Below are 115,343 nucleotides of genomic sequence, written 5' to 3'. Positions count from 1 at the left end.
GGTGGGCTCGGGGATCTCCACGGTGTTCGGATCGTCCCACGACCCGTCGCCGTTGAAGACGATGACCTCACCGCGCTCGATGTCCCGAACCTGGTAAACGACCTTGTTGACGAGGACCCGGTCGCCGACGAGCAGGGTGTTCTCCATCGATGTGGAGGGAATGTAGAACGCCTGCATCAACCAGGTTCTGATCACGAACGCGAGAACCAACGCGATCACGATCAGAATGGGCAGTTCCTTCCAGAACGACCCCTTCTTGGCACTGTTCTGGGACTTGCTCATCGCCGCTTCCGCCTTCTCCTCCGACTCCTGATCCTCGGCTGCGGAGACACCACTGGCTCCCAGACCATCGTGGGTCTGGGAGCCAGTGGCGGAGCCTTGCTCCTCCGGGCCGGGCCGGGCGGAATCCTCGTCTTGGACCCCGTCCGTACCGAGGCCCTTCTCGTCTTCGTCCATCGGCCGAAAGCCTATCCTGCCTCCCACCTGGGCGGCACGGTTCCGGCCGGATGCGGTTACGAGAAGTGAGGTTACTTGGTGACGGGCTCGCGGCGCTCGCGGATACGAGCGGCCTTCCCGCGCAGCTCGCGCAGGTAGTACAGCTTGGCGCGACGCACGCGACCGCGGGCGGCGACCTCGTACTTCTCGATGGCCGGGGTGTGGATCGGGAAGGTACGCTCCACGCCCACGCCGTAGCTCACCTTGCGGATGGTGAAGGTCTCGCGGCTGCCCGCGCCCTGTCGGCGGATCACGACACCCTTGAAGACCTGGACACGGGTGCGGCTGCCCTCCGTCACGCGAACGTGGACGTTGAGGGTGTCACCCGGACGGAACTCCGGGATGTCGGTGCGAAGCTGAGCCTTCTCAAGCTCCTGAATGACGGTGTGCATCTCGCGAATCCTCATCGATAGCGCGCCGCGTCCTGCCCCTCGGCTGTTCCGAGGAGGGGGTTCGCGGGCGAGGCCCTATTGGGTCTGAACTGTGGAACCACCCGGTGACCGACACAGAGGCCGACGTCGTACCGCCGGCATGCGGATGCCTTGGGGTCACCGAGGGGGAACCCTCCCAGTTTGCCATATCCTCCGCGGCCACTCGAACCAACGGCGGTGTGGCCTTGGTGATCCTCCCGAAGGCCCGCCCCGAACCCGCCCGAAGTCCCGAGGGCCCCCGCTCAGTCCCCCGCTCAGTCCTGCGTCGTCTCCTCGGCGAGCACCTCGCGGTCGCGCTTGTCGAGGTTCTCGTCGGGGGTAGCGGCGATCAGGTCGGGACGGTTGCGCCCGGTCTTGCGCAGCGCCTGGTCACGGCGCCACCGGTCCACCGCTCCGTGGTTTCCGGACAGCAGTACCGCCGGGACCTCCTGGTCGCGCCAGACGTGCGGTTTGGTGTACACCGGGCCCTCGACCAGCCGTTCCATGCCGCCCGAGGCGAAGGAATCCTGGACGTGGGACTCGCGGTTGCCGAGCACCCCCGGCAACAGCCGGGTGATCGCCTCCACGATGACCAACGTCGCGGACTCGCCCCCGTTGAGGACGTAGTCGCCGATACTGATCTCCTCGACCGGCATCCGGCCGGCCGCGTCCACCGCCACCCGGGAGTCGATCCCCTCGTACCGGCCGCAGCCGAACACCAGGTTCTCCTCACCGGCCAGACGCTCGGCGTCGGCCTGGGTGAAGGGGCGTCCACTGGGGGTGGGCAGGATCAGCCTGGCCGGCCGGTCCGCGATGACCTCGTCGAGCGCCTCCCCCCACGGTTCGGGCTTCATCACCATGCCGGGGCCGCCCCCATAGGGGGTGTCGTCGACGGTGTTGTGCCGGTCGTGGGTCCAGGAGCGCAGGTCGTGGACGCGCACGTCGAGGAGGCCCGCGGTACGGGCCTTGCCGATCAGGGACAGGTCCAGGGGGGCGAAGTAGTCGGGGAAGATGCTGATGATGTCGATGCGCACGGCGTACTCGGTCTCGTTCGCTCGGCGACCGGGCGGCTTCGGCCGCTCAGTCGTTGGTGTGGAGGTCGAGCAGGCCGGGCGGCGGGTCCAGCGTGATCCGCCCCGCGGTCACGTCCACCTCGGGGACGATCGGGGCGACGAACGGCACGAGGACCTCGTGGCCGGCCTCCGCGGTGATCACCAGCACGTCCTGGGCGTAGTGGAGGACGTCGTCGACCGTTCCGATGGTCGTGCCGTCGGTGGCGACCGCGGTCAGACCGATGAGCTCGTGGTCGTGGAACTCGTCCGGATCGTCCAGGGGCGCGATGTCCTCGGAGTCCACCAGGAGGGCGGTGCCGCGCAGCGCCTCGGCGGCGTCGCGGTCGGCCATGCCCTTGAAACGGACGAGCAGCTTCCCGCTGTGTCGACGGATCGAGGCGATGGTGAGTGGTCCCACCGACCCGGGGTCGGTGTTCAGGACGGCGCCCTCCACGAACCGGGCCTCGGGGTCGTCGGTGCGCACCTCGACGGCCACGTCGCCGCGGATGCCGTGCGCACGGCCGATCCGGCCCACCACGAGTCGCATGAGTCCTTTTTCCTTCGATCGATACCGGCCCGGGAGCTCGACCGGGCGCCTCGGTGGCGCCTTGGAAGGCTTCGGGGAAAACCGTGCCCGGGCGCCCCACAGGGGTGCCCGGGCACGGGTGTGGGGCACCGACCTCTCGGCCGGCGCCCCGGGAGGCGCGTCAGCGCACTTCGTGCAGGTCCAGCAGGTCCACACGCACGTAACGACCACCGGCGAGCGCGCCGATGATGGTACGCAGTGCCTTGGCGGTGCGGCCGTTGCGACCGATCACCTTGCCCAAGTCGTCAGGGTGGACCCGGACCTCCAGGACCTTGCCCTTGCGGAGCCGCTTGGCTCTCACCTGGACGTCCTCGGAGTTCGCAACGATCCCCTTCACGAGGTGCTCAAGCGCCTCTTCCAGCACGATCAGGCCTCGCCCTCGGACTTCTTCTCGGCCTCGGCGTCCTCAGCCGGCTTCTCGGCCGGCTTCTCCGCCTTCTTCTCGGCCTTCTTGGTCTTCTTCTCCTGACCGGGGAGCACGAGCTCCTTCAGCGCGGCCTGGAAGGCGGCCTCCTTGGCCTCCGGGTCCTTGGCCTCGGCGACCTGGAGCGGAGCCGGAGCCTGCAGGCCCTTGAACTTCTGCCAGTCACCGGTCTTGCGCAGGAGGACCTTCACCGCGTCGGACGGCTGAGCGCCGACGGAGAGCCAGTACTGGGCCCGCTCGGAGTCGATCTCGATGAGACTCGGGTGCTCCTTGGGGTGGTACTTGCCGATCTCCTCGATCGCCTTGCCGTCACGCTTGTTGCGGGCGTCGGCGACGATGACACGGTACTGCGGCGTACGAATCTTGCCCATACGCTTGAGCTTCAGTTTGACAGCCACTGGAGTGGTCTTCTCCCGAAAACGGTGTTAGCGCCTGACCGGCGACCCACGTGGGGTTGTGGAACCCGTCGAGGCAGGACATGAGCGGCGGACTAGTTAGAGGGCCGGCCCACCGCCGTTAGTCGACTCCTCATTGTGCCAGACGCCGGCGGGTTCCTCGGCCAGGACCACGGACGAGTCCGGTCACATTCGAAAGCGCGGCCATCCCCCTTCGTGGGGAACGGCCGCGCCACCGATCACTTGTCGTCGTTCTTACCGAACTTGAAGTCCGAGAGGTCCGGCATGTTCGGTCCACCGAAGGCGGGCGGGAGGCTGGGCTGCTGCCCACCGCCGCCGCCCAGGCCCGGGGGCAGCTGCGGTGTCTGCGGCCCCTCCTCCTGGCGGCGCTGCCGCTCGGCGGCGCGCTCGGCCTCCTGCTGACGGGCCTTCATCGGGTTGCCGCTGCGCTGCTTGCCCTTCTTCGGCTTCTTGCCCTTCTTGGCCTTCTTGCCGCCGCCACCCGGCATGCCCGGCATCCCGGGCATCCCCGGCATGCCGCCGCCGCTCTTCATCTTGCGCATCATCTTCTGCGCCTCGAAGAAGCGGGTGACCATGCCGTTGACGTCGCCGACCTGGGTACCCGAACCGTTGGCGATGCGCAGCCGGCGCGACCCGTTGATCATCTTGGGGTTGGTGCGCTCGGCGGGGGTCATCGACTGGATGATCGCCTGGATGCGGTCCAGGGACTTGTCGTCGATGTTGTCGATCTGCTCGCGCATCTGGCCCATGCCGGGCATCATCCCGAGCAGGTTGCCGATGGGGCCGAGCTTGCGGACCATCTTCATCTGTTCGAGGAAGTCGTCGAGCGTGAAGTCCTCGTCCGAGGCCATGGTCGAGGCCATCTTCTCGACCTCGGCCTCGTCGAACGTGCGCTGGGCCTGTTCGATGAGGGTGAGGACGTCGCCCATGTCCAGGATGCGCGAGGCCATCCGGTCCGGGTGGAAGAGGTCGAAGTCCTCGAGTTTCTCGCCGGTGGACGCGAACATGATCGGGCGGCCGGTGAGGTGCCGGATCGACAGGGCCGCACCACCACGGGCGTCACCGTCGAGCTTGGTGAGCGCCACCGCGTCGTAGCCGACGCCGTCGAGGAAGGACTGCGCGGTGTTGACCGCGTCCTGACCGATCATCGCGTCGACGACGAAGATGATCTCGTCGGGCTCGACCGCGTCACGGATGTCCGCCGCCTGCTGCATCATCTCGGTGTCCACACCGAGGCGGCCGGCGGTGTCGATGATGACGACGTTGTGGTTGTTGCGCCGCGCGTGCTCGATCGACTCGCGCGCGACCTGAACCGGGTCGCCCACTCCGTTGCCGGGTTCGGGCGCGAACACCTGGGTGCCCGCGCGCTCACCGACCACCTGGAGCTGCGTGACGGCGTTGGGACGCTGGAGGTCGGCGGCCACCAGCAGCGGGGTGTTGCGGTCGTCCGACAACCACTTGGCGAGCTTGCCCGCCAGGGTGGTCTTACCCGCGCCCTGAAGACCCGCGAGCATGATCACGGTGGGGGGCGTCTTCGCGAAGCGGATCTGCCGCGTCTCGCCACCGAGGATCTCGACCAGTTCCTCGTTGACGATCTTGATGACCTGTTGGGCGGGGTTGAGGGCCTTGGAGACCTCTTCGCCGCGGGCGCGCTCCTTGATCCGCGCGATGAACTCGCGGACCACGGGTAGTGCGACGTCCGCTTCGAGCAGCGCGAGACGGATCTCGCGCGCGGTCGCGTTGATGTCCTCTTCGGAGAGGCGCCCCTTGCCGCGCAGCGAGGAGAAGACCGATGTCAGCCGGTCGGAAAGCGTCTCGAACACGAGTTCAGCCAGTCCTTCGTATCGGGAATGGCTTCCTAGCCTACCCGCACGTCGCCACCTGGGGCGCTGTGCGGGCGGGCGCGGCAGCCGGACGTTGGAGGGGCGGGAACCTTCGGTCCCCGCCCCGGTTCACGGGAGGGCTACGAGGGCTACTGGCCCTCCTCACCCTCCCCGGCGCCCTCTTCCGCGCCTTCCTCGGTTCCGTCCTCGGCGCCCTCTTCACCGGTGTCCTCGCCACCGGAGAGAGTGGCCTCATGCTGTTCGTTGACGGCGGCGATCATCTCCTCCTGCTGGGTGGAGGTCAGCCCACGGGTGGACAGAACGGCGTCGGCGTCGATGTTGTACTCCTCGGGGTCGGAGCTGGTGACGTCGTAGTCGACCCCGCAGGACAGGTCCAGGGTGCCGCCGGCCTCCAGCGCGCCGGACTCCGAGCACTCCTGGTCGCCGAGTTCCTCGTTGGCGAAGGTGACGTCCATGCGCACCAGGACGGTGCCGCTGCCGTTGTCACCGGCGTCGTGCACGGTGCCGGACCAGGTGCAGCTGGGCCCCTCGTCGCAGCTCATGCCGGCCTCGCCGTCCCAGGCCGCCTCGACCCGGGCGTCGCGAGAGGAACCGAGTTCCTCTTCCACGGCGGTGGCCAGGCCGGTGTAGAGCTCCTCCACCGCGGGTTCCTCGGCCGCTGCCAGGTCCAGGCGTACCTGGGGACCGCTCTCGGCGCCCTCGGGGACCAGTTCCTCGATCGCGATGCGCAGGACCTGGTTGGTCTCGGCGTCGATCCACAGCTGGTTGCGTTCGCCGGCGAGGTCGACCCGGTAGGCACGCGTGCCGTCCAGGTCCTCCTCCACCGCCTCGTCGCTCTCCAGTTCCATCGCCCCGAGGGTCTCGGCGAGCGAGGGCGGAGCGAGCGTGCTGGAGGGGTTGAGTCCGGCCTGCGCGGGCGAGGAACGCACCCAATTGCCCTCGAAGGCGTCGCTGTCGGGACCGAAGACGCTCCGGTCCAGCCAGAACTCCTCGTCGGCGCGCAGGAACAGCTTGCTGTCCGCGGCGAGTACCTCGGCCTCGGCACCGTTGACCTGGAAGGTGCCGCGGGTGGCCCCACCGTCGGCGACGGTGAGCTCGGTCTCCTGTACGTCCGCGCCGACACTGGCGGCGATCTGCCCGGTCGCGACCACGGCCGGGTAGTCGGCCAGGGCGGTCAGGGCCTCCTCCAGCAAGGGCGCGGCGTCGACGGGTTCCGCGGTCTCGGTGGCGGGCTCCTCCGCCTCGTCACCGCCACCGGAGCACGCGGCCAGTCCCAGCGCGGCGATGGTTCCCACCGCGGCGAGCGTGAACCGTCCGCCCCTGTGACCCCTTTTTCGAGTAACCGGCGCCATCTTGCCTCCTGCCCCCATCGGCTGAGGGGTGCTGATACGAATCGGCGTTGAAGTGAGTCATCGGGGAGGGATCGGGCTCTTGGCGGCCCGGCCTACCGTTCCCCGGCACGTGGTGAATCGGTGCGTGTTCCGTCGATGTCCCGGCGTATGCGGGAAGGGACCGTCGCACCGCTTCGAAAGGGTACCGAACCCAGACACGGGTCACTGCCAACAGTGCCACTTGATTACGTACACATATCCGACAAGCTGGGAGAACCGACGCCCGAAAAACCCCGGCATGCCCGTTTCGGACACATGGACGGGGCCGACGGGTCATGCCCGTCGGCCCCTGGATCGCCTCACCGCGTCAACGGATCGAGACCCTCACCTCGACGTTGAGGTCAGGCATCGACCCGCGGTGAGGTCGTCTCCCCACCCGGAGGCGTCGGAGAGGAGACCGCTTCCGGAGTTTCCGTGGCCAACGCGTCGAGCTCGTCGAAGGCGTAGGCCGATTCGGCGTGCAACTCGTGATCGAGGCCGTTGGTCTCGACCTCCTCGGGAAGACGGAAGCCGATGATGAGGTCGATCACCTTGGCGATGACCCACGTGAGGACGAACGTGTAGATCGTGACGCCGAGGACCGAGATGGTCTGGGCGGCCAGGAGGCCCGCTCCCCCGCCGGTGAACAGACCGGCGTCGCCGCCACCGGGCACCGCCGAGGAGGCGAAGAACCCGAGGGCCAGACAGCCGATCACGCCGCCGACCATGTGGAGCCCGACCACGTCCAGGGCGTCGTCGTACTTGAACCGGAACTTGAGGCTGATGGCGTAGGCGCACACGGCACCGGACAGGGCACCGACGAGTATCGCGCCGACCGGGGTGACGTTGGCGGCCGACGGGGTGATCGCGACCAGACCGGCGATGGCGCCGGAGGCGAAACCGAGGGCGCTGACCCTGCCGTAGCGGAGGCGCTCGACCAGCATCCACGCGGCGGTGGCGGCGGCGGTGGCGACCTGGGTGTTGACCAGGGCCAGGGCGGCCTGCTCGTTGGCGGCGTAGGCGGAACCGCCGTTGAAGCCGAACCAGCCGAACCACAGGAGCGCGACGCCCAGCAGGACGAACGGCAGGTTGTGCGGGCGCGTGGACTCCGAGCCGAAGCCCTTGCGTCGGCCCAGGACCAGGACCAGCGCGAGCGCCGCCGCGCCGGCGTTGATGTGGACGGCGGTTCCACCGGCGAAGTCGATGACCTCGGGCAGCCCGGTCCACTCGTGCATGCGCGCGACCCAGCCGCCGCCCCAGACCCAGTGGGCGACGGGGAAGTAGACCAGGAGCGCCCACACCGGGGCGAAGAGCAGCCAGGCGCCGAACTTGGCGCGGTCGGCGATGGCCCCGCTGATCAGGGCCACGGTGATGACCGCGAACATCAGCTGGAAGCCGGCGTCGACGAGCAGCGGGTAGCCGCCCTCACCGTCGGCGGCCGGCTCGACCTCGGTCATGATCCCGGTCAGTCCGACGTAGTCGAAGCCGCCGATGAACAGGTCCAGGGCACCGTGGCCGGGAGCGTAGGTCAACGAGTGCCCGATGAGCACCCACAGGACGCTGACGATCGCGATGCTGCTGAAGCTCATGAGCATCATGTTGAGGACGCTCTTGGCCCGCGACATGCCTCCGTAGAAGAACGCCAGGCCCGGGGTCATGAGCATCACCAGCGCGGCGCTCATCAGCAGCCACGCGGTATTGCCGGTGTCGATCATTTCGTCGCCTCCATGGGATGGACGGGTGAGGTCGTCTTTCGACGAGGGCACCGGTCGGCGAGCGCGTCTTCGGGCCCGTCTCGGATCACCACGGCGACAACGGTCCATCTCCGGTGTTACCCATCGGAGCCCCACGTGTTGCGCGGGCGTAAAAGGACCGCGGACGGTGTTACGGAGCGGTGAAGCGGAGGCGCGAAGAGGCCGGCGCACCCGCTGGTGCGCCGGCCTCTTCGGTGGGTTCGTGTGGGTTCGGGACTCAGCCCAGGATCGCGTCCACGAAGACCTCGGGGTCGAAGGGCGCCAGGTCGTCGGGGCCCTCCCCCAGCCCGACGAGCTTGACCGGGACGCCCAGCTCACGCTGGACCTGGACGATGATGCCGCCCTTGGCGGTGCCGTCGAGCTTGGTCAGGGCGATGCCGGAGACGTTCACGACCTCGGCGAACACCCGCGCCTGGCGCAGGCCGTTCTGTCCGGTGGTCGCGTCCAGGACGAGGAGGACCTCGTCGACCTGGGACTTCTTCTCCACCACGCGCTTGACCTTGCCGAGCTCGTCCATGAGCCCGGTCTTGGTGTGCAGGCGTCCGGCCGTGTCGATGATGACGGTGTCGGCCCCGTCCTCGATTCCACGGGCGACCGCGTCGAAGGCGACGCTGGCGGGGTCGGCGCCCTCCTCCTTGCGCACGACCGGGGCGCCGACCCGGGAACCCCAGGTCTGGAGCTGTTCGCCGGCTGCCGCGCGGAAGGTGTCGGCGGCGCCCAGGACCACGCTGCGACCGTCACCGACCAGGGCACGGGCGAGCTTGCCGGTGGTGGTGGTCTTGCCGGTGCCGTTGACTCCCACGACCATGACCACGGCCGGGCGGTCGCCGTGCGGCGTGGTGCGCACGACACGGTCGGTGCCGGCACCGATCTGTTCGAGGAGTTCGTCGCGGAGCAGGCTCCGCACCTCCTCGGTGTCACGGGTGCCGAGCACCTTGACCCGGGTGCGCAGGTTCTCCACGATCTGGGTGGCCGAGGTCACGCCGATGTCAGCGGTGATCAGCGTGTCCTCGATCTCCTCCCAGGTGTCCTCGTCGAGGTTCTTGGCGGAGAGCAGGTTGAGCAATCCCTGGCCGAGAGAGCTCTGGGAACGGGCCAATCGGGCCCGCAGGCGGACCATGCGTCCCTCTGACGGGGGCGGGGTCTCGATCTCGGGTTCGGCGGGGGCGGCGGGGGCCTCGGGTTCGGCCTCCTCCGCCGGAGGCGCGTGGGCGGGGGGCGTGCGTACCGTCCCCTCGTCCCGTTCCCGGTCCTCCTCCGGTGCGGGCGCCTTAGGGGTGTCGGTGACCTCGGGCTTGGTCTCCTCCTTGCCCGGCGCGACCGAGCTTCGGGTCCTGACCAGGAAGAACCCGCCGACCACCAGGAGGGCGACGACGACGATGATGCTTACGAGCAAGGTGATGTCCATAGCGTGAGCCAGTCTTCCAGAGTGTCCGACGCGTTCGCATCACGTCCGGTCCACCGGGCACGGCCCGGGACGGGGCTCAGGTACCGCGATGGCGTGTGGTGCGCAGGATGAGCACGAAGAACGGTGCTCCGAGGAAGGCGGTGACCACGCCGATGGGCAGTTCCGCGGGGGCGACGATCGTGCGCGCCACGATGTCGACGGTGACGAGGAAGGCACCGCCGGCCAACACGGTGACCGGCAGGATCGCCCGATAGTTGGAGCCGACCAGGCGGCGCACGATGTGCGGCACGACGATGCCGACGAACCCGATGAGTCCGCTCACCGACACGGCGGCCGCGGTGGCAAGGGACGCGGCGGCGATGACGACCAGGCGCACCGCGGCCGGGTTGAGGCCGAGGCTGACGGCCTTGTCGTCGCCCAGCGCCAGCATGTCCAGCAGGTAACCGGACAGCAGCAGCACGGCCAGTCCCACCGCGGCGTAGGGGGCGATGAGCCGCACGTCGTCCCAGCCGCCCCGGCCGAGGCCACCGAGCAGCCACGCGTAGATGCGTTGGAGCTGGTCGATGCCCATCTGTTGGACGAGGGTCTGCGCCGCGGACAGGAAGGAGGAGACGGCCACCCCGGCGAGCACCAGAGCGGCGGTGCCCCCTCCTCCGGCGGTGGAACCGAGCGCGTAGGCGGCGGCCACCCCCAGGAGCGCGCCGACGAAGGCCGCCACGGGGACCAGCGCCCGGGGGTCGGCGACGAGGTCGCCGCCGAACACCATGACCATGGTGGCTCCCAGCCCGGCGCCGGCGGCGGCACCGAGCAGGAAGGGGTCGGCCAGTGGATTGCGGAAGACCCCTTGGTAGGCGCCGCCCGCGGTGGCCAGGAGTGCGCCGACGATCGCGCCCATCACCACTCGGGGCAGGCGCAGCTCCATGAGCAGTGCCTCCTGCCGTTCGGTCAGGGGTGACTCCACCCAGCCGAAGGGCAGGAGACCGACGAAGTGGCGGAGGATGTCGGTGGCGGTCAGGGAGGCCGCCCCGGCCGAGACGCCGAACACCGCGGCCGTGCACAGCACGACCACGCCGGCCAGCAACCACCCGAACGGGACCCCGAAGCCCTTCACCGCCCTACCTCCGCCCTTCCTCTACTCGCCCGCGCTCTGCTGGACGGCTTCGCCGACGGTCTCGGCGAAGTCGACCACACGCGGTCCCCAGCGGGAGGAGGTGTCCTCGTCGAGCAGGTGCACGGCGTCGTTCTCGACCGCGGTGACGGTGTCGAAGGCGGGGCGTTCGGCCACGTCCTCGACGGCGGACTCGTCGCCGTAGGACAGGAAGATCAGGTCCGGGTTCTCCTCCACCACGAACTCGGTGGACAGCTGCGGGTAGCCGCCGCTCTCGGTGTCGTCCGTCTGGTCGGCGATGTTCACCAGGCCGAACGCGTCGTAGACCTGACCGACGAAGGTGGCGGAGGTGACGGAGAACAGGGTGTCGTCGAGCTCGTGGTAGAAGGTGAGTTCGGTGTCACCCAGGGCTCCGCAGGCCTCTTCGACGACGGCGTTGAAATCGGTCTCGACCCGGTCGGCCTCCGCGTCGGCCTCCTCCGTCTTGCCGGTGACCTCGCCGAGCAGGCGGATCTGGGCGTAGACGTCCTCCAGGTCGGCGGCGTCGCCCAGCACGAGCGTGGGGATGTCCACGGCGTCGAGCTGCTCCACGCTGTCGATGGCGCTGTCGGAGAGGATGACCAGGTCGGGGTCGTACTCGCTGATGGCCTCGACGCTGGGGGTGTAGCCGCTGAGGTCCGTGGTGGGGGCCTCTTCGGGGTAGTAGGAGTACTCGTCGACCGCCTCGACCTGGTCGCCGGCGTCGATGGCGAAGAGGGACTCGGTGGTGCTGGGGGAGAGCGAGACGATGCGCTCGGGCGCCTCTTCCAGGGTGACCTCGCCGACGGAGTCGTCGACGGTGACCGGGAAGGTGCCGTCACCGATCTCGGTACGCTCGGCGGGCTCGGGGACACCGCACTCCGCCGACGCGGTCTCGGTGGTCTCCTCCGTGTTCTCCGGTTCGGGGTCGTCCGTACCGCAGGCGGTGAGGGCGAGCGTGGCGCCCAAGAGGGCGATGGGAAGCTGGCGGGCGATCCGCACGGTGCTCCTTCGAGTGCGTGCGGGGAGGAGCACGGCCCAGATCGGGACGGCCGGTCCTTCCCACGAGGACAGGGGACGTCGGCGTCGGCGAGGCGACCTGGCTCGTCCCCGCGCTCGGCGGGGCTTCACAGTTGCGGGACAGCGCCGGATCCGGCGGCCGGATGTGGCCGCCTGCCGGACTTCGCTCGATCGACACCGGCTGGTACCGACCCGGGTGGGACGGCACAGCGCGTCCAACTCTACTGCGCGGTACTTGGGGACCGACTCGGGCGTGTGCGACCACTCCGACCTGCGTGTCCTTCGTTACGGACGGTCGTTTTCGTGAAACGGTCACGTTCCGGCTCCGGAAGCCAACCCAACCGTTTTCATGGACATTAAGACGAAATACGTCTTCCGTCCGTTTTATAAACCATTGCAACCCCGGAGGAAACTCACGGCACTTCGTCACGCCATGTGGCCATATTGAGTCTGAATGAACATTGACACCCCACATCGCACACGGCAATGATCTCGTTGCCATGCGCGCCGATCCTCCCAATACGGACACTTCCGGCGTATCCCCTCCGTGTGTGCACTCCATACCCGGTGGGTCGTCGATTCCCCCGCTGTCCTGAGGCGCGCACGAGAAGGGATGTGTTGACAAGGTGGCACCCCACCGATCACGCCTGGCCCCATTGGCCGGATTGACACTCATCGCCGGCCTGGTGGCGGCCACACCCGCGACCGCGGACGAGGAACAGGGGCTCGCTCCCCTGCACCCCGCCCCCACCGCGGGCAACGGCGAGCTCACCCACCAGGTCCAGGACCTGTGGTTCATCGAACTCGAAGGCCCACCCACCACCGAGGGCACCTCCGTCGCCCGTGTCGACGACGAACACACCGAATTCCACGCCGAGGCCCGAGAACACGGCCTTGAGTACACCGAACGCCACTCCTTCACCGAACTGTGGAACGGCGTCTCCGTGGAGATGGAGGACGATCAGATCGGAACGGCCCGGGAGATCCCCGGTGTGGCCGCCATTCACCCGGTCATGCGGCACGAGATCCCCGAGATCGCCGACAACGAGCCCGAGATGGACACGGCCCTGGGCATGACCGGCGCCGACATCGCGCAGAGCGAGCTCGGTCTGACCGGCGAGGGACTGCGTGTGGCCATCATGGACACCGGAGTCGACTACACCCATCCCGACCTGGGCGGCCCCGGCGGGTTCCCATCCGAACGCGTGGTGACCGGCCACGACTTCGTCGGTGACGACTTCAACGCCGGCGACCCCGAGAACGCCGAGCCGATCCCCGACGACGACCCACAGGACTGCAACGGGCACGGCACCCACGTCGCCGGCATCGTCGGCGCCCAGGGCCAGGTCACCGGTGTGGCGCCCGACGTGGAGTTCGGCGCCTACAAGGTGTTCGGCTGCGCCGGTTCCACCACGTCCGACATCATGATCGCCGCCATGGAGCAGGCCCTGGCCGACGACATGGACGTGCTCAACATGAGCATCGGCTCCGCGCACTCCTGGCCGCAGTACCCGACCGCCGTCGCCTCCGACCGACTGGTCGACGAGGGCATGGTCGTGGTCGCCTCCATCGGCAACGAGGGCGCCACCGGCCTGTACTCCGCGGGCGCGCCCGGTCTGGGCGAGGACGTCATCGGGGTGGCCGCCTACGACAACACGCACATCCGCGCGGCCGCGGCCGAGGTCACCCAGAGCGGCGAGACCGTCGCCTACATGGAGATGGACGACGCCACGCTTCCACCGACGTCCGGGGAGACCGACGAGATCGTGGACATCGGCCGCGGTTGTCTGGCCGCGGGCGACGAACTCGAAGGCGACCCCGAGGGCAAGACCGCGCTGATGGTCCGCGGCGAGTGCACCTTCACCGAGAAGTACGACGCCGCCGTCGACGCGGGCGCCACCGGTGTCGTGGTCTACAACAACCTGCCCGGCATGTTCGCGGGCGGCGGCATCGTCGACCGCGGTGCCTTCTCCGTCGGCGTCTCCGACGAGTCCGGCGCGCACCTCCTGGAGCTCCTGGAGTCCGGCGAGAGCGTCACCCTCACCTGGACCGGTGAGGAGACCACCATCCCGAACCCGACCGGCGGGCTGATCAGCAGCTTCAGCTCCTACGGTCTGGGCGCCGACCTGTCCCTGAAGCCGGACATCGGCGCCCCGGGCGGTCTGATCAACTCCACCTACCCCATGGCCAAAGGCGGCTACGCCACGGTCAGCGGCACCTCGATGTCGTCCCCGCACGTCGCGGGCGGCGTCGCGTTGGTCCTGGAGTCCCGGCCCGACCTGGACGCCCACGACGTACGCGACGTGCTCCAGAACTCCGCGGACCCGACCATGTGGTGGGGCGACCCGGACATGGGCGTGCTCGACAACGTCCACCGCCAGGGCGCCGGCATGCTCGACCTGCCCGGAGCCGTGGAGGCGACCACCTCGTTGTCCCCCGGCAAGCTCGGCCTGGGCGCCACCGAGGGGCCCGTGACCGAGACCGTCACCATCACCAACGACGGTGACGCCGAGGCCACCTACGCGATCGAACACGAGCCCGCCCTGGGCACCCACGGCGACACGTTCGCACCGCTGTTCAACGACACCTACGCCGAGGCCGTGTTCGGTCAGGACGAGGTGACGGTGCCGGCCGGCGGTTCGGTCTCCGTCGACGTGACCATCACTCCGCCCGCCGACGACCTCGACCAGATGATCTACGGCGGTTACGTCAAGGTCACCGAGGGAGACGGCGAGGGTGACACGCACCGCGTGCCGTACGCCGCCTACAACGGCGACTACCAGGCCATCGACGCCATGACCCCGATCACCGACGGCGACGGGAACACGCACGAGCTTCCGTGGTTGACCAAGATCACCGAGTGCGAGGCGTTCTTCGGTCTGGACTGCGCCGGCAGCGGCGGCGGGTACGAGAACCAGCCCGAGGGCGCCGCCTACTCCCTGGACTGGGTGGACGGTCTGCCGGACGTGCCCTACGTGATCGCCCACTTCGACCACCACGTCACCAAGCTGGAGATGACCGTGGTCGACGAGCGCACCGGCCGACCGGTCCACCCGGACCGCAACATCGCCCTGTCGGTCGACCACGTCAACCGCAGTGCGACCCCCACGGCGTTCTTCGCCTACGCCTGGGACGGCACCGTGACGGACTCGCACGGCCGGATCACCGACGTGCGCGACGGTGACTACCGGCTGGAGGCCCGGGCGCTGAAGGCGCTCGGCGACCCTGACGACCCGGACCACTGGGAGGACTGGACCTCCCCGGTCATCACCATCGACCGAGGCTGACCCCGGTCTCCTCTTCGGGGCCGTCCTCCCCACCGGGAGGGCGGCCCCTTCGCGTCCGCCCGCGGCTCGGTCGCCGGCCGGGCGTACACTGCTTCGCCGGGGCGAACGTCCCCATTCCCCGACTCTCGGAAGGGCTCCCCATGGCCGGATTCTTCGACCGTTTCCGCATTCCCGAACCCACCCGTAGGGAGCTCGACCGGCCCGGGTACGAGGAGGTCCTCGGACACATCCGGAACGGCCGCAAGATCCACGCCATCAAGGTCGTCCGCGAACGCACCGGCATGGGGCTGGCCGAGGCCAAGAGCCTCGCCGAGGCCATCGAAGCGGGCGATTGGAGCCCGGCCGGGCCCGCGGACGGTCAGAGCCTCGCCGACCGGACCCGCGAACTGTTGGCTCGGGACCGTGTCGCCGACGCCGTCCTGATGGTCGCGAAGGAGACCGGCATGACCGAGGACGAGGCCTCGCGCTTCATCGGCTCCCTCGACCGCTGATCCGAACGCGGTGGCCCATGCCGCGTCAGGACGTCGGACGTTCGAGCTTTTGGCTGATCACCTGGGAGATGCCGTCGCCCTGCATGGTGACGCCGTACAAGGCGTCGGCCGCCTCCATCGTGCGCTTCTGGTGGGTGATCACGATGAGCTGCGACGACTCCCGCAACTCCTCGAAGATCACCAACAGCCGCTGCAGGTTGGTGTCGTCCAGGGCGGCCTCGACCTCGTCCATCACGTAGAAGGGCGAGGGGCGCGCCTTGAAGATCGCGGCGAGGAACGCCACCGCGGTGAGTGAACGCTCACCGCCCGACAACAGCGACAGTCGCTTGACCTTCTTGCCCGGCGGGCGGGCCTCCACCTCGATGCCGGTGGTCAGCATGTCCTCCGGTGTGGTGAGCACCAGCCTGCCCTCGCCTCCGGGGAACAGACGGCCGAAGATCGCCGCGAACTCGCGTTCCACGTCCAGGTAGGCGGAGGAGAACACCTCCTGCACCCGGGCGTCGACCTCGGCGACGATGTCCATCAGGTCGCGACGGGTCTTCTTCAGGTCCTCCAACTGCGCGTTGAGGAACGCGTGCCGCTCCTCCAGCGCCGCGAACTCCTCCAGGGCCAGCGGGTTGATCTTGCCGAGCTGGTTGAGCTGTCGTTCGGCCGCCTTGAGACGCTTGGCCTGCACCTCGCGCACGTACGGCAACGGGACCGCGTCCTCGTGGGCGTCCGCGGGCGGCGGCACCGGTACGCGCGGACCGTACTCGGCGACGAGCGTGGGCACGTCCACGCCCAGCTCCTCCATGGCCTTGGTCTCCATCTGCTCCAGGCGCAGCCGACGCTCGGCGCGGGCCACCTCTCCGCTGTGCGCGGAGCTGGTGAGCTTCTCCATCTCCACGGAGAGCTCCCGCACGCGGGCCCGCACCGTCTTGAGTTCGCCGTCGCGCGCCTCGCGTTCGGCCTCGGCCGTGGCGCGTTCGGTCTCGGCGGTGGCCGCCGACACGGCGATACGTTCCAGGGCCAGTCGGGCGCTCTCGGTGACGGCCCGGGCGACGGTGGCCTGGGCGGCCCGGTCGCGGCGGCGCTCGGCCTCGCGTTCGACGGCCCGACGTTCCTCCGCGGCCTGGGCGAGCAGCGCGTCGGCCCGACCGGCGATGGACCTGGCGCGTTCCTCGGCGGTGCGCACCGACAGACGGCGTTCCATCTCGGTGGCACGGGCTCGGGAGGCCAGGTCGGAGAGTTCGTCGCGATGGTCGGCGTCGGGCGCCTCCTCCTCCACGGCGGCGGTGATCTCCTCCGCCTCGGCCAGCTCGGCCTCCATGGCCTCCAGCCTCAGGACGTCCTCGTCGCGCGCGGCGCCGGCCTTGGCCGCGGCCGCCTGGTAGCGCTCGGACTCGGCCTCGGCCGAACGCGCCTGCCCGCCGAGCTTGCCCAGACGCTGGGCGGATTCGTTGCGTTTGCGGTCACTCTGCTTGCGTCGGGCGGTGAGTTCCTCGGCGGCCCGGGCGATGTCGGCGCGGTCGCGCTTGGCGGCGTCCAGGTCCACGGCCACCCGTTTGGCGGTCTCGGTGGCGGTCTCCAGGCGCTCGGCGGCCTCGTCGACCGCGGCCTGGACCTCCAACAGGCTGGGCGCCGCCGCGGTGCCGCCGTGCACCAGCTCGGTGGCGAACACGTCTCCCTCGGGGGTGACGGCCCGCACCCCGGGCAGGGTTGCGACCAGGTCCAGGGCCGCACGGGCGTCGGAGGCCAACGCCACCCGGTCCAGCAACGCGGTGACGGCGCCGGTCAGGTGGTCGGGCGCGGTGACGGCGTCCGCGGCATAGCGGACGCCCTGGGGCAGCGCGGGCCAGTCGGCTCGTTCGGCGCAGGGCACCGCTCGGGACACCACGATCCCGGCGCGTCCGGCGTCCTCGGACTTGAGCAGTTCCAGGGCGGCCATGGCGCTATCGTGGTCGGTCACGGCCACCGCGCCGGCGGCCACCCCGAACGCGGCGGCCACAGCGGTCTCGTGTCCGGGTTCGACCTGGACCAGGGTGGCCAGGCCACCGAGCATGCCGGGAAGGTTCGCGGCCAGCAGGGTGCCCGCGCCGTCCTTGTGCGCCAGCCCCAGTTCCAGCGCCTCCTTGCGCGCGGCCAGCGCGGCGCGTTCACCCTCAGCGGTGCGTTCGGCGTCGCGGAGCCGGTTGAGTTCGGCGTCGGCCGCGGACAGGCTCTGGGTGAACCGTTCCTGGGTCTGGTCGAGTTCGGCGTCACCCTCGTCGAGTCCGGCCGACTCCTCGGCCGCCATCTCGTACTCGGTCTGGGCACCGGCGGCGCGTTCGGCGGCCTGGGCGGCGGCCTCCTCCAAACGGGCGATCTCCGACCCGTGGGAGGCCAGGCGACCGCGCAGACCCTCCACCCGCGCGGACAGGCGAACGAGGCCCTCGCGGCGTTCGGCGGAGGCGCGGGAGGCGGCCTCCAACCGGCGTTCCTCCCGGTGCAGGGCGTCCTCGGCGGCGGCGCGCTCGGTGACGCTCGTCTCCAGGACCTCGCGGGCCTCCTCCAAGCGGGTCTGTAGCTCCTCCTCCTGGGCGGCGGCCTCCTCGGCCTCCATCTCCAGTTCCTCGGGGTCGCGGCGGCCGACCACCTCGCCCTGCACCGCGCTCAGGTTCTGGTGGCGTTCGGTGGCCAGGCCGCGCACGGCGTCGAGGCGTTCGGTGAGGCGTGAGAGCGCGTGGTAGGTGTCGTTGGCCCTGGCCAGGTTCGGGGCGGCGGCGGTGGACTGTGCCTCCAGCTCGGCCTCACGTTCCTGGGACTGCTTGAGGGAGGCCTCGGTGGCGCCGCGTCGTTGGAGGACGTCCTTCTCGTCGGCCTCCTCCTTGGCGAGCTTGTCGGTGAGGGTGACGATGTCGTCGGCGAGGAGGCGCAGGCGGGCGTCGCGCAGGTCGGCCTGGATGACGGCGGCCTTGCGGGCGAGTTCGGCCTGGCGGCCAAGGGGTTTGAGCTGACGGCGCAGTTCGGCGGTGAGGTCGGTGACGCGGTCCAGGTTGCCCTGCATCGCGTTGAGCTTGCGGATCGCCTTCTCTTTGCGCTTGCGGTGCTTGAGGATGCCCGCGGCCTCCTCGATGAGGGCGCGGCGTTCCTCCGGGCCGGCGTGCAACACGGTGTCCAGTTGGCCCTGGCCCACGATGACGTGCATCTCCCGGCCGATGCCGGAGTCGCTGAGAAGGTCCTGGATGTCCAGCAGGCGACAGGTGTCGCCGTTGATCGCGTACTCGGAGCCGCCGTTGCGGAACATCGTCCGCTTGATGGTGACCTCGGTGTAATCGATCGGCAGCGCGCCGTCGGTGTTGTCGATGGTGAGGCTGACCTCGGCACGTCCCAGCGCCTGGCGGGTGGAGGTACCCGCGAAGATCACGTCCTCCATCTTGCCGCCGCGCAGGGACTTGGCCCCCTGCTCACCCATCACCCAGGACAGGGCGTCGACGACGTTGGACTTGCCCGAACCGTTGGGCCCCACCACGCAGGTGATCCCCGGTTCGAATCGAAGGGTGGTGGCCGACGCGAACGACTTGAAGCCGCGCAACGTCAGATTCTTCAGGTACACCCACACCTCCCACGACGGTCACCGTTCTCGCCACGGGCGGTCGCCACGAGGCCGACAACAAGGGTGCCACGAAGCGGTGACCAAAGGGTGATGTTAGGAGCTTCCGAGCCCGATGAACTGCGACACCGCGCGCACGGATCCGCTTACCGGCGGGGGTTCTCGGGAGAATGGGACACGGCCGGAAAACCGGCCCGGTCAGGGGTTGACATCCAGGGGAATGTCCGGCGAACACACAGGGTTGCCCTTCGGCCCGCCGGGTACAACGCTTAAAGAGGCCGCCAAGGGAAGGAAAAATTCAGCGGCGGAAGCACGGGTGATCGATCCGGCCAGGGACGCCAGTGATGTTGTCGGCGTCCCCGTCAGTGGATCGACAGATCTCGTTCGCACCCACCCGTGCGGCTACGAACGTGGTGTTGTGGTTCAGGCGAGCGCGGGCTCGCGGTCGGTCGCGCTGGTGGCGACGTCGGTGACGGCCATGCTGAGCTGGTCGTTCTGTGCCTGAAGACGACCGATCTCGTCCTCAAGGTCGCGTACCCGCTTCTGAAGCCGCCGCATCTCCGAAACCATTCGAGGGTCGGAGCCGCCGACGTGGCCGAACAGAGCCTTCGCCATGATGTGGGTCCTCCACGCTGAGTGACCAGTGGTTGTGCGCACGTGCGACATCCCGTGTAATGAAACGACCGTGGGTCGTGTGTCACGGGTGGTTGATGCGCGATGTGTCTTTAAGAGTCTCACCATGCGCGCCGCTGGTCAAGATTGGATTACAACAGTCCGTAACGACCACTGCCCGGCCGTAGGGGCTCAAGGCACGTGGTTTCGCACGATCCGAATCGGTCCACCCCCGGTGCCGCGTGCGGCCGGTGACGGCGGAGCTCTCACGTCCGGCGCCCTGGCCCGCGACCACCGTCCACGGCTGTGATGCGCCATTCGACGGTGGATGATTCGTACCGCGTTACCCTTCCAGTCTACTCAACGCTCGACGAAACCGTCGAAGGAACCCCCTGGCGGGGACCAACGTTCGATCACGGAATCCACACGACCGGGTGTTCCCCCGCCTCTGAGGTGCTCCAGAAGGCGCCCACAGTCGGCCCGGGGGCCCTCCGCGACGACCTCCACACGACCGTCGTCGAGATTGGTGGCGGCTCCGGTCAGCCCGATTTCGAGCGCCCGAGACCGCGCCCACCAGCGGAAACCCACCCCCTGCACCCGACCGCGCACCCACGCGGTCAGCCGGACGGGTTCACTCCGTTCTCCCATGGTCGGGCCACTCCCTTACCTCGCGGCGACAGTTTCCTCACCGACACGCCCCATCGCCCTTCCCCTAGGCGACGCGGGGCACTTTCCGCCCCTGAGCAGGGGACTTCTCCAGAGAACCTCAGGCCCGGGAGCGAGGCGCCCGCTGGCAGGTCGGGCAACTGAACGAGGAACGGTTCATGAACGCCTCGCGCACGATCGCGGTCCCACAACGTCCGCACGGCCGATCCCGTCGGCCGTACGCGTTCAGCCCGCGCTCGAAGTAGCCGCTCTCCCCGTTGACGTCGACGTACAACCCGTCGAACGTGGTGCCGCCGACCTCCAGCGCCTCCGTCATCACCTCGGTGACGTGTCCGAGCAGTTCCAGCGCCTGGGCGTTGCTCAACCCCCGGGTGGACCGCGCCCAGTGCAGGCGGGAGCGCCACAGCGCCTCGTCGGCGTAGATGTTTCCCACACCGCTGATCAGCGACTGGTCGAGCAGGGCTCGCTTGACCTCGGTCCGCTTGGCCCGCAGCGCCCCTACGAACGACTCGGGGACGAACTCCGGGTCCAGGGGGTCCAGGGCGATGTGGTCCACCGACACCGGCACCTCGGCCCGCTCCCCCGGCTCGTCCACCAGCAGGTGGCCGAAGGTGCGCTGGTCGACGAAGCGCAGCTCCTGTCCGTCGGACAGTGGCAACCGCACGCGCAGGTGCTTCTCGTCCGGCTTGCCCTGTGGCTGCACCAGCATCTGGCCGCTCATGCCCAGGTGGGTCAGCAGCATCTCGCCGCTGTCCAGCACCAACCACATGTACTTGCCGCGTCGGCGCACCGCCGTCGGGGTGCGATCCGCCAGCCGGCCGACGAAGTCCGCGGGTCCGGGTACGTGACGACGGATCGAACGCGGGTGCAGCACCTCCACGGCACCGATCCGACGGCCCACCGCGTGCTCGTCGAGACCACGCCGCACGACCTCGACCTCGGGAAGTTCGGGCACGGGTCAACCACGCCCCTTCGTCTTGTTGGCCTGCCCCTTGCCGCCCTGGGACCTGGCGGGGGCCTCCCCGCTCTGGGCGGCGCCTTGGTCCGAGCGGGCGCGGATGGCCTTCCAGGCCGCCTCCGCGGCCTGCTGCTCGGCCTCCTTCTTGCTGCGCCCCTCACCCAGCCCGTGGCTCTCCCCCGCCACCCGCACGGTGGCGCGGAAGGTCTTCTGGTGGTCGGGGCCGCTCTCGTCCACGTGGTACTCGGGCACGCCGAGCATCTCGGCGGCGGTGAGCTCCTGCAGGGAGGTCTTCCAGTCCAGACCGGCGCCCAGCCCCGACGCGGTCGCGATGAGCGGGTCGAAGAGGCGGTGCACGAACTCCGAGGCCACGTCCAGACCACGGTCCAGGTAGACCGCGCCGATGATGGCCTCCAGGGTGTCGGCGAGGATCGAGGACTTGTCCCGGCCCCCGGTACCCTCCTCGCCCCGACCCAGGCGGATGTACTGACCGATGCCCAGCCCGCGGGCGACGTCGGCGAGGGCGCGCATGTTCACCACCGCCGCGCGCAGCTTGGCGAGCTGGCCCTCCGGCAGGTCCGGGTGTTTGCGGAACAGCGTGTCGGTGACGACCAGGCCCAGCACGGAGTCGCCGAGGAACTCCAGTCGCTCGTTGGTGGGCAGGCCGCCCTTCTCGTAGGCGTAGGAACGGTGGGTGAGGGCTCGGAGCAGGATCTTGGGGTCGACCTCGACCCCGATCGCCCTGTGGAACGACTTCGCCTCGGATGCGGAGAGTTGACTGGCCACGCGGGTTCGCTTCCCTGGTTCGGGCGCGCCGGAGCGCGCGAGTGCTGTGGGGATCCCTCGGCCCGACCGGGACGCTCGAAAACGAGGTGATCGTCGCGGGAGCATGTGCTCCCCCGGCGGCCACCACGATCTCGGGAGCCACTGCGGACCCGGAACCCTCCGGTGTCGAGAGTGCCACGGAAGATGACTTCCCCGGCCGTACGAGATCACTCTACAAAGACCGGGTGACACCGGGACTCCCGAATCCCCTCCTGGACAGCACAACGGGGCGGATCCCCGATGGGTTCCGCCCCGCCTGCGTGTTCGTCGAAGACCGGGATCGGGCGCATGCCGCCCGGGGCCGGTACATCGTTACGCCGGGTTCGTGACCTGGCGGTTGTTGTAGGTGCCGCAGCTCGGGCACGCGATGTGGGGCTGCTTCGGGTCACGGCAGCGCGGGCAGTTGACCAGCACCGGGCGCGACGCCTTCCACTGGGAACGGCGGGTCCGGGTGTTGCTCCGCGACATCTTCCGCTTCGGGACGGCCACTTCAATCCTCCTGGGTCACCCCCGCGCGGTCGCGGGAGGTCGCTTATCTGGTCACCCCGCGCGCTGTGGCGGGGAGGGTGTGCTCCGGTCGGTCGGGCCCTGGGGCACCGTGGGCGACCGGTTCACGAGCTCATTGCTCGCCGGGGTCCTCCGTGATTCCACGGAGTGCGTCCCAACGCGGGTCGATGCCGTCGCCGTGCCCGTGATCGGGCCCGGCCTCGGCGAGCTTGACGCCACACTCGGAGCACAGACCGGGGCAGTCCGGGCCGCACAGCGGCGAGAGTGGGAGCGCGAGCACGACGGCGTCTCGGACCACCGGTTCGAGGTCGAGCAGGTCGCCCTCTAGATAGTAGTCCTCATCCTCGTCGCCCGAGTCCTCACCACCGGACGCGGTGACGTCGTCATCGTCCCCGGGGTAACGGAACATCTCCTGGAAGCGGGCTTCCAGCTCCTCGGACAGGGGTTCGAGGCAGCGGGAGCACTCGGCGGTCAGGTTGCCGCTGACGGTCCCGGTGACCAGGACCCCCTCCATGACGGCCTCCAAGCGCAGGTCCAGCTCGATCTCCTGCCCCTTGGGCACGCCGGCCATCGCCGTCTCGAACCCTTCGGTGAGGGTCACGATACGGTTGACGGTCCGCATCGACCCCGGCTGGCGGCCCAGCGGGCGGGTGTCGACCACGTACGGGCCACGGGCATCTAGACGAGACAGAGTGATCGCGCTTTCAAAAGAGGTTCCGAGGGCCGGGCACGAGCTCGCCGACGCCTGCGCGTCGGTCGTTCACGGTGGTGCTGACCGGCCTGAGCGCACGCCGAAGACCGGCGACGCCCATGGTCGAACCAGGATTCTACCTACCATGCCCCCGCGCACCCAAATCAGGGCCCGAAGATCCTACTCCGCGTGCTTCTCCTCGTACTTGTCCTTGAGTCGCCCCTGGACGTAGGGCGTGACCAGGCTGGAGACGTCACCGCGGTGCAGGGCGATCTCGCGGACCAGGCTGGACGACAGGAACGAGTACTGCGGGTTGGCCGTCATGAAGACGGTCTCCACACCGGAGAGCCGGTAGTTCATCTGCGCGATCTGCAACTCGTAGTCGAAGTCGCTGACCGAGCGCAGGCTGCGCACGATGGTCCCGATGTCGTTCTCGCGGCAGAAGTCGACGAGCATCCCGTCGAACTCGCTGACACGCACGTTGCCGAACTCGGACGTGCCCTCGCGAAGCATGTCGAGCTTCTCGGGGACGGCGAAGAGACCCCGCTTGTTGACGTTGTTCAGTACGGCGGCGATGACCTCGTCGTACTGTTTGGCGGCTCGACCGATGATGTCGATGTGACCGTAGGTGACCGGGTCGAAGGAACCCGGACAGACAGCTCTGCGCACGGTGGATCGCCCCTCTCCTGAACTACTCGCGGGTACCGCGATCGTAGGGGTTGGACTCCACGCCGATTAGGGCAACTCCCCCTTAGTGTCCACATTCACACGCAGTACGGACTCAGGGGACACGCTCCCTTGACCCCGCCTAACCGGTGGCGCGGGCGTACCAGAGGATGGCCTCGCCGTACTTTCGGCTGCGGTCGAGTTCGATGCCCTTGGGCCAGGTCGGTTCCGGGCTGCGCTTGGAGCGCTCCATCACCACGACCGTGTCCTCGGTCGACCAACCGTGGTCGACCAGGTCGGCGAGGACCCCGGCGATCTCCTCCTCGGTGACCGGGTAGGGCGGGTCGGCCACCACCAGGTCGTAGGGGGCTCCGGTGTTGCCGCGCGCCAGGACGCGTTCCACGCGATCCGCGGCCAGTTCGGCCCCGGGCAGCTTCAGCGTCGCGATGTTGCCGCGCACCACCTGCGCCGCCTTGCGGTCGGCCTCCACCATCAGGGCGTGGGACGCGCCGCGTGAGAGGGCCTCCAGGCCGATGGCGCCCGATCCGGCGTACAGGTCCATCACCCGGATCCCGTCGAGGGAGCCGAGGTCGGACTGGACGGAGGCGAACAACGCCTCGCGGGCACGGTCACTGGTGGGCCTGGTGGTGCGGCCGTCGGGGGCGTTGATGCGTCGACCGCCCGCCGCCCCGGCGATGATGCGGGTCATGGCCACCACGTTAGTGCGCTCACGGGATCGGGCGAGGGGCAGGGCTTCTCGGACGCCCGGAAGGTCAGGTCTTCTCCAGGTACTCGGCGCGCTCCTCCGGGAGCAGGGCGGTCAGGGCCTGGGCCAGGGGCGGGTGGTCGGCCAGGGACGGATCCTTCGCCACGTACCGGGTCGCCGCCTCTCGTGCCTGGCCGATGAGTTTCTCGTCGTAGACCAGGGTGAGCATGCGCAGGCTGGAACGGGCACCCGACTGGGCGTCGCCCAGGACGTCGCCTTCGCGGCGCATCTCCAGGTCGGCGCGGGACAGCTCGAATCCGTTGGTGGTGGACGCCACCGTGGCGAGTCGCTCGCGTGCGGGGGTGCCCTCCTCCGACTCGGTGACCAGCAGGCAGAGACCGGGCAGCCGTCCTCGACCGACCCGGCCGCGCAGCTGGTGCAGCTGGGAGACGCCGAAGCGGTCGGCGTCCATGATCGCCATGACAGTGGCGTTGGGCACGTCCACGCCCACCTCGATGACGGTGGTGGAGACCACCACGTCGGTCTCCCCCGCGTTCAGCCGGCGCATGACCGCGTCCTTGTCCTCGGGTGTCATCCGGCCGTGCAGGGCCTCCACCCGCACGTCCGCCAACGGCCCCTCCTTCAGACGGGCCAGGACGTCCAGCACGGCCAGCGGCGGGCGAGCGCCCTGGGGCGACTCCTCCGGTGGCGCGTCCACCTCGTCTCCGGTCTCGCCACCACCGGAACCGTCGGTGCCGTCGCCGATTCGGGGACACACCACGAACGCCTGCCGTCCCTGGCCGACCTCCTCCCGGATCCGTTCCCAGGCGCGGGTCAGGAAGTGGGGCTTCTCCGCGGCCGGGACCACGTGCGTGGAGACCGGGGCGCGCCCCTTGGGCAATTGGGTCAGCGCCACCACGTCCAGGTCCCCGTACACGGTCATCGCGACGGTACGCGGAATGGGTGTGGCGGTCATCACCAGAACGTGCGGGCGGCCGTCGACGGCCTTCTCCCGTAGGGCGTCGCGCTGCTCCACGCCGAAGCGGTGCTGCTCGTCCACCACCACCAGGCCCAGGTCGGCGAAGGACACGTGTTCCTGAAGCAGGGCGTGCGTGCCCACGACGATCCCGGCCGCGCCCGAGGCGGCGTCCAGCAACGCCTCCCGACGTGCGGCGGCGCCCATGGATCCGGTGAGCAGCGCCACCCTGGTGGCGTGTTCGGCGCCGTCGATCTGCCCCGCGCGGCCGAGCGCCCCGAGCATCGCGCCGATGGAGCGGTGGTGCTGTTGGGCGAGGACCTCGGTGGGGGCGAGCATCACGGCCTGGCCCCCCGAGTCCACGACCCGCAACATGGCGCGCAGGGCCACGAGGGTCTTGCCCGCGCCCACGTCGCCCTGCAGGAGGCAGTGCATGGGGTTGGTCGCCTCAAGTCGTTCGGCCAGGGCGTCACCGACCTCGCGCTGCCCGTCGGTGAGGGTGAAGGGGAGTCGAGCGTCGAACGCGTCGAGGATGCCGTCGCTCGCGCCGGGGCGGGGCTTGGCGGGCAGCTCCTCCGCCTTCTGCCGACGCTGGGCCAGGGCGATCTGCACCACGAACGCCTCATCCCACTTCAGCCTGCGTCGGGCGGGCTTGAGGTCGTCCATGTCCTTGGGCCGGTGGATCCGGGTCAGGGCGTCGTGCACGGCGAGCAGCCGCTGTTCGGAGCGCGGCTCCGGTGGGAGCGGGTCGGGGATGTCGACGGCGTAGTCCAGGGCCACGCCCACCGACCGGGCGATGGTCGCCGAGTCCAGCCCCTTGACCGCCGGATAGATCGGGATGACCTCGTCGGCGTAGGCCCGCGCCGCCTCCCCGTCCAGGCCGTCCTCGTCGAGCAGTACGTACTCGGGATGGTCGAGCTGTCGGCGTCCCTTGAACGTGGAGACCCTGCCGGAGAACATGGCCAGTCGCCCCGGGACCAGGGCGCCCTGGTGATAGGAACCCCGGTTGAAGAAGGTCAGGTGCAGGCGGCCGGTCCCGTCGGTGACGACGGCCTCCATCATGTCCAGGCGGCGGCGCCCCTGACGGGCCGGGATGGTCTTGCGCCGGGCGTCGAGCACCTTGGCCTGCACGGTCACGTCCTCGCCCTCGCGCAACAGGGCGAGGTCGGTCAGGTCACCGCGGCGGTCGTAGCGGCGCGGGTAATAACGCAGCAGGTCGCCGAGGGTGTGCAGGTCGAGTTTCTCGGCCAGTGCCTTGGCCGTCCTGCCACCGAGCGGTCCCTTGCGCAGCGGCTCGTCCCAGGTGCTCACTGTCGTCCCCGTCCTGGACTCGTGCGTCGATCCACCCGCCACGTTAGACCTCGGCTGTGACGGGTGGGACCCGATGTGGTCGGTCGCCCGTGTCGGAGGTGCCGCCCCGGGCCATCGGCGGTGGGCGAGCGGCACTCTCAACCGGGGTATACTCGTCAGAGTTCATCGCGTTTTCGCCATGCCTCTGTGGCTGATCTCGATGCTCCGGTGGTGGTGCTCCAGGCTTCGGCCGCACCTGTTCCACCGTTGCGCGAACGGGTGCCGTCCAGTGGTCCAGTTCCACTTTCGGGTAGCACCCTCGTGTACTCTTCCAAGGTTGGCGTCTTCGCCGACCTGTCCGCCCGACCTCTCCCGGTCGGATGAACCTTCGCGTGCGGCGACGTGCGCGATCCCGAGCGCTTGAATGGAGTTACCGTGGCTTCCGTCTGCGACGTCTGCGGCAAGGGACCAGGGTTCGGTAACAGTGTTTCCCACTCGCACCGTCGCACCCGCCGCCGCTGGAACCCCAACATCCAGACCGTTCGCACCCGCGTGGGCGGCACGCCCAAGCGTGTGAACGCATGCACCTCGTGCATCAAGGCCGGCAAGGTGACCCGCTAAGGGAACCCGCCCCTGTCTGTTTCATCGAAGGCCCTCCGGCTCCGGTCGGGGGGCCTTCGTCACGCCCGGATCCGTTCGTGTGCCTCGGGTCCGCGCGGAGTCGGTGGGTCAGAGTTGGCAGACGTGCCCGTTGAGCGAGCAACGGATCGGGCTCTGGGCGATCCCGACCGCGTCGAAGGTGAGCTCGGTCGACTCTCCCGGCTCCAGCGCCGCCTCGGCACCGGACCGACCGGCCAGGATGCCGTCGTCCAGGGGCTCCCAGTCGGCGTCTCGAACGTCGGTGACCTCGGCGCTCTCGAACGCCAACGCCAGTTCCCACGCGTTCAGCGTGCTGTTGGAGGTGTTGGTGACGGTGACCTGTCCGGTGAACCCCATGGAGGATGACTCCAGGATCCGGTAGACGACCGTGGTGGGTTCGGTCCCGGCCTGGGTCTGGGGCCCCGAGTCACCCTGTTCCGGGCTCGCCCCATCGGGTTCGGCGGAGGTCTCCTCGTCGGGTTCGGCCCCGTCCTGGGTCCCGGGCGCCTCGGTCGCGCCGGGAGCACCGCCGAACTGCAGGTAGATCTGGGTGGTGCTGTACCCGAACAGGAGCAGGCCGAGGATGACGCCGGAGACGACGAGGACGTTGAGCAGCCTCGGGGGTTCCACACGTTTGGGGACAGTGCTCTCGATAAGGCCGCCGAACCTCCGCAGGGGACCGGCGTTCTCCGGTTCGCTGCGGTGGGCTCCCCGGCGAGGACCACGCCGCCTAGCCATACCGCCTCATCAACCGCCTCTCGACGCTGCTCCGCTTCCCTGCCGTGACCCCCGGTCCGCCTTCCGACCGGCCGCCGGCCGATGCCGGTCGCGATGGCAAAGCCTAGCGTGATCGCCAAACAGGACAAATCCAATCGGGCTCACGCCCGACGGAAATGATCCCATCCCCCGCCCTCCATCACGTTCCCGTCCACGGTGACGGCGGGACCCGTGTCCTCCCCCGAGGGATCGCCGGTCGCCACGACGGTTCCCACCGGATGCCAGTTCTCCGGAAGGTCGACCTCGGCGGGGAAGACAGCGGCCAACGAGTGGTCCTCCCCACCCATGAGCATCAGTCCACGGGCGGCCTCTTCGATCTTCCCCTTCGCGACACCGAGTACTCCCATGGCTTCGAGGAGCGCCGGATCAGGGCGCAGTGCCTTCGAGTCCAGATCGATACGCACCCCGCTGCGCGCGGCGATGTGCCCGAGGTCCTGTAGGAACCCATCGCTGACGTCGAGCATGGCGGTGGCGCCGAGTCGGGCCGCCTCCGATCCCGCCGAGTAGGGAGGGCTCGGCCTGCGGTGTTCGTCCAGGCAGGCCGCGGGGCCGTCGATCCCCCGTTCCAGCAGGGCCAGCCCCGCTGCGGACAGTCCCAGGTTCCCCGCGTAGGCGACCACGTCTCCTGGCCGGGCGCCGTCGCGTCGCACCGGCGCCCTCCCCTCCAGGTCCCCCAAGGCGGTGACCGCGATGGTCAGCACCTCCGAGCCCACCATGTCGCCGCCGACCACGGCTCCCCCGGCGAGCGCGCACTCGTCGCGCACGCCCGCGGTGAACTCCTCGGCCCACACGATCGGCAGGTCGGGCGGTGCGGCGAACCCGATGAGCATGCCGGTGGGACGCGCGCCCATGGCGACCACGTCCGCGTAGTTCTGCGCCACGGCGCGATGCCCGACGTCACGGGCGCTGGACCATTCTCGTTTGAAATGGCGGCCCTCGACCAGCAGATCCGTGGTCGCGACCGTACGCCCGTCGGGCGCGGCAACGATCGCGGCGTCATCGCCGGGTCCGAGGATTACATCGTCCGTCCCGGGGAATTGGCTCGTCACACGTGTGATCAGAGCGAACTCACCCAGGCCCCCAATGGTGCTCAACACGAAGATCAGGGTACGGTGACGCTCCGGTTCAGGGGCCCGGACCCGGTGGGCGGGCCTCGACGTCGGTCACCCGTTCGTCATCGGCTGCGCCCCGGTTCGGGCGATTTCCCTCTTGCAGCACACCAGCACGGTACGAAGGAGTAGACACATGGTGCAGGCGTACATCCTGGTTCAGACCGAGGTCGGGCAGGCCGCCGAGGTCGCGGAGCGCATCCGGGCGATCGACGGGGTCGAGAAGGCGAACGACGTCACGGGTCCCTACGATGTGATCGTTCAGGCCGAGGCCGGCGACATCGACGCCCTGGGCACCCTCGTGGTCGCCCGCATTCAACGACTCGATGGCATCGCCCGTACCCTGACGTGTCCCATCGTCAACATCTGAGTGTCGACCGCGTCGACGGATCGAGGTTACTCGTGCTGAAACGGTCCTTGGGGGCGGCCGGTGCCGTCGTCCTGCTGACTGCCGGCTGTGGACAGACCGTGCAGATGCAGCCCTTCGAAGCACAGGTGAACACCGAAGAACCCTGCGCCGCCCTCGTCGCGGACCTTCCGGACACCCTCCTCGACGCCGACCGCGCCACGGTCCGCCCCGAGTCGGACGTGATGGCCGCCTGGGGTGACCCGCCCATCGGTCTTCGCTGCGGTGTTCCCCGCCCCTCCAGCCTCGGAATGGACTCCACCCTGACCGTGGTCGGTGACGAGGACGCGGGTGAGGAGACCGTGTCCTGGCTGCCGCTGACGGGGAACGCCTCGGTCGTGTACGTCTCGGTCCATCGAGAGGCCTACGTGGAGTTGAGCGTCCCGAGCGCCCACGGCAACCCCGCCGCCGCGCTGTCCCAGGTGAGCGAGCTGATCAAGCAACACTTGGAGGAGCGCTCCGACAGCGGCGTGTGATCCTCGACGCCTCGGGGCGCGGACGGCGGTGGATCGCCGTCCGCGCCCCGTTCGTGTGCCACCTCGCCGAGGTCCGGGGTGAGGTCCGTGACTACTCGGACTCCTCTTCGGAGCCTTCGTCGCCGGTGTTGTCCTCGTTGTCGGGGTCCGCCCCCTCCTCGTCGCTGTCGGCGCCCTCGATGGCCTCGGCCTGCTCGCCCTGCGCGGCGATCTGCTCCTCGACCTCGGCGGCGCTCTCGGCGATACCGCCCGAGCAGGCGGCGCCCGGCTCGGGAACGTCCGTGCCGCGCTCGTACAGCTGCACGTAGCGACTCAGGTTCTCGTCGTCGACGGAGTCCACGGCGATCTGGCGTTCCCAACTGGAGGCCACGATCGGGGCTTCCATCTCACCCTCGTAGGGGGTGACCAGGACGTAGTCGCCCGGGTTGTAGAAGCTCTCCAGAGCGTCCACCTCCTCCTGGGCCAGCTCCGGGTCGTAGTTGATCCACACGGCGCCGTGCTCCAGGGCGTGGACACCGAACTCCGGGGTGATCGGGTCGGGGTAGACCCCACAGTTCTGCCACTGCGGCCAGTGCTGACCGCCGACCGGCGGGGACTGCTCGTAGTCCACCCGCTCACCGACGGACACGTGGCTGTAGTCGTCGATCGTGTACTCCGCGACGCCCTCGATATTGTGGCTGCGCAGCTCCATGAAGATGGCCGTGCCCAGTAGACCCAGGACCGCGGCTCCGGCCACGGAGACACCCGTGATCTTGAGGGCCTTGGCGCGCCGCTCCTTCTTGCGCTGCTCCTCACGCAACGCGGCCGCTCTGGCGCGGCGCTCCTCCGCCTTCGACTTCTTGGCCACTGGGACTCCTGGGGATGCGAGTGGTCGGACAGAACTTTCCTATCCTCTACTTTGTCAGCAGAGTTGGGCGATTTGACCAAGGTGATTTGAATGGGGCGATTGTCCGGACCCGCCTCCGGCGACGGCGGCGACACCGAGACGGACGGGCACGAGGACGACGGCCCCTTGCCCGAGGGGTTCTCCCGCGCGTCCGGACGCACCGGGTCCACGTCTTCGAAACAACGGTCCGTTCCGCTGTGGACGTCCGTGATCTTGGTCGCGTTGGCGCTGGTCGCGGGCTTCTTCCTGGGGCGTCCCTCCTACCCGTTGGACACCGGGGCCGACGCCGGGTTCCTGCGCGACATGAGTTCGCACCACGCTCAGGCCGTGGACATGTCGATGCTCGTCCTCGACGAGACCGAGGACGTGGAGCTGCACACCGTGGCCATGGACATGGCCCGGACCCAGCAGGCGCAGATCGGCATCATGCAGGGCTGGTTGTCTGCGTGGGGGTTGACCGCGCGCGCGTCCGAGCCGCCGATGACCTGGATGGAGGGCCACGACCACGGCGGAGGCGAGGGCGAGGTGCCCGAGGCCATGCCGGGGTTGGCCACCGACGAGCAGATGGTGGAGCTGGAGGAGGCCGAGGGCGAAGAGGCCGAGGTCATGTTCTTGAACCTGATGATCGCCCATCACCTGGGCGGCATCGAGATGGCCGAGGCCGAGGTGGAGCTGGGCGGCGAGGACCTCGTCGTCCAGCTCGCACAGGGCATGGTCGACGCCCAGACGGTCGAGGTGGAGAACATGGAGAGAATGCTGGAGCGGTACGAGTGACACCTCCTCGGTGAGCGTGGTCGAGCACACCGGAGGCCACAGGGCCCCGTTTCCCGCCCCGTCCCCTCACACCATCGATGAACCGTCCGAACACCCTCGAAACCGAAGACCATGACCCGGCGGAGCGCCCTCGACCCGAGGGCGCTCCGCCGTTTCTCGGGTGCTCCGACCGAGGTGATCACCGTCACGAGCCACGTTTCACAGGGGGCCTCCGTCATTACGACAGCGAGTAGCACTACAGTTTGTAGTACTACCGGCGGTCGGTATATGTGAGAGGCGTACATGGAAGCTCTAGACCTGGCGCGATGGCAGTTCGGGGTCACCACGATCTACCACTTCCTGTTCGTGCCCCTGACCATCGGGCTGTCGTTCATCGTGGCCGTACTCCAGACGTTCTGGTACAAGACCGGACGTCACGAGTACCTCCAGGCGACGCAGTTCTTCGGCAAGTTGTTCCTGATCAACTTCGCCATGGGTGTGGTCACCGGGATCGTGCAGGAGTTCCAGTTCGGCATGAACTGGAGCGAGTACTCCCGCTTCGTCGGCGACGTCTTCGGCGCTCCCCTGGCGATGGAGGCGCTCCTGGCCTTCTTCCTGGAGTCCACCTTCATCGGACTGTGGATCTTCGGCTGGCACCGGCTCCCGCGCGGGATCCACCTGGCCTGCATCTGGTTGGTCGCCATCGGGACCAACCTGTCGGCCTACTTCATCCTGGCCGCCAACGCCTGGATGCGCCGTCCCGTCGGCTTCGAGGTGAACCCCGAGAACGGCCGCGCCGAACTCAACGACATCTGGGCCGTGATCAGCAACGACCAGGCCTGGTCCACCTACCTGCACACCGTCTCGGCGGCCTTCATCACCGCCGGACTGTTCGTGGTGGCGGTCAGCGCCTTCAAGCTCTGGCGCAACATCAAGCACGATGACACCGGCGAAGTCGGTGTCACACCGCCCAAGCGGGACCTCGCGCTGTTCCGGTCCACCCTGAAGGTCGGTCTGGTCTTCACCCTCCTCGCCGGAGCGCTCACCATCTTCTCCGGCGACCACCAGGCCAAGCTCGCCGCCGAGTACGAACCCATGAAGATCGCCGCCGCGGAGGCCCTTTGGGACACCGAGGAAGGTGCCGCGTTCTCCACCTTCGCGGTCGGCGACACCGAGGCCCGCTACAACCCGATCGACGTCACCGTCCCCAACGTCCTCAGCTTCCTGGCCACCGGGCACTTCGACGGCGAGGTCCACGGCATGAACGACCTCCAGGAGGCCTACGAGGAGTTCTACGGGCCGGGTGACTACATCCCCAACGTGTTCGTCGTCTACTGGTCCTTCCGCCTCATGATCGGCCTGGGCCTGTTCGGTGTGGCGGTGGCGGCCCTGGGGCTGTGGCTCACCCGTGGACGGGAACGTGTGCCCCGGACCAAGTGGTTCTACCTCGCCGGCGTCATCGCGCTGCCCGCCGCCCTGCTCGCCAACATCTTCGGCTGGGTGCTCACCGAGATGGGCCGCCAGCCCTGGACCGTGCACGGCGAACTCCTGACCGCGAACAGTGTCTCGCCGGGGGTGAGCCTGGGAACCGTCGCGATGAGCCTGGGCATCTTCACCGCCGTCTACGGATTCCTCTTCGTGGTGGAGGTCGGACTGCTCTGGAAGTACGTCAAGAAGGGCCCCTCCCACCTCGTTCCCGACCTGGAGAACGACGAGGACGAGTCCCAGATCCCGCACTTCAGCTACTAGGAGCAGCAAGACCATGGAACTGGCCGTCATCTGGTTCATCGCCATCGCCATCCTGTGGATCGGCTACTTCGTCCTGGAGGGGTTCGACTTCGGGGTGGGCGCCCTGCTGCCCTTCATGGGCGAGCGCAACTCCGTCGACCGCCGGGTCGCCATCAACTCGATCGGCCCGGTCTGGGACGGCAACGAGGTGTGGGTGATCACCGCGGGCGGCGCCATGTTCGCCGCGTTCCCCGCCTGGTACGCGTCCCTGTTCAGCGGGTTCTACGTGCCGCTGTTCCTCATCCTCATCGCGCTGATCCTGCGCGGTGTGGCCTTCGAGTACCGGGGCAAGCGCGATGACCCGCGCTGGCAGGACTGGTGGGACCGGGCGATCTTCTTCGGCAGCGTCGTCCCCGCGTTCCTGTGGGGCGTGGCCTTCGCCAACATCGTGCGCGGTGTGGCCATGGACGCCGACCAGATCGTCACCGCGTCCCTGCTCGACCTGCTCAACCCGTACGCCCTGTTGGGCGGGTTGACGACCCTGTCGCTGTTCATCCTGCACGGTGCCGTCTTCCTGACCCTCAAGACCGACGGTCCGGTCCGGATCCGCGCCCGACGGGCCGCGATGTACTCCGCCTGCGTCGCCCTTCCCGTCGGGGCGGGCTTCCTGCTGTGGACGCAGTTCTCGTACGGGAAGCCGTGGACCCTGCCGCTGGTCCTGATCTCCGCGGTGGCCCTGGTGATCGGTGTCGCGGCGGCCTACCGCCGCATGGAGGGGTGGTCCTTCGTGGCCACCGCCGTCACCATCCTGACCGCGGTGACGGCACTGTTCGGGTCGCTGTTCCCGAACGTGCTGCCCTCCACCACCGACCCGGCGTTCAGCCTGACCGTCACCAACGCCTCCTCCGCCGACTACACGCTGACCGTCATGTCGTGGGTGGCGTTGATCGCCCTACCGGTGGTCATCGGCTACCAGTCCTGGAGCTACTGGGTTTTCCGCAAGCGGGTCACCGGCGAGCAGATCACCCCGGCGTCGGTCGGCGGAGGTGGATTCGAGAAGGTCACCTAGTCGCGGCCCATCGACCACCCGACCATCCGACCGAAACCCACCGACGCCCGTACCCCCCGCCCCCGTATCGCCCCGGGGGCGGGGGGTACGGCGTCGCTCGGCCTCCGCCCGGCGATACTGGGTCCACACCGTGCCCGTCCCGCCTCGCCACCCACGGTCCCGCCCACCCGGGACCGCCACGACGATCACACGAGGTCCTCCGCGCATGAAACCGCTCGATCCGCGCCTGGTCCGCACCGCGAGCGCGGTCCGCGTCCACCTGGCCGTCACCGTCGTCAGCGGCGTGTTGATCACCGGCCTGATCCTCGTCCAGGCCTGGCTGCTGTCCCGAGTCATCACCGGGGCCTGGGCCGGAGACGGCATGGACGTCCTCGGCCCCCTGATCGCCCTGGTCGCCGCCGTCGCCCTGACCCGCGCCCTGTTGTCCTACCTCGCCGAGACCTCCGCGCTGCACAGCGCCGCCCGCACCAAGTCACAACTGCGGCGCAGACTCATCGCGCACGTGACCGGATCCGGCAAGGTGTGGCTGGCCGAAGGCGGCGACGGGCAGGACGGATCGCCCAAGGCCGGTGAACTCGTCACCCTCGCCACCCGCGGCCTGGACGCGCTCGACGAGTACTTCGCGCGCTACCTGCCCCAGTTGGTGCTGTCGGCGATCGTGCCGCTCGCCGTGCTCTCCGTGGTGTTCTGGGCCGACTGGATCTCCGGGATCGTCATCCTGGTGACATTGCCGCTCATCCCCATCTTCATGGCGTTGATCGGCATGCACACCCAACAGCGCACCGACCGACAGTGGAGGCTGCTGAGCCGGTTGGGCGGCCACTTCCTCGACGTCGTGGAGGGCCTGCCGACCCTGGCGATCTTCCGTCGCGCCAAGGCCCAGGCCGCCATCATCCGCGAGGTCGGTGAGGACCACCGCAAGGCCACCATGGGCACGCTGCGGATCGCGTTCCTGTCCGCGTTCGCCCTCGAACTGCTCGCCACCCTCGCCGTGGCCCTGGTCGCCGTCGAGGTCGGGCTGCGGTTGTTGGGCGGCCACATGGACTACCAGACGGCCCTTCTCGTGCTGATCCTGGCACCCGAGGCGTACCTGCCGCTGCGCGAGGTGGGTGCCCGCTTCCACGCGAGCATGGAGGGGGTCGCCGCGGCCGACCAGGTGTTCACCGAACTCGACCGCCGCCGCGACGACGGAGCCGAGCGCCCCTCGCCCGCACCGACCGGGCGTCCCTCCCCCACCACCGACGGCGACCTGCGACTGAGCGGGGTCGGGTTGCGCTACCCCGGTCGGGACACACCCGCCCTGTCAGACCTGGACCTGACCCTCGAAGCCGGTGAACACCTGCTGCTCACCGGCCCCAGCGGTTCGGGCAAGACCACCCTGCTGTCCCTGCTGCTGCGCCTACGCGAACCCACCGAGGGCCGGATCGAGGTTCGTGCCCCCGACGGTGATTGGACGCCGCTGTGGGACGTGCCCGTCGAGGACTGGCGCGCCGGCATCGCCTGGGTGCCCCAGCACCCCTACCTGTTCGACGTGTCGGTGGCCGACAACATCCGGCTCGGCGCCCCCGACGCCGACCTCGACCGGGTCCGGGAGGCCGCGCGGCTGGCCGAGGCCGACGGGTTCGTCCAGGCCCTGCCCGACGGCTACGAAACCCGGCTCGGCGAACGCGGCGCCCGCCTGTCCGCGGGACAGCGCCAACGCATCGCCCTGGCCCGCGCCCTGTGCCGTGACGCCCCGTTGGTCCTGCTGGACGAGCCCACCGCCCACCTGGACCCGGAGAACGCCACGGCCGTGCGTACCGCCGTGGCCCGCCTCCTGGAGGGACGCACCGCCGTGATCGTCGCGCACGACACCGGTTGGGCCGAGTCCGTCTCCGGCGACCGCCTGCGCACCGCCCACCTGCCGCTGCTCACCGAGAGGGTGTCCCGATGAGTGCCCCCGTCACCGGCCGTGACGTCGGCTCCGAGGCCGAGCGCGAGCGTCGCAAGGACCCGCTGCGCCGAATGATCGCGCTGGCCCGCCCGCGCAGCGCCCGCTTCGCCCTCGGTGTGCTGCTGGGCGGTGCCGCCACCGGTTCGGGTGTCGCGCTGCTGGGCGTGGCCGCGTGGATGCTGGCCACCGCCGCGAACCACCCCTCCATCACCGCGTTGAGCGTGGCCGTGGTCGCCACCCGCGCCTTGGGCGTGAGCAAGGGCGTGACCCGCTACCTGGAGCGTCTGGTCACCCATGACGCCGCGTTCCGCGTCCTGGCCCGGGTGCGGGTGCGGGTGTACGAACGACTGGCCCGAACCGAGCCGTTCGGCCGGTTCCGCTCCGGCGACCTGGTGTCCCGCCTGGTCAACGACACCGAGGCGACCCTCGACCTGTTGGTGCGCGGGCTCACCCCGCCGCTGGTGTCGGTCGTGACCGGTGGTGCCACGGTGCTGGTCCTGACCGCGGTGTACGCGCCGGGCGGTCTGCTGCTCGCGGCGGGTCTGTCGCTCGCCGGGCTCGCCGTCCCACTGATGGCCGCCGCGCTGAACCGCAAGCCCGGGCTACGCGAGGCCGAGGCGCGTGGAACCCTGTCCACCGCCCTGGTCGACACCCTCCAAGGCGCCCCGGACCTGGTGGCCTACGGAGCGATGGACCGCCACGTGGCCCGGGTGAACGAAGCCGACGCCGAACTCACCCGGGTGGCCCGCCGCGACGCCGCCACCCTGGGGTTGAGCGAGGGCGTCAACGCCCTGATCACCGGACTGACGGTGTGGGGCGCCCTCTTCCTGGGGGTGCTGGCCGTGGAGGAGGGCACCATCGGCCCCACCGCCCTGGCCGTGCTGGTGCTGACCACTCTCGCCGCCTTCGAGATCGTCGCGCCGTTGCCCGCCGTGGCCTCCCGCCTGGGGGCGATCCGGGCGAGCGGTGTCCGCCTGTTCGGTGTGCTGGACACCCCCGCCGCCATCGCGCCGCCCACCCAGGAGGGGCTGGAGATCGACCCGGACGCCGACGCCCCCGTCCACATCCGCGACCTGCGGGTTCGGTACGGTCCCGAGGAACCGTGGGCCTTGGACGGGGTGGACCTGGAGATCCCCGCCGGGGCGACCGTGGCCGTGATCGGGCCGAGCGGCGCGGGCAAGAGCACGCTGGCGTCGGTACTGCTGCGGTTGCGCGACCCCGACGAGGGCCGAGTGGAGATCGGTGGCACCGACATCACCGCCTACCCCGCCGACGAGGTGCGCCGTGTGGTCTCCGGGGTGCCGGAGGACCCGCACGTGTTCGGGTCGACCCTGCGGGAGAACCTACGTCTGGCCAAGCCCGGCGCCGAGGACGACGAACTCTGGGCCGCGCTGCGCGGCGCACGCCTGGCCCACGACGTCGAGGCGATGCCCCAGGGGTTGGACACCCAGGTGGGATCGCACGGTCTGGGACTGAGCGGCGGAATGGTGCAGCGGCTGGCCCTGGCGCGCGCGGTGTTGGCCGCGCCCCGGGTCCTGGTGCTGGACGAACCCACCGCGCACCTGGACCCCGACACCCGTGACGCCGTGGTGGCGGACCTGCTCGCCGCGGCCGAGGGGTTCTCCACCCTGCTCATCACCCACGACCTCACCGGGCTGGACCGGGTGGATCGGATCTACGTGGTCCGCGACGGCCGTGTGCTGCAGTCGGGCACCCACACCCGGCTGCTGGAGGAGGACGGATGGTACAGGCGGGTGCACGAGCGCTAGTGTTCGCCTGTGAATCCCATAAGTGAGGCCCTCTCCGGGGTCGGCACCCTGTTCCGCGGTCTGGCCATCGTCGTGCGCAGACCCCGCCTGTTCCTCCTCGGCGCCCTACCGGCGCTGATCACGTCGCTGCTGTTCCTGGCGGCGTTGGTCACCCTGATCCTCAACATGGAGGATCTGGTCGCCTGGGCCACCCCCTTCGCCGCCGGCTGGGACTCCCCCTGGCGGGGGCTGGTGCGCGGCTCCCTGGCGCTGGGGCTGCTGGTCGGTTCGATCCTGGTGATGGTGGTGGCCTTCACCACGGTGACCCTGACCCTGGGCGCCCCGATCTACGACAAGATCGCCGAGATGGTCGAGGAGGAGATGGGCGGGGCACCCGAGGCCTTCGAAGAACCCCTGATCGCCTCGATCATCCGCGCCACCCGCCAGGCGGTGGTCCTGGTACTGGTCTCCCTGGTCGTGACGCTCTGCGCGTTCCTGCTCGGGCTGATCCCCGTGGTGGGTTGGGTCCTGGGGCCGGCGCTGACCGCCGTGATGGGCGGCTGGCTGCTCTGTATCGAGCTCGTCGCCAGCGCCTTCGACCGCCGAGGGCTGCTGCGGCTCCGGGACCGCAGGCAACACATGGGCCGGCGCCGCTGGCGGGTTCTGGGCTTCTCGCTCCCCACGTACTTCCTGCTGGCGGTGCCGTTCGTGGCGGTGGTGGTGTTCCCGGCCGCGACCGCCGGCGGAACCATCCTCGCCCGCGAACTCCTTCCCGAACAGCCCGAGTCCCCGCAGACGCCGGTTCCGCAGGTCCCCCCGACGACCACCGCCTGAAACACGCCACGAAAGGGGGCGGGCGACCACGTGGTCGCCCGCCCCTTCGACACACCCTTGTTCTCGCTCAGGTATCGGAGAGCAGCAGATCAGCCGCGTCCAGTTTCAGGTCGAACGGCTTCGGGAAGCGAACCGATCCGTTCTTTTGAGTTCGAGTCACTTCCTGGTGCTCCGATCCCTCCGGTTCTTGGAACAGAGCGACCTCCTCCCGTACCGGATCGATCACCAGGTACAAGGGGACCCCGGCCTGCGCATACCCCTTCGCCTTGTCGATCCAGTCAGCGTGCCTACTGCTCGGAGAGACGACCTCCACGACCAGCTCGACCTCCTCGGCAGGACGTGTCCATTCCGGACCATCCCACCCCTCCCCCCTCGCCAGAGGGATCGGCATGACGACCAGGTCGGGAACATATCGGTCACCCGTCTTGGCGATCTCCAGAGTGATCATCTGCATCGCCCGTAGACCCTGGTCCTTGAGACCGACTTCTAGTAGCGACTCGTGTACCTCGGTGAGAATGTCGGCATGTCTGACCGTGGGCGTAGGCGACACGATGATGCTCCCGTTGATGATCTCCGTGCGGTAACCATCCGGGAGTTCGATGCTTTCGGCCAGTGCGTGGAGGTCCATCTCAGACTTCTCCGTCCGCTCCTGCACAGCACACGTCATGGGCGGCTCCCTGCGGTATCCAGAACGTTTCCGAGCGTAGCGAGAGCACTCTGCCAGCGTACGCGCTTTCTCGAAGGATCCCCAGGAATTCGACGTGCGGGCGGCGCGAAGTGGAAGAAGTTCGAGGCTCCCCCGAATTCGAGGGGACCACACGCCACAGGCCCGGCGCCACTGTGGACGGCCGGGCCTGTGGACAACGTCTGGAAGGGCTCTATCGCAGACCGGGGTCGCGGCGCAGGGCGGTGGTGATCATGCGCTCCACCAGGGTCGCGTAGTCCACGCCGGTGGCCTCCCACATCTTCGGGAAGGCCGACGCCAGGGTGAAGCCGGGCATGGTGTTGAGCTCGTTGACGAGGACTTCGCCGTCCTCGGTGTAGAAGAAGTCCACCCGGGCCAGACCCTCGCAGCCCATGGCCTCGAACACGTCGACGGCCATCTGGCGCAGACGTGCCGTGGCCTCCTCCGGGATCCGGGCCGGGATGGTCAGGCTGGAGGTGGACAGGTACTTGGCCTCGAAGTCGTAGAAGTCGAAGCCGTCGGCCACGTGCACCTCGGCGGGGAACGACACGTCGGCGATGCCGCCGTCCTCGGACTCCAGCACCCCGCACTCGATCTCCCGGCCGATGACCTGGGCCTCGACGAGCACCTTGGGATCGTGCTCACGGGCGGCCTCGACGGCGGCCACGACCGCGTCGGTGTCGGAGGAGTCCCGCACCCGGCTGATCCCGACGCTGCTGCCGGCACGGGCCGGCTTGACGAACACCGTCGTGCCCAACTCGGCGACGTCGTCCAGGACCTTCTTGCGCTCGTTGCGCCAGGTGCGTTCGGTGATGGCGACGAACGGGCTGGTGGGGATGCCGTTGCCGACCAGCAACGCCTTCATGAACACCTTGTCCATGGCGGCGGCGCTGGAGAACACCCCGGCGCCCGCGTAGCGCACGCCCATCATCTCGAACAGGCCTTGGATGGTGCCGTCCTCGCCGAAAGGACCGTGCAGCAGCGGCAGCACGACGTCGACCTCGGCCAGGCGCTGCGTGCCCTGGTCCGGGGAGACGGTCATGAGCCGGCCCGGGCCGTCGAACGGCAGCGCCAGTTCGGTGCCCTCCTCGGAGACCGACGGCAGCGTCTTGGTCACCGCGTCGATGCGCAGGGCCTCGGGGTCGCCCGAGGTCAGGACCCAGTTGCCGGACGGGGTGATCCCGACCGGGACGATCTCGTAGCGATCGGGATCGATGACGGACATGACGCTGCCCGCGGTGACGCAGGAGATCTCGTGCTCGGAACTACGACCGCCGAAGACGACGGCGACCCGAATCTTGCGCTGCTCGGACGACATGCTGACAGACCTTATCTCGCCTAACGATGGAACCGGAACGAGTGGAATTCGTCCCGTGTGTCACTTTCCCCCGTCGAGCGCCGTCAAGGCGTCGTCGATGAGGTCCTGGGGGTCCTCCAGGCCGATGGAGAACCGTACCGCGCCCGGTGAGACGCCCGCCGCCGCCAGTTCGGCCGCGCTCATCAACCGGTGCGAGGTCGAGCCCACATGCCCGACCAGGGTGTGGGTGCCGCCCAGGGACGCGGCGATCGTGGCCAGCCGCAGGCGGTCGACGAAGGCCATGCCGTCGTCGCGTCCGCCCTTGAGGTGCACGGTGACCACGGCGCCGTAACGGCCCGCGTCGAACAGCTTGTCCGCGAGGTCGTGCTGGGGGTGCGCGGCCAGTGACGGGTGGTCGACCCGCTCCACGGCCGGGTGGTCCTCCAGCGCGGCGGCGAACGCCGCGGCGGTCTCGCACTGGCGCTGTACGCGCAGCGGCAGGGTCTCCAGACCGCGGTGCAGCAGGTACGCCTCGTCCGGGGCCAGGCACGGGCCCAGGTCGACGCGGGCCGCGCGGATCCGCTCGATCAGCGAGGGCGAGGCCACGGCCACACCACCGGTGGTGTCGCTGTGTCCGCCCAGGTACTTGGTGGCCGAGTGCACCACCACGTCCGCGCCGAACTCCAGGGGACGGCAGATCGCCGGGGAAGCGAACGTGGAGTCCACCACCAGCGCGGCGCCCGCCGAACGGCAGATCCGCCCCAGTTCCGGCAGGTCGGAGACGGTCATGGTGGGGTTGGACAGCGTCTCGGTGAACACCATCCGCGTGTCCGGGGTGATCGCCGCCCGCACCGAGTCCAGGTCGGTGATGTCCACGAAGTCGGTGCGCACGCCGAACCGACGCATCATCCGGTCCAGCAGCGAGTAGGTGTTGCCGTAGATCGAGCGGGACGCCACCACGTGCGCCCCCGCCTCGGTCAGGGCCAGGAACACGGTGCTGATCGCCGCCATGCCGGAGGCGAACGCCTGGCCGCGCACCCGGTCGGGGAGCCCCACGCCCTCCAGCGCGGCCACGGCCTCGGCGAAGGCGTCCGCGGTGGGGCTGTCGATGCGCGCGTAGGAGTAGCCGTCGGTCCTGCCGTCCAGCACGTCGGCGAACCCCTGCGAGGTGTCGAACGCGTACGTGGTGGCGCGGTGGACCGGCATCCGCATCGGTCGTTGGTCGGGGGCGGAGGACTCCGGAAGGGAGACCGCCCTGGTGTGCTCGCCCGCGTTCCCGGATCCGGGTGTGTGTGACATCGTGCTCGCTCTCAGACCCCGTACCGCTCCGGCTTGCTGCTACGGGACATGAATTCCGCGAGCGCCCGGGCCGGGCTCAGGTCGTGGTGCATCATCTTGACGACGGCCTCGGTGATCGGCATGTCGACCCCGTTGGCCCACCCGAGTTCGAGGATCGACTCGGAGGACTTGACCCCTTCGGCCGTCTGGCTGGTCTCTTGGACGACCTGTTCCAGGGTCTTACCGGCGCCCAGTTTCTCACCGAAGGTCCGGTTCCGCGACAGCGGGGAGGAGCATGTCGCGACGAGGTCGCCCATTCCGGCCAGGCCGGACAGGGTGTGCTCGTCGGCGCCGAGCGTCACCGCCAGGCGGGTGGTCTCGGCCAGACCACGGGTGATGAGCGAGGCCTTGGTGTTGTCACCGAAGCCCATGCCCTCGGCCACGCCCACGGCCAGCCCGATGACGTTCTTCATCGCGCCGCCGATCTCCACGCCCACCAGGTCGGTGCTGGTGTAGGGGCGGAAGTAGGCCGACTTGAACAGCGACTGCAACCGCACGGCCGTGGGCTCGTGCGGGCAGGCCACCACGGCGGTGGCCGGCTGGCGTTCGGCGATCTCCCTGGCCAGGTTGGGGCCCGAGACCACGGCGATCTGTTCCTCGGGCAGCTCCAGGACCTCGCCGATGACCTGGCTCATCCGTAGGAGGTTGCCCAGCTCGACGCCCTTCATGAGGCTGACGGCCACGGCGTTCCGGGGGAAGACGTCCTTCAGGTCGGCGAGGTTGGCCCGCAGCGACTGGGAGGGTACCGCCAGTACCACGACCGAGGCGCCTTCCAGCGCCTCGTCGACGTCGGTGGTGGCCCGCAGCTCCGCGTTGAGCATGAGCCCCGGGAGGTAGTCGGGGTTCTCCGAGGCCTCGTTGATCGCGTCCACGATCGTGGCCCGGCGCGCCCACAGGACGACCTCGGCGGCCTCCTGCCCCGACTTGCGGGCGAGGTCGGCGGCGTCGGCGACGACGTTGGCGAACGTGGTCCCCCACGAGCCACCGCCCAGAATCGCGACCTTCACCTTGTCATCGCTCATGTACTCGGTCATGCCCCCGTGTTGTTCTTCCCGTTGTCGCCGTCGGCGGTCTCGGCCTGCCCGGCCCCGTTCGCCGCGGCCTCGGCGCCCTGTCCCCCTTGCTCCACCGCGCGTTCGGTGCGCTTGGCCTCGGCCTGCTCCCGGCGGGCCTTGGCGAAGTCGAAGGGCACCGCGGGCGGCTCCTCCCCGCGGATCTCGGCCTGCAGGGCGGTGATGTCGGCCATGATCGCCTTGGTGGCCCCCTCCAGGACGGTGGCCGTGATCGGCTCGTCCCGGTAGGCGGACAGGTCCACCGGCGGTCCGGCCTTGAACTGAATGCGCTTGCGCGGCGGCAGCAGCCGGGGCTTCTTCGCACCGTAGGGCAGGATGTTCTGCTCTCCCCAGTGCGCCACCGGGATGACCGGGACACCCGTGGTCAGCGCCAGGCGCGCCACACCGTTCTTGGCGGTCATCGGCCACAGGTTCGGATCACGGGTGCAGGTGCCCTCGGGGTAGAAGATCACCGAGGAACCGTCCTGGGTGAGCGCCTTCTCGGCCTCGCCCAGCGCCTTGACCGCGTCGGAGCTGCCGCGCTTGATCGGGATCTGGCCCGTGGCCTTGGCGACCGAGCTGACCACCGGGATCTTCATGACCGAGTCCTTCATGGTGAAGGTGGGCCAGCGCCGGGCACCGATGTAGAGGAAGTGGGCGACCGTCAGCGGGTCGGTCACGGACAGGTGGTTGGCCGCGATGATCGCACCGCCCTGCTTGGGGACGTTCTCGGTCCCCCGCCACTCCGGCTTGGTGATCAGCCAGAGGACGAAACGGACGATCCGGGACACGACCCAAACGACCCATCGTGATTCTCGTTGCTTGGTCACGGGACTCCTCACTTCAACACAACCGACTCAGTCTAGGGTGTCCGCGCCGCGCCGATCCCCGAACATCTACCCTCGTCAGTGTCGTCGCCGTATCAAGTTCCGGGGGAACCGTGACCGGCTGTGGAGAACGTGGCGGGTCCGCCCTGCCCGGGGTGCGCTGGTCCCTGATCGTCCCAGTCAAGCACCTCGGTCTGGCCAAGAGTCGACTGGCCCGGGCCGCCGGGGACCTTCGCGAGGAACTGGCGCTCGCGATCGCCTGCGACACGGTGGCCGCCGCGCGCCGGTGCCCTTCGGTGGGGACGCTGTTCGTGGTGACCGACGACGCCCGCGCGGACGCCGCCTTGTCCGCCCTGGGCGCCGTGGTGGTGTCCGGGGAGCCGGGGGGCGGTCTGAACCCGGCCCTGGTGCACGGGGCGCGCACCGCGCGCGCCCTGGGACCCGGGCTGGGGATCTGCGCGTTGTCGGCGGACCTGCCGGCACTGCGGCCGGCGGAGCTGGAGCGTGTCCTCACCGCCGCGTCCGCCCACGAGCGGTCGTTCCTCGCGGACTCGCCGCGGGTGGGAACGACCTTGTTGGCCGCGGCACCGGGTCGGCCGTTCGCCCCCGCCTTCGAGGGGGCCTCCCGGGCCCGCCATCTGGCGGGTGGGGCACACGAGCTCTCACCGCCGAACGTGGAGTCGGTGCGCCGTGACGTGGACACACCCGAGGACCTGGTCTGCGCGACCACCCTGGGCCTGGGTCCGCGCACACGCGCCCTGGTGGGGCGCGTGTCGACCCGGGAGTCACAGAAGAGCCCCTGAGGCACTCTCGGTGCGTCTGAGCGCCGTCCAGAGCATCCGTGGGCCGCGCCCGACCCGAGGACGACCCCGGACCGATGGAGAGCGACCCCGGACAGCACTCCGCCCGGGCCCCCTATGGAGGGAACCCGGGCGGGTACTTCCGGCTCGCCTGAGGCGAGAGGACTACTTCTTGTCGCCGTTGACCAGAGCCTTGAAGTCAGCGCCGGCGCGGAACTTCGGAACGAAGCTCGCGGGGACGTTGATCGTGGCGCCGGTGGCGGGATTGCGAGCGGTACGCGCCGCGCGCTCGGACTTCTCGAATACTCCGAAGCCCGTGATGGCGACCTTGTCGCCCGACGCCACGGTGGCCTGAATGGTTTCAAGCACAGCGTTGACCGCTTCGGTCGCGGTCTTCTTGTCTCCGAGCCGGTCGGAGATCGCGTCGATCAGGTCACGCTTGTTCATAAGGTTCCTCCGGTTCCCCCTTGCTCGCACGAAATTAGGGGAAGCAGCGGCCCTTACACAAATACAAACGCCCGTGGGCAAGGCGTGTCGGGGCCTTTCCGACCTGCAAGGTCACGCTCCGCAACTACCGGGACGGATGTGCCCGGACGGGGAACGCGTCCTTTTTGCCCCCTTCTGTAGGCCTCAAAAGCCTACGTATAACCGGATTCCGGGCCCCCCGACCTCCCGCCTTAAGGACACAAAGTCGGTAAGCGAATGCTCACGTCAAGTAAAGGTAAAATTATTCGGGACCGAGGGTGCGCTGCGTCACAACGACCCTCGATCCCGTGTTCGGAAGGGGCTTCCGGCCCGGACCCCGGCTAGAGCGTGGCCGGCTTCCAGGCCGGTCGGGTGCCCTCGAAGACCGTGATGTCGTCGGTGTGACGGAGCGTCAGGGCGATGTCGTCCAGACCCTCCAGCAACCGCCAGCGGGTGTAGTCGTCCAACTCGAACGGCTCCACCACGTCCGCGGCCGGAACGCGCACCTGACGCTCCACCAGGTCGACGGTCACCTCGATCGTCGGGTCGGCCTCCACGGCCGCCCAGATCCGCTCGATGACCTCCTGGGGCAGCAGCACGGTGAGCAGACCGCCCTTGAGCGAGTTGCCACGGAAGATGTCGGCGAAGCGCGGGGACAGCACGGTCTTGAAGCCGTAGTCCTGCAGGGCCCACACGGCGTGCTCACGGGACGAACCGGTGCCGAAGTCGGGACCGGCCACCAGCACACTCGCGCCCTCGTACTCGGGGCGGTTGAGCACGAAGTCCGGGTCGGACTTGCGCCACTCGGCGAACAGACCGTCCTCGAAGCCGGTGCGGCTGACCCGCTTGAGGTAGACGGCGGGGATGATCTGGTCGGTGTCGACGTTGCTCGCGCGCAGCGGCACGGCCCGACCGGTGTGGACGTCGAACTTCTCCATGGGAGGACTCTCCTTGACGGGTCGGGGCGACTACAGGTCGGCCGGGGAGGACAGGGTTCCGCGGACCGCGGTGGCCGCCGCCACCAGCGGCGAGACCAGGTGGGTGCGCCCGCCCCGGCCCTGGCGGCCCTCGAAGTTGCGGTTGGACGTGGAGGCGCTGCGCTCGCCGGGCTTGAGCTGGTCCGGGTTCATGCCCAGGCACATCGAGCAGCCCGCCTCACGCCACTCGGCGCCGGCCTCCTTGAAGATCTCGCCCAGGCCCTCCTCGTTGGCCTGTTCCTTGACCCGCATGGAGCCGGGCACGACCAGCATGCGCACGCCGTCCGCGACCTTGCGACCGCGGACGACCTCGGCCGCGGCCCGCAGGTCCTCGATGCGACCGTTGGTGCACGAGCCCAGGAAGACCGTGTCGACGGAGACCTCGCGCATGGGCGTGCCGGCCTTCAGGTCCATGTAGGCCAGGGCCTTCTCGGCGGCCGCGCGGGCGGAGGGGTCCTCGAAGGAGGACGGCTCGGGCACACCGGCGTCCAGCGGCACGCCCTGGCCGGGGTTGGTGCCCCAGGTGACGAACGGGCTGAGGTCGTCCGCGTCCAGGACCACCTCGGCGTCGAACTCGGCGCCCTCGTCGGTGCGCAGACTCTTCCAGTGCTCGACGGCGGCGTCGAAGTCGGCGCCCTGCGGGGCGTGCGGCCGACCCTTGACGTAGTCGTAGGTGGTCTGGTCCGGGGCGATCATGCCGGCGCGGGCGCCCGCCTCGATGGACATGTTGCAGACCGTCATGCGCGATTCCATGGACAGGGCCTCGATGGCCTCGCCCCGGTACTCGATGACGTAGCCCTGGCCGCCACCGGTACCGATCTTGGCGATGACCGCGAGGATGATGTCCTTGGACGTCACCCCGGGCCGGAGCCTGCCGTTGACCGTGACGGCCATGGTCTTGAACGGCTGCATCGGCAGGGTCTGGGTGGCCAGGACGTGCTCGACCTGGCTGGTGCCGATACCGAAGGCCAACGCGCCGAACGCGCCGTGGGTGCTGGTGTGGCTGTCGCCGCAGACCACGGTCATGCCGGGCTGGGTGAGGCCGAGCTGGGGGCCGACGACGTGGACGACGCCCTGGTCGATGTCGCCCATGGGGTGCAGGCGCACGCCGAAGTCCGAGCAGTTCTTGCGCAGCGTCTCGACCTGTTTGCGGGAGACCGGGTCCGCGATGGGCGCGAGGAGGTCCATCGTGGGGACGTTGTGGTCCTCGGTGGCGATGGTGAGGTCGGGACGTCGAACGGGGCGACCGGCCAGACGCAGGCCCTCGAAGGCCTGAGGGCTGGTCACCTCGTGGACGAGGTGGAGGTCGATGTAGAGCAGGTCCGGCTCGCCTTCGGCACGTCGAACGACGTGCTCCTCCCAGACCTTCTCGGCCATCGTGCGTGCCATGGGAGATCGCCTCTCTCGTGTCTTCTCGGTCTTGGGTCCCGCCGTGTCTCGCACGTACCCGGAACCCTCGCGCGGATGGTCGGCCCGACTTGCATTCCATATAGCGAGACGGCAATATCAAGCCATGGACAACTCTAGCTCATCCAGCGGTGTCGGTGTCCTGGACAAGACGATGTCCGTCCTCGACGCCCTGGAATCGGGGCCCGCGTCGCTGGCGCAATTGGTCCAGATCACCGGCCTGGCCCGCCCCACCGCCCACCGCCTCGCCGTCGCCCTGGAACGCCACCGCATGGTGACCAGGGACAGCCAGGGTCGATTCGTGCTCGGGCCGCGCCTGGGTGAGTTGTCGATAGCCACCGGAGAGGACCGTCTGCTCGCCGTGGCCGCGCCGGTCCTGGTCCAGCTACGCGACCTCACCGGGGAGAGCGCCCAGCTCTACCGCCGACAGGGCGACCTTCGTGTGTGCGTGGCCGCGTCGGAGCGCAGCAGTGGTCTGCGCGACACCGTGCCCGTGGGCAGCGAACTTCCCATGAACGCGGGTTCGGCCGCCCAGGTGCTGCTCGCCTGGGAGGACTCCGACCGCATCCGCCGGTCCCTGGTGGGCGCGCGCTTCACCGCCGCGAGCCTGGCGCAGGTACGGCGTCGCCGTTGGGCCCAGAGCGTCGCCGAACGCGAGCAGGGCGTGGCCTCGGTGTCGGCCCCCGTCGCCGGCCCCGGTGGACGGGTGATCGCCGCGGTCTCGGTGTCCGGCCCGATAGAGCGCCTGACCCGCTCGCCCGGACGCATGCACTCCCAGGCCGTGGTGTCGGCCGCGGAGAAGATCAGCGAGTCCCTGCACACCTACGAGGGAGGTCACTGACCACCCGTCCCGTCGATCCGATCCCCCGAGGGCGGCACCCGAACCGGGAGTCGCCCTCGACACGTCCTGACCGCACCGGAAGGCGTCGACCCCGAATGACCCCCGGAAACGACGAAAGGCCCCACCCGAATGGGTGAGACCTTCAGTTCTTGTACCCCCGAGCGGATTCGAACCGCCGTTACCGCCTTGAGAGGGCGGCGTCCTAGGCCACTAGACGACGGGGGCCGGACGTGATCCGCGTAGATCATCGAAACCATGATAACCACACGAACCGGACACCGATGGCGAGCATCGGCTCAGAAAGAAGGCTTCCACACCGTGGAAGCCACTTCCTGTTGGTACCCCCGAGCGGATTCGAACCGCCGTTACCGCCTTGAGAGGGCGGCGTCCTAGGCCACTAGACGACGGGGGCATACTTCTCGGATCCGAGGATCCGCACGTCCGATGCCGAGACATCGAACTCGCTGGCCTACCAGGACTCGAACCTAGACTAACTGAACCAGAATCAGTCGTGCTGCCGATTACACCATAGGCCAATGTTTTGAGGGGATCCGGTCGCTTTCGCGTCCCTGTCCCCCTCGGCGACGTAGATAACTCTAGCGGACATTCAGAGTGCTCGCGAACCGAATACGGGTGGTGGGGCACACAGCCCCACCACCCCGTGGCATCAGCCCTCCCGGGCGTCCTTCTCCTCGGCACGCAGCTTCTCCAGCGCGGCCTCCAGACGTGCCTGGACGCGCTCGCGTCCCAGCAGTTCCAGGGACTCGAACAGCGGCAGTCCCACGGTCCGACCGGTGACGGCCACGCGTACCGGGGCCTGGGCCTTGCCCAGCTTCAGCCCGAGCGAGGCACCGGTCTCCTCGGTGGCGATCTTGAGGTCGTCGGCGGTCCAGGACAGCTCGGGGTCGGAGAAGCGCGCCAGGGCGGCCTCCACCATCTCCTTGCCCACGCCCGGCTTCATCGCCTTCTTCCAGCTCTTGTCGTCCTCCACCGGCTCCTTCAGGAACAGGAAGTCCACGTTGGGGACGATCTCGCCGAGCAGCGCGACCCGGCTCTGCGCCAGCGGGGCGACGGCGGCGAAGACGTCGGCGTCGTAGTCCTCGGCGTTCCAGGGGGTGTCCTGCCCGGTGAGCCACGGCTGACAGCGCGCGATGAAGTCCTCGACCGACAGCGCGCGAATGTACTCGCCGTTGAAGGCGCGCAGTTTCTTCTCGTCGAAGAACGCGCTGGAGCTGTTGACGTCCTGGATCTCGAAGAGCGGCATCATCTCCGACCACGGCATGATCTCGCGGTCCTCACCCGGCGCCCAGCCCAGCAGCATCAGGTAGTTGATCATCGCCTCGGCCAGGTAGCCCTCCTCCTGGTAGGACTCCAGGGCGACCTTGTCACGGCGCTTGGACAGCTTCTTGCGCTGCTCGTTGACGATGACCGGCAGGTGCGCCCACACCGGCGGGGTCAGGCCCAACGCCTCCCACAGCAGCTGCTGCTTGGGGGTGTTGGACAAGTGCTCCTCGCCGCGGATGACGTGCGTGATGCGCATCTCGACGTCGTCCAGGACGTTGGCCAGCACGAACAGCGGGGAGCCGTCGGCCCGGGCGATCACGAAGTCCTCGATGGCGGCGTGGTCGAACTCCACGTCGCCGCGGATCTGGTCGCGCACGATGGTGGGGCCACCGGCCGGCACCTGGAAACGCAGCGCCCGACCCGGCCCGGCCTCCAGGCCGCGGTCGCGGCAGAAGCCGTCGTAGCCCAGGTTCGGGTTGTCGCGGCGCTCCTGCACCTGCTCACGGGTGCAGTCGCAGTAGTAGGCGAGGCCGGAGCGGTACAGCTCCTGCGCGGTCTCGCGGTGCTTGTCGACGTAGGCCGACTGGAAGTAGGGGCCCTCGAAGTGGGGGTCGCTCTCGTCGATGCCGATCCACGACATCGCACGGATGATGCCCTCGGTCCACTCGGGCCGGTTGCGTGCGGCGTCGGTGTCCTCGATGCGCAGCACCATGCGGCCCTCGGGCCGCTGCTGGGCCAGAGCCCAGTTGAAGAGCGCGGATCGAGCGCCACCGACGTGGAACATGCCCGTCGGGGACGGGGCGAAGCGGGTACGAATCGGAGTCTCAGTCACGGGCCCCAGGGTATCGGTGGCGCACTCGCCCCATCGCGGAACGCGGATGCTCCCCGGCGGACGGACACCGCGGGACCGCCTCGGCGGCGCGGATCCGCTCAGGGCGTTTCGGTCCGCTCCCCGGGCGCGATGGGCAGTGGTCTCGGGTAGCCCGTCCCCAGGCCGAACTTCTCCGACAGGGCGTCGGCGAACCCGGCCGCGATCTTGATCTCACCGCCGTCGTTGGGGTGGGTGCCGTCGTAGGTGTCGGCCTTCACGTCCCAGGACTCGGCCTTGGCCAGGTCGAAGCCCACCACCGGCGAACGTTCGCTCGACAGTTCCAGGGTCAGCTTGCGGACCAGTTTGTTGTACACGTACAGGCGCAGCGCGAAGCCCTGGTCCTGGTCGGCCATGGTGATGGGCAGGGCCTCGGCGAACAGGATGTGGATGTCCGGGTTCGCCTCGCGTGCGTCCCGGACGTAGGCGCGGATGTTCTCCTCCATCGCCTCGGCGGTGATCGGGTGCAACAGGTCGTTGAGGCCGATCAGCACGCACAGTACGTCGGGTCGGTGCTCGGCCACGTCGGCGCCGATGGTGGTGGCGGCGTCGGCCAGGGTGCGACCCCAGCGGGCGTTGTGGTCCTGGTCGAAGTCCGGGTCACGGTAGTCGACGCCCTCGGTGTCTCCGCCGACCGGCTCTGTGGGCTCGGCCCCCATCATCTCCGGCGGGATGATCTGTTCGGGGGTCGCGGGCGCGTTGTAGGGGCCGACGAAGTCCAGCCCGTCCACGTGCGGTTCCAGGTGGTTCCACAGGTGATAGCGCCAGGTCCGGTCCCCGTCGGCGCCGTGGGTCATGGAGTCCCCGGCGAGCATGAGCCGCACCAGGGCGTGGCCTTCGCCGTCGGCGTCCCGTTCGGGTTCGCCCATGCTCCTGCCGAGGACCCACAGCCCCGAACCCACCAGGGCCAGGACGAGGGTGATGGCACCGGTGAGGGCGAGGGGCGGGACGCGGTGTTTTCGGGGGGCCAAGGTCGGACCTTCCGCTCGGTCGGAGCGCGTGGCCCCGACGGGTGGCCCGTGCGCGGGCGCCCGGCCCGCGCACGGCTCGCTCGGGGTCAGTCCCGCTCGACCACCCGGTTGCTGATGGTGCCCAGGCCCTCGACCGTGACGGCCACTTCCTGGCCGACCTGGACGGGGCCCACACCGGCGGGCGTGCCGGTCAGGATCACGTCACCCGGGAGGAGGGTCATGAACGAGCTGACGTGGGAGATGATGCCCGCGATGTCGTGGATGAACTGTGATGTACGTCCATCCTGACGCGTCTCACCGTCCACGGTGGTGGTGACCCGCAGGTCCTGGGCCTCCTCGATGCTCAGCCCGGTGGTGATCCACGGGCCGATCGGGCAGAAGGAGTCGAACCCCTTGGCCCGCGTCCACTGCTTGTCCTTCTTCTGCAGGTCACGGGCGGTCACGTCGTTGGCGACCGTGTACCCGAAGATGACGTCCTTGGCGCGCTCACGCGGCACCTCGCGGCAGGGGCGGGAGATGACGATGGCCATCTCGCCCTCGAAGTCGACCCGCTCCGAGGCCGCCGGGTAGAAGACCGGGTCCTGCGGGCCGGTCACGGCCGTGGACGGCTTGAGGAACACCACCGGTTCGTCGGTGGTCTCCCCCGTGACGTCCTTCATCTCCTCGACGTGATCGGCGTAGTTCTTGCCGATGCACACGACCTTCGTCGGCAACACGGGTGACAGCAGTCGCACGTCGGCGAGCCTGGCGCGCTCACCGGTGAGCTTGATGTCACCCATCAACGGGTGGCCGCTCAGTCGGGCGACGAACTCCTCCCCACTGTCCGTGTCCGTCTCGACCAGACCGAAACCGACCTCGTCGCCGGACGCGAAACGTGCGATACGCACCTGAATCCTCCAAGCAGCCCACTTCGACTCACTGTCCGAGTGAAGCGTAACCGCGTGGGAGTATCGATCGTGTCCGCAAGCCCTACCCTTTGTGGGTCCACGACTCTGGCATGCTGGGTTTCGATGACCGTCGAGAGGTGGAGGGACCGTGGGTTCACGTGGTACCCGTGCCCGGCACCGCCGGCGCAGGAACCCCATGGGGTTGGCCATCGGTGTGTGCCTGGTCTCCGGGGCCTCCGCTGTGTTGATGGTGAGCGTCCCCGAGCCGAATGACGAGCTCGACAGCACCCAGGAGACCTCCGCCGAGGGTCCCGTCGGCGAGGGAGACCCGGACGGCGTCCGCCGGCATCCCGCCGCGTCCCCCGCCGAGACCGGGGGCGCCGAGACGGACGCGGAATCCGACGCCTCACCCGACCCGAGCGCCACTCCCACCGAGGAGGAGACCCCGGTGCTGCTGCGCTCGGTCGAGGACGAGGTCGACACCGCCGACGGCGACATCCGGGTCATGAAGGGCGAGAGCGAAGCGATGGGCGAGGGTCCGCTCACCACCTTCGCCGTGGAGGTCGAGAAGGGTCTGCCCGGCGATGACTCGGACTTCGTCGAGGCCGTCGAGCTGATCCTGGGCGACCCCCGCAGCTGGGGCGAGGAGGGCTCCCGCTCCCTGCAACGCGTGGACGGCGACGACGCCGACATCCGTGTGCTGCTGGCCGCGCCCGACACCGTGGACCGTCTGTGCGCGCCGCTGAACACCAACGGGTTCGTCTCCTGCGCCAACGGCAACCGCGCCATCATCAACCAGAACCGCTGGGTCGCGGGCGTGGAGGACTTCGAGGACGACCTGGAGACCTACCGCGTCTACGTGATCAACCACGAGGTCGGCCACACCCTGGGCCATGGGCACGTCGACTGCCCCGGCGAGGGCGAGGTGGCCCCCGTGATGCAGCAGCAGACCCTGGGGTTGCAGGGCTGCGAGGCCAACGGCTGGGTCGACCCCGACGCCGACTGACGTCGCGCGACCTTTCGATCGCCTCGCGTGGCTTCGCCGGCATGGAGCGTTCGAACCGTGTTCGATGGGCTCGGCGCCGTCGTTCAGAATCCCCGTACACGAGGGGCGGGGCCGCGACGACGCGCCGCGGCCCCGCGCCTCCTACCGGGTGAACCCGGTCGATGCTCAGTCCTCCACGGACAGGTTGTACTCCTCGATGGTGCCGCCCACGCCCTGGGCGGCCTCGGACATGGCCTCCTCGGCGGTCGCGTCACTGGTCAGGGCGGCCTCCCAGCCCTCTTCGGCGGCGACGCGGGCCTCGGACATCACGCCCATCATGCAACCGGCGGTGTTCTCGTTGATCTCGGAGTCGGCGAGCTGGTTCGCGGCCACGGAGAACTGCGGGAACTCCTCGGAGCGCTCCTGCGCCTCGGGACCGTCGTAGCCCTCGGTGTTGACCGCCAGGTAACCGGTACCCGCGTGCCAGGTCGACTGGGCCTCGGGGGTCAGCAGGTACTGCACGAACTCCCAGGAACCGCGGACCTCCTCCGGGCTGTGGCCCTCACCGTTGACCCACAGGGAGGCGCCGCCGATGATCGAGCCTCCCGGGTCGCCCGCGCCGACCAGCGGGAAGTAGCCCGCGCCGACCTCGAAGTCGGACTGTTCGATGAAGCCGCCCAGGGAACCGGTGGACTCCAGGGTCATGGCGGCGCGGCCGGAGGTGAAGGCGGCCTGGCCGTCGTCGGTGTTGCGGCCGATCTGGACGGCGAGGTCGTCCTCGATCATCTGGTCCCACCACTCGACGAGCTCGATGATCTTGGGATCGTCGAAGAGCACCTCGGTGGCGCGACCGTCACGGCCGTTGGCGTTGTCGCAGTAGGGCACTGCGGCGCGCGCCATGAACTGCTCGATGTACCACCCGTACACCGCGGCGCCGAACCCGTACTGGACGACGGTGCCATCGTCGTCGGTGACGGTGAGTTCCTCGGCGGCCTCACGGATCTCGGCGAGGTCGGTGGGCGGGGAGTCCGGGTCCAGACCCGCCTCCTCGAACGCGTCCCGGTTGATGTACATCAGCGGGGTGGAGTTGTTGAACGGGAAGGACCGCAGCTCGCCCTCGACGGTGAAGTAGTTGAGGAGGGCCTCCTCGACCGTGGAGGTGTCGTAGTCGTCCTGGTCGAGGAAGGACTGGGCCGGCACGGTCTGCCCGGAGTCGATCATGAACTGGGTGCCCAGGTCGTAGATCATGATGAGTTCGGCGGTGTCGCCCTGCTGGATGGCGGCACGGTGGTTGGCCAGCGCGGTGTCGTAGTCGCCCTGGAAGGAACCGGTGACCTCGATCCGGCCCTCGTTCTCGGCGTTGAAGCCCGCGATGAGCTCGTCGAGCACCTGGCCGTTGGTGGCGTCCATGCTGTGCCAGAACTCGACCTGGACCGCCTCGTCGAGTCCGTCCAGCACCTCCGGGCCGGGTGCGGTGAGGTCGGAGCCACCGCCACCATCGTCTCCGGAACACGCGCTGAGCAGCAGGCCCAGGCTCGCGAGCAGGGCGGCGGCCTTGACGCCTCGCCGTCGGGGGAAGGTTGTCATCTTTCTCGTCTCCACTAGGTGTTTCGCGCCCTACTTGACCGCGCCCGCGGTGAGTCCTCGAACGATGAAGCGCTGTCCGAAGATCACGAGGGCGAGTGTGGGGAGGACCGACAGCGCGGCGCCGGCCAGGAGGAGTCCGGGGTTGGAGTACTCCCCCACCTTGAGGCTGTTGAGGCCGATCTGCAGGGTCTGCATCTCGGTGCTGCGGGTGATGATCAGCGGCCAGAAGTACATGTTCCAGCTGGTGATGAACACGTACATGCCGACGGCGGTCAGGGCCGGTTTGCTCAGCGGCAGCAGGATGGTCCATAGGAACCGCAGGTGACCCATGCCGTCGATGCGCGCGGCGTCGAACAGCTCGCGGGGGAACTGCTTGAAGCTCTGGCGTAGGAGGAACGTGCCGAAGGCGTAGGCCAAGAACGGCATGACCAGACCGGCGTAGGTGTCGCCCATCCCCCACCCGGTGATGGTCAGGTAGTTGGGAATGAAGGTCGCCTCGGCCGGCACCATCAGCGTGGACAGGAACAGCGCGAAGACGATCGCGCTGCCGCGGAAGCGCAGGAACACGAACGCGTACGCGGCCAGGGCGGAGGTGAACAGCTGGCTCACCGTGATGATGCCCGCCATGACCAGCGAGTTCCCGTACATACGTAGCAGCGGCACCGCGTCCAGGGCGCCCTGGACGTTCTCCAGGTTCACGCCGGTGGGCAGCAGCCTCGGCGGGAAGGCCGACAGGTCCTGAGACCCCATGAGCGCGCCCGCGAACACGTAGTAGACGGGGAACATCACCGGGATCAGGAAGACGGCCAGCGTCAGGTACAGCAGGACACGGCCCGCGATGTGCCCTGGCGTGCGCCGGTGCCTGGTGCGGACCGCCCCGGTGCGGGCGGGTGCGGTCTCACGTTCGAGGGTCGTCATGAGTAGTGCACCTTCCGCTCGATGACACCGAACTGGAGCGCGGTGCACACCAGGACCACCAACAGCAGGACGAGCGCCTGGGCGCTGGCCCGACCGAAGTCGCTGGTGCCGTAGGCGAAGGCGTCCTGGAAGATGGAGTAGACGAGGGTGGTCGTGGAGCCGACCGGCCCTCCGCCGGTGAGGATGTGGATCTGGCCGAAGCTCTGTAGCGCGTTGATCGTGGAGATGACGATCAGGAAGAAGAGCTGCGGTCCGAGCATCGGGATGGTGACGTCCCAGGCCAGCCTCGGCCCGGTGGCGCCGTCGATGCGGGCGGCCTCGTTGATCTCCTTGGGGATGGAGCCGATGCCGGCGGCCAGCACCAGCACCCCGTAGCCCAGGTTCATCCACACGGTGGTGATGACGATGGACCACAGGGCCATCTCCTGCGAGGTCAGCCAGGGCACCTGATCCAGGCCGAAGCGGTACAGGATGCCGTTGAGCACGCTGTTGCCTGGACTGTAGAAGACCGCGAAGATCACCGAGGCGCTGGCCACGGAGAAGGCGAACGGTACCGCGAAGGCTCCACGCAGGAACTTCTGTCCACGGATCACCCCCTCCAACAGGAGGACGATGATCAGCGCGCCGACCACGCCCGGTACGACCACTCCGACGCTGAAGAGCACGGTGGTGATCAGCACCTGGACGTACTCGGGAGAGGCCATCTCGGCGAAGTGGCTCAGGCCGACGAACCGGTTCGGCCTGCCGATGATGTCGTTGCCGTGCAGCGACAGATAGATGGTGCGGCCCAGCGGGTAGACGAGGAAGAGCGCGAAGATCGCCACGGAGGGGCCGAGGAAGCCCCAGGCGAGCAAGGCGTCTCTTCCGACTCGGGCTCGTTTCCTACGGGTCTTGGGGGATGGCGGTGACACGGCCGGACGGTCGGTCGCCGAACCGGTGGTCACGCCGTTACCTCCACCCCGTGTGCGAATCGTGGGTGAGGACACGTCCCGAAGTCTTCAGGTGGTGCGTGACCTGCGCTTCGCGGGAAGACGAACAGCGCACCAACGGAGGGGCGCACCACGGTTTCGTTCGACATCTATCACCACTCGTCCATCGCGAATCGGCTGAAAGTTCGCAGTATCGAGTGGTCCGGGTCACGGTGGCTATGACCCTTCGGACAGGCCTTTCTTACCTGTAAGTAAGTTTCAAGCCCGTGACCTGCACCGTGCATCGAACGGGTCCGGTCGGGTGACGGAGGAACGTGACGATTCCGTCACCCGACCGACCATCGAAGCGCTAGCGGAGGCGTGGAACGAACACCGCGCCTAATCCCTCGGGTAGCCCTGGCGCAGCAGACCGTAGGTGAGGGCCTGCTCCAGCGCGACCCAGGAGGCGTCGACGACGTTGGGGCCCACGCCCACCGTCGTCCACTCCCCCGTTCCGTCGCTGAAGGTGATGAGGATCCGGGTGATCGCGTCGGTACCCGAGGCGCCCTCCAGGATGCGGACCTTGTAGTCGGTCAGCTCCAGGCCGGCCAGCGCGGTGTAGGCGTTCTCCATCGAGCCGCGCAGCGCCCGGTCCAGGGCGTTCACCGGGCCGTTGCCCTCCGCGGTGGCGATCACGCGCTCGCCCTTGACCCGCAGCTTCACGGTGGCCTCGGTCAGGCTCACGTAGTCGCTGGACAGCGGACCCGACCCGGTGGCCGGACGACGTTCGGTCAGCACCCGCCAGGATTCGGTCTCGAAGTAGCGGACGGGCTCACCCATCTCCTCGCGCAGCAACAGCTCCAGGGAGGCGTCGGCCGCCTCGAAGCTGTACCCGGACAGTTCCAGGCCCTTGACCCGGTCCACGACCCGGCCGGACAGACCACGATCGTCGGACAGGTCCAGACCCAGCTCCTGGGCCTTGAGCTCCACCGAAGCGCGCCCGGCCATGTCGGATACGAGCATGCGCATCCGGTTGCCGACCAGCTCCGGGTCGGTGTGCTGGTACAGGTCGGGGTCGACCTTGATCGCCGAGGCGTGCAGGCCCGCCTTGTGCGCGAACGCCGATACCCCCACGTAGGGCTGGTGGGTGTCGGGGGCCAGGTTGACGATCTCGGCGATCGTGGTGGCCACCCGGGTCATCTCGCCGAGGCAGCCCTGGGGCAGCACCTCACGGCCGTACTTGAGGGTGAGCGCGCCCACCACGGAGAACAGGTTGGCGTTGCCCACCCGCTCGCCGTAGCCGTTGGCGGTGCACTGCACGTGGGTGGCTCCGGCGTCCACGGCGGCCAGGGTGTTGGCGACGGCGCAGCCGGTGTCGTCCTGGGCGTGGATGCCCAGGCGCGCACCGGTGGCCTCCAGCACCTCGGTGACCACGCGGCGGATGTCGCCGGGCAGCATGCCGCCGTTGGTGTCGCACAGGACCACCACGTCGGCGCCCGCCTCCGCGGCGGAGCGCACCACGGACAGGGCGTACTCGGGGTTGTGGTGGTAGCCGTCGAAGAAGTGCTCGCAGTCCACGAACACGCGCTGCCCGTGTTCACGCAGGTGCGAGACGGTGTCGGAGACCATGGCGAGGTTCTCGTCCAGGGTCGTGCGCAGGGCACGTTCGACGTGGCGGTCGTCACTCTTGGCGACAAGGGTGACGACCGACGCGCCGCTTTCGCGCAGCGCGGCCACCTGTGGGTCGTCGGCGGCCTTCACACCGGAACGGCGGGTCGCGCCGAACGCGGTGAGTCGCGCGTGTTCCAGCTGGAGCTCTTGTGAAGCCCGCTGGAAGAACTCGGTGTCCTTGGGGTTGGAGCCGGGCCAACCGCCCTCGATGAACGCCACCCCGAAGTCGTCCAGCTGCTTGGCGATGGCCAGCTTGTCGGAGACCCGAAGGTTGATCCCCTCGCGCTGGGCTCCGTCGCGCAGCGTGGTGTCGAAGACGTGGAAACTGTCGTCCCTCATTGGTGGAACTCCCGAAGGTGGATGTGCACGGCGGCCCCGGCCAACAAAAAAGACCCCTCGTGGACACGAGAGGTCAGCGCGCTGGCAGGGTCCGGATTCTCTTCCCTGCGTCATCGCGGGAAGTCGTCAGCCAGCGCGCCCCTGAATAATCACGACCTGGGACGGCATGGGGCCAGTGTGCCATACCGGCCCCGAAGAGTCGCACCTCGGGGCCGGTTTGTCTCACTCTTCAAGACGCGAATTTCCCACTACGGACATCTCGGACCTCAGGGACCCGCGGGGGCCGGGGTCTGCGGAACCACGGCGGACTCGGCCTCCTGGGTCATGGCGTCGAGCTCCTCCTGGGTGATGAGCGGCTCCATCGGCGGGCGGTCCTGCGGTGTGTTGAGGATCTCGTCCAGGATCTCCCCGCGCGGGTCGACCCACCCGGGATCGCCCTGCGCGGGAGGGGCCGGAGCCTCCGGCTCGGCCTCCTGTCCACCGCCGGGCGCCGGATCACCGGCCGGGGCGACGGCTTCGCCGTGGTGCGCCTCCTCCGCGACGTGCTCCTCCTCCGGTTCGTCGGGGTGGAGCAACGGGGTCACCGTGCGCTCGGAGTCGGAGGGTTCGTCGGCGGACTCCGAGGGGGTCGGGGCCGGCGGGTTCAGCGCCGCCGACACCTCCGCCGCGCCGTAGGCGACGGCTCCCACCACCAGACCGGCGCAGGCGGTCAGGGCGACCCTGCCCGGCCACGGGGATCGGGGGCGGGCGTGGGCGGAACCGTCCGGGGCGGGGGACGGGGACTCGGTCATGGGGGACTCCAGGGGATGAGGGGGATCGATGACACGGGCCGCCCGGGACGCCCCGGGCGGCCCTCAGCCGACTAGAACTTGGTGATCCAGTCGTACTTGTCGGCGCGCAGACCCGTCTGCAGGCCGACGAGCTCCTCGCGCAGCCGCATGGTGACCGGGCCCGGGGTGCCGTCGCCGATGGTGAACTCACCGTCGTCGCTCTTGACGTGACCGACCGGGGTGACGACCGCCGCGGTACCGCAGGCGAACACCTCGGTCATCTCACCGGACTCGGCGGCGCTCCTCCACTCGTCGATGGACAGGGGCTTCTCCTCGGCGGGGATGCCCAGGTCGGGGGCGAGCCTGAGCAACGACTCGCGAGTGATACCGGGCAACAGGGTTCCGGTCAGCGAGGGGGTGCGCAGGCGCGCGTTCTCGCCCTCGCCGAACACGAACCACAGGTTCATGCCGCCCATCTCCTCGACCCAACGGTGCTCGCGGGCGTCCAGCCACACGACCTGGTCGCAGCCCTTCTCCACTGCCTGCGACTGGGCCAGGAAGCTCGCGGCGTAGTTGCCGGCGACCTTCGCGGCACCGGTGCCGCCCGGGGCGGCGCGGGTGAAGTCCTTGGACAACCAGACCGTCACCGGCTGGACGCCACCGGAGAAGTAGGAACCCACCGGCGAGGCGATGAGCAGGTAGACGTAGCTGCGGGAAGGGTGGTTGACCCCCAGGCCGACGTCCGTGGCGACCATGAACGGACGAAGGTAGAGACTGAAGTACTCCTTGTCCGGGACCCAGTCGCCGTCGTGTTCGATGAGCAGTTCGATGGACTTGAGGAAGAGCTCCTCGGGCAGCGCCGGCATGGCCATGCGCGCGGCGCTCCGGTTGAAGCGGGCGGCGTTGGCCTCCGGGCGGAAGGAGGCGAGCGAACCGTCCGGGTGACGGTAGGCCTTGAGCCCTTCGAAGATCTCCTGCCCGTAGTGGAGGGCGGCCGTGGCGGGGTCCAGGGACAGCGGGCCGTACGGTTCGATTTTGGCGTCGTGCCAGCCCTCGCCCTCGGTGTAGCGGATGCTCACCATGTGATCGGTGAACACCTGACCGAACCCGGGGTTCTCCAGCAGTGCCTCACGTTCGGACGGGGTCTTCCGCCGGTCGGAGAGCTGGACGTCGAACGTCAACCCAGTGGTGGTGGTGTTGTTGTTCATGTTGTCGGTGGTCCTCTCGGGTGCATCGGGTCGGCAGCGCCGCCGACCTGGAATCTAGTGTGTCGGAAGAGCGCACCCGGGGCCAGAGCGGACCATGGACGGTCGCACGGACGACGGGCGCGCCGGATGTTCCGGACGCGCCCGTTCGTGGGTCATGAGGTGGCTGAAGTCCCGCTACGGCCGCGCCCGCTGTTCGAGGCAGGGCCGGAAGCGGTCGCCTCAGCCCTGCTCGGCTACTCGCGCGGCGAGGTCGTCGCCGATCCGGGAGGTGGACCGGACCGCGTCGCTCTGGGCGCGGGTCTTCAGGTCGATGGAGACCGCCTGCTCGATGCGGCGAGCGGCCTCGGGAACCCCCAGGTGATCCAGCATCGCCGCGGCCGACAGCACCGTGGCGGTCGGGTCGGCCTTTCCCTGGCCCGCGATGTCGGGCGCCGAGCCGTGGACCGGCTCGAACATGCTGGGGAAGGTGTTGTCGGGGTTGATGTTACCGCTGGCGGCGAGGCCGATGCCGCCGGTGATGGCGGCGCCGATGTCGGTGATGATGTCGCCGAACAGGTTGTCGGTGACGACCACGTCGAAGCGGCCCGGCTGATTGACGAAGAACATCGACGCGGCGTCGACGTGGCAGTAGTCCACGGACACCTGCGGGTACTCGGCGCCGACCTCCTTGACCGTGCGCTGCCACAGCTCGCCGGCGAAGGTCAGGACGTTGTCCTTGTGCACCAGCGTCAGCTTCTTGCGGGGACGCTCGGCGGCCTTGTCGAAGGCGTACCGGACCACGCGCTCGACCCCGAAGCGGGTGTTGACACTGTCCTGGGTGGCGATCTCGTGCGGGGTGCCCTTGCGCAGCACACCGCCGGCGCCGGCGTAGGGGCCCTCGGTGCCCTCCCGAACGACCAGCATGTCGATGTCCTCGGGGGAGACATCCGCCAGGGGGCTGTCCACGCCGGGGTAGAGCCGGACGGGGCGCAGGTTCACGTAGTGGTCGAAGTCGAAGCGCAGGCGCAGCAGCAGGCCGCGCTCCAGGACGCCGCTGGGGACGGAGGGATCGCCGACCGCGCCCAGGTAGATGGCGTCGTGTCCGCGCAGTTCCTCGGCGACGGTGTCGGGCAGCGTCTCACCGGTGCGGTGCCAGAGCCGGGCGCCGAGCTCGTATTCGGTGGTCTCGATGGCCAGGTCGTGTTGGGCGGCCACGACCCCCAGCACCTTGAGGCCTTCGGCGACGACCTCGGGGCCGATCCCGTCTCCGGGGATGACGGCCAGTTTCACGGTGCGCGCTGCCATACGGACTGCCTCTAACTCAGACGTGACCACGCCCGTGTTTCTCACATGACGAGATCAAATGAACAGTAGGTGAGACAACTGTACCGGCCCGAACGACCGGCACAGTCCCCCACCCGCGAATTCGCTCAGGCGCGACGGTTGATCGCGTCCTGCAGGGCGCGAGCGATCTCGTCGTCGGTGTCGGGCGCGGACGGGTACTCGATCATGTCGTACATGTGATCCTCCGGATGCGTCGTGCGACGGCGCCCGAGCACGACGGGGCCATCACCGCTGAACGGCGTGGGCGACGGTGTCCACGAAAGAAGGGGGACAAGGAGTTCGCCCCGGCGGGATCGCCTGCCGGAGTCGCCGGAACGGGCCCCGGTGGGGGCGGGTTCGGCGTGGATCGTGGCGCCCGGCAGTGTGCCTACACCACTGACTCCTAGGACTTCAGACTATCGGATGTCCAACTATATGACCAGAACTTCTCACCATGTGAGAAGCCTTTGTGTTTTCGCTGATCAGAACGGTGAAAACGAACCGCATCGACGCGGAGATCGGCCCTGTGTCACCTCCGGAGCCCGCCGAGCAACAACCACGCACCGCGTCCCTGGGTCAGCGCCCGAATCCGGCGTTCCCATCGCTCGACCTCCGTCCGCCAGCGGGTCGCGTCCCTCTCCGCCTTGCGCATCTTCTTGTGCCAGTCCTTCGGCGGCCCCTCACCGCCCCTCTCCGACACGGTGAGAACCTCGGCGTGATCCAGCACGTGCACACCCCACAATCGGGCGACGGCGGCGTCCCGGCCCGCCATGTCCGCCCCCAGGTGCCGCGCGCGAGCGAAGGCCGCAGTGCGCTCCAGACGCAGTGGTTCGGCCCTTCCGCCCGCGCCCACGGATCGGACGAGACCGGCCCCCTCACGGTCGGCGGCCCCTGTCAGGACACGTACCGCGCACCTCCTCGGGCGTGTACCGGGAGACAGCAGGAGCCGGAAGGGGACGTCCGGGTCGGGCTCCGGTTCGGTTTCCGCGAAGCGCGTCCTCGGCTCACAGCGGTAGTTCTCGTGGAGGAGTCGCACGTCAACCGCCGGGTCGTCGATCGTGGCGTGTCGCCCCGGTGTGACCCACCGCCATTGGCCCACCAAGGTGACCCGGATGTCCGCCACGTCACCCGCGAGCAGGGCGTCCACCGTTTCGACCACGTCGTCGAACGTGCGACCCACCGTGTCGACCACCACGTCGACGAAGGGCACCTGCCAGGTCCGCCCGGGTATCCGGCGGCGAGTGTACTTGCGAGGAACCCGGTTCTCCAGGAAGGGACGCCCATAGCGCGCCGCCTCCTCCCCTCGTCGCTCCGTCGTCGGTACTCCCAGATGCAGACCCACGGACTCTTGCTCCGGGACGAACACCGCGCCCCGTTGCGAAAGCCGGTACCCGAGTTCGCTGTCCTCTCCCAGGACCAGGTCCGGTGACGTCCCACCGACCGCCTCGAACAGCTCGCGCCGCGTCGAGGCCGTGGCCCCCGTGAACACCTCCCAGGCCCGGTGCCCGGCCGAGCGCAGACCATCGGTGCCTTCCAGGATCTCGGCCATCCACTCCATGCCGCTCGCGCCCGGGAACAGGTGCTCGTCGGTCTCCGCCCGGGACACGTGCTCGTGGACATCGGCGGGGGTGAACTCGCGGCCCCGCTCCTCACCGAAGACCGTCCGACCCATGACGACGAGGTAGTCGGCCAGATGGTGCCACCTCATCTGCGCCTCGACGTGCCGCCGACCGACGACCATGTCGGCGTCCAACCGCAGCACGACCGACGTCGAGCAGGCCCTCACACCCGCCCCGACCGCGTGCCCGGGCCCCCATCCCTTCTCCGGAGCGACCAGTAGACGGGTGTGCTCCGGGCGGATCGGAGGCAGCCGCAACGGCGGATCACTGCCGTCATCCACCACCACGACCTCCATCAGGCCGCCCGGATAACTCTGCGCCGCCAACGAGGCCAGGGTCAGATCCAACTTCTCCTGACCACCATGGGCCGGAACCACCACACCCACCGACAACTCGGGCTCCCACTCCCCCAGCGCGGGCGGCTCCAACACCGAATAGTCGTTACGGCGCAGCCTGGGACGCCGAGGGGGCTCGTTCTCTCCCACCACTGCGCGACCGTTCCTCGCGCCCGGTGTCTCGCCCTCGGCCATGTACCCTCCCCCGCCCATCAGCCGATGGCCCGACGCAGGAACCGACCGGCACGGCTCCCGGTCAACCAGCGGAACCGGTTCTCCAACTTCGTGGCGCGCGCCTTGTGGAACTCGGCCCGCGCCTGTTCCCGTTCCAACCGTGCCCGCCAGTCCTTTGGCGGTTCCTCCTCCGATCGGATCGAGGGTTCCTCCACCTCTTCACCCGGCATGGACAGCACCGACTCACCGGCGATCCAGTGCACACCGAAGAGTTCACCCACCATGGTGTCCAGGTCCTCGGCCCCCTCCCCCAAGCGCCGCGCACGGGCGAAGGCCGCCGCACGCTCCAGGCGAGGCCCGTCCAGGTCGTCGCCGACCCCGGTCACCAGGACCAGGCCCGCCCCCGTCTCGTTCGCCTTCGCCATCAGCAGGTGGATCCCATCGATGGTCGGGATCTGCCCGGGCCGGATCGACATCCGGAAGGGGACGTCCGGGTCGGGTTCCGACACGGTCTCGGCCAGACGTACTCTCGGCTCGCATCGGTAGTGCTCGTGGAGGAGCCGTGCCTCCAGCGCCGGATCGTCCAGGACCCGGTGCCGCCCCGACGTCACCCGCCACCATTCGCCTACCAGGTGGACCCGGACGTCGCACACCCGGCCCGCCAGCATCGCGTCCACAGTCGCGGCCACATCATCGAACCGGGCTTCCGTCGCGTCCAGCACCACGTCGACCCTCGGCACCTGCCACTGCCGTCCGGGCAGGTCCCGTCGCCCTCCGCTGAGGGGAAGCCTCGTGCCCACGAAGGGGCGACGGAACCGGGCCCCCTCCTCCTTGCGGGTCTCCATCTGCGGCAGTCCCAGGTGCCAACTACTGGTCTCCAGCTCAGGGACGAAGACCGCCCCGTTCTGAGCGAACCTGTATCCGAGATGGGTGTCCTCGCCGAGGACCAGTTCGGACGCGGCCCCACCGGACTCCTCGAAGAATTCCCGACGCACCGAACCGGTGCCGCCGATGAAGAAGTTGAACACCTTGTAGTCCGCGGTACTCAGGTTCCTCGTCCGCTTGTAGGCGCGGCGCAACCACCCCAGTTCCTCACCCGGTGTCCGGACCAACGCCTCCGGCTCTCCCCGACGCACCGCGTCGAACACCTCGGTCGGCTCCAACTCTCCGGGGTCGTGGTCGACACAGCGCAGGTGCCCGGTGACCGCCAGGTAGTCCGCCAGGTGGTGCCACCGCATCTGCGCCTCGACATGTTCCCGGAAGGCGATCATGTCCGCGTCGAAGAACAGGAGGACGTCGGCGTCGGTGGCCGCGGCTCCGGTCCGCACCGCGTGTCCGCGAGCCCAACCTCCGGGCAGGCTCGGTACGATCCGGGTGTGCTCCGGGTGGATCGGAGGCAGCCGCAACGGCGGATCACTGCCGTCATCCACCACCACGACCTCCATCAGGCCGCCCGGATAACTCTGCGCCGCCAACGAGGCCAGGGTCAGATCCAACTTCTCCTGACCACCATGGGCCGGAACCACCACACCCACCGACAACTCGGGCTCCCACTCCCCCAGCGCGGGCGGCTCCAACACCGAATAGTCGTTACGGCGAATGAGCGGGCGAGGCGCGGACCGCTTCCGCACCGGGTCGGCTTGAACAAGCGTCATCGTTCACTCCCGGATGTCGTCATGTCGAAGGGGCTCTCGCCGGCCGCCCTCACCGGCGCGTCCATGAGGTCGGGTTCCAGCAACACGCTGGGCCGCCAGCCACGCCACTGTTGGTGTGCTCCCCGCAAGAAGTAGCCGGGGTCCTCGCGCCAGGTGTGCCCGTCCGGCCTGCGGCGGATGACGCACCCCAGACCATGGGTGCGGTAGATCGCGCCACCCATAACGCGTATGTCGTCGAGGAGACCGGCGTCCTCATCGACCTTCCATGGCCGGAAACCGCCGACCTCCTCCATGACGGTGCGGTCGGTCAGCATCGCGGCACCGGTCACGTGCCGGGCGAAGCGCTCGGAGCGGACCGGGCGTCGAACGGTGAGATCCAACTGTTCCAGGTGGTAGTACTCCGTCGCGCAGCCGACCAGGTCTGCGCCGGAATAGCGGCGGGCCCACACCAGATCCGACAGATGATCCGGCCCATACCAATCGTCATCGTCCATCTTCGCCACCAACGAACCACTCGCCCGCGCGATCGCCCCGTTCAACACCGAACCGAACACCATCCCCGAATCCGGCTCCCACACCACCAGGGAACGCCCACTCCCCCGGAAGATCTCGACCGCCTCCGACACACCAGGAGCACCCACCCCGAAACCGTGCAGCGCCAACACCACCTCCACATCCACACCCCGCTGACGCCCCACCTGACGCAAAGCGAAACCCACCATCTCCGGCCGCCGCGTACACAAAACAACCGACACCGAAGGCTCTACCGACCCACCACCCGACCGATACCAACGCGCCTGCCGCCCGAACAGCCGCAACGCCACCCGCCGCAACCGCACACTGTGCTCCTCACGCAGCAGCTCGTCGACGAACCCCTCCTCACTCACTCGCCCGAGAAGCGCGTGGAGTTCCTCGCCCAAGGGCCGCGCCCACATCGGCGGTCGGGCTCCCACCAGCGGGATGCCCGCGGCGGCCAACCCGGCCACCGCACGCACCGCCGCCACCGGCCCACTGTGCCGCCCCCACTCCACCCGCACCGCACGCAGATCACGCAAACCCGCCACCACCACATCCGACACGGCACCGTCATCCGGCACCCGCCAACGCACCCCACCCCCCACGACCAACACCCAACGACCACCCCGCGAAACCAACCGCCCCACCTTGGCCGACGAAGACCTCGTGAACCCCATCGGATTCACCACCCGCTCATCCACAGCAGGCACCGCATCCACTGACAGACGGGAGGGTTCGGCCGCCCCGTGTACGGCGCCCGGCTCGCCCAGGCGCCGCCAAAGCCGCTCGGGCTCGGTTCCTTCCGGCGCGGCGGACGGTATGGACTCGACGGGACTCCGTCGTCCTCCCACCAGGGAGCGGGCCACCGCCATCAACACCTCACCCGACTCGACCGGGTCGGTGAAGGAGAACTCCCACGCCCAACCCCGATTCGGTAGACGGCGTGTCCTTGAGCTCAACAGGCCCTTCCACTGCCCGATACCCGGTGGGGCCGGTAGCGGCGGGCCCTGGCGCGGTACGGTGTCCAGCACGACGATCATGGCCCCGGCCGCTCGTGGAAGCCCGTTGCTCCTGCTCCAAGTGCGCAGGTCGATCGTGCTCGCCGCGACGAGCACGAGCAGGTCCACCTGTTCGTCCGCCGTCCCGCCCTCGCCCGCTCCCAGGTCCAGGGCCCGGACCCCGGCCCCTTCGGCCACACCCGCCACCACGCGGTCGGTGCGCGGGCCTACGTGGGCGACCAGGACCGACTTCGCTCCGTGTGCTCGCAACGCTCCGGTCAGCAGATCCCCGATCACCGCGTCACCCTCATGTCGTGTGCCCGATCCTCGGAGTCACCACCCAGGTCCCTCCAGGCGACGGCGAGTTCGGTGAGGGGAATGTCCTCGGGATCGGGCTCCAGCAACGCACTGGGCCGCCAGCCCCGGAGCTGGCGGTCCCCCGAGGCCTGGAGGAAATGGCCGGTGTCGACCCTCCAGGTGTGCCCACCAGCCTTGCGGCGGAGCACGTAGTTGCAGCCGTGACCACGGTGGATCCGGCCGCCCATGCGCTCGATCCCCATGAGCAGCCGGGTGTCCTCGGCCGTGGGCACCGGGGAGAAACCGCCCACCTCCTCCAGGGTCCTGCGGTCCATCAACAGGGTTCCTCCGGCCGCCCTGTGCCACAGGGCTTCGGTGGCCCCACCCAGACGCACGGTCCGATCCAGTGCTTCGAGGTAGACGAAGGAGGCCACGGCCCCCACCAGGTCGGCTCCGGAATAATGGCGGGCCGCCACCAGATCCGACAGATGATCCGGCCCATACCAATCGTCATCATCCATCTTCGCCACCAACGAACCACTCGCCCGCGCGATCGCCCCATTCAGAACCGAACCGAACACCATTCGCGAATCCGGCTCCCACACCACCAACTCACGCCCCGAAGCACGATAGGCATCGACCGCCTCCGACACACCAGGAGCACCCACCCCGAACCCGTGCAGCGCCAACACCACCTCCACGGCCACACCCCGCTGACGCGCCACCTGACGCAGAGCGAACCCCACCATCTCCGGCCGCCGCGTACACAGAACAACCGACACCGAAGGCTCTACCGACCCACCACCCGACCGATACCAACGCGCCTGCCGCCCGAACAGCCGCAACGCCACCCGCCGCAACCGCACACTGTGCTCCTCACGCAGCTGCGCATCGGCCATCCACGACTCGTCGACGGAAGCGACCGAACACGACAACTCACCGCCCAGGCACCGGGCCCAGACGGGCACCGGACCGCTCAGCAGCGGAATGCCCGCGGCGGCCAACCCGGCCACCGCACGCACCGCCGCCACCGGCCCACTGTGCCGCCCCCACTCCACCCGCACCGCACGCAGATCACGCAAACCCGCCACCACCACATCCGACACGGCACCGTCATCCGGCACCCGCCAACGCACCCCACCCCCCACGACCAACACCCAACGACCACCCCGCGAAACCAACCGCCCCACCTTGGCCGACGAAGACCTCGTGAACCCCATCGGATTCACCACCCGCTCATCCACAGCGGGAACACCCCCCACCGACACACCCGGCCCGCCAGCACGACCGACCAACGCGCCGGGGCGGCCCAACTCCTCCCAGGTGGGGCCCACGCCGACGGCACCGTCCGAGCTCTCCGGCACCGGTACTTCCCGGCCCTGGCGACCGCCCACCATCCCCTGGGCGACCGCACGAAGGACCGCCTGGACCTCCACCGGATCGGTGAAGGTCAACGCGCAGGACCAACCCCGGTCCGACAGGCGACCCACGTGGAAGTCCAGCAGCCCTTCCCACTGCCCCGAACCTGGCACCACCGGAAAGGGCGGCCCGATGTGGGGGGCCGAGGCCATGACCACGATCCGGACCTCAGTGGCCGACGGCAGCCCACCGCTCAGGGGGACGGCGGCACGCAGGTCCGCCGTGGTCGCCGCGAGGAGAACGAAGCGTTCGATGGCCCCCGCGAACGGGCGCCCGGCCGCGCGCCGCAGGTCGACAACCTCGATTCCGGGCTCAGGGCGGGCAAGGTTCGGTGCGGTTCGCACACCGATATGGCACAGCACCAGACGCCCCTGCCCACGCCCCCCGAGGGCCTCGGCCAGAACTCCATCCATCACGAGACCACCCGAGCGGCCACCGAGGCACCCCCGAATACCTGCACATCGGACAACCCGTCACGGATCTCCGTGCGCAGTTCGGTCACCGAATCGGCCACGGAGTCCAATCGATCGGTCAACTCATCGGCCCGGCCGAACAGTTCGGCCCGATTCTCCCCAGCGATCTCGGCGACCTCTCGCACCTGTCGATCGAAACCACGTCGCAATTGCCTGATCTGAACAGTGGTACGCCGCACCTGGATCACGAGCAGCACCACCAGGCCGGAGAGCGCCGCCAGAGCCGTGATCTGCACGGCCGACCAAACGTCGATCAGCCCTTGAGCGAACAACAGTCCGAGCATCGTGGACACCGCGACCGTGGAAGACAGGAACAGGAGAACAGGACGACGTCGCAGAAATCGCAATTCGAGCTCCATTCGAACAGATCGGTGGGGTTCCTCCAAAACCGACCACGAAGAACGCTCACATGCGGCCGGCCCGAGGACACGATTCCACTATCCCGGAGGCAGCAAGTTCCGAACAGATGCACGTCCCATAATTTTGCCAATTCTTGATGCACATTCAAACACCGAATCGGCAATTAGGAACGATCATCCCCAGTAACACATAAGGCCATTAACACAACAGAAAGGCCGCCCCGACCAGAGATCGATTAACGAAATCTGGACGGAACGGCCCCGTACCACCGGCCCGGAGTCAGTTCTCCAGGTCGATCTGGCGGACTATGTCCGCCTCGATCTCCGCGCCGATCGAGATCAGGATCTCGTCCGGCACCGCGGAGTCGACGGTCAGCGCGATCAGCGCCTTGCCGCCCTCCTTGTCCCGGATGACCTGCATGCCCGCGATGTTGACCTCGGAATCACCGAGCAGCGCGCCGACCTTGCCGACGATGCCGGGGCGGTCCTCGTAGGAGAGGAACACCATGTGCTCGTCGAGGCCGATCTCCATCGTGTAGTTGTTGATCTCCACCAGCTTCTCGGTCTGACGGGGACCGGTGAGGGTACCGGAGACCGACACCCGGGTGCCGTCGGCCAGCACACCGCGCACCGAGATCAGGTTGCGCCAGTCGCTGCTGTCGTCGCTGGTCACGAGGTTGACCTCGACCCCGCGCTCCTTGGCCAACAACGGCGCGTTCACGAACGTCACGGTGTCCTCGACCACGTCGGTGAACACACCCTTGAGCGCGGCCAACTCCAGCACCTTCACGTCGTGCTGGGCGATCTCGCCCCGCACCTCGACGTCGATGCGGGCGGCGAGCGCGCCGGCCAGCGACGTGAACACCCGACCCAGCTTCTCGGTGAGCGGCAGACCCGGCTTGATCTCCTCGGCCACGCCGGTGCCCTGCACGTTCACCGCGTCCGGCACGAACTCGCCCGACAGGGCCAGCTTCACCGAACGGGCGACCTGGGTACCGGCCTTCTCCTGCGCCTCGGAGGTGCTGGCGCCCAGGTGCGGGGCCACCACGACGTTCTCGAACTCGAACAGCGGGCTGTCGGTGGTCGGCTCCTTGGCGAACACGTCGATGCCCGCGCCGGCCACGCGCCCCTCCTTGATGGCCCGGTACAGGGCGTCCTCGTCGAGGATGCCGCCGCGCGCGGCGTTGATGACCCGGACCGAGGGCTTGACCTTGGACAGCGCCTCGTCGCCGATGAGGCCCAGGGTGTCCTTGTTCTTGGGCAGGTGGATGGTGATGAAGTCGGCGCGCGCCAAGAGGTCGTCGAGCGTGGTCATCTCCACGCCGATCTGCGCGGCGCGGGCCGGCTGCACGAACGGGTCGTAGGCGATGACCTTGGTGCCGAACGCGAGCAGGCGCTGGGCGACCAGCGCGCCGATACGGCCGAGGCCGACCACGCCGACGACCTTCTCGTACAGCTCCACACCCGTGTACTTGGAGCGCTTCCACTCACCGTTGATGAGGGCGTTGTGCGCGGGGGCGGTGTTACGGGCGCTGGCCAGCAGCAGGTTGATGGCCTGCTCGGCGGCGCTGATGATGTTGGAGGTGGGGGCGTTGACGACGAGCACGCCGGCCTTGGTGGCCGCGTCCACGTCGACGTTGTCCAGGCCCACACCCGCGCGGGCCACGACCTGGAGGCGATCGGCCGCGCCGACGGCCTCGGCGTCCACCTGGGTCGCGCTGCGCACGATCAGGGCGTCGACGCCGGTCAGGGCGGGAAGGAGCAGGGACCGGTCCGCACCGTCCACATGACGGACTTCGAAGTCCTCTTCGAGAAGCGCGATTCCGGCGGGCGAGAGCTTTTCCGCGACGAGTACGACGGGTTTGGGCACAACGGTTCCTTTTCAGGTGGTGCGACCCGATCGCGCAGGTGGAGGCGCTGCCCGAATCGGGTGTGACGGCCGATCCAAAGTCTACCTGTGGGGTAGGGAAGCCCACTGGGCAAGGGGCGGAAAAAGGGGGGAAAGATGTCTCACCTTCCCCCCTCGATCACGAATCCCGTGAGCTTCAGGCCTTGAGCCAGCTCATCAGCGGACGCAGCTCGGCGCCCACCTTCTCGATCTGCTCGGCCTGCTCGGCCTCACGACGCTTGGTGAAGGTCGGCTTGCCGTTGTCGAACTCGTCCATGAGCTCCTTGGCGTAGGTGCCGTCCTGGATCTCGCCGAGGATCTTGCGCATCTCCTCGCGGGTCTGCTCGGTGATCAGACGCGGGCCACGGGTGTAGCCGCCGTACTCGGCGTTGTCCGAGATCGACCAGTTCATCTTGGAGATGCCGCCCTCGTACAGGAGGTCGACGATCAGCTTCAGCTCGTGCAGGCACTCGAAGTAGGCGATCTCCGGCTGGTAGCCCGCCTCCACGAGGGTGGCGAAACCGGCCTTGACCAGCTCCTCCGTGCCACCGCACAGCACCGTCTGCTCACCGAACAGGTCGGTCTCGGTCTCCTCGGTGAAGGTGGTCTTGATGACGCCGGCCTTGGTGCCGCCGATGCCCTTGGCCCAGGACAGGGCCAGGTCCCAGGCCTGTCCGCTGTCGTCCCTCTCGACCGCGACCAGGCAGGGCACGCCGCGCCCGGCCTCGTACTGGCGACGGACCAGGTGGCCGGGGCCCTTCGGGGCGACCATGGCGACGTCGACACCCTCGGGGGCCTTGATGAGGCCATAGCGGATGCTGAAACCGTGCGCGAAGAACAGCGCGTTGCCGGCTTCCAGGTTGGGGGCGATCTCCTCGGTGTAGAGGTCACGCTGGATGTGGTCGGGGACCAGGATCATGATGACGTCGGCCTCGCGGGTGGCCTCCGCGGGGGTGAGGACGCGCAGGCCCTCCTCCTCGACCTTGGCCCGGCTCTTGGAGCCTTCGGCCAGACCGATGCGGACGTCCACGCCCGAGTCCCGCAGCGACAGCGCGTGCGCGTGACCCTGGCTGCCGTAACCGATCACGGCGACCTTCTTGCTCTGGATGAGCGCGAGGTCCGCGGCGTCGTCGTAGTACATCTCTGCTGCCACTTGGGATTACTCCTTGTTTCTGCGTTCTCGGGGGCTCAGGCGCTGCGTTCGATCGCTCGCAGGGAGCGGTCGGTGATCGAACGCGGTCCCCGGCCCAGGGCGACCAGCCCTGACTTGACCAGTTCCCTGATTCCGAAGGGTTCCAGATTCTTGACCAGGGCATCGAGTTTCTCGGGGTCGCCGGTGGCCTCGATGACGACGACGTCCGGGCTGACGTCCACGACATGCGCGCGGAAGAGCTCGGCCGTCTGAAGCACATGGGTGCGGCTGTTCGCGTCGGCCTTGACCTTGATCAAGAGCAGCTCGCGCTGCACCGACGCGGTGGTGTCCATCTCCACGATCTTGACGACGTTGACCAGCTTGTTGAGCTGTTTGGTCACCTGCTCCAAAGGGTGGAGGTCGCAGTTGACCGCGATCGTCATCCTGGACAGACCGGGGTACTCAGTGGTGCTGACACTGAGTGAGTCGATGTTGAACCCACGACGGGAGAAGAGAGCGGAGGCTCGGGCGAGGATGCCCGGGGTGTCCTCCACCAGAACGGAAAGCGTGTGACTGCTCATGCTTGTTCGGCCTTCTCCTAGTCCTGGTGTTCCCAGTTCGGCGCCATGTCCCGCGCGTACTGGATGTTGTCGTTGCTGACGCCGGGACCGACCATCGGCCAGACCATGGCGTCGTGGTTGACGGTGAAGTCGACGACCACTGGGACGTCGTTGATCGACATCGCCTTCTCGATGGTGGCGTCGATGTCCTCGGGGCGTTCGCAACGCAGTCCGACACAACCGTAGGCCTCGGACAGGCGCACGAAGTCCGGAATCCGGACCTTCTCGTCCTTCGGTGAGGTCTGCAGGTCGGTGTTGGAGTAGCGGCCCTCGTAGAACAGGGTCTGCCACTGGCGGACCATGCCCAGGTTGCCGTTGTTGACGATGGCGACCTTGATCGGGATGCCCTCGACGGCGCAGGTGGCGAGTTCCTGGTTGGTCATCTGGAAGCAGCCGTCGCCGTCGACCGCCCAGACCACGCGGTCGGGGTCGCCGGCCTTGGCGCCCAGGGCGGCCGGGACGGAGAAGCCCATGGTGCCCAGACCACCGGAGTTGACGAAGGAGCCGGGGCGCTCGTAGTCGATGAACTGCGCGGCCCACATCTGGTGCTGGCCGACGCCCGCCACGTAGGTGGCCTCGGGGCCCACGACCTGGCCCAGGCGCTCGATGACGGCCTGCGGCGACAGGGAGTCGTCGTCGGGGACGTCGTAGCCCTTGGGGTAGGTGGTGCGCAGCTGGTTCAGCCGGTTCCACCAGGCCTCGTAGTCGCCCTGGCGGCCCTTCTCCTGGTCGGCGCGCACGGCCACGACCATATCGGCGAGGACCTCTCGGGCGTCGCCGACGATGGGAACGTCCGCGTGCCGGTTCTTGGAGATCTCGGCGGGGTCGATGTCGGCGTGGACGACCTTGGCGTCGGGGGCGAAGCTGTCCAGCCGGCCGGTGACGCGGTCGTCGAAGCGAGCGCCCAGGGCGAAGATGAGGTCGGCCTGCTGCAGCGCTCCGACGGCGGCGACGTCGCCGTGCATGCCCGGCATGCCCACGTACTGCGGGTGCGAGTCGGGGAAGACACCGCGGGCCATCAGGGTGGTGACCACGGGGACGCCGGTGAGTTCGGCCAGGACCCGCAGTTCGGCGGCGGCGTTGGCGCGCAGGACCCCTCCGCCCACGTACAGGACGGGGCGCTTGGCCTCGGCGATCATCCGGGCGGCCTCGCGGACCTGCTTGCCGTGCGGCTTGGTGACCGGGCGGTAGCCGGGCAGGTCCAGGCGCTCGGGCCAGACGAACTCGGCGGCGGCCTGTAGGGCGTCCTTGGAGATGTCGACCAGGACCGGACCGGGGCGACCGCTGGAGGCGATGTGGAAGGCCTCGGCGATGGTGCGCGGGATGTCGCGCACGTCCTTGACCAGGAAGTTGTGCTTGGTGATCGGCATCGTGATGCCGCAGATGTCGGCTTCCTGGAAGGCGTCGGTGCCGATCATCGGGGCGGCGACCTGGCCGGTGATGGCGACCATCGGGACGGAGTCCATGTGGGCGTCGGCCAGCGGCGTGACCAGGTTGGTGGCACCTGGACCGCTGGTGGCCATACAGACCCCGGGGCGTCCCGTGGCGTAGGCGTAGCCCTCGGCCGCGTGCCCCGCCCCCTGCTCGTGGCGCATCAGGATGTGGCGCACCTTGGCCGAATCGTAGAGGGGGTCGTACGCGGGGAGGATGGCGCCGCCGGGAATCCCGAAGACAGTGTCAACGCCGACGTGCTCCAGCGACCTGATCAGCGATTGGGCGCCGGTCATCTGCTCGGTCATCTCAAGATCCTTCAGCGATGTCCAGAGCGGCGGTGGGGCTCTGGAAGTGGTGGTTTCCGGTCTCATGGCCTGGTGCGGCAATAAAAAAACCCCCACCGCCCGGTGGCGGTCGAGGGGTGGCGCGCAGCAGAAGAAACTCAGTGGGCTGCGCGCCGACCAAGTACGAGAATCAGGAGGTTGTTCTGCACGCTGTCAACATTGGCCGAAGGGGCCCGTTCGCGTCAACCGGTTCCACGTATTGTCTCACCATGCAAGACGCCGATTTCAGCATCCGGCGAGACTCGAACCACCGAGAAACGCCCTGGCCTGCATATATACACGAAGGACCCCTGCCGCGTGTAACACAGAACACGTGACAGGGGTCGGACACATCCACCCCGAGCCGGACTTAACAGTCCATCTCGAACTACTCCCCGAAGAGGTCCTCGACCCGCTCGACGTGTGCCGCCTTGCGCAACATCGCGTCCAGAACGGCGATGTCGGTGGTGCCGGTGATCCGTTCCCGAGCCGCCTCGGACACCTTGATCTCCCTGGCCTCAAGGAACCCGAGCAAGGCCTCGACACGCCCCTCCGCGCGCCCCTCTCGGAAAGGCCGCCCGATCAGTTCGGTCTTGAACTCGTAGTCCTTCAGCATGATGAGCTTCTCCAATGCTCCGGGAGCCGCGACGGAGAGGGCCGCGAGCGCATAGGTTCGACGATGATCCCCAGAACGGGAACCGGATCGTCCCGCTTCTCGTGCGGGTAGGGCGGCCGTTCGCAGACCACCACCGAATCCGAGGTCAGGTGAGTCAGCGCCGTGCTCGTGGCCTCGGCGGAGTCGCAACGGACACGGGTGAACTCCGGCAACGGCTTACCGGTGATCTCCTTGAGGAGTTCGACCACAGACGCGGGATCGTTGCGGATCAGGTCGAGTGGGAACTCGTGCTGATGAGAGGGCATGCCGGAAAATTAGCGCCCATATCCGCGTCTCCGCAGGTGAACAGCGCTACATCCGGTTTGGTGGTGGTTCGTCCTACAGGTTGACGCCGGCTTCGCCACCGACGAGGGACTCCACACCGCTCGCGGGCATCGGGCGGGCCACCAGGAAACCCTGTCCGTGGTCGCAACCCATCACCCGCAACTGCTCCAGCTGCTCGGGGCGTTCGATGCCCTCGGCGACCACCTGGACGCCCAGGTCCCGTCCCAGTTGGACGATCGTGTGGGTGAGCAGGGTGACCGTGTCATCGCGGCCCAGGTCGGCGATGAACGAAGGGTCGATCTTGATGGCGTCCACGCTCAACTCCCGCAGGTGGGCCAGGGACGCGTACCCCATGCCGTAGTCGTCGATGGCCAGCCGAACACCCAGGCCGCGGAGCTCGCCGAGGCGCTCCACCGCGTCACCCTGGTCGTCGAGGAGGACCTCCTCGTCCACCTCCAGGGTCAGCACCTCCGAGGACAGGCCCGTCTCGTTGAGGACGCCCTCCACGGCACGCACGAAGCGGGGCGACAGCACCTGCTTGACCGAGAGGTTCACCGACAGGCCGATGTCCCAGTCCGAGACCCGCCACACGGCGACCTTCTCGCAGGCCTCACGCAGGATCCACTCCCCCAGCGGCACGATCAGCCCCGACTCCTCGGCCGCGCCGATGAACGCGTCCGGGCCGACGACCTCGCCGTCACGGTCCCAGCGCACCAACGCCTCCACCGCGGTGACCTGGGACGTCCCCAGGTCCACGATCGGCTGGTACTCCAGGAAGAACTCACCGTTGCTGAGCGCCTGGCGCAGCCGGATCTGCAACTCCAGCCGGGACACGACCATGTCGTGCATGTGGGCCGCGTAGACCTCGACGTTGCCCGCGCCGCGCTCCTTGGCCCGGGTCATCGCCACGTCGGCGTTGCGCAGCAGCTCACCGCTGTCCGTGGAGGGTTCGGCGAAGGCCACCCCGATGCTCGCGGTCAGCAGGATGTCGCGGTCGGCCACCTGGAAGGGTTCGGAGGCGATCACCCGGCCCAGACGTTCGGCCAGGTCCACCACGCGCTGGGCCTTGGGAACGTCCTCGACCAGGACCGCGAACTCGTCGCCGCCCCAGCGCGCCAGGGTGGCGTTGGAGTCCAGCTCACCGCGCAACCGGCGCGCGGCCTGCCCCAGCATGTGGTCGCCCCGCACGTGTCCGGCGGAGTCGTTGACCGCCGTGAACCCGTCCAGGTCCAGGAAGATCACCGCGACGTCGCCGGTGTGCTCGTCGTTGATGGCCCGGTGCGCCAGCACGTCGCTGGCCCTCTCCTCCAGATAGGCCCGGTTGGGCAGGCCCGTCACACCATCGTGGAAGGTCAGGTGCTCCACCTGGTCCTGCAGGGCCACCTGAGCACTGATGTCGCGGGTGGTCACCAGCAGCCGGTCGGGTTCGCCGGGCTGTTCGTAGAGCGAGACGGTGGACTCGGTGTGCCGCCAGGTCCCGTCCGCGGCCCGTACCCGCAGCCGCAGGTGCACCCCCTGGCCGCTGCGTTGGCCGAACAGGTCCAGGACGGCGTTGGTGCGCGACAGGTCCTCGGGGTGGATGAGCGTGGTCACCGGCGCGGCGAGCACGTCGTCCAGCCGGTAGCCGAACGCCTCGGCGGTGCCCGGGCTGAGGTAGAACACCCCGCCGTCGCGATCCAGCACCAGGATGACGTCGCCGCTGTTGCGGGCCAGTTCGTTGAAGTGCCCCTCACGGTTGCGGACCATGCGGGTGAGGGTGGCGTTCTCCTCCAGCATTCCCAGCACGCGCACCACGAGCACGATCACGGCGGTGCCCGCGGCGATCGGCAGGACCGCGGCGACCTCGGACATCCGCAACGCCCCGGCGGTGAGCACGACGGTGGCGGCCAGGACCGAGGCCAGGGCGGCGAACTCGGGGGCGAACCGGTACAGCCCACGTCCGGTGATCCGGCGCGGCTCGGCGCCCGGCCGGTGCTCCACCAGCCACGGAAGCGCGCCCAACAGCGCGAAGCCCAGGAACCGCACCGGCTGTTCGATCCCCCCGGCCACCGGCGGCCCGGTGAGGCGGGTGACCGCGCCGATCATGTCGGAGGCGGCGATGGCGATGAGGGCTCCGGTCGCCACCAGCACCGCGCGCCGGGTGCTGTGCGGCGACATGAACACCAGCGGGATGAGCAGGCACAACACCACGATGTCGGCCACCGGGTACACCAGCGCGAACCCGAGCAGCCCCGCCCCTTGGCCCAGCTCCTCGTACAACGGCGAGAACAACAGGACCCACACCACGGAGAACACCGCGGCGGCGCACACGTAGCTGTCGGTGATGTGCCGGATCGCCGTGCGCAGTCCACCCGGCCAAGGCGCGAACTTGGTGAAACCGATCACGAAGAGTGGCAGCGCGACCAAGGCGAACAGGTCGCCCAGGGTGAGGGAGAAGACCGACCCGGCGCTGAACGTCCGGGTGATGGCGTGGGTCAGGGCACCCGCGCACCAGGCCAGGGCCGAGAAGCCGAGGAACCTCAGCGCGGCCGGGCCGTCCGCCCCGTCGACGTGCGCGTCCCGGTCGGCTCCGGTTCGAGCCCAGCGTTTGGCGGCCAACAACAGGGACGCGCCCGCGGCGCCCGCGACCACGGCCCCGGGCCACTGCCCGAGGGAGTCCGCGACCGTACTCTCCCCCGCCGGGATCAACGTCCCCAGGAGATAGAGGAGAAAGAGCGCGCCCAAACCGAACACCGCAAGCCGGCGTGCCTTGAGACCCATCAGGGGCCTCCCCAACGCCTGGCTCTCTCCTCGGACATGGAGCACCCACCTCGTGTATTTCTCGACTCAGGACGCGGTGGAACGCACGCACCCCATGCATGGACACCCTACGCAACCAAGGTCACACGGCGATTGAGGACCGGCTGAGAGATGGCGACGGAACGGCTACTCTCGGTCACCTCGGTTTCAGGTTCAACCCGTCCCCCGCACCCGCCCCGTCCCTGACCCCGCTCCTGAAAAAGGGATCGGCGCCGCGGGGCCCCTGCCGCCCCACGACGCCGCATGAAGCCTGGAAGGCTCCGTGTAAGCCTCGGACCGACACCGTTGCGGGTGCCGGGTCCAAGGCGGGAACCTCGGCTCAGCCGGAGAGCTTCTCCAGGATGAGTTCGCGGGCCCGGCCCGCGTCGGCCTGACCACGGGTGGCCTTCATGACAGCGCCGACCAGGGCGCCGGCCGCGGCGACCTTGCCACCGCGCACCTTGTCCGCGGCGTCGGGGTTGGCCGCGATCGCCTCGTCGACGGCCGCACCGAGCGCACCGTCGTCGCTGACGACCTTGAGGCCGCGCGCCTCCACCACGGCGTCGGGCTCGCCCTCGCCGGCGAGGACACCCTCGACCACCTGACGGGCGAGCTTGTTGGTGAGCGTACCCTCGGCGACCAGCGCGATGATCCGGGCCACCTGCGCGGGGGTGATGGGCAGCGCGCCCAGCTCCACCTCTTGCTCGGTCGCGCGGCGCGAGAGCTCGTTCAGCCACAGCTTGCGGGCCTCGGCCGAGGGTGCACCCTCGGCCACGGTGGCCTCCACCAGAACGATGGCGTCGGCGTTGACCAGGTCGCGCAGCTCGGTGTCGGTGAGCTTCCACTCGGTCTTGATCCGGGCCCGCTGGGCGGCGGGCAGCTCGGGCAGGGTGGCGCGCAGTTCCTCGATCCACTCGGCCGACGGAGCGACAGGGACCAGGTCGGGGTCCGGGAAGTAGCGGTAGTCCTGGGCCTCCTCCTTGGAGCGGCCCGAGGTGCTACGGCCCAGCTGCTCCTGGAAGTGGCGGGTCTCCTGGACCACGCGCTCCCCCGCGTCGAGCACGCCGGCCTGACGCTCGATCTCCGAGGTCACGGAGCGTTCCACCGAGCGAAGCGAGTTGACGTTCTTGGTCTCGCTACGGGTGCCCCACTTCGAGGCACCGATCTCGTTGATGGACACGTTCACGTCGCAGCGCATGGAGCCCTCCTCCATGCGCACGTCGGAGATGCCCAGGGAACGGACCAGGTCGCGCAGCTCGGCGGCGTAGGCGCGGGCCACCAGCGGGGCGAGCCCACCGGTGCCGGTGATGGGCTTGGTGACGATCTCCAGCAACGGGATGCCGGCGCGGTTGTAGTCCACGTTGGAGTGGCTGGCGCCGTGGATCCGCCCGGTGGAACCACCCACGTGGGAGGACTTGCCGGTGTCCTCCTCCATGTGCACGCGCTCGATCTCGATGCGGAACTCGCGCGGGCCGTCGGGGGTGTCGACCGTGACGTCCAGGTGTCCGTCGACGCAGATCGGCTCGTCGTACTGCGAGATCTGGTAGTTCTTCGGCATGTCCGGGTAGAAGTAGTTCTTCCGCGCGAACCTGCCCCATGGGGCGATGGAGCAGTTGAGCGCCAACCCCAGACGGATCGCGCCCTCCACCGCCTTCTCGTTGACCACCGGCAAGGAGCCGGGGAAGGCCAGACACACCGGGCACACCTGGGTGTTGGGCTCGGCACCGAACGCGGTCGGGCATGAGCAGAACATCTTGGAGGCGGTGCCCAGTTCGATGTGGGTCTCCAGGCCGAGCACAGGTTCGTACCTGGTCAGCGCCTGCTCGAAGCTAGGAGTTACCGCGTGGGCCATCGCCGCAAACCCGTTTCAGTAGAGGACATACCTTCCAGGTCAGCCTACCGAGGTCGAGGGGCCCTCTGTGCCCGTTCCCGACCCTCGCGGGACAAACGGATGTCACGGCGAGCGCACGATTGGGCCGCTAAGGAGGAGATCTACCGTCACCCAGGGTGCCGGACCGTTAGTCTTGATTGCCAGGAAACACGAATTCGCCGGTCGGGGCAGGGTCGCCCCAACCGCCCTTCCGCACGGGAGCGCCTGAGCATGTCCGGCATCCTGCGTCGGTGCGCCGCGTTGCTTTGCGCGAGCACGCTGATCGGCGCCCTCTCCACTTCACCCGTCCACGCCGACGGTTTCTCGCGCGTGGACCGCGACCCGATGGCGGGTGCCCCGGTCCTGCTCGAAGACGGCCGGGAACTACAGACGGCCCTGTTCAGCCTGCGTGTGGCCGACGAGGACTCTGTGCGCGCCTACGCGATGATGGTGGACGAGGAGGTGCGTCCGAGTACCGCCTACGTCGAGTCCGCGTGGGCGGACCGCCCGGAGTGGACGGCCACGGCCCGGGAGACGGACCCGGCCGACCGCGCGAACTGGATCGTGCGTCACTCCTACCCCAACCTGCCGCTGACGTCGTTGGCCTCCGAGGCCGGGTTGCCGGTCCTTGAGGAGCACACGGCGATCGCCGCCACCCAGGCCGCGCTGTGGCACGTGTTGGACGACGTGGACCCCGGCACCGAGGGCAACTCCGACGAGATGCTGCACCTTTTCGACCACCTGGTCGAGGGCAGCTCCGCCACCGAGGGCGGCACGACCGCCCGATCGTTGGAGCTCTCCCCCACCCAGGTGGAGGAGATCGCGCCGGGCGAGCCCTTGGGCCCGTTGACGGTGTCCAGTTCGGGTGAGGGGGATGTGCAGGTGTCCGTGCGCGGCGCACCCGCGTCCTGGCTCGTGGACTCCGCGGGTCAGGAGGTCTCGAAGGTCTCCGACGGTGACGAGGTCTACCTCGACGTCGACCCGTCGGTACCGGCCGGGGTGGCCACCGTGCACGCGCGCGGCCCGGGCGTCCCCCTCCCGGAGGGGCGTCTGTTCACCGGCCGCGAGGGGGTGCGCACCCAGCCGCTCATCACCGCGGAACCGGGTACCGCCACCAGTTCCACCACCGCGACGGTCACCTGGCACGCCGAGGAACCCGCCGAGGCCGGTACCGCGGACGAGCCGGCGACCCCCGAACCGGAGCCGACGGCCGCACCCGCCGAGGAACCCGCGGACGAACCCGAAGTCATGACCGAGGTCCCGAAAGACGAGGACCGAAATCAGGAGGATGGTCTGGCCCTGACCGGCACCTGGCTGTCGGGACTCCTGGTCATCGCGGGTGCATTGGTGGTATCCGGCCTGCTCATCCTGGTTCTGGGCCGTAAGCGTCGGGATTAGGCAGCCGAAACAGCCTCACCGCGCCGACCTCGATCTATAACATCTCGCCGCAATCCGGATTTGCCCTGCCCAGATTTGGACTTGCCCGTAATGGGCCACATTTTTCGTGAAGCGGGTTGGAAAGCACGAACCGTCTCGCTAGTATCGGCCGGGCGATCGACGACCCAGGGAGCACGCGGCCCCCTCCCGCGTCTGACGGCCCTCCCGGAGAGATCGCTCCCCTGAATGGCTCCGCGCCCCCTGACCCCGACCGTGGCGTCCATTCACTTCCGCACCGGCGGATCATCCGGTTCACCCCTAATAAGACACCGGGAAACAACTTGAGTAACTTCTCCCTCCCCCGCATCGTCGGCCGCACCGGCCTCGCGGCCTCCGCGGCCGCCTTCCTGGCCTTCGGTCTGGCCGCCCCCGCGGCCGCCGACGAGGTCGAGACCTACGAAGGTTCCGCCGAGGGCACCTACATCGGCAACGCCGAGAGCGGTCCCAAGGTCCACATGGGCGGCAGCTCGGTCCCGACCAGCCTGTTCAACCTGGAACTGACCGACGGCAGCGTCCTCACGATGTACTGCATCGACTTCCGGACCAACATCGTCGGTCAGGCCGAGTACAAGGAAGACGACTGGGCCGACTACCCGGGCAAGGGCGAGTTCGCCGAGCCCGGCAAGGTCCTGTGGATCCTGCAGAACGCCTACCCGAACACCGACGCCGCCGCCCTCGGTGAGGCCGCGGGTGTCGAGGGTCTGAGCAACGAGGACGCCCTCGGTGCCACCCAGGCCGCCATCTGGCACTTCAGCAACGACATGGACCTCTCCGACGGCAACAGCGAAGCCGTCGTGGCGGTCTACGAGTACCTGACCGCCAACGCCGAGAGCATCGAGGAGGAGCCCGGCGCCGCGCTGAGCATCACCCCGAACTCCGCCGAGGGCACCGCCGGTTCGACCGTCGGCGAGTTCGAGATCTCCACCAACTCCGCGGAGATCCCGGTCACCCTGGACGCCCCCGAGGGTGTCGAGCTGGTCGACGTCGAGACCGGTGAGAAGGTCGACGCCGTCGACAACGGCGACAAGGTCGGCTTCGCCGTGCCCGAGGGCACCGAGCCGGGCGAGGCCTCCTTCTCCCTGGAGGCGACCTCCTCCGTGGAGACCGGCCGTCTGTTCCAGGGCAAGTCCGCCAGTGTCCCCACCCAGACGCTGATCACCGTCGACGGTGACGAGACCTCGGTCACCGCTTCGGCCTCCGCCACCTGGGCCGCGGGCGAGACCCCGACCGAGCCGACCCCGACCCCGACTCCGACCGAGGAGCCCAGCGAGCCTGCTCCGACCCCGAGCGAGGAGCCCAGTGAGCCGGGCGACGACAAGCCCACTCCCCCGGCCGAGAGCGACGAGCCCACCCTGCCGGTGACCGGTGGAGCGCTGGCCGGCCTGGTCGCCGCGGGCATCGCCGCCCTCGGTGCCGGTGGTGGCGCCATCTACCTGAGCCGCAAGCGCAAGGCCGGTGCCGGCGACGCCGCTGAGGACACCGACGTGTAACAGCCGACACATCCTTACCAGCCGGTAAGCCGAAGGGGCCCGTTCCAAAGGACGGGCCCCTTCGGTATTATCGGACAGGAACAAATCGGTACTGTTGTGCCACCGGGCTCAAAGAGCCCAAACCCTCTCCGCCCACTCGGGCATCTGTTCTCCTCCCTCCCCGCTGTCGTACACACGTGGCACAACACCTAGCGACAGGACACGACTTGAAGCTCTCCCCCTCCCCCCGCGCCTTCTCCCGCGCGGGTGTCGCGGCCTCCGCCGCCGCGTTCCTCGCCCTCGGTCTGGCCGCCCCCGCCGCGGCCGACAACGGCGACGTGGTGCGCGCTCAGTACACGAGCAACCACCAGTCCGGTGTGACGGTCCACATGGACGGGCGCACCATCGGCACCAACCTGTTCAACCTGGACGTCGAGGCCGGCGGTAAGGCCATCACTTACTGCATCGACATCGAGACCGGCATCCGGTCCAACGCCTGGTACAACGAGGACGACTGGGCGAACTACCCCGGCAAGGGCGCGTTCGCCGACTCCGAGCCCGGCAAGGTCCTCTGGATTCTCCAGCACGGCTACCCGGCCCTGTCCGGTTCGGAGCTGGCCTCCGCCGCCGACACCAACATCCGAGTCAGCGACGAAGAGGCTCTGGGCGCCACCCAGGCCGCCATCTGGCACTTCAGCAACGGCGCGTCCCTGGACCAGCGCAACAAGCCGGCGGTGAAGGCCGTCTACGACTACCTGGTCGAGAACGCCGAGGAGCTGGCCCAGTCGCCGGCGTCCCTGAGCGTCAGCCCGGACTCGGCCACCGGCAAGGCCGGTGAGACCGTCGGCGAGTTCGTGGTCTCCACCACCGCTTCGGAGATCCCGGTCACCCTGGACGCCCCCGAGGGCGTCGAGCTGGTCGACGTCGAGACCGGTGAGAAGGTCGACGCCGTCGACAACGGCGACAAGGTCGGCTTCTCCATCCCCGAGGAGGCGGAGGCCGGCCAGGCGTCCTTCTCCCTGGAGACCACCTCCACCATCCAGCGGGGTCGTCTGTTCAAGGGTGAGGACCCCGACAAGCCGACCCAGACGCTGATCACCGCCGAGGACACCGAGACCTCCGTCCAGGCCGGTGCCGGTGTCGAGTGGGCCGCGGCCGACCAGCCCGCCCCCGAGCCGGAGCCCGAGCCCGAGCCGGAGCCGAAGCCCACCCCGGACGAGACCGACGAGCCGGCCCCCAAGCCGACCCCGACCGACGAGCCGGAAGAGGACGACAAGCCCGCCCCCGGCAAGGAGGACGAGCCCACCCTGCCGGTGACCGGTGGAGCGCTGGCCGGCCTGGTCGCCGCGGGCATCGCCGCCCTCGGTGCCGGTGGTGGCGCCATCTACCTGAGCCGCAAGCGCAAGGCCGGCGCCGCTGACGTCACCGACGCCTAAGCCCGCTTCCCAGGTCGCGAGAAGTGTCCGTTCGGGCGCCGTCAGGCCCTGTTCTCTGGAAACCCGGGGAGGTGCCGGCGGTGGGATAGCACGTTTTTTCGCTATCACACCAGAGGTGCCGAAGGTTCCTGACTTTTTGGGGCGCCCGAACACGCCAAAGCGAAGCGGCGGCGCTGAACGATAGGGCCCGTTCCCGTGCATGGCACGGGGGCGGGCCCCTTTGGTTTACCCGTGGTCGTCCGAATGGCTGATACCGGCCAGTTCGTAATAGATCCGTTGTTCCATGTGACCCAGTGTGAAAGCCTCTCTCCGCAACCTCCCAGGAAGAGAAGTGACGCACGTGTTCCGCCGCGCATCCTCCGTTCTCCTCGCTCTCACCCTGTCCCTGGTCCCCCTCTCCGTGACCGGCTCCGCCTCCGCCGAACCCGCCCCCTACCGCGGTTCCGTCGAGGGTCGGTACACCGGGGTCGCCGAACACGGGCACGCCGTAACCATGGCGGGCGAGCCCTACACCACCACCGCGACCTTCAACGTCCACCTGGAGGAGAGCGACCAGCGGCTCACCACCTACTGCATCGACGTGCGCACCGGGCTGGTCGAGGACGCCTGGTACCGCGAGGACCAGTGGGAGAACTACCCGGGACGGGGCGACTTCACCGATCCCGGCAAGGTGCACTGGATCCTGAAGAACTCCTATCCGGTGGTGGACGTGGAGGATCTCCAGGAGGAGGCGGAGATGGCCAGGCTCACCGAGTCCGAGGCGCTCACCGCCACCCAGGCGGCCATCTGGCACTTCAGCAACGGCGTGGACCTGGACCGGGTCGAGCAGGGCCCCCAACTGGACACCAACGTCAACGCCGGAAACGTCACACACCTGTACCGGCACCTGATCGACAACGCCGAGGAACTTCCGAACGAGCCGGCCTCGCCGCTCACCGTCAGCCCCGACGCGGACTCCGGACTGGCCGGGGACACCATCGGCGAGTTCACCGTGGAGACCAGTGGGGAGAGCATCCCGGTCGGTGTGGAGGGACCCGACGGGGTCGAGGTGGTGGACGCCGACAGCGGCGACACCGTCGAGGAGGTGTCCGACGGTGACGTGGTGGCCTTCTCCGTGCCCGCGGACGCCGAAGCGGGCGAGGCCACGCTGGTCCTGGAGACGACCGCGGCGGTGGAGACCGGTCGCCTGTTCAAGGGCGAGGACTCCGAAGAGCCCACCCAGACGCTCATCTCCGCCGAGGACAGCGAGATCGTCATCGGTGACACCGCCGCCATCGCGTGGGACACCGCGGGCGGCACCCCGCCGGAGGTGGAGCCCACCACCGAAGCCGACCCGTCGCCGGTGGCCGACCAGGCCGCCACACCCACCTCCGGCGGTCTGGCCTTCACCGGCAACGCCGTGATCGCCCTGGTCGCCGCGGCCCTGGTCGCGATCGCCGCCGGCACGGGCGTGATGTACCTGACCCACCGCCGCAGGGCGCAGGCCGGCGAGTAGCCCACCCGACCCCGAACAGCCCGAAGGCCCCACACCCGTGAACGGGTGCGGGGCCTTCGTGATGCCGAACCGGCCGCTAGGCGACCGCGTAGGGGCTGCGGGCGATCAGGGAACCGTCCCGGTCGGTCAGGGCACGCTCGACGGCGGCCGCCACCCGATAGGTACGGTCGTCGGCCAGCGGCGGCGCCATGATCTGGAAGCCGACCGGCAGGCCGTCCTCCGGGGCCAGGCCGCACGGCACCGACAGCGACGCGTTCCCGGCCAGGTTGGACGGGATCGTGCACAGGTCGGCCAGGTACATCGCCATCGGGTCCTCGGCGCGCTCACCAAGCGGGAAGGCCGTGGTGGGCGTGGTCGGCGAGACCAGCACGTCCACCTTCTCGAAGGCGGCCTCGAAGTCGCGCTTGATGAGCGTGCGGACCTGCTGGGCGCTGCCGTAGAAGGCGTCGTAGTAGCCGCTGGACAGCGCGTAGGTGCCGAGCATGATCCGGCGCTTGACCTCCGGACCGAAGCCCTGGGCGCGGGTCAGCGACATGACCTCCTCGGCGCTGCGCGTACCGTCGTCGCCCACCCGCAGGCCGTACCGCATGGCGTCGAAACGGGCCAGGTTGGAGGAGGCCTCGCTGGGCGCGATGAGGTAGTAGGCGCTCAGGGCGGCGTCGAAGCTGGGGCAGGACACCTCGACGACCTTGGCACCCAGGGACTCCAGCAGCTCCACGGTCTCGCGGAAGCGCCGGCGCACACCCGGCTGGAAGCCGTCGTTGTCCAGTTCCTTGACCACGCCGACGGTCAGGCCCTCGACGTCGCCGTTACGGGCGGCCTCGACCACCTGCGGCACCGCGGCCTCGATGGAAGTGGAGTCGCGCGGGTCGTGTCCGGAGAACGCCTCGTGGAGCAGGGCGGCGTCCAGCACGTTGCGCGCGAACGGGCCCGGGGTGTCCAGGGAGGAGGCGAAGGCGATCATCCCGTAGCGGGAGGAACCGCCGTAGGTGGGCTTGCCACCGACCAGACCGCACACGGCGGCGGGCTGGCGGATGGAACCACCGGTGTCGGTTCCGGTGGCCAGGGGGGCCTCGAACGCGGCCACGGCAGCCGAGGAACCACCGGAGGAACCGCCCGGGACGCGATCGGTGTCCCACGGGTTGCGGGTGAGCTGGTAGGCGGAGTTCTCCGTGGAGGAGCCCATGGCGAACTCGTCCATGTTGGTCTTGCCCAGGATGACCATCCCGGCCTCGCGCAGGCGCGCGGTGACCGTGGCGTCGTAGGGCGGCTGCCAACCTTCGAGGATCTTGGAGGCCGCGGTGGTGGGCATGTCCTGGGTGGTGAACACGTCCTTGTGCGCGATCGGCACACCCGCGAGGGGGCCCTGTTCGGTGCCCTGGGCACGCTTGGCGTCCACCGCGCGGGCCTGTTCCAGCGCGGCTTCGCGGCCCACGTGCAGGAAGGCGCCGATGTCGCCGTCGACCTTCTCGATCCGGTCGAGGTAGGCGGTGGTGGCCTCCACCGAGGAGACCTCTCCCGCCTTGATCGCGGCACCGAGTTCGGCGGCACTGAGACGAATGACGTCGCTCATCTACTCTTCCTCCCCAAGGATCCGCGGGACCCGGAAGCGCTGGTCCTCCACCGCGGGGGCTCCGGCCAGGGCCTGCTCGGGAGTGAGGCCGTTCCTGGCCTCGTCGGGGCGGTAGACGTTGGTCAGCGGCAGGGCGTGCGAGCTCGGCGGGATGTCGCCCTGGGCGACCTCCTGCACCTTGGCCACGGCGGTGAGGATGTCACCGAGCTGGGCGGCGAGCGTTTCGAGCTCGCCCTCGTCGAGCGCCAGCCGTGACAACCGGGCGAGGTGCGCGACCTCATCGCGGGTGATGGCGGTCATCAGTTGAGAACCGTTTCTTCGGCGGACGGGTGATCAGCACAATCCTATTGGCCCCCGCCCGTGTCACGGTCCCGTTCCCCGTCACCTGAGTCCCATGACACCCGGTTCACCGTCGGCCGTGTAGGAGACCGCCACCGCACCGGGAACGTCCAGCGCCCGGTGCACACTCAGCCCCTCCGCCTTGTCCCACACGAAGGTGGAGTCCCCGTCGAACCCGTCAAACCGTCCGAACCCCTCGGAAGCGGAGGCGTCCTCCGTCCATTCGTTCAGGTAGAGCACTCCGTCCTCCAGCCCGACCCTGACTCCCTCGGCCCTGGTCTCCGGTTCCAGAGTGCGCTCGTTCGCGCCGGATCGGTCCCGGACCAGGTATTCACCGGCCTCGGTGTCCCAGAGGCCCAACCGGGATCCCTCAGGTGAGACCCACAGCAGATTTTGCGCATCCGAATATGTCACCTCTCCCGTATCGATATCGAGCAGCGAAATTCCCAGATCATGGGATTCGGGGTAATTGACATATATAAGCCCACCTGGACGTGAACTGATGGTGCGCTCCAGGGAGTCGATGGGCATCCGCCCGATAGTGTGTTCGAAGCGCCAGAGCTCCTCCCCCGTCTCGGGGGAAAGCCCTACCAGCTCCGATGTGAAATCCCACCCTACTGTCCAGGCCACGGTCTCCTCGTCCTCAGGATGTTCGAAGCAGGTAGTGGCGGCCACCACAACATCCTTCCTCACCGTCAAGTCATCCACCTGGCCCACATCGGAACAGTTCGGCACGTTCGACACGGACCACAGTCGTTCCCCGGTTGACAGGTCATAAGAGCTGGCCGAGTCCTCCCAACGAACAATCCAGGTGTCATCGGTGATGCCGGCCATGGCAGGACGCAAATGACCGAAAGAAGAATCATGGGTATAATCGATACCCGTCAAGTCTTGCGTGTACTCATATGCAATCCTCCCCGCATCGCTCTCAAAGAGCACTACCCGTGACTCCTCTTGGTCGTAAAGGACGACATACTCACCCCCACTCGCGACATTTCCAATGAACTCCCGGCTTCGATCATGGTAAGACCAGAGCTCCTCGCCCGTTTCACCGGATAGAGCGACGACACCAGTCTCGAAAAGAACCACGACTCCCTGATCTATCCTGCGGACGACCAGACTATCTGCACCCCGGGGAGGCTCCCAGGTCCAGGCGACCTCACTAATCGAATCCCTGAACTCTGGAGACTCCCCCGGCTCATGGATACTGTGGGAGGGACCAAGAACAGAACACCCGCACATAATAGCCAACACGACCAGAAAAGAGGTATAATTTAATATAAGTCGCCCGAGATGCTCGCAAAGGCGACTCCAGGGAGGATTATTCATCTTCCTCTTTCACCCTTTCTCCAGTTTCATCCACGATATGCTCTTCCCATTTCGACGCCGTACGATCAAAGGCGTTAATAAAATTCTCAACGGCGTCCCTGGTGTCACTTTCGCCGTCGGGCCAATCTCTTTGATCAATTTTATGATAATAGTCAGAAAGAGCACTTTCAGATCCAGAAATCTCCCAATCGACATGATCAGGCGGGATATAAAGATTTCCAGACCCATCCTTCTTCGCAATACCATTTTCTTCGAGCACTGACATGAGCTCTGGATCCTGCTCCGCCGCAACACCAAGGGCGTACCCCATCATGCGTTCGGATTCCACCCACTCACCGTTCACTCCCACATGGGGTTTCCCCGACTCGTCAGAGACCGCAAACGCCTCACCCGCAATAGCCTTGCCGATCTCCACGATCAATCCGGAGGCTCCCTTATCGCCGGCGGCGCCGCCAATAAGGTTGATAGCGGCAGTGTTTACCTTGTTGCGATATTCGGCAAACTCTTGGTCATTCGCCTCACGCATTGTGCTCTCGTTCAACAAAGCAACCTCAACTAGCGCCTGGAGACCCGCAGCAGAGTGAGCCGGTCCGTGTTCCCTCTCCCCGGTGTTGGTTGCATACTCCTCCATAGCTTCAGCCGTGGTGAGCAGAGATTCTCCGTATATCTTGGCCGCCGCATCAGGATCTCCCACCGCGAACCGAGTAAAAGCCATCCGAGCTTCATCGGTAATTTCAAGCCCCTCACCTAAACCGATTTCAACGTTGCCTGGAATCCCATCAGTATTGGCAAAATCATCCTGGAAAGCGATGAATATATCGGCAAAACTATCTGCCAATTCTGAATTCAGATGACTGGCCGAGACATTATGCCAAGTGACATCGCCATCGTCTACGTGGCTTCCCGTGTTGAACAAAGAATCTTGGAATCCACTGTCCACCATAAGTTCCATCAAGGCCAGCAGGGCTGTTTCACGATGCTCATCTTCGGTGTCATTATCACCGGCCGCAGGGCCATCTGATATCCAATCGGTGATTTTGCGGACCGCCGCCCCATCGTCCCCCCAATCATGGGTGTACAGGTGCACTAGCGCATTTTCTCGGTTGCTATCCGCATTTGGCCCACCCCAAGGAAGAGGGACATCCACCCCTTCCGGGTACTCTCCTGTGAGCAATGCATAGTTCGCATCATCATTGCGTGTAGCCACTTCCAGGAGTATGGACATAGCGTTGTCATCAGTCGCGCCTTGGCCCGGCAGATGAATAATACGATCCACTTCTTTGGAAACAGTATCTATCAAACGAGTGGAGAACTCCGCACCAGCTTCCAATGTTTCATCAGCATGAACAAACAATTCACCCAACCCCGCAGCCTGATCCCGCCAGTTCTGAAGGATATTTCCGGCACCACGTCCAGTTTGGTCAGTGCTGAAATCCGGCCCTTCAAGAACATCTTGGACGCTTGCAGGAACGGAATCGTAACCACCTCCGACAGCCTCATCAGAAAGCACAAGAAGCCCGTCACCCAAGGCGCCAAGAGCATTTTCTCTTTGCGAGTCACTCAGATGCTCACCATCGAGCTTCCCAGGAAGTTCGACCACCCCTCCTTCAACCTCTTCATCCAGGGCATCATAGAATTCCTCTAGATATTCGAGTTCATAACCCCGAGGCTGGCCTCCATTGCGTTTTGCATCTCCAGCAAGAGCAGTGAGAGCGGCCAATTGCTCCAAAAGCCGGTAGTACTCATCATCAAGCTCTTTTTCCCCGGTCAGATAATCAGCCATGTTCTCAGCGTCCCTCGTTCCAGTATCGAACGTGGACGGGTAGTACATGATCTGCCGAGTAGCATTGTACGCCGCAAACCCTAGAACCCCGGCGTCGACCAGTTCCCGAAGATTGGACACGGTGGGTCCACCCTTCAGGTTTTCAGAGTTGTCCTCCGCTTCTCCTTCCAGAGTTTCCCAGTGGCCCTGTGCTCGGTCATTGAGGACACCTGCCAACGCTCTACGCGCTTCGATCCCACCAGCATCGTCCTCTGGAAAACCGAAGTTATTACCAACCGCCGTATCCCATTCTTCCTGAAGGGAAGCAATCCGTGACTGGTAGCGTTCGACGTCACCACTCCATTTACTTACCACCCCCCAAACGTGCCAGCAGGAGGTCAAAGCCGATGTCCACGCCGAATGATTTTCGTTCGCGGTGGACATGAGATTCTCTGCGATCAGATCGGAGAACTCTAGCGCGGCGTCCGTGAACAGTGACTCCAGATCTCCGCTTTTTCCGGTAATCCGCCCGACGATCTCCATCATGTCGTCGGCGGCTTGGTCGAGTTTTGCGGTGTCGATATCGCAAGGAGTGGGGGAAAAATACACGACTTTCCTGGTTTCCGAGACGGATAATAATGAAAATAATACGGTTATCGGAAGTTGACAGGACGCGCCATCGGCGCATCCGCCGAGTTATAGACCTCTGATGCCTGGCCATCGGTATTCGCCGTTTCGGATGCACCACCCTGAACGTTCTCTGCTAGCGAAACCCCGTGGTTCTCAACTCTGGCTATAGCCTCGGCCTGTTCCTCCCCGTACTCCGACCAACCACCGACCCTCGGATCATCGGCACAGGCAGCCGAAGCCGAAGACAGGACACCGTTGAAGTCATCGTGCAGGCCGTTGAACGCAGACGCGTACTCTTCGGCCGCGGCACCCGCTCCATAGGCGTCTTGAACGTTGACACCCACTTCATGCAAGGGCATAGGGAAATATCCTCTGTCATGACCGACCAAATGGGACGCGGTTCAAGTTAGCATCGGCACACCCTTCGTGATCATGGCCCCCGCCACGATCACCGCGAGCCGGAAACCCAAGTCCCTCGTGAACTGCGGTTCCATTCGGAATCGGGCGCCCTGGCCACAACCGGTCAGGCCGTCACTGGGGTCCGGTGGGGGTCGGGGTGGTGTGGGCGGTCCACCAGGGCAGCACGTCGCGGGGGTGCATGGGTTCGGCGAAGTGGTGGCCCTGGGCGGAGTGGCAACCGGCCTCCAGGGCGGCCTCGGCCAACTCCGCGCTGCTCACGCCCTCGGCGGTGGCCCGCATGCCCAGGGCCCGGACCAGGGTGATGGCGGCGCGCACCACGGTGTATCCCCGAGACGTCTCCTCGGCCAGGCGCGTGGTGAACGACTCGTGGATCTTCACCTCGTCCAGGGGCAGTCCCGCGAGCTGGGCGAGGGTGAAGTGTCCGGTGCCGAAGTCGTCCAGGGCCAACCCCACGCCGAGTTCCCGGAGCCGCTCCACGGCCTCGGTGGCGGCCTCCGGGTCGTTGATGAGGGACTGTTCAGCGATCTCCAGGACCAGGCGTCGGGCGGGCACCCCGTATTCGCGCAGGGCCGCGGCGACGGTGTCGGGCAGCTCGGGGTCGAGGAGTTCGCGCACGCCCAGGTTGACCGAGACCGGCAGGGTGAGGCCCTCGGCGTGCCAGTCGGCCGCGCGGGCCAGGGTGATGTCCAGGACCTGGGCGGAGAAGGCCCTGAACAGGTTGGAGTGTTCGACGATCGGCAGGAACTCGTCGGGGGCGAGCAGCCCCTGGGAGGGGTGTCGCCACCGCGCCAGGGCCTCCAGTCCGACGGCGCGACCGTCGGCCAACCCGATCTTGGGCTGGTAACGCATCTCCAGGGCGCCGTCGACCAGCCCGCGTCGAAGCTCGCTGTACATGCTCAGCCGGGCGGTGGAATTACGATCCTTGCCCGGGTCGTAGGACTCCACCCCGGTGCGGTCGGTCTTGGCGACGTACATGGCGACGTCGGCGCGCTGCATGAGCGACTCGAAGTCGGGTGCGTCGTCCGGGTAGAGGGCGATGCCGGTGCTGACCTGTAGGTCGAAGTCCATGCCCTCCAGGCGCACCGGTTCGGCGAGGGCGCCGCGCAGTCGCAGGGCCACCTCGCGGGCGGACTCGGTGTCGCGGACCTTGGGCAGCAGGATCGCGAACTCGTCGCCGCCCAGCCGGGACACCAGGTCGTTGGGCCGCACGCTGTGGGTGAGTCGTTGCGCCAGGGTCTGCAGCAGCCGGTCCCCGGTGGGGTGGCCGAGGGTGTCGTTGACCTCCTTGAACCTGTCCAGGTCCAGGATGAGCAGGCCCACCCTGGTGCCCTCCTGGTGCGCGCGGACGATCTCGCGGCGCGACCGGACGGTGAGGAGCTTGCGGTTGGCCAGCCCGGTGAGTTCGTCGTGGTTGGCCTGGTGGTCGCGTTTCACCAGCAGCAGGGCGCTGGTGTAGAGGGCTCCGAGCGGGAACGCGAACAGCGGCACGTAAAGCACCGAGTGGGTCATGGCGATGACGATCAGCGGGGCCAGGCTGAGCAGCACCCCGTTGACGTAGATCTGCTGGCGCAGTCCCTTGAACATGACCTGGCGCAGCGGCACGCGTTCGTGCATGGCCACGGCGCACAGCACCAGGATGCGGTTGACCACGAAGGAGGCCGCGCCGGCCAGGGCGATGACGACGATCTCGCCGCCCACCGGTACCCACGGGGTGGTGACGAGCTCGGGCATGACCAGGCGTAGGACGGCGTCGGCCACGCCCAGGGTCAGCACGTACTGGGCGGCGTTGAAGGCGGTGCGATGCGGGGCGTGGGCGCGGGCCACACCCGCGACGATCGTGGCGGAGCACTGGACGATCGCGGCGATGGGCAGCCCGTAGAAGATGACGAGCGCGAAGGTGAAGGGCAGCGAGGTGGGCGCGCCGGAGCCCGGGGACTGTCCGGGCATGGCGATGGGTCTGAGTTCGCCCAGCACCACCATGCACAACATGACCCAGACCAGGGGTTCCCGGCTGAGCAGGATGAGCTGTTCCATGCCGAGTTCGAGACTGGAGACGCCCAAGAGCAGGGCCCCGGCGGCGGTGGTTCCCGCCATGTAGAGCCACAGCGGGGTACCGGCGCGGGGCCCGACGTCCCGGGTAGCGATGGGGTCCTTCATCCGTGTCCTCGAACCTCATGACCGTAATCCGAGATACGGGCGGGTCCGTATCCGGTGCGTTGGCGCCCAGCTTACGCGGTTTCGTCACCAACTGTCGCATGACAGGAACTATGCGTTAACCAATTTGTTGGTCACTCCCAACAGAAGGAAACGGGCGGGGTGTGCCCGCCCGTTTCTCGTCACGCCCTGACCAGGGGATTCACTCCCCCGCGTCCTCCTCGGGTTCCTCCTGCGGGTTGATCCGCACGCTCTCGGCGGCCTCCACTCCCTGTTCCAGCAGGGTCCGGAACCCCGCCTCGTCCAGGACCGGAACACCCAACTTCACGGCCTTGTCGTACTTGGAACCGGGGGCGTCGCCCACCACCACGAACGAGGTCTTCTTGGACACCGAGCTCGTGGCCCGGCCGCCCTCCTCGGCGATGGACTCCTTGGCGCCATCGCGGGTGAAGCCCTCCAGGGAACCGGTGACCACCACCGACACCCCCTCCAGCAACCGCGAACCAGGGGCCTGCCCCTCGTCCTCCATGCGCACGCCCGCGTCCGCCCACTTGCGGACGATCTCGGCGTGCCAGTCCACCTCGAACCACTCGCGCACCGACTTGGCGATCGTCGGTCCGATACCGTCCACCGCGGCCAATTCCTCCTCGGAGGCCTGACGGATGGCGTCCATCGACCGGAAGTGCCGGGCCAGGTCCTCGGCCGCGCGCGGGCCCACGTGCCGGATGGACAGGGAGACCAGGATCCGCCACAGCGGCTTCTTCTTGGCCTCCTCCAGCTGGTCGAAGAGCTTCTCCACGGTCTTCTTCGGCTCGCCCTTGAGGTTGGCGAAGAAGGAGACGACCTTGGGGTCCCCGGTCTTGGGATCGGTCTTGGGCTCGGTGGTGTCCGGATCCAGCACGTAGGTGCGGATCGGCAACAGCCGGTCGACGGTGAGGTCGAACAGGTCGCCCTCGTCCTTGAGCGCCGGGTCGGCCGGCTCCACCGGCTGCGTGAGCGCGGTGGCGGCCACGTACCCCAGCGCCTCGATGTCCAGGGCCTTGCGACCGGCGATGAAGGCGATGCGCTCACGGAGCTGCCCTGGGCAGGAACGGGCGTTGGGGCAGCGCAGGTCGACGTCGCCCTCCTTCTGCTGCCCCAGCCTCGTGCCGCACTCGGGGCACTCCTTGGGCATGACGAACTCGCGCTCGGTGCCGTCGCGGCGCTCGGTCACCGGGCCGACGATCTCCGGAATGACGTCGCCCGCCTTGCGCAACACCACGGTGTCACCGATCAGCACGGCCTTGCGGGCCACCTCCTGGGCGTTGTGCAGGGTCGCGAACTCCACCTCCGAACCCGCGACCAACACCGGTTCCATCACCCCGTACGGGGTGACCCGGCCGGTGCGACCCACGCCCACCTTGATGTCGACCAGCTTGGTGGTGACCTCCTCCGGCGGGTACTTGTAGGCGATGGCCCAGCGTGGCGCCCGACTGGTGGAACCGAGCCGACGCTGCAACCCGAAGTCGTCCACCTTGACGACGATGCCGTCGATCTCGTAGGCGGGATCGTGCCGGTGTTCCTGGTAGTGGCCCACGTACTCGCGGACCTCGTCCATGGTGGCCACCACCTTGTACCGGTCACTGAGCGGCAGCCCCCACTCGCCGAGCAGGGTGTAGGTCTTCGACTGGCTGGTGAGCTTCACCTCCTGCGGCGCGCTCTCCGGGGAGTCGACGCCCCAGCCACCCTCCGCCTCGCTGTACCCGGCGGGGACGTACGCGCCCACACCGTGCACGATCATCGACAGCGGTCGGGTCGCGGTCACCCGCGGGTCCTTCTGCCGCAGCGACCCGGCGGCGGCGTTGCGCGGGTTGGCGAACGGCGCGTGCGAGCCCTCGTCGGCGATGCGCTTGTTGAGCTCGTGGAAGGCCTCCACCGGCAGGAAGACCTCGCCACGCACCTCCAGCAGTTCGGGGGCGGCCCGCACGCTCTCGTCGAGCCGCTCGGGGACCACTCCGATGGTGCGCACGTTCAGGGTGATGTCCTCGCCCACCCGGCCGTCGCCACGAGTGGCGGCCCGTACCAGGCGGCCCTGTTCGTAGACCAGGTCCACGGCCAGCCCGTCGATCTTCAGCTCGCACAGGTAGGCGTCGACCGGGACCTCCGCCGAGGCGCGGTCGGCCCAGGCGTTGAGCTCGTCGGAGTCGAAGGCGTTGCCCAGGCTCTCCATCCGCACCAGGTGCTCGACCGCGGCGAAGTCGACGCTGATGGGCGCCCCCACCTTCTGGGTGGGCGAGTCCTGGGTGATGAGGATCGGGTGGCGGTCCTCGATGTCGCGCAATTCGAGCATGAGCGTGTCGTACTCGGCGTCGGAGATGATGGGGGCACCCATGTAGTACCGGTAGCCGTGGTCGTCCAGCTCACGACACAACTCGGCGTGCCGGGCGCGTACCTCGTCGGGAACAGTGGTGTTGTCGGGCGCGCTCACTGCAGCCTTTCTGGTTGTTCTCGCGGGGGTGTCCGGGGGAGTGCGGGTTCGGGGGAGGCTTACTTACGGGGTTCGTCCCGAAGGACCCTGGCCCCGTCTCTGACGGCCTTGAGGGCCGCTCTGGCGTGCCGGGGCGAGGCGCCCGCCAACCCACAGGCGGGTGTGGTGACCACCGCGCGGGAGAGCAGGTCGGGGGCCAACCCCAGCCGGTTCCAGAGCTCGCGTACGGGATCGACGTTACGCGCGGGGTCGGACATTTCACGGCCGTCCACCGAGGGCACGACGCCGAACATGAAGCCCACTCCGTCCTCCGCCGCGGTGCCGAGCATCTCGTCGTGGGCGCGGTCGATCAGGTGCGCGTCCATGCCGATCGCGCGGGCACCACTGCGCCGCAACAGGTCGACGGGAACCGACGGGGCGCAGCAGTGCGCGGCCGGTACCGCGCCGGCCTCGTCGAGCGCGGCGAACAGGTCGCGCAACGTCGCTTCCACTCGCACCCGGTCCACGGCGGGCAAGAGCCCGAAGCCGCTGGCGGTGGGCAGGGAACCCACCAGCACCGCCGGTAGTGAGGGCTCGTCGACCTGCACGATGATCCGGGCTCCGGGGGCGCGGGTGCGCACGTCCGCGAGGTGGGCGAGGACGCCTTCCAGGTGCGATTCGGCCAGGTCGCGGCAGGCTCCGAGGTCGGAGACCATCCGCTGTCCGTTGCGCAGCTCCATCGACGCCGCCATCGTCCACGGCCCCGCCACCTGGATCTTCAACGGGCCCTCGTAGGTGTGGGCGTGATCGGTGAGGGCGTCCAGGTCGTAGGCCAGGAAGCTGCCGGCGCGGACCAGGTCCCGGCCGGGGGTGTCGGCCACCCGCCATCCGGTGGGTTGTGTCTCCACGGGCAGGTCCACGAGGAGTCCGGCGGTGCGACCGATCATGTCGGCGCCGGCACCCCGCTCGGGGAGTTCGGGCAGGTGTGGAAGGTCCGGGAGTTCACCGAGGACGGTGCGCGTGGCCTCGTCCGGGTCCTCGCCGGGCCAGGATCCGACACCGGTGGCGGACGCGACGGGCCAGGGGTAGGGCTGCTGTTGACTCACGTTGCCCAAGGTTAGAGCAATACGGCCTCAGGCCAGGGTGAGCACGGGGCCGTCGGGGGTGATCTCCAGTGTGCAGGCGGTGAGGTCGTCGACAATGGCGACGGCGCCCAGGCCCTCCAGGTCGGTGGCGTCGTGGGAGGTGGCCACGGCCAGCACGGTGGCTCCGGAGGCCACCCCCGCGCGGATTCCGGCGGGCGCGTCCTCGATGACCAGGCAGCGTTCGACGTCGTGGCCGAGTGCGGCGGCGGCCTTCAGATAGCCCTGGGGGTCGGGTTTGCCGACGCTGACGTCCTCCGCCGCGACCAGGACCTCGGGGAGGGGCAGCCCGGCGGCGGCCAGGCGCTCGCACATCAGCCGGCGCCCACCGGAGGTGACGGCGGCCCAGCGGTCGGCGGGCATGGCCTTGAGGAGTTCGCCGGTGGCGGGCAGGGCCTTGACCGCGTCCACGTCGTCGAGTTCGAGTTCCTCCAGCTCGTCGGTGGCCTCCTCGATCCGCTCGGCGGGCAGGAACATGGCGATCGTGTCCTCGGAGCGTCGCCCATGGGAGACCCTCAGGACCGCTTCGGGGTCGATTCCGTGGGACTCGGCCCACACACGCCAGGTGCGCTCCACCACCGGGGTGGAGTCCACGAGCGTGCCGTCGATGTCGAACAGGATCGCGTCCGTCGAGATGCGCATGGCCCCACCGTACGGGTTCCAGCGAGCCGAGGGGCCGGGATCAGGCCGCCTCGGCGGGCGCCCTCTCCTCGTCGTCGGTGGCCCCACCGTCCCGTTCGCCCTTGTCCCGCTTGCGGCGGTTGCGCAGCACCAGCACCGTGACGGCCACGGTCGCCACGGCGACCACGCCCACGGCGGTCCAGGGCGAGTTGAGGAACAGCACCAGCCAGCCGCCGACCAGCCCGGAGATGACCGTGCCCCACAGCCCGGCCCAGATCAGTCCGCCGATGAGCGTCGCGACGATGTAGACGGGAAAGCGCATGCGCACGGCGCCCGAGGCGAAGTGGATGGCGGTCTGCATTCCCACGGTGAGGAAGCTGAGCGTGACCACGGGCGCGCCATAACGGTCGATGCGCGCCTTGGCGGCGTCCAGCTTGGGGCCCAGGCGTTCGCCGATCCGGCCGCGGCTGACCCCGGCGCCCACTCCCCGACCCAGCAGGTGGGTGGCGGGGGCGCGCAGCATGATCACCACGAGCAGGGTGACGTAGACCACCCAGAAGGGCTGCCCCTCAAGGAACGCGAACTGCGGCATGGAACGACCCCTTCTGACCTTGGCACCACCAACTTTGCATTGCCTTACCTAAGTTCGGCAAGTGGCCAAGGTCGAAAAAACTGCGTTGTTCGTCCCACATCGCCCGATAAGTGAGCGCTCCGTTCAGGCGATGGAGTCCTCCAGGCGCGAGGTGGCGGCGATGGTCGCCGACCCCAGAACCGCGTCACCCTCGTAGACCACCACGGCCTGACCCGAGGCCACTCCCTTGGCGGGCTCGGCCAGCCGAACCACCAGTTCGGGGCCCTCGTCGGCGTCGCGCTGCCACACCGTCGCCGGGTACACCTCGCCGTGCGCACGCAACTGCACGTGGCACTCGGTCGGCTCGGTCAGCGGGCCACCCCCGCTCCAGACCGGCTTGCGGCCCACGATCCCGTCCACCCGCAGCGACTCGCGCGGGCCCACCGTCACCGTGTTGTTCACCGGCTCGATGGACAGCACGTAGCGCGGGTCGGGCGCACCACCCAGCCCCAGGCCCTTGCGCTGACCGATGGTGAAGCCGTGCGAACCCCGGTGGGTGCCGACCACGTTTCCGTCCTCGTCCTGGATCGGCCCCGGCTTCTCCCCCAGGCGCTCGTTGAGGAACCCGGCGGTGTCACCGTCGGCGATGAAGCAGATGTCGTGGCTGTCGGGCTTGTCGGCCACCGACAGTCCGCGCCGCTCCGCCTCCGCGCGCACCTCGTCCTTGGTGCAGTCGCCCAGCGGGAACATCGCGTGCTCCAACTGCTCGGCGTTGAGCACGCCCAGCACGTACGACTGGTCCTTGGCCTCGTCCACGCTGCGCACCAGCCGACCGTCGAGCTTGCGCACGTGGTGACCGGTCGCCACCGCGTCGAAGCCGAGCGCGATCGCGCGGTCCAGCACCGCCTCGAACTTGATCTTCTCGTTGCAGCGCAGACACGGGTTGGGGGTGTTGCCCGACTCGTACTCGGCGACGAAGTCCTGCACCACCTCGCGATCGAACTCCTCCGACATGTCCCACACGTAGAAGGGGATGCCGATGACGTCCGCGGCGCGGCGGGCGTCGTGGGAGTCCTCCACCGTGCAACAGCCTCGTGCGCCGGTGCGGTAGGACTGTGGGTTCTTGGAAAGGGCCAGGTGGACGCCGGTGACGTCGTAGCCCGCCTCGGCCACTCGGGCCGCGGCGACGGCGGAGTCGACCCCGCCGGACATGGCCGCCAGTACACGCAAAGTCATAGTGCCCTCCAGACTATGCGCCCGGAGCAGGCGGAGGTACCCGCCGTGTGCGGGCGGAGGTACTCACCGGGTTCTGCGAAAATCAACACATGGCTCTGTTCCGTCGTCGCCGATCCAACGACTCCACCGATTCCTCCGCCTCGGTCGCCACCGCCGCGGTGGCCGCCTTCTGGGACGCCTGGCCGTCCCTGCGACCGGCGTTGGCCGAGTCCGTTGACTCCGGCACACCCGTCGCCCCAGAGACGTCCGAAAAGGTCTCCGAGCTGGTCCGGGCGATCCATCCGGACATGGACTGGGAGATCGGCAAGGCGCCGGAGCCGCAGGCCGGTGGTCTCGACGACATGGACCTGTCGACCGACATCGACCCCGCCAAGCTGCTGGAGCAGCTCGCCGCGCTCGACGACCCCTCCAGGCTCACCGACGCGCCCGCCTACGCGATGACGCTGCGTCCAGGAGCCACCGAGGACGCGCGGGTGGTCTCCGAGCGCTGGTCCCGTTCGGCGCCCGACGACGCCGAGTGGACGTTCCGCCCGGTCCTTCCCGCCGACCACGACCGGCTCACCGCCACGGTGAACTGGGAAGACCACGAACTCGACCTGTCGCACGTGTCCGTGTCCATGCGCGTGGACCAGGCCAACGGCCGGATCGACGTGGGCGTGTACCACCCCGACAACATGTTCCTGTCGACCGAGACCCGTAGAAGGCTCGCCGACCACGTCACCCTGCTCGCCCTGGGCGAGGACCAGGTGGTGCGCTGGGTGGGGAGGGTCGAGCCCCTGGACGAGCGGCCCCTGGACCCGCTTCCGCCCACCTCCATGCCGTCCGTCGCCAAGCAGATGGGCGACCTGCTCGGCGGCACCGACGGGTGGGTGACCCTGCACTGGCGGCTGCCGTTGCAGGGCGCGGTGGAGATCCTGCTACGCCACCCCGTGACCCGTCGCGAATACCCGGCGCTGTCGCTGTTCGTACAGGTACTGGTGCCCTACACCGACGCCGACTCCGATCGTCTGCCCAAGGACTCCTCCAGCACGGCCCTCGCCGAACTGGAGGCGGGGCTCAAGCAGATCCTCGGCGACGACGGCGCCCTGTTCATGCGACAGTCCGGGGCCGGGCAACGCATGTACATCTACTACCTCGACCCGGAATCCGGCGTGCTGCCCGAGTTCGAGACCGCGTTGATGGACTGGTCCGAGGGGAAGATCCAACTGCGCACGCAGCTCGACCCGAAGTGGTCCCAGTTCGAGCTGGCCCGACGGCCCTACGTGCGCAAACTGGGTCGTTGAGGTTCTGAGCGGCGGAACGGAGGGTCAAGGACGACCCCCCGTTTCACATCTGGCGATCAAGCACCAACAGGCGTAACGTTGCCCTCCCGTCGGGAGGACGGATTCGATGGATGGTGTGCTGCCGAGTGCGCCCACTGGTCGACCACGGATGGCCGCGGTCGGTGCGATCCTCGCTTTGTGCCTGGTGGCGGCTCCGACGATGTCGCTGTTCCCGGTCGGGGTCTGGAACACCTCCCGTGCCCTGTTCCTGAGCGGTGTGGGGACGTGGACCTTCCTGCTCGCCCCGGTCACCGTCGGCGGCATCCTCCTCATGTGGCTGTTGGCCAGACGCTGGCTGATGGGCGCGGGGGTCAACCACACCACTTCGACGGCCGCCCTGGTCGTGGGCACCGCCATGGCCGTGCCCGTGATCCTGGGGCTGCTCGCGCCCTCGTTCTCGCCGCTGCCCGGTGACGTCGCGCTGAACTCCGCCGTGGTGACCGCGCTGGTGACCACGGTGGCCATGGGCGTGTGCATGCTCGCCTTCCGGGTCCGGGGGCCCTGGCAACCGGGCGTGCTTCCGGGCGTGGCAGTGGTGCTGGTGTCGCTGCTCGTGCTGCCCCTGGCCTCCGACCTCATGCGCGACCGGCACTCCGACCGGCGTTCCCTGTCCCAGGTCGAGGGCTTCACGGACCGGATCGCGGTGCTCGACCACCCGGAGTGGTCCCCGATCCACGCGAACGAGGTGCGCGAGGGGCTGCGGGTCACCTACGCCCGGGCCGGCGAGGAGACCGACGACGTGCACGTGATCAGTTGGTCCGAGGAGCTCGTCGATCAGGGCGTGCTCGCCGACTGCGACTTCAGCGGTGTGGAGTGCATGGCGGAAGAGAGGTTGGTCCTCCTGTACCGGGGAGGGCCGACGGTCCCGCGCGGGGGCGTCCCCAGCGAGGTCCGGATCCGACTGTCGGAGGACTTGATCGCCGCGGTCCGGCCGGCCGGTTCCACGAGGGAGTCGACCCTGCGCACGGTGGCGGAATCACTGCGCCTGGAACAGGCGGACGAACGAACCGACCTCGCCCAGAGCATCGTCGGCGGTTGAAGACCGGCCGGGTCGGTCGTCGGCCTTCGGGCCGGCCGGGCGGGACCTGAGCGCGTTCGGTGAGGGTCCGTCCGGGGCGGCGGCGCAGCAGCCAGGACAACCCTTCGGCCGGCACCGGGTACTCGTGGATCACGGTGGCCTGAACCCGATCTCGCGTTAGTGTCGCCCACTATGTGGACAGTCCTCTTCTACGTGAACCCCCTGACCACCACACTCGCGTTGGCCTTGGGACTGGTCGTGGCGTTGTTCCTGGCCGGGCGGCGACCGGCCATGCGGGCGATGACTCTGTGTCTGTCGGCCCTGTACCTACTGGTCTTGACGGCCCCCTTGAGCGGTCTGGGCGCGATCGGTGAATCGGATCGCCATGTCATCTGGGATCCACGGGCGTCCTTCCAGGACATCGGTGTCCCGAAAGGGCCCGAAAATTTCGGAGTGACACTCGATGACGGCCGCGTGATCCACTATTCGCCAACGGAACCGACGACGACCGAGCGGGCCGAAAAAGCCGAGGTGGAAGACCCGGCCTCGGAAGTTCTCCACGTGTATGAAGGCCCGGACGGCGCCCTGGCCGTGATCGATGCCGAGGGCACACCGGTGGAGCCGGAGTCCGAGGCGGAGCGGATCGCCGTGGAGACCATCGAGCGGGAATTGGAGTTCATGGACGCCCAGGTCGCCCGGTACGAGGAAGAGGGACCATGGAGTGTCACCGGTGGCCTCGCCCTCCAGGAACGGGTCCTGAACACGCTGCTGTTCGTGCCGATCGGCATCGCCGCGTTCTTCGCGTTCTCCTCGTGGTCGGCCCGGCTTCTGTTCGGCCCCGCCCTGTCCTCGACCATCGAGACCACCCAGTGGGTTCTCGCCGCGGATCGGTTGCCCGATACCGGTGATCTTCTCGTCAACGGCGTGGGCTCACTCTTCGGCACTCTCTTCGCCCTGACCGCGGTGGGCCTCGTCGAGGTCTTCGACCGCCGCCCCCGGGCCCGGGCCCCCCTTCGGGACGCCTCCACCTCCGATCGGGCGCTGGGCTCGCTCCCACGCGCCGCGTCCCTCCCCTTGCCTCTCGCCCGGTTTCGGTCACGTTTCGAGCACACCGACTCGTCGACCTGGGATGACAAAAACGATGGGATTGACTCCCCTCTGTGATGGGAACTGGATCGACCGAAACCCCTTAACCCTGGGAAGGGTGTGGCCGTTGGCTCCCGGACACAGCGACAAGGGCGGGCCCGTTCCCGTCCCCGAACAGGTCGCGCACTTCCACCGGCGGGAACTCCCCCCACCGCTCGTCGAAGATCAGGTGCTCACGGGACCCGCCGGTGTGGGCAAGACCCAGCTGGCCGCGCACCACGCCCGGGCGCTGCTGACCGACCACCCCGACACCCTCGTGGTGTGGGCCGACGCCACCGACCGGGAGGGCGTGGTCTTCGCCTACTCCCACGCGGCCCGTCGGGTCCTCGACCACTGCCCCGACGACCCCGAGCTCGCCGCCGGCCGATTCCTGTCGTGGCTGTACGACCCTCCCCAAGGCGTGGACCCCCGCTGGTTGGTGGTGTGGGACCACCTGACCGACCCCCGCGACTTCGACGACCTGTGGCCGCCGCTCGGTCACCGACCCCGCACCGACGGCCAGGCCCGGGGGCGCGAGAAGGGGCGGATGATCGTCACCACCCGGCTGCCCACCGAACGTTTCACCCCTCCCGGTCGGCGCCCGGTCGAGGTCTCCTCGTTCACCCGGGCCGAGGCCCGCGCCTACCTGCGCTCCGCCCTCACCGAGGCCGGTGTCGCCCACTCTCCCGCCGAACTCGACGCCCTCGCCGCCGCCCTCGACCACCACCCGCTCTCTCTGGGCCAGGCCGTCGCCTACATGGCGGATCGCCGCACCGCCTGTTCGGACTACCTGGAGCTGCTCGGCGACTCCCGCGACGCCCGCGAACCGGCGCTGGAGCGCGCCGACCGTCACCGTCCGATCGGGGTGGCCCGCCCCCTCATGGGGCTGATCTCGCTACTCGGTCCCCTGGCCACCCCCGAACAGGTGCTCGTGTCCCGACCGTTCCGCAATCACCTGGGGCGCCGCACCTACCCGCCGCGGCGCCTCGCCGAGCACGAGGTCCGGTTGGCGCTGGCCTCCCTGGAACGCCTGCACCTGATCACCCGGGACACCCCACTCGTGATCGCCGCGCACGACCACCCGCGCTCCCGACCGACCATGGAGAGCGTGCGCACGGCCGCCGACGGGCTCATGAAGGTGTGGCCGGACACCTGCCGGGGAGCTTCCCTGGAGTGGCGGCTGTTGTCGAGCACCGACGCACTGCGCTCCCACGCGCCCCCGGGTTCGTTGTGGGACGTGGACCCGCACCCCCTGCTGTTCCGTACCCGTGCCCCCGCTTGGGCCGGTGCCGCGGAGAGCCCGCTCCCCTACCGGGAGATGTTCATGGCGGGTTCCTACCGGGAACTGGAGGAGTCCTACGAGCGGCACCTGGTGATGGAGGGGCCCGATGGGCCGACCGCCCTGCGCGTTCGGCATTCACTGGCCTATTTGCGGGCCTGGGCCGGCGACACGACCGGGGCCATGGTGCGCTTCCGACACCTACTGCACGACCTGCGCCGGTGGCACGGCGCCGACCGGGTGGAGGTGTTCGGTACCCGGGGGAACCTGGCCCTGTGCCGAGCCGACACCGGCGACCTGGCCGGCGCGGTCGCCGAGGCCCGCCGGCTCCTGGAGGACCAACGAGAACATCTGGGACCCGACCACCCGAACACACTCACCACCTTGCACAACCTCGCCCACTGGCGGGGCCGGATCGGAGACCCGCGCGGGGCGGCGGAGGAGTTCCGCCGGCTGGCTCGGACCCGCGCGGAGGTATTGGGCGCCGACCACCCCGTCACGCTGCGCTGTCGGCACGATCTGGCGTTCTGGCGTGCGCGCGCCGGTGAGACCGAAGGAGCGGTGCGCGCCCTGGAGGAGTTGCTGCGGGACCGAGGTCGGGTACTGGGACCTCGGCACCCGGACACCCTGACCACGAGGAGGCGGGTGGAACGCCTACGCCGCGAGGCCAGGATCAAGGCGGAGGTGACACCGAACGGGGGCGCGGGTTCCGAGGACAGTGGGGCCCGTGCCTCCCTGGCCGGGAGTAATGGAGGAAGTCACGAACTCGACCCCAACGACGAACCCACGGGCCCCCAGGCCGCCAGGCACCTCCGCGGCTGACCCCCGGCCCGGCCGAAGCCGAATGGTCTTGCTCCCAGCGCCGATTTCGGTGGAGCAGGCTGTGGGGCGGTTCGGGGGGTTCCGAGGGGTACGGGGGCGGTTCAGGGGGCGCCTGAGGTTCAGAGCCCACCGATTCACGGGGCGGGTGTGGGGTGGGTCGGTGGGGCGCCCGGGCAGCACGAAACCGGCGCTGAGAGCAAGATCGTCGCGGTAGGGGGCAGGAGTGGTCATGGTTCCGGGTGTTCGACCTGATCGATGACCTGGGCGGCCTCGATCTGGTCCGCCTCGGTCACCACCCGGCGCAGGGCCGGCACCGCCATGGCCAGTGAGACCAGCACCAGCACACCCGAGGCGATCGGAACGTAGTACAGCTCCACCCGCCCGAGGAGACCCGCCAGAAGGGCCGCGACCGGGCCGAAGGCGGTGCCGGACACCTGCACGAACGACATCACCCTCCCCAACTGGTGTCCCGGGACGATCAGCTGGATGGCGCCGAGCATCACGATGTTGGACGCGGTGATCACGAAGCCCAGCACGACCCACGCCACCACGGCCGCGTAGGCGTTCGGGGCCAGTCCGAAGCCCAGGAAGCACAGGCCGGTGACGGTGAAGAACACCAGCTCCAAGCGGAACCGGCCCAGCCGAGCCACCATCGCTCCGACCGTGACCGCGCCCAGGAGCGCGCCCACCGCGGATGAACCGAGGAACGCACCGTACAGGGCCGCCGGCACCCCGAAGTGGTTCTGCGCGATCAGCACCATGACGGCGCTCAGCGCGGTGAAGGCGGCGTTGAGCGCCAGGTTGAAAAGCAGGATCGGGCCGAGGGAGCTTCCCCGGAAAACGAAGACGAACCCCTCGCGCAGGTCGACCAGAGCCGAGGGCCGCCCACTGTCTCCGGTCCCGGCCACTCCGGCAGCCCCGTCGGCATTTTGCCCGGGGGCACGACGCACCGCCAAGGGCAACCCGAGCAGGACCAGCGCCCCGAGAACGTAGGCGCCGGCGTTGGCCGCGATGGGAACGAACGCCATGATGGCGAACAGGAACCCGGCTAGCGGCCCGCCCGCGAAGTCCTGGGTGACGGTTCGCCCGCCCTCAATGCGCCCATTGGCCCGGTCGATGGTCCCGGCCGGGGCGAGGTTGGGCATCAGCGCCTTGCCCGCCAGATCGTAGAACACCTCGCAGGTCATGACGGTGAACATGACCGCGTACAGGACCCAGATCGTGGCGTGCCCGGTCGCGACGAGCACGGCCAAGGCCACGAGCGCGATCGACCGTGCCATGTTGGTGCCGATCATCAGCCGCACCCGGTCGACCCGGTCGACGACCACCCCGGCGGCCAGACCGAACAACAGGAAGGGCAGGAAGCGGGCGGCGATCAGCCCGGACACCAGGAGCGGGTCGTTGGTGAACAACGCCGCCACCAGTGGCAGGGCGATGGCCATCATGCCGTCGCCGAGGTTACTGGCCAGACTCCCGAGCCAGAAGCGGTTGAAATCCCGGCCGAGACCGGGTTTACGTGTGGCCTTCTGCAAGGGGTGGCCTTTCGTGGGGGATGGGGGCCGTGCGGCCGGCTTCATCTTGCCCGGCCGGCCCCCTGCCCTCAAGCCCCACTCACGGCTCGTCCTCATTGCCGCGCGCGATCCCCTTGTGGTGTCAGGGACGGCGAGTGGACAGGACGCAGAACTCGTTGTCCTCCGGGTCGGCCATAACGACCCAGCTGAACTCGCTCTGCCCATTGTCTACTCGGCGGGCACCGAGTTCGACCAGACGGCGGACCTCGTCGGCCTGCTCCCGGTCGGTGGGGTTGACGTCGATGTGCAGCCGGTTCTTGACGGACTTGCCCTCGGGCACACGGGCGAAGGTCAGCGCCGGAGGCACCGGCCCCACGCGCTTCTCGTCCTCTGTGGCCGTGGCCGGGCCGATGGCGACGAACGCGCCTTCGTCCTCCACCCCCAGCACCCTGTAGTCCAGGACCGCGCACCAGAAGCGGGCGAGCACCTCCGGCTCCGCGCAGTCGATCGCGAGCTCGCTGAACTTGCTGGCCATGTCGGAACCTCCGGATCGAGCCGTGTGGGTCGGATCGGGTGCAGATCAGATTCTGCTTATACCACGTCCACCTTCCCCCATGTCCACTTTGACGTCCTTTAGAGTCAGCCGGTGGTCTTTCGGTGTGCTCGTATCGTCATTAGGTCAATCCGAGGGCTCATCCTCGCGCATGTCGAGTACCACCGAAGTGACCCACTCGGCGATTTCAATATCGCCATGGCTTCCGGCGACTCGGCCAGATCTGGAATGCTCGGGGGCGCCCAAGGTTCTGTGTCGAAAGTACTCGGTTGACTTATCCACATGCCTTTCGTTCGCGTGGTCGCCGAGGCCCTCACTCACCTGGATGCTTTCCCCAGGAAGGCCCTTGCTAGGGTCGATTCCGTCGAATCCGGGGTCCGAATCTGCTGCTGGCTCGGGTTCTTTTGTGAACTTCTCCGGATCGGGGTTTCGGGCAGGGGAATGCGCGGGAGCCCAGGGGTCCCCCCGAAATCAATGGGATCACGAGAAGAGCCCTCGCACCAGACCACGGTTCACACCTGTGGATAACTCTGCGAAGGGCCACCCGGGGCCCGCACCAACTCGGTAAGAAGGTTCCCGGGCGGAATCCGGTGACCCGGTGCGGGGTGCGGGCGACGGGGCCACCGGGTTTGGGACCTACTCCCGGGGCGGCTCGCGCAACCAGGGCTCGGGCAACGGGGAGCGTTCGACCAGCGCGTCGTTCAACCGTCGCCAGTACCGGCCGGCCTCGGCCAACGCCCGCCAGGCGACCACCACTCCCCCGACCTCGCGCAGCGCCTCGCTCACCGAGTCGTAGCAGTGAGTGGCGTAGTCGTAGGCGATCCCCCGCTCGTCCGGCGGGGCGGACGGCCGCACCATGGAAGCGAGCCAGGTGGAGGGCAGGGGCTCACCGGAACGGATCCGACGATCGAGCTCGGAGAAGAGGCGGTCGGCCCGAGCCAGCGTCCAAGCGGCGTGCGCAGGTCGGCCGGGGTGGTCGAGGAGCCGGCAGATCCCCGCGACCAACTCGTCGGACCGCGTGGTCTTGGAGGTCGAGGCGGTCGGGTGAACGAGTGAGAGCGCGGCGGGCTCGGAGGACTCGGAGAGTCCGGGAACGTCGGTGCTCATGCGCAGCACGCCCTCACGGTCGCCTCGGGCAGATTCTCGGCGTAGCGCCGAACCCGACGGGAGCGGCGGCGGATTTCCGAGGTGAGCTGGTGGGCGTAGCCGTAGGGGGTGGTGTGCAGGCCTCGCGAGGGGTGAGAGAGCCGTATGAGCATGGCGAGTAGGGCCAGTAGGATCTTCATTGTCGTCCTGTCTTAGTCAGGTCGGCCATGGCCCCGGGGCGTGTGTCCGCACGTCGCCGGGGTTCTTCCTTGCTTCAGCGTGATCGTACCTTAACCCTTTCATGCACTGCTATAGAATTACCCAACCTGATTCTGACCGGCACTCCATGCCAACGTCGTCTGTATGAGTGAAGTGAGCATCCCTGCTGGTTACAGCGCTGACAGCGAACTCGATCACGATGGACCGGATCCGGTGTGGCTTCAGCTGGCCGCAGTGTTGATCGCTCGTATCGAACGTGGTGACTACCCGGCGAACCGTCCGATCCCGAGCATCGCCGGCCTGGTTCAGGAGTTTGGGCTCGCCAGAGGCACAGTCATCAAGACGACAGCTCTCCTTGAGGAGAAGGGCCACGTGCGGATCGTGGCGGGCAAGGGAGTATTCGTCCTACCTCAGGACTGACGACCTGCCGGGTCACCGGAAGAGAGATTCGGTCACTACGACCCCAACGGACAGAGCTGCCGAAGGTTCAGTGCGGAGCGTATCCAAGCCGTGACCGTAGAATTGTCGGCTTCGCCCCTGTAAGGGCGCCCCACGCGCAGAAAACCTCGAAGAGAATCCTCGAAACAGTCGCGCGGGCGCGCCCGCGTCCTACATAATTCTTATCGAGGGTGGGGACGGCCCGCCGGGGGTTTCACTACTCGTTTTCCCCGGTGGGCCCTCTTCCGCCACTCACCTTTCCCGGGATATGTGATTTGCGGTGGGGACTAATCAACTTCCCGGGATTCGGCCTCAGGGCCGGGGCTCTCCGTTGAGGAGAATGGGGGAACTCCGTGGGTGCTGTTGGCAGAGGGAGCAGCCGGGGGTACGGAGTGATCAACAAGAGAGTCCCGGTCCTGTGACTGAATCCTGCTCTGCAGGTACTGGACCTGAGTGGTCAGCGCGTCCAACTTCGCGATCACCTCGTTGTGCTGGACCAGTTCGAGCTCTTGGTCCTCTTCCCAACGACCTTCGCTGTACTCCTGCTCCATCGCGGTGACGATCACACCGATCACCAGGTTCAGCATGATGAACGCCGTGAGCACGATGTACAGGACGAAGAAGATCCACGCGTTGGGATGTTGTTCCAACACCGCATCCGAGACGTCCGGCCAGTTCTCCGTGGTCATGAGCAGGAACATCGTGTACAGCGTGGTGCCGAGGTCACCGAAGAACTCGGGCACGTCCTCGCCGAACATCTGCTGTCCGAGGATCGCCGACACGTAGATGACGATCAGCAACAGCCCGATCACCGTGCCCATGCCGGGGACCGCCTTGAAGAGCGCTCCTATGATCTGGCGCATCTGCGGGACCGCGGTGATGAGTCGAAGGATGCGCAGCACTCGCAGGATCCGCAGCACCGCGAACGGTCCGGTCGACGGGATCAGCGAGATGACGACCACACCGAAGTCGAACCAGTTCCAGGGATCTTTCCAGAACCTGCCCCGCCAGGCGTAGAGCTTCAGCGTCATCTCGATGGCGAAGATACCGATGAAGATCCGCTCCGCGATGAGGAGATACGGAAGGGCAGAACCCCCATAAGTGGCCCATCCCAATATGATGGCGTTGGCCAGAATCACGCAGAACATCGTGTTCGAGAACCATCGGCTCTCCACAAACTTGGTGACCTGGCCGCGCCGCAATGCCACTTCCCCCTCAACGTTGAGACCTTGCAATAGGACAAGGTTCGCCAAATATATCGAAGCCCTTGTTCACGCTTCGAAGTGCCCTTGCTCGCCGAAGTACATCCATACGACCACAGAGTCGATGGTCCCCCTCCCCGACGACGGACACCACCCCCATGACGTTACGACGATCCCGCACCGAACGAGTCGACAAACCGCGACCCGAGACCCTGATCAGGGGTACTTTCCGGGGCTCGTCAAGGGGTGCGCTCCACCACAGCCCGGATGACGAAGCGGCCGCATTCGGCCACCCCACGGACGCAAGAACACCCGCCCACGCGATACGCCCGACGTTCGGTGACCGATAAGGCGCACGATGCGCCGCGCGCATAGGGGATGACAGCGTCGGAGTGGGTGAGATAAGAGGGTCCCGCCGCTGGTATGTTCACCTCTGGCCTCGGTGACGCTCCGAGCCGCTGCCCCTGCCCAGCGCCCCCGACCGAGGAAGAAGCATGGCGGAGCTGAAGTACTTCACCGGTTCGATGAATTCGGGCAAGAGCACCATGGCCCTCCAAGAGCACCACTCTCGCGGGGGTGAGGGTGTGCTCTACACGAAGCAGGACCGGGCAGGCTCCGGGATCATCTCGTCCCGGCTGGGCTTGAAGTCCCCCGCGATCGAGGTGGGGGACGTCCTGGACCTGTACGACGACGTCGCCGACCGCAAAGCCCCGTACGTCATCTGTGACGAGGCCCAGTTCCTGTCCTACAAGCAGGTCGGACAGTTGGCGGGCGTGGTCGACGGCATGGACATCGACGTGTACTGCTACGGGATCCTGACGGACTTCCAGGGGCAGTTGTTCCCGGGCTCGAAGCGCCTGGTGGAGCTGGCCGACAAGATAGAGGTTCTGCCGGTCTACGCGCGCTGCTGGTGCGGCAACCGTGCCACGCATAACGCGCGGGTGGTCGATGGCGTGATGGTTTACGAGGGCGCGCAGGTCCACATCGGTGGCAACGAGTCGTACACGACCCTGTGCCGCCACCACTTCATGGCCGGCATCGCTTAACCCAGGTTACGCCGACCGTGACCATTTTTACTGCCCTACTCCTCAGGAATTCTACTCCCAAGGGTGATTGACAGCTGAGGCCCAAATTTACGCGCCTCCCCTGTGAAAGCAGTAGATGTAACCTCATCACTTGACGAGAGGCGAATTGCATAGGTTGCACTTCTCTGCTGAACCAGCATTACATATACGGATTTCGAATTATCTTCCAAGGAACCGTAATAATAATGGGATTCGTCCCCCATATCTGCAACACCGGACTCTGCAACCACCATTTCCGATTCAACCTGAGCACGAAGTTCTTCTAGGTCGACAGAGGCGAGATCATCCCTACTCCCGTCCGGCGTATAGATAATCGCCCTATAGGAGAAGTCGAACTCCCAGGGAACAGTATAAGCCCCCGAAGGCGACATCGTCCCACCACAATCATCCGACCGGACAAGGTCCCCTTCAGCGGGCATCCCGCCATCAGTTGACGAATCTTCGTATTCCCCCTCCGATGCACTGAAATTGAGATTCAGCTCTCGAATAGAAGGAAGAGTTCTTCCGCAAAGATCGAACTTATCATCGAGGAATTCTTCCCGTGGAGTTACACTTTGATTAGCAATCGGAGCCGGAGAATCACCTGGCGAAATACCTGATGAAGCTACATTTAGGAACGTACTGAGAATACCGACGATCACCCCGAAGACACCAAAGGCAGCGAGGGTTCCACAGCCGAAGACGGCGGTGGCGGCCTTCCAACCGTGCAGACCCTTCTTCGCCGGCTCCTTGTGCTTTGTTTCTTCTTCGGTCTTCGTATCCGACAAGGTTAAGCCTGCGCTTCCAGCTGAGCCTTCACTTCGGGGTGCTCAAGCGGACGGGTGAACCCCACGATGTCCGCACGATTGGGGTCATCGTACTCGCGCACCGCGATCGGTCCACAGTTGGTGCACCAGGCCTCGACCATCAGTCCGTCACCGACGACCATTCCCATGTGACCGGGCCCTGGGGGCTCCCCCGCCCGCGTGACATCAAAGAAGACCAGGTCACCAGGTTGTTCATCCCCTATCGGAACTTCTGGACCAAAGTTCCACTGGTCCTGAGAAACCCGAGGAACAGTCACCCCGATGCTCTCGTAAGCCTTCATGGTCAAACCGGAGCAATCGAACCCGTTCGGTCCCGTCCCACCCCAGACATACGGCTTTCCGCGCTGGTCGAGAGCCCAATCGACGACGGCCTGAGTCAAGTCGTCCGGGGCACTGCCGATCGGCGCACCATCCTGGTCCACCTGGCAGAGCACCGCCGTACGAACGGAGTCGGTGGAGTTGAATTCACCTTCCGCGTAGCGGTCGGCCCACTCCAACACATCGTCCACGTACCACCAGGCGTGGTTGTAGCCATAGATGGCCTGCCGCACATCGTCTTCGATCCCATGGGCGATGAGATAGTCGGCAGAGGCCGGGATCGCGTCGGCGGGGTCGTACACGTTGACGACCCCGTCGTCGTTCCCATCCAAGCCATAACCCTGTTCCGGGCGTTCCTCCACAGCCTGGATCGGTTCACCGCCCCAACTGTTCCCGGCGGCAGAACCGTCCAAGGCCCCGAACTGCATCGGTCCGGCGGCGCCCCAGTCGTTGTGGCCTTCGGTGATCCCGGGCCCCTCCCAACGACCGTGGTGCGACTCGACCTGGCCGACCCCGGCGAGGATGTTCCACGGGATCCCTCGGTCCTCGCCCACGTCCTGGTAGATCTCCAGGTAGTTCTCGGGAATGGAGTCCATGGCGTACTCGCTGCTGTCCGGCTGATCCGCGTCGGCGTTGGGACCACAGACCACCCCGGACGCGAGAAGAGTACCGACGTTGTTGGTGGTGATCGTGGGAACCAACATCAAGGTCAGAAAGACCAGACCGGCGACACCGATCACCGCGATCAGTCCGACTCGGGTCAGGCATGAGCC

General features: G+C 68.2%; 98 protein-coding genes and 3 tRNA genes (1 of these 101 only partly in view). 24 read left to right on the top strand and 77 right to left on the bottom strand.

Going from position 1 to position 115,343, the window contains the following annotated elements:
* The 12 genes from lepB to ACWGKS_RS03190 form a co-directional block, all read right to left on the bottom strand.
* Window positions 1-456: the 5' portion of a signal peptidase I gene (gene lepB / locus ACWGKS_RS03245; protein ID WP_358515197.1), read on the bottom strand. It extends 414 nt beyond the left edge of the window; the window shows 456 of its 870 coding nt (coding positions 1-456); the start codon lies at window positions 454-456; the stop codon falls past the left edge of the window.
* 71 nt (window positions 457-527) lie between these two features.
* Window positions 528-887 (bottom strand): 50S ribosomal protein L19, encoded by a 360-nt coding sequence (gene rplS / locus ACWGKS_RS03240; protein ID WP_358515194.1) that lies wholly within the window; start codon window positions 885-887, stop codon window positions 528-530.
* Between the two features lie 293 nt (window positions 888-1,180).
* Window positions 1,181-1,939, bottom strand: a complete 759-nt coding sequence (gene trmD / locus ACWGKS_RS03235) for a tRNA (guanosine(37)-N1)-methyltransferase TrmD (RefSeq protein WP_358515191.1) — start codon at window positions 1,937-1,939, stop codon at window positions 1,181-1,183.
* Between the two features lie 46 nt (window positions 1,940-1,985).
* Complete coding sequence (rimM, locus tag ACWGKS_RS03230; protein WP_358515188.1) at window positions 1,986-2,504, bottom strand: ribosome maturation factor RimM; 519 nt, start codon at window positions 2,502-2,504, stop codon at window positions 1,986-1,988.
* A 160-nt stretch (window positions 2,505-2,664) separates the two neighbouring features.
* Window positions 2,665-2,907 (bottom strand): RNA-binding protein, encoded by a 243-nt coding sequence (locus ACWGKS_RS03225; RefSeq protein ID WP_067601808.1) that lies wholly within the window; start codon window positions 2,905-2,907, stop codon window positions 2,665-2,667.
* A 2-nt stretch (window positions 2,908-2,909) separates the two neighbouring features.
* Window positions 2,910-3,365: a 30S ribosomal protein S16 gene (gene rpsP, locus ACWGKS_RS03220; protein WP_067601811.1), complete on the bottom strand. Its 456-nt coding sequence runs from the start codon at window positions 3,363-3,365 to the stop codon at window positions 2,910-2,912.
* Window positions 3,366-3,601: 236 nt separating this feature from the next.
* Window positions 3,602-5,206, bottom strand: coding sequence for a signal recognition particle protein (gene ffh, locus ACWGKS_RS03215; protein ID WP_358515185.1), 1,605 nt, complete (start codon window positions 5,204-5,206; stop codon window positions 3,602-3,604).
* Between the two features lie 149 nt (window positions 5,207-5,355).
* Window positions 5,356-6,579 carry a hypothetical protein gene (locus ACWGKS_RS03210; RefSeq protein ID WP_452455785.1) on the bottom strand — a complete coding sequence of 408 codons (1,224 nt, stop codon included), beginning with the start codon at window positions 6,577-6,579 and terminating at the stop codon, window positions 5,356-5,358.
* Window positions 6,580-6,959: 380 nt separating this feature from the next.
* A complete protein-coding gene (locus ACWGKS_RS03205) occupies window positions 6,960-8,312 on the bottom strand; it encodes an ammonium transporter (protein WP_452455784.1) in 1,353 nt (450 codons plus the stop codon).
* A 256-nt stretch (window positions 8,313-8,568) separates the two neighbouring features.
* The gene (gene ftsY / locus ACWGKS_RS03200; protein WP_358515177.1) at window positions 8,569-9,759 is read right to left on the bottom strand and encodes a signal recognition particle-docking protein FtsY; all 1,191 of its coding nucleotides are present in this window, start codon (window positions 9,757-9,759) and stop codon (window positions 8,569-8,571) included.
* Window positions 9,760-9,835: 76 nt separating this feature from the next.
* Window positions 9,836-10,870 (bottom strand): FecCD family ABC transporter permease, encoded by a 1,035-nt coding sequence (locus ACWGKS_RS03195; protein WP_358515174.1) that lies wholly within the window; start codon window positions 10,868-10,870, stop codon window positions 9,836-9,838.
* Window positions 10,871-10,891: 21 nt separating this feature from the next.
* Entirely contained in the window at window positions 10,892-11,887 is a 996-nt protein-coding gene (locus ACWGKS_RS03190; protein ID WP_358515171.1) for an ABC transporter substrate-binding protein, read from the bottom strand.
* 644 nt (window positions 11,888-12,531) lie between these two features.
* Here ACWGKS_RS03190 and ACWGKS_RS03185 point away from each other — a divergent pair.
* Together ACWGKS_RS03185 and ACWGKS_RS03180 are read left to right on the top strand one after the other, a co-directional pair.
* Complete coding sequence (locus ACWGKS_RS03185; protein ID WP_452521604.1) at window positions 12,532-15,192, top strand: S8 family serine peptidase; 2,661 nt, start codon at window positions 12,532-12,534, stop codon at window positions 15,190-15,192.
* Window positions 15,193-15,332: 140 nt separating this feature from the next.
* The gene (locus ACWGKS_RS03180) at window positions 15,333-15,683 is read left to right on the top strand and encodes a ribosomal protein L7/L12 (protein ID WP_358512842.1); all 351 of its coding nucleotides are present in this window, start codon (window positions 15,333-15,335) and stop codon (window positions 15,681-15,683) included.
* A gap of 25 nt (window positions 15,684-15,708) precedes the next feature.
* Here ACWGKS_RS03180 and smc read toward each other — a convergent pair whose 3' ends face one another.
* The 10 genes from smc to recG form a co-directional block, all read right to left on the bottom strand.
* Entirely contained in the window at window positions 15,709-19,257 is a 3,549-nt protein-coding gene (smc, locus tag ACWGKS_RS03175; protein ID WP_358512840.1) for a chromosome segregation protein SMC, read from the bottom strand.
* A gap of 420 nt (window positions 19,258-19,677) precedes the next feature.
* Window positions 19,678-19,869 (bottom strand): hypothetical protein, encoded by a 192-nt coding sequence (locus ACWGKS_RS03170; protein WP_067601834.1) that lies wholly within the window; start codon window positions 19,867-19,869, stop codon window positions 19,678-19,680.
* A gap of 357 nt (window positions 19,870-20,226) precedes the next feature.
* Window positions 20,227-20,514, bottom strand: a complete 288-nt coding sequence (locus tag ACWGKS_RS03165; protein WP_358512838.1) for an acylphosphatase — start codon at window positions 20,512-20,514, stop codon at window positions 20,227-20,229.
* Window positions 20,515-20,632: 118 nt separating this feature from the next.
* On the bottom strand, window positions 20,633-21,487 hold the full coding sequence (gene mutM / locus ACWGKS_RS03160) for a bifunctional DNA-formamidopyrimidine glycosylase/DNA-(apurinic or apyrimidinic site) lyase (RefSeq protein ID WP_358512836.1): 855 nt from the start codon (window positions 21,485-21,487) through the stop codon (window positions 20,633-20,635).
* 3 nt (window positions 21,488-21,490) lie between these two features.
* Window positions 21,491-22,276 (bottom strand): ribonuclease III, encoded by a 786-nt coding sequence (gene rnc, locus ACWGKS_RS03155; RefSeq protein ID WP_358512834.1) that lies wholly within the window; start codon window positions 22,274-22,276, stop codon window positions 21,491-21,493.
* Between the two features lie 351 nt (window positions 22,277-22,627).
* A complete protein-coding gene (gene rpmF / locus ACWGKS_RS03150) occupies window positions 22,628-22,804 on the bottom strand; it encodes a 50S ribosomal protein L32 (RefSeq protein ID WP_067601846.1) in 177 nt (58 codons plus the stop codon).
* Window positions 22,805-22,934: 130 nt separating this feature from the next.
* A complete protein-coding gene (locus tag ACWGKS_RS03145; RefSeq protein WP_358512832.1) occupies window positions 22,935-23,483 on the bottom strand; it encodes a YceD family protein in 549 nt (182 codons plus the stop codon).
* Window positions 23,484-23,693: 210 nt separating this feature from the next.
* Window positions 23,694-24,182: a pantetheine-phosphate adenylyltransferase gene (gene coaD, locus ACWGKS_RS03140; protein ID WP_358512830.1), complete on the bottom strand. Its 489-nt coding sequence runs from the start codon at window positions 24,180-24,182 to the stop codon at window positions 23,694-23,696.
* A gap of 139 nt (window positions 24,183-24,321) precedes the next feature.
* Entirely contained in the window at window positions 24,322-24,888 is a 567-nt protein-coding gene (gene rsmD / locus ACWGKS_RS03135; RefSeq protein ID WP_358512828.1) for a 16S rRNA (guanine(966)-N(2))-methyltransferase RsmD, read from the bottom strand.
* Between the two features lie 64 nt (window positions 24,889-24,952).
* Entirely contained in the window at window positions 24,953-27,172 is a 2,220-nt protein-coding gene (gene recG, locus ACWGKS_RS03130) for an ATP-dependent DNA helicase RecG (protein ID WP_358512826.1), read from the bottom strand.
* 414 nt (window positions 27,173-27,586) lie between these two features.
* On the opposite strand from recG, the gene rpmB reads away from it, so the two are divergent.
* Entirely contained in the window at window positions 27,587-27,772 is a 186-nt protein-coding gene (gene rpmB, locus ACWGKS_RS03125; protein ID WP_013151263.1) for a 50S ribosomal protein L28, read from the top strand.
* Between the two features lie 108 nt (window positions 27,773-27,880).
* Here rpmB and ACWGKS_RS03120 read toward each other — a convergent pair whose 3' ends face one another.
* Both ACWGKS_RS03120 and ACWGKS_RS03115 read right to left on the bottom strand, forming a co-directional pair.
* Window positions 27,881-28,528, bottom strand: a complete 648-nt coding sequence (locus tag ACWGKS_RS03120) for a cellulose binding domain-containing protein (RefSeq protein ID WP_358512824.1) — start codon at window positions 28,526-28,528, stop codon at window positions 27,881-27,883.
* Between the two features lie 140 nt (window positions 28,529-28,668).
* Entirely contained in the window at window positions 28,669-29,664 is a 996-nt protein-coding gene (locus ACWGKS_RS03115) for a thiamine-phosphate kinase (protein WP_452455782.1), read from the bottom strand.
* A 148-nt stretch (window positions 29,665-29,812) separates the two neighbouring features.
* Here ACWGKS_RS03115 and ACWGKS_RS03110 point away from each other — a divergent pair, with 148 nt between their 5' ends.
* Together ACWGKS_RS03110 and ACWGKS_RS03105 are read left to right on the top strand one after the other, a co-directional pair.
* Window positions 29,813-30,046, top strand: a complete 234-nt coding sequence (locus tag ACWGKS_RS03110) for an Lrp/AsnC family transcriptional regulator (protein ID WP_358512820.1) — start codon at window positions 29,813-29,815, stop codon at window positions 30,044-30,046.
* Window positions 30,047-30,078: 32 nt separating this feature from the next.
* Window positions 30,079-30,558 (top strand): DUF3515 domain-containing protein, encoded by a 480-nt coding sequence (locus tag ACWGKS_RS03105; RefSeq protein WP_358512818.1) that lies wholly within the window; start codon window positions 30,079-30,081, stop codon window positions 30,556-30,558.
* 91 nt (window positions 30,559-30,649) lie between these two features.
* Here ACWGKS_RS03105 and ACWGKS_RS03100 read toward each other — a convergent pair whose 3' ends face one another.
* Window positions 30,650-31,405: a DUF3105 domain-containing protein gene (locus ACWGKS_RS03100; protein ID WP_358512816.1), complete on the bottom strand. Its 756-nt coding sequence runs from the start codon at window positions 31,403-31,405 to the stop codon at window positions 30,650-30,652.
* A gap of 90 nt (window positions 31,406-31,495) precedes the next feature.
* Here ACWGKS_RS03100 and ACWGKS_RS03095 point away from each other — a divergent pair, with 90 nt between their 5' ends.
* The 6 genes from ACWGKS_RS03095 (at window position 31,496) to ACWGKS_RS03070 (ending at window position 39,509) form a co-directional block, all read left to right on the top strand.
* Entirely contained in the window at window positions 31,496-32,218 is a 723-nt protein-coding gene (locus ACWGKS_RS03095) for a DUF305 domain-containing protein (RefSeq protein WP_358512814.1), read from the top strand.
* A 282-nt stretch (window positions 32,219-32,500) separates the two neighbouring features.
* Window positions 32,501-33,946 carry a cytochrome ubiquinol oxidase subunit I gene (locus ACWGKS_RS03090; RefSeq protein WP_358512812.1) on the top strand — a complete coding sequence of 482 codons (1,446 nt, stop codon included), beginning with the start codon at window positions 32,501-32,503 and terminating at the stop codon, window positions 33,944-33,946.
* A 13-nt stretch (window positions 33,947-33,959) separates the two neighbouring features.
* A complete protein-coding gene (gene cydB, locus ACWGKS_RS03085) occupies window positions 33,960-34,994 on the top strand; it encodes a cytochrome d ubiquinol oxidase subunit II (protein ID WP_358512810.1) in 1,035 nt (344 codons plus the stop codon).
* Between the two features lie 205 nt (window positions 34,995-35,199).
* The gene (gene cydD, locus ACWGKS_RS03080) at window positions 35,200-36,927 is read left to right on the top strand and encodes a thiol reductant ABC exporter subunit CydD (protein WP_358512808.1); all 1,728 of its coding nucleotides are present in this window, start codon (window positions 35,200-35,202) and stop codon (window positions 36,925-36,927) included.
* On the top strand, window positions 36,924-38,696 hold the full coding sequence (gene cydC / locus ACWGKS_RS03075; RefSeq protein ID WP_358512806.1) for a thiol reductant ABC exporter subunit CydC: 1,773 nt from the start codon (window positions 36,924-36,926) through the stop codon (window positions 38,694-38,696). Before cydD ends, cydC begins: the two co-directional genes overlap by 4 nt.
* Window positions 38,697-38,705: 9 nt before the next feature.
* Window positions 38,706-39,509, top strand: a complete 804-nt coding sequence (locus ACWGKS_RS03070; protein WP_358512804.1) for an EI24 domain-containing protein — start codon at window positions 38,706-38,708, stop codon at window positions 39,507-39,509.
* A 67-nt stretch (window positions 39,510-39,576) separates the two neighbouring features.
* Here ACWGKS_RS03070 and ACWGKS_RS03065 read toward each other — a convergent pair whose 3' ends face one another.
* From ACWGKS_RS03065 to ACWGKS_RS03045, 5 genes are all read right to left on the bottom strand, one after another.
* Window positions 39,577-40,137, bottom strand: a complete 561-nt coding sequence (locus ACWGKS_RS03065; RefSeq protein WP_358512802.1) for a Uma2 family endonuclease — start codon at window positions 40,135-40,137, stop codon at window positions 39,577-39,579.
* 250 nt (window positions 40,138-40,387) lie between these two features.
* Complete coding sequence (locus tag ACWGKS_RS03060) at window positions 40,388-41,512, bottom strand: D-alanine--D-alanine ligase family protein (RefSeq protein ID WP_358512800.1); 1,125 nt, start codon at window positions 41,510-41,512, stop codon at window positions 40,388-40,390.
* Between the two features lie 60 nt (window positions 41,513-41,572).
* A complete protein-coding gene (locus ACWGKS_RS03055; RefSeq protein WP_358512798.1) occupies window positions 41,573-42,790 on the bottom strand; it encodes a trans-sulfuration enzyme family protein in 1,218 nt (405 codons plus the stop codon).
* An 11-nt stretch (window positions 42,791-42,801) separates the two neighbouring features.
* Entirely contained in the window at window positions 42,802-43,863 is a 1,062-nt protein-coding gene (locus tag ACWGKS_RS03050) for an NAD(P)H-dependent glycerol-3-phosphate dehydrogenase (RefSeq protein ID WP_358512796.1), read from the bottom strand.
* Window positions 43,860-44,711 (bottom strand): lysophospholipid acyltransferase family protein, encoded by an 852-nt coding sequence (locus ACWGKS_RS03045; RefSeq protein ID WP_358512794.1) that lies wholly within the window; start codon window positions 44,709-44,711, stop codon window positions 43,860-43,862. The genes ACWGKS_RS03050 and ACWGKS_RS03045 overlap by 4 nt, the downstream gene beginning before the upstream one ends.
* Before the next feature lie 152 nt (window positions 44,712-44,863).
* On the opposite strand from ACWGKS_RS03045, the gene cofC reads away from it, so the two are divergent.
* Complete coding sequence (cofC, locus tag ACWGKS_RS03040; protein WP_358512848.1) at window positions 44,864-45,511, top strand: 2-phospho-L-lactate guanylyltransferase; 648 nt, start codon at window positions 44,864-44,866, stop codon at window positions 45,509-45,511.
* Between the two features lie 162 nt (window positions 45,512-45,673).
* Here the strand turns inward: cofC and ACWGKS_RS03035 are convergent, their stop codons facing one another.
* The 3 genes from ACWGKS_RS03035 to leuC all read right to left on the bottom strand — a co-directional run bounded on the left by ACWGKS_RS03035 (window position 45,674) and on the right by leuC (window position 48,339).
* Window positions 45,674-45,955: an HU family DNA-binding protein gene (locus tag ACWGKS_RS03035; protein ID WP_014910144.1), complete on the bottom strand. Its 282-nt coding sequence runs from the start codon at window positions 45,953-45,955 to the stop codon at window positions 45,674-45,676.
* Window positions 45,956-46,314: 359 nt separating this feature from the next.
* On the bottom strand, window positions 46,315-46,911 hold the full coding sequence (gene leuD, locus ACWGKS_RS03030) for a 3-isopropylmalate dehydratase small subunit (RefSeq protein ID WP_358512792.1): 597 nt from the start codon (window positions 46,909-46,911) through the stop codon (window positions 46,315-46,317).
* A gap of 30 nt (window positions 46,912-46,941) precedes the next feature.
* The gene (gene leuC / locus ACWGKS_RS03025; protein ID WP_358512790.1) at window positions 46,942-48,339 is read right to left on the bottom strand and encodes a 3-isopropylmalate dehydratase large subunit; all 1,398 of its coding nucleotides are present in this window, start codon (window positions 48,337-48,339) and stop codon (window positions 46,942-46,944) included.
* A gap of 172 nt (window positions 48,340-48,511) precedes the next feature.
* Here leuC and ACWGKS_RS03020 point away from each other — a divergent pair, with 172 nt between their 5' ends.
* Window positions 48,512-49,198, top strand: a complete 687-nt coding sequence (locus ACWGKS_RS03020) for an IclR family transcriptional regulator (protein ID WP_067602634.1) — start codon at window positions 48,512-48,514, stop codon at window positions 49,196-49,198.
* A gap of 152 nt (window positions 49,199-49,350) precedes the next feature.
* Here the strand turns inward: ACWGKS_RS03020 and ACWGKS_RS03015 are convergent.
* The 6 genes from ACWGKS_RS03015 to ACWGKS_RS02990 all read right to left on the bottom strand — a co-directional run bounded on the left by ACWGKS_RS03015 (window position 49,351) and on the right by ACWGKS_RS02990 (window position 53,208).
* Window positions 49,351-49,423: transfer RNA gene (locus tag ACWGKS_RS03015), tRNA-Glu, on the bottom strand.
* Between the two features lie 111 nt (window positions 49,424-49,534).
* Window positions 49,535-49,610, bottom strand: a tRNA-Glu gene (locus ACWGKS_RS03010).
* Between the two features lie 52 nt (window positions 49,611-49,662).
* Window positions 49,663-49,734: transfer RNA gene (locus ACWGKS_RS03005), tRNA-Gln, on the bottom strand.
* Window positions 49,735-49,865: 131 nt separating this feature from the next.
* On the bottom strand, window positions 49,866-51,314 hold the full coding sequence (gene gltX, locus ACWGKS_RS03000; protein ID WP_358512788.1) for a glutamate--tRNA ligase: 1,449 nt from the start codon (window positions 51,312-51,314) through the stop codon (window positions 49,866-49,868).
* Window positions 51,315-51,412: 98 nt separating this feature from the next.
* Window positions 51,413-52,321 (bottom strand): GDSL-type esterase/lipase family protein, encoded by a 909-nt coding sequence (locus ACWGKS_RS02995; protein WP_358512786.1) that lies wholly within the window; start codon window positions 52,319-52,321, stop codon window positions 51,413-51,415.
* Window positions 52,322-52,407: 86 nt separating this feature from the next.
* On the bottom strand, window positions 52,408-53,208 hold the full coding sequence (locus ACWGKS_RS02990) for a fumarylacetoacetate hydrolase family protein (RefSeq protein ID WP_358512784.1): 801 nt from the start codon (window positions 53,206-53,208) through the stop codon (window positions 52,408-52,410).
* Window positions 53,209-53,404: 196 nt separating this feature from the next.
* Between ACWGKS_RS02990 and ACWGKS_RS02985 the strand changes: the two genes are divergently transcribed.
* A complete protein-coding gene (locus ACWGKS_RS02985) occupies window positions 53,405-54,214 on the top strand; it encodes a DUF3152 domain-containing protein (RefSeq protein WP_358512846.1) in 810 nt (269 codons plus the stop codon).
* Between the two features lie 165 nt (window positions 54,215-54,379).
* Here the strand turns inward: ACWGKS_RS02985 and ACWGKS_RS02980 are convergent, their stop codons facing one another.
* The 20 genes from ACWGKS_RS02980 to gatB form a co-directional block, all read right to left on the bottom strand.
* Window positions 54,380-55,780 carry an ABC transporter substrate-binding protein gene (locus ACWGKS_RS02980; RefSeq protein ID WP_358512782.1) on the bottom strand — a complete coding sequence of 467 codons (1,401 nt, stop codon included), beginning with the start codon at window positions 55,778-55,780 and terminating at the stop codon, window positions 54,380-54,382.
* 30 nt (window positions 55,781-55,810) lie between these two features.
* Window positions 55,811-56,698 (bottom strand): carbohydrate ABC transporter permease, encoded by an 888-nt coding sequence (locus ACWGKS_RS02975; protein WP_452521591.1) that lies wholly within the window; start codon window positions 56,696-56,698, stop codon window positions 55,811-55,813.
* Window positions 56,695-57,642 carry a carbohydrate ABC transporter permease gene (locus ACWGKS_RS02970; protein WP_452521589.1) on the bottom strand — a complete coding sequence of 316 codons (948 nt, stop codon included), beginning with the start codon at window positions 57,640-57,642 and terminating at the stop codon, window positions 56,695-56,697. The genes ACWGKS_RS02975 and ACWGKS_RS02970 overlap by 4 nt, the downstream gene beginning before the upstream one ends.
* A 363-nt stretch (window positions 57,643-58,005) precedes the next feature.
* Window positions 58,006-59,616: a citramalate synthase gene (cimA, locus tag ACWGKS_RS02965; protein ID WP_358512776.1), complete on the bottom strand. Its 1,611-nt coding sequence runs from the start codon at window positions 59,614-59,616 to the stop codon at window positions 58,006-58,008.
* A gap of 266 nt (window positions 59,617-59,882) precedes the next feature.
* Window positions 59,883-60,407, bottom strand: coding sequence for a hypothetical protein (locus tag ACWGKS_RS02960; protein WP_452521587.1), 525 nt, complete (start codon window positions 60,405-60,407; stop codon window positions 59,883-59,885).
* Window positions 60,408-60,478: 71 nt separating this feature from the next.
* The gene (locus ACWGKS_RS02955; protein WP_452521585.1) at window positions 60,479-61,594 is read right to left on the bottom strand and encodes a branched-chain amino acid aminotransferase; all 1,116 of its coding nucleotides are present in this window, start codon (window positions 61,592-61,594) and stop codon (window positions 60,479-60,481) included.
* Window positions 61,595-61,813: 219 nt separating this feature from the next.
* The gene (locus ACWGKS_RS02950; protein WP_358512770.1) at window positions 61,814-62,878 is read right to left on the bottom strand and encodes a 3-isopropylmalate dehydrogenase; all 1,065 of its coding nucleotides are present in this window, start codon (window positions 62,876-62,878) and stop codon (window positions 61,814-61,816) included.
* A 547-nt stretch (window positions 62,879-63,425) separates the two neighbouring features.
* Entirely contained in the window at window positions 63,426-65,045 is a 1,620-nt protein-coding gene (locus ACWGKS_RS02945) for a glycosyltransferase (protein ID WP_452455777.1), read from the bottom strand.
* 17 nt (window positions 65,046-65,062) lie between these two features.
* The gene (locus ACWGKS_RS02940; protein WP_358512766.1) at window positions 65,063-66,679 is read right to left on the bottom strand and encodes a glycosyltransferase; all 1,617 of its coding nucleotides are present in this window, start codon (window positions 66,677-66,679) and stop codon (window positions 65,063-65,065) included.
* Window positions 66,676-68,490 carry a glycosyltransferase gene (locus tag ACWGKS_RS02935; protein ID WP_452521582.1) on the bottom strand — a complete coding sequence of 605 codons (1,815 nt, stop codon included), beginning with the start codon at window positions 68,488-68,490 and terminating at the stop codon, window positions 66,676-66,678. Before ACWGKS_RS02935 ends, ACWGKS_RS02940 begins: the two co-directional genes overlap by 4 nt.
* Entirely contained in the window at window positions 68,487-70,253 is a 1,767-nt protein-coding gene (locus tag ACWGKS_RS02930) for a glycosyltransferase (RefSeq protein WP_452521580.1), read from the bottom strand. Before ACWGKS_RS02930 ends, ACWGKS_RS02935 begins: the two co-directional genes overlap by 4 nt.
* A 68-nt stretch (window positions 70,254-70,321) precedes the next feature.
* On the bottom strand, window positions 70,322-70,729 hold the full coding sequence (locus tag ACWGKS_RS02925; RefSeq protein WP_358513567.1) for a hypothetical protein: 408 nt from the start codon (window positions 70,727-70,729) through the stop codon (window positions 70,322-70,324).
* Between the two features lie 292 nt (window positions 70,730-71,021).
* The gene (gene serA / locus ACWGKS_RS02920) at window positions 71,022-72,611 is read right to left on the bottom strand and encodes a phosphoglycerate dehydrogenase (protein WP_358513565.1); all 1,590 of its coding nucleotides are present in this window, start codon (window positions 72,609-72,611) and stop codon (window positions 71,022-71,024) included.
* Window positions 72,612-72,786: 175 nt separating this feature from the next.
* Window positions 72,787-73,782, bottom strand: a complete 996-nt coding sequence (gene ilvC / locus ACWGKS_RS02915; RefSeq protein WP_452455773.1) for a ketol-acid reductoisomerase — start codon at window positions 73,780-73,782, stop codon at window positions 72,787-72,789.
* 35 nt (window positions 73,783-73,817) lie between these two features.
* Window positions 73,818-74,342, bottom strand: coding sequence for an acetolactate synthase small subunit (gene ilvN / locus ACWGKS_RS02910; protein WP_358513561.1), 525 nt, complete (start codon window positions 74,340-74,342; stop codon window positions 73,818-73,820).
* Between the two features lie 17 nt (window positions 74,343-74,359).
* The gene (locus ACWGKS_RS02905; RefSeq protein ID WP_358513559.1) at window positions 74,360-76,186 is read right to left on the bottom strand and encodes an acetolactate synthase large subunit; all 1,827 of its coding nucleotides are present in this window, start codon (window positions 76,184-76,186) and stop codon (window positions 74,360-74,362) included.
* 340 nt (window positions 76,187-76,526) lie between these two features.
* The gene (locus tag ACWGKS_RS02900; RefSeq protein WP_358513558.1) at window positions 76,527-76,754 is read right to left on the bottom strand and encodes a hypothetical protein; all 228 of its coding nucleotides are present in this window, start codon (window positions 76,752-76,754) and stop codon (window positions 76,527-76,529) included.
* Entirely contained in the window at window positions 76,748-77,059 is a 312-nt protein-coding gene (locus ACWGKS_RS02895; protein ID WP_358513557.1) for a hypothetical protein, read from the bottom strand. Before ACWGKS_RS02895 ends, ACWGKS_RS02900 begins: the two co-directional genes overlap by 7 nt.
* Before the next feature lie 73 nt (window positions 77,060-77,132).
* Window positions 77,133-79,838 (bottom strand): EAL domain-containing protein, encoded by a 2,706-nt coding sequence (locus ACWGKS_RS02890; RefSeq protein WP_452521576.1) that lies wholly within the window; start codon window positions 79,836-79,838, stop codon window positions 77,133-77,135.
* 358 nt (window positions 79,839-80,196) lie between these two features.
* Window positions 80,197-81,708 carry an Asp-tRNA(Asn)/Glu-tRNA(Gln) amidotransferase subunit GatB gene (gatB, locus tag ACWGKS_RS02885; RefSeq protein WP_358513553.1) on the bottom strand — a complete coding sequence of 504 codons (1,512 nt, stop codon included), beginning with the start codon at window positions 81,706-81,708 and terminating at the stop codon, window positions 80,197-80,199.
* Between the two features lie 249 nt (window positions 81,709-81,957).
* On the opposite strand from gatB, the gene ACWGKS_RS02880 reads away from it, so the two are divergent.
* The 4 genes from ACWGKS_RS02880 to ACWGKS_RS02865 all read left to right on the top strand — a co-directional run bounded on the left by ACWGKS_RS02880 (window position 81,958) and on the right by ACWGKS_RS02865 (window position 87,563).
* Window positions 81,958-83,124 carry a thioester domain-containing protein gene (locus ACWGKS_RS02880; RefSeq protein ID WP_358513552.1) on the top strand — a complete coding sequence of 389 codons (1,167 nt, stop codon included), beginning with the start codon at window positions 81,958-81,960 and terminating at the stop codon, window positions 83,122-83,124.
* A gap of 320 nt (window positions 83,125-83,444) precedes the next feature.
* Window positions 83,445-84,653: a thioester domain-containing protein gene (locus tag ACWGKS_RS02875; RefSeq protein WP_452521574.1), complete on the top strand. Its 1,209-nt coding sequence runs from the start codon at window positions 83,445-83,447 to the stop codon at window positions 84,651-84,653.
* A gap of 206 nt (window positions 84,654-84,859) precedes the next feature.
* Window positions 84,860-86,068, top strand: coding sequence for a thioester domain-containing protein (locus ACWGKS_RS02870; protein WP_358513548.1), 1,209 nt, complete (start codon window positions 84,860-84,862; stop codon window positions 86,066-86,068).
* A gap of 331 nt (window positions 86,069-86,399) precedes the next feature.
* Entirely contained in the window at window positions 86,400-87,563 is a 1,164-nt protein-coding gene (locus ACWGKS_RS02865; RefSeq protein ID WP_452521572.1) for a thioester domain-containing protein, read from the top strand.
* A gap of 76 nt (window positions 87,564-87,639) precedes the next feature.
* On the opposite strand, the gene gatA is transcribed toward ACWGKS_RS02865, so the two are convergent.
* From gatA to mnmA, 11 genes are all read right to left on the bottom strand, one after another.
* Window positions 87,640-89,136 (bottom strand): Asp-tRNA(Asn)/Glu-tRNA(Gln) amidotransferase subunit GatA, encoded by a 1,497-nt coding sequence (gene gatA / locus ACWGKS_RS02860; RefSeq protein ID WP_358513544.1) that lies wholly within the window; start codon window positions 89,134-89,136, stop codon window positions 87,640-87,642.
* Window positions 89,137-89,436 (bottom strand): Asp-tRNA(Asn)/Glu-tRNA(Gln) amidotransferase subunit GatC, encoded by a 300-nt coding sequence (gene gatC / locus ACWGKS_RS02855; RefSeq protein WP_067602534.1) that lies wholly within the window; start codon window positions 89,434-89,436, stop codon window positions 89,137-89,139.
* An 81-nt stretch (window positions 89,437-89,517) separates the two neighbouring features.
* The gene (locus ACWGKS_RS02850; RefSeq protein WP_358513542.1) at window positions 89,518-90,564 is read right to left on the bottom strand and encodes an outer membrane protein assembly factor BamB family protein; all 1,047 of its coding nucleotides are present in this window, start codon (window positions 90,562-90,564) and stop codon (window positions 89,518-89,520) included.
* A gap of 232 nt (window positions 90,565-90,796) precedes the next feature.
* A complete protein-coding gene (locus ACWGKS_RS02845; protein ID WP_358513540.1) occupies window positions 90,797-93,175 on the bottom strand; it encodes a TPR repeat region-containing protein in 2,379 nt (792 codons plus the stop codon).
* 44 nt (window positions 93,176-93,219) lie between these two features.
* Window positions 93,220-93,555 (bottom strand): hypothetical protein, encoded by a 336-nt coding sequence (locus ACWGKS_RS02840; protein WP_358513538.1) that lies wholly within the window; start codon window positions 93,553-93,555, stop codon window positions 93,220-93,222.
* Window positions 93,556-93,727: 172 nt separating this feature from the next.
* Window positions 93,728-95,773 carry a putative bifunctional diguanylate cyclase/phosphodiesterase gene (locus ACWGKS_RS02835; protein ID WP_358513536.1) on the bottom strand — a complete coding sequence of 682 codons (2,046 nt, stop codon included), beginning with the start codon at window positions 95,771-95,773 and terminating at the stop codon, window positions 93,728-93,730.
* A gap of 199 nt (window positions 95,774-95,972) precedes the next feature.
* Entirely contained in the window at window positions 95,973-98,237 is a 2,265-nt protein-coding gene (gene ligA, locus ACWGKS_RS02830; RefSeq protein ID WP_358513534.1) for an NAD-dependent DNA ligase LigA, read from the bottom strand.
* A gap of 59 nt (window positions 98,238-98,296) precedes the next feature.
* Window positions 98,297-99,331, bottom strand: coding sequence for a methionine synthase (locus ACWGKS_RS02825; RefSeq protein WP_358513532.1), 1,035 nt, complete (start codon window positions 99,329-99,331; stop codon window positions 98,297-98,299).
* Between the two features lie 18 nt (window positions 99,332-99,349).
* A complete protein-coding gene (locus ACWGKS_RS02820; RefSeq protein WP_358513530.1) occupies window positions 99,350-100,000 on the bottom strand; it encodes an HAD-IA family hydrolase in 651 nt (216 codons plus the stop codon).
* Window positions 100,001-100,040: 40 nt separating this feature from the next.
* Window positions 100,041-100,571 carry a DedA family protein gene (locus tag ACWGKS_RS02815; RefSeq protein ID WP_358513528.1) on the bottom strand — a complete coding sequence of 177 codons (531 nt, stop codon included), beginning with the start codon at window positions 100,569-100,571 and terminating at the stop codon, window positions 100,041-100,043.
* 123 nt (window positions 100,572-100,694) lie between these two features.
* Complete coding sequence (mnmA, locus tag ACWGKS_RS02810; RefSeq protein ID WP_358513526.1) at window positions 100,695-101,786, bottom strand: tRNA 2-thiouridine(34) synthase MnmA; 1,092 nt, start codon at window positions 101,784-101,786, stop codon at window positions 100,695-100,697.
* A gap of 89 nt (window positions 101,787-101,875) precedes the next feature.
* Here mnmA and ACWGKS_RS02805 point away from each other — a divergent pair, with 89 nt between their 5' ends.
* From ACWGKS_RS02805 to ACWGKS_RS02790, 4 genes are all read left to right on the top strand, one after another.
* Window positions 101,876-103,069, top strand: coding sequence for a DUF695 domain-containing protein (locus tag ACWGKS_RS02805; RefSeq protein WP_452521567.1), 1,194 nt, complete (start codon window positions 101,876-101,878; stop codon window positions 103,067-103,069).
* Window positions 103,070-103,175: 106 nt separating this feature from the next.
* Complete coding sequence (locus ACWGKS_RS02800) at window positions 103,176-104,147, top strand: hypothetical protein (protein ID WP_452521566.1); 972 nt, start codon at window positions 103,176-103,178, stop codon at window positions 104,145-104,147.
* Window positions 104,148-104,318: 171 nt separating this feature from the next.
* Window positions 104,319-105,290: a VanZ family protein gene (locus ACWGKS_RS02795; RefSeq protein ID WP_358513520.1), complete on the top strand. Its 972-nt coding sequence runs from the start codon at window positions 104,319-104,321 to the stop codon at window positions 105,288-105,290.
* 40 nt (window positions 105,291-105,330) lie between these two features.
* On the top strand, window positions 105,331-107,352 hold the full coding sequence (locus tag ACWGKS_RS02790) for a tetratricopeptide repeat protein (protein WP_452521564.1): 2,022 nt from the start codon (window positions 105,331-105,333) through the stop codon (window positions 107,350-107,352).
* A gap of 227 nt (window positions 107,353-107,579) precedes the next feature.
* On the opposite strand, the gene ACWGKS_RS02785 is transcribed toward ACWGKS_RS02790, so the two are convergent.
* The 4 genes from ACWGKS_RS02785 to ACWGKS_RS02770 all read right to left on the bottom strand — a co-directional run bounded on the left by ACWGKS_RS02785 (window position 107,580) and on the right by ACWGKS_RS02770 (window position 110,702).
* The gene (locus ACWGKS_RS02785) at window positions 107,580-108,884 is read right to left on the bottom strand and encodes an MFS transporter (protein WP_358513515.1); all 1,305 of its coding nucleotides are present in this window, start codon (window positions 108,882-108,884) and stop codon (window positions 107,580-107,582) included.
* A 121-nt stretch (window positions 108,885-109,005) separates the two neighbouring features.
* A complete protein-coding gene (locus tag ACWGKS_RS02780; protein ID WP_358513513.1) occupies window positions 109,006-109,398 on the bottom strand; it encodes a VOC family protein in 393 nt (130 codons plus the stop codon).
* A 654-nt stretch (window positions 109,399-110,052) separates the two neighbouring features.
* Window positions 110,053-110,523, bottom strand: a complete 471-nt coding sequence (locus ACWGKS_RS02775; protein WP_358513569.1) for a hypothetical protein — start codon at window positions 110,521-110,523, stop codon at window positions 110,053-110,055.
* Window positions 110,520-110,702, bottom strand: a complete 183-nt coding sequence (locus ACWGKS_RS02770; protein WP_358513511.1) for a hypothetical protein — start codon at window positions 110,700-110,702, stop codon at window positions 110,520-110,522. Before ACWGKS_RS02770 ends, ACWGKS_RS02775 begins: the two co-directional genes overlap by 4 nt.
* Window positions 110,703-110,865: 163 nt before the next feature.
* Between ACWGKS_RS02770 and ACWGKS_RS02765 the strand changes: the two genes are divergently transcribed.
* Window positions 110,866-111,141 (top strand): GntR family transcriptional regulator, encoded by a 276-nt coding sequence (locus ACWGKS_RS02765; RefSeq protein WP_358516376.1) that lies wholly within the window; start codon window positions 110,866-110,868, stop codon window positions 111,139-111,141.
* A gap of 305 nt (window positions 111,142-111,446) precedes the next feature.
* Here ACWGKS_RS02765 and ACWGKS_RS02760 read toward each other — a convergent pair whose 3' ends face one another.
* Complete coding sequence (locus ACWGKS_RS02760) at window positions 111,447-112,307, bottom strand: ion transporter (RefSeq protein WP_358516379.1); 861 nt, start codon at window positions 112,305-112,307, stop codon at window positions 111,447-111,449.
* Window positions 112,308-112,855: 548 nt separating this feature from the next.
* Between ACWGKS_RS02760 and ACWGKS_RS02755 the strand changes: the two genes are divergently transcribed.
* Window positions 112,856-113,407, top strand: a complete 552-nt coding sequence (locus ACWGKS_RS02755; protein ID WP_358514680.1) for a thymidine kinase — start codon at window positions 112,856-112,858, stop codon at window positions 113,405-113,407.
* Window positions 113,408-113,442: 35 nt separating this feature from the next.
* Here ACWGKS_RS02755 and ACWGKS_RS02750 read toward each other — a convergent pair whose 3' ends face one another.
* Entirely contained in the window at window positions 113,443-114,213 is a 771-nt protein-coding gene (locus ACWGKS_RS02750) for a hypothetical protein (RefSeq protein ID WP_358514682.1), read from the bottom strand.
* A gap of 2 nt (window positions 114,214-114,215) precedes the next feature.
* The gene (locus ACWGKS_RS02745) at window positions 114,216-115,274 is read right to left on the bottom strand and encodes a C40 family peptidase (RefSeq protein WP_452455831.1); all 1,059 of its coding nucleotides are present in this window, start codon (window positions 115,272-115,274) and stop codon (window positions 114,216-114,218) included.
* Window positions 115,275-115,343: the final 69 nt, after the last annotated feature.

Source organism: Nocardiopsis sp. NPDC055879 (genome assembly GCF_053615935.1).
The sequence above is the reverse complement of the archived record's forward strand: the minus strand, read 5'-3'. Positions and strand labels throughout refer to the sequence as shown.

Coding starts and splice junctions, on each gene's coding strand:
- rplS (WP_358515194.1), bottom strand. CDS start 887: ATGCACACCGTCATTCAGGAGCTTGAGAAGGCTCAGCTTCGCACCGAC.
- rimM (WP_358515188.1), bottom strand. CDS start 2,504: ATGCGACTCGTGGTGGGCCGGATCGGCCGTGCGCACGGCATCCGCGGC.
- ACWGKS_RS03210 (WP_452455785.1), bottom strand. CDS start 6,579: ATGGCGCCGGTTACTCGAAAAAGGGGTCACAGGGGCGGACGGTTCACG.
- ACWGKS_RS03205 (WP_452455784.1), bottom strand. CDS start 8,312: ATGATCGACACCGGCAATACCGCGTGGCTGCTGATGAGCGCCGCGCTG.
- ftsY (WP_358515177.1), bottom strand. CDS start 9,759: ATGGACATCACCTTGCTCGTAAGCATCATCGTCGTCGTCGCCCTCCTG.
- ACWGKS_RS03180 (WP_358512842.1), top strand. CDS start 15,333: ATGGCCGGATTCTTCGACCGTTTCCGCATTCCCGAACCCACCCGTAGG.
- ACWGKS_RS03170 (WP_067601834.1), bottom strand. CDS start 19,869: ATGGCGAAGGCTCTGTTCGGCCACGTCGGCGGCTCCGACCCTCGAATG.
- ACWGKS_RS03165 (WP_358512838.1), bottom strand. CDS start 20,514: ATGGGAGAACGGAGTGAACCCGTCCGGCTGACCGCGTGGGTGCGCGGT.
- rsmD (WP_358512828.1), bottom strand. CDS start 24,888: ATGACCCGCATCATCGCCGGGGCGGCGGGCGGTCGACGCATCAACGCC.
- ACWGKS_RS03120 (WP_358512824.1), bottom strand. CDS start 28,528: ATGGCTAGGCGGCGTGGTCCTCGCCGGGGAGCCCACCGCAGCGAACCG.
- ACWGKS_RS03110 (WP_358512820.1), top strand. CDS start 29,813: ATGGTGCAGGCGTACATCCTGGTTCAGACCGAGGTCGGGCAGGCCGCC.
- ACWGKS_RS03095 (WP_358512814.1), top strand. CDS start 31,496: ATGGGGCGATTGTCCGGACCCGCCTCCGGCGACGGCGGCGACACCGAG.
- ACWGKS_RS03090 (WP_358512812.1), top strand. CDS start 32,501: ATGGAAGCTCTAGACCTGGCGCGATGGCAGTTCGGGGTCACCACGATC.
- cydB (WP_358512810.1), top strand. CDS start 33,960: ATGGAACTGGCCGTCATCTGGTTCATCGCCATCGCCATCCTGTGGATC.
- cydD (WP_358512808.1), top strand. CDS start 35,200: ATGAAACCGCTCGATCCGCGCCTGGTCCGCACCGCGAGCGCGGTCCGC.
- cydC (WP_358512806.1), top strand. CDS start 36,924: ATGAGTGCCCCCGTCACCGGCCGTGACGTCGGCTCCGAGGCCGAGCGC.
- ACWGKS_RS03065 (WP_358512802.1), bottom strand. CDS start 40,137: ATGGACCTCCACGCACTGGCCGAAAGCATCGAACTCCCGGATGGTTAC.
- ACWGKS_RS03060 (WP_358512800.1), bottom strand. CDS start 41,512: ATGTCGTCCGAGCAGCGCAAGATTCGGGTCGCCGTCGTCTTCGGCGGT.
- ACWGKS_RS03055 (WP_358512798.1), bottom strand. CDS start 42,790: ATGTCACACACACCCGGATCCGGGAACGCGGGCGAGCACACCAGGGCG.
- ACWGKS_RS03050 (WP_358512796.1), bottom strand. CDS start 43,863: ATGACCGAGTACATGAGCGATGACAAGGTGAAGGTCGCGATTCTGGGC.
- ACWGKS_RS03035 (WP_014910144.1), bottom strand. CDS start 45,955: ATGAACAAGCGTGACCTGATCGACGCGATCTCCGACCGGCTCGGAGAC.
- leuD (WP_358512792.1), bottom strand. CDS start 46,911: ATGGAGAAGTTCGACGTCCACACCGGTCGGGCCGTGCCGCTGCGCGCG.
- leuC (WP_358512790.1), bottom strand. CDS start 48,339: ATGGCACGCACGATGGCCGAGAAGGTCTGGGAGGAGCACGTCGTTCGA.
- ACWGKS_RS03020 (WP_067602634.1), top strand. CDS start 48,512: ATGTCCGTCCTCGACGCCCTGGAATCGGGGCCCGCGTCGCTGGCGCAA.
- ACWGKS_RS02985 (WP_358512846.1), top strand. CDS start 53,405: ATGGGGTTGGCCATCGGTGTGTGCCTGGTCTCCGGGGCCTCCGCTGTG.
- ACWGKS_RS02980 (WP_358512782.1), bottom strand. CDS start 55,780: ATGACAACCTTCCCCCGACGGCGAGGCGTCAAGGCCGCCGCCCTGCTC.
- ACWGKS_RS02975 (WP_452521591.1), bottom strand. CDS start 56,698: ATGACGACCCTCGAACGTGAGACCGCACCCGCCCGCACCGGGGCGGTC.
- cimA (WP_358512776.1), bottom strand. CDS start 59,616: ATGAGGGACGACAGTTTCCACGTCTTCGACACCACGCTGCGCGACGGA.
- ACWGKS_RS02960 (WP_452521587.1), bottom strand. CDS start 60,407: ATGACCGAGTCCCCGTCCCCCGCCCCGGACGGTTCCGCCCACGCCCGC.
- ACWGKS_RS02955 (WP_452521585.1), bottom strand. CDS start 61,594: ATGAACAACAACACCACCACCACTGGGTTGACGTTCGACGTCCAGCTC.
- ACWGKS_RS02950 (WP_358512770.1), bottom strand. CDS start 62,878: ATGGCAGCGCGCACCGTGAAACTGGCCGTCATCCCCGGAGACGGGATC.
- ACWGKS_RS02945 (WP_452455777.1), bottom strand. CDS start 65,045: ATGGCCGAGGGCGAGACACCGGGCGCGAGGAACGGTCGCGCAGTGGTG.
- ACWGKS_RS02940 (WP_358512766.1), bottom strand. CDS start 66,679: ATGACGCTTGTTCAAGCCGACCCGGTGCGGAAGCGGTCCGCGCCTCGC.
- ilvN (WP_358513561.1), bottom strand. CDS start 74,342: ATGAGCAGTCACACGCTTTCCGTTCTGGTGGAGGACACCCCGGGCATC.
- ACWGKS_RS02905 (WP_358513559.1), bottom strand. CDS start 76,186: ATGAGACCGGAAACCACCACTTCCAGAGCCCCACCGCCGCTCTGGACA.
- ACWGKS_RS02900 (WP_358513558.1), bottom strand. CDS start 76,754: ATGCTGAAGGACTACGAGTTCAAGACCGAACTGATCGGGCGGCCTTTC.
- ACWGKS_RS02895 (WP_358513557.1), bottom strand. CDS start 77,059: ATGCCCTCTCATCAGCACGAGTTCCCACTCGACCTGATCCGCAACGAT.
- ACWGKS_RS02890 (WP_452521576.1), bottom strand. CDS start 79,838: ATGGGTCTCAAGGCACGCCGGCTTGCGGTGTTCGGTTTGGGCGCGCTC.
- gatB (WP_358513553.1), bottom strand. CDS start 81,708: ATGGCCCACGCGGTAACTCCTAGCTTCGAGCAGGCGCTGACCAGGTAC.
- ACWGKS_RS02880 (WP_358513552.1), top strand. CDS start 81,958: ATGTCCGGCATCCTGCGTCGGTGCGCCGCGTTGCTTTGCGCGAGCACG.
- gatA (WP_358513544.1), bottom strand. CDS start 89,136: ATGAGCGACGTCATTCGTCTCAGTGCCGCCGAACTCGGTGCCGCGATC.
- gatC (WP_067602534.1), bottom strand. CDS start 89,436: ATGACCGCCATCACCCGCGATGAGGTCGCGCACCTCGCCCGGTTGTCA.
- ACWGKS_RS02840 (WP_358513538.1), bottom strand. CDS start 93,555: ATGCCCTTGCATGAAGTGGGTGTCAACGTTCAAGACGCCTATGGAGCG.
- ACWGKS_RS02835 (WP_358513536.1), bottom strand. CDS start 95,773: ATGAAGGACCCCATCGCTACCCGGGACGTCGGGCCCCGCGCCGGTACC.
- ACWGKS_RS02820 (WP_358513530.1), bottom strand. CDS start 100,000: ATGCGCATCTCGACGGACGCGATCCTGTTCGACATCGACGGCACGCTC.
- ACWGKS_RS02815 (WP_358513528.1), bottom strand. CDS start 100,571: ATGCCGCAGTTCGCGTTCCTTGAGGGGCAGCCCTTCTGGGTGGTCTAC.
- mnmA (WP_358513526.1), bottom strand. CDS start 101,786: ATGACTTTGCGTGTACTGGCGGCCATGTCCGGCGGGGTCGACTCCGCC.
- ACWGKS_RS02805 (WP_452521567.1), top strand. CDS start 101,876: ATGGCTCTGTTCCGTCGTCGCCGATCCAACGACTCCACCGATTCCTCC.
- ACWGKS_RS02800 (WP_452521566.1), top strand. CDS start 103,176: ATGGATGGTGTGCTGCCGAGTGCGCCCACTGGTCGACCACGGATGGCC.
- ACWGKS_RS02795 (WP_358513520.1), top strand. CDS start 104,319: ATGTGGACAGTCCTCTTCTACGTGAACCCCCTGACCACCACACTCGCG.
- ACWGKS_RS02780 (WP_358513513.1), bottom strand. CDS start 109,398: ATGGCCAGCAAGTTCAGCGAGCTCGCGATCGACTGCGCGGAGCCGGAG.
- ACWGKS_RS02775 (WP_358513569.1), bottom strand. CDS start 110,523: ATGAGCACCGACGTTCCCGGACTCTCCGAGTCCTCCGAGCCCGCCGCG.
- ACWGKS_RS02770 (WP_358513511.1), bottom strand. CDS start 110,702: ATGAAGATCCTACTGGCCCTACTCGCCATGCTCATACGGCTCTCTCAC.
- ACWGKS_RS02765 (WP_358516376.1), top strand. CDS start 110,866: ATGAGTGAAGTGAGCATCCCTGCTGGTTACAGCGCTGACAGCGAACTC.
- ACWGKS_RS02760 (WP_358516379.1), bottom strand. CDS start 112,307: ATGTTCTGCGTGATTCTGGCCAACGCCATCATATTGGGATGGGCCACT.
- ACWGKS_RS02755 (WP_358514680.1), top strand. CDS start 112,856: ATGGCGGAGCTGAAGTACTTCACCGGTTCGATGAATTCGGGCAAGAGC.
- ACWGKS_RS02745 (WP_452455831.1), bottom strand. CDS start 115,274: ATGTTGGTTCCCACGATCACCACCAACAACGTCGGTACTCTTCTCGCG.